The 105,840-nt window shown below is 58.3% G+C and carries 99 protein-coding genes; 45 read left to right on the forward strand and 54 right to left on the reverse strand.

Annotated elements, in window-relative coordinates:
- Positions 1–346: 346 nt before the first annotated feature.
- Entirely contained in the window at positions 347–1,117 is a 771-nt protein-coding gene (locus Q9R35_RS16785) for a Crp/Fnr family transcriptional regulator (RefSeq protein WP_052363033.1), read from the forward strand.
- Here Q9R35_RS16785 and Q9R35_RS16790 read toward each other — a convergent pair.
- Positions 1,056–2,423, reverse strand: a complete 1,368-nt coding sequence (locus Q9R35_RS16790) for a hypothetical protein (RefSeq protein WP_311220152.1) — start codon at positions 2,421–2,423, stop codon at positions 1,056–1,058. The two genes, Q9R35_RS16785 and Q9R35_RS16790, sit on opposite strands and share 62 nt — an antisense overlap.
- A gap of 4 nt (positions 2,424–2,427) precedes the next feature.
- Positions 2,428–2,649 (reverse strand): DUF2249 domain-containing protein, encoded by a 222-nt coding sequence (locus tag Q9R35_RS16795; protein WP_042488711.1) that lies wholly within the window; start codon positions 2,647–2,649, stop codon positions 2,428–2,430.
- 248 nt (positions 2,650–2,897) lie between these two features.
- Between Q9R35_RS16795 and Q9R35_RS16800 the strand changes: the two genes are divergently transcribed.
- From Q9R35_RS16800 to Q9R35_RS16810, 3 genes are read left to right on the forward strand one after another with little or no spacing between them, the layout of a single operon-like run.
- Positions 2,898–3,893 (forward strand): peptidase U32 family protein, encoded by a 996-nt coding sequence (locus tag Q9R35_RS16800; protein ID WP_042488709.1) that lies wholly within the window; start codon positions 2,898–2,900, stop codon positions 3,891–3,893.
- 18 nt (positions 3,894–3,911) lie between these two features.
- Positions 3,912–4,814, forward strand: coding sequence for a U32 family peptidase (locus Q9R35_RS16805; RefSeq protein ID WP_311220153.1), 903 nt, complete (start codon positions 3,912–3,914; stop codon positions 4,812–4,814).
- 15 nt (positions 4,815–4,829) lie between these two features.
- Positions 4,830–5,327, forward strand: coding sequence for an SCP2 sterol-binding domain-containing protein (locus Q9R35_RS16810; protein WP_311220154.1), 498 nt, complete (start codon positions 4,830–4,832; stop codon positions 5,325–5,327).
- Between the two features lie 5 nt (positions 5,328–5,332).
- Here the strand turns inward: Q9R35_RS16810 and Q9R35_RS16815 are convergent, their stop codons facing one another.
- From Q9R35_RS16815 to Q9R35_RS16855, 9 genes are all read right to left on the reverse strand, one after another.
- Positions 5,333–6,082, reverse strand: coding sequence for an anaerobic ribonucleoside-triphosphate reductase activating protein (locus tag Q9R35_RS16815; RefSeq protein WP_311220155.1), 750 nt, complete (start codon positions 6,080–6,082; stop codon positions 5,333–5,335).
- 17 nt (positions 6,083–6,099) lie between these two features.
- Entirely contained in the window at positions 6,100–6,282 is a 183-nt protein-coding gene (gene nrdD, locus Q9R35_RS16820; RefSeq protein ID WP_311220156.1) for an anaerobic ribonucleoside-triphosphate reductase, read from the reverse strand.
- 176 nt (positions 6,283–6,458) lie between these two features.
- Complete coding sequence (locus tag Q9R35_RS16825; RefSeq protein ID WP_311220157.1) at positions 6,459–8,351, reverse strand: ribonucleoside triphosphate reductase; 1,893 nt, start codon at positions 8,349–8,351, stop codon at positions 6,459–6,461.
- A 458-nt stretch (positions 8,352–8,809) separates the two neighbouring features.
- Positions 8,810–9,268 (reverse strand): HIT family protein, encoded by a 459-nt coding sequence (locus Q9R35_RS16830; RefSeq protein WP_086069588.1) that lies wholly within the window; start codon positions 9,266–9,268, stop codon positions 8,810–8,812.
- Positions 9,265–10,065 (reverse strand): indole-3-glycerol phosphate synthase TrpC, encoded by an 801-nt coding sequence (gene trpC / locus Q9R35_RS16835; RefSeq protein WP_042488673.1) that lies wholly within the window; start codon positions 10,063–10,065, stop codon positions 9,265–9,267. Before trpC ends, Q9R35_RS16830 begins: the two co-directional genes overlap by 4 nt.
- Positions 10,062–11,096: an anthranilate phosphoribosyltransferase gene (trpD, locus tag Q9R35_RS16840; RefSeq protein ID WP_311220158.1), complete on the reverse strand. Its 1,035-nt coding sequence runs from the start codon at positions 11,094–11,096 to the stop codon at positions 10,062–10,064. Before trpD ends, trpC begins: the two co-directional genes overlap by 4 nt.
- A 3-nt stretch (positions 11,097–11,099) precedes the next feature.
- A complete protein-coding gene (locus Q9R35_RS16845) occupies positions 11,100–11,663 on the reverse strand; it encodes an aminodeoxychorismate/anthranilate synthase component II (protein ID WP_021447083.1) in 564 nt (187 codons plus the stop codon).
- Between the two features lie 38 nt (positions 11,664–11,701).
- Positions 11,702–13,222, reverse strand: coding sequence for an anthranilate synthase component I (gene trpE, locus Q9R35_RS16850; RefSeq protein ID WP_042488668.1), 1,521 nt, complete (start codon positions 13,220–13,222; stop codon positions 11,702–11,704).
- A 215-nt stretch (positions 13,223–13,437) separates the two neighbouring features.
- A complete protein-coding gene (locus Q9R35_RS16855) occupies positions 13,438–14,118 on the reverse strand; it encodes a phosphoglycolate phosphatase (protein WP_171902924.1) in 681 nt (226 codons plus the stop codon).
- 211 nt (positions 14,119–14,329) lie between these two features.
- Between Q9R35_RS16855 and Q9R35_RS16860 the strand changes: the two genes are divergently transcribed.
- On the forward strand, positions 14,330–16,129 hold the full coding sequence (locus tag Q9R35_RS16860; RefSeq protein ID WP_311220159.1) for a GGDEF domain-containing protein: 1,800 nt from the start codon (positions 14,330–14,332) through the stop codon (positions 16,127–16,129).
- 58 nt (positions 16,130–16,187) lie between these two features.
- Here Q9R35_RS16860 and rpe read toward each other — a convergent pair whose 3' ends face one another.
- On the reverse strand, positions 16,188–16,883 hold the full coding sequence (rpe, locus tag Q9R35_RS16865; RefSeq protein WP_042488661.1) for a ribulose-phosphate 3-epimerase: 696 nt from the start codon (positions 16,881–16,883) through the stop codon (positions 16,188–16,190).
- Positions 16,884–17,000: 117 nt separating this feature from the next.
- Here rpe and apaG point away from each other — a divergent pair, with 117 nt between their 5' ends.
- The 7 genes from apaG to Q9R35_RS16900 all read left to right on the forward strand — a co-directional run bounded on the left by apaG (position 17,001) and on the right by Q9R35_RS16900 (position 25,977).
- A complete protein-coding gene (apaG, locus tag Q9R35_RS16870) occupies positions 17,001–17,375 on the forward strand; it encodes a Co2+/Mg2+ efflux protein ApaG (protein WP_021447080.1) in 375 nt (124 codons plus the stop codon).
- Positions 17,376–17,390: 15 nt separating this feature from the next.
- Positions 17,391–18,686 (forward strand): murein transglycosylase A, encoded by a 1,296-nt coding sequence (locus Q9R35_RS16875; RefSeq protein WP_042488658.1) that lies wholly within the window; start codon positions 17,391–17,393, stop codon positions 18,684–18,686.
- Complete coding sequence (locus Q9R35_RS16880) at positions 18,683–19,876, forward strand: FAD-dependent monooxygenase (protein WP_042488656.1); 1,194 nt, start codon at positions 18,683–18,685, stop codon at positions 19,874–19,876. Before Q9R35_RS16875 ends, Q9R35_RS16880 begins: the two co-directional genes overlap by 4 nt.
- Positions 19,877–19,915: 39 nt before the next feature.
- Complete coding sequence (locus Q9R35_RS16885; protein ID WP_042488653.1) at positions 19,916–20,647, forward strand: DsbC family protein; 732 nt, start codon at positions 19,916–19,918, stop codon at positions 20,645–20,647.
- Positions 20,648–20,960: 313 nt separating this feature from the next.
- Complete coding sequence (locus Q9R35_RS16890) at positions 20,961–22,577, forward strand: EAL domain-containing protein (RefSeq protein ID WP_311220160.1); 1,617 nt, start codon at positions 20,961–20,963, stop codon at positions 22,575–22,577.
- Between the two features lie 165 nt (positions 22,578–22,742).
- Entirely contained in the window at positions 22,743–24,290 is a 1,548-nt protein-coding gene (locus Q9R35_RS16895) for a methyl-accepting chemotaxis protein (protein ID WP_311220161.1), read from the forward strand.
- 109 nt (positions 24,291–24,399) lie between these two features.
- On the forward strand, positions 24,400–25,977 hold the full coding sequence (locus tag Q9R35_RS16900) for an alpha/beta hydrolase-fold protein (protein WP_311220162.1): 1,578 nt from the start codon (positions 24,400–24,402) through the stop codon (positions 25,975–25,977).
- A gap of 486 nt (positions 25,978–26,463) precedes the next feature.
- Here the strand turns inward: Q9R35_RS16900 and Q9R35_RS16905 are convergent, their stop codons facing one another.
- From Q9R35_RS16905 to Q9R35_RS17025, 25 genes are all read right to left on the reverse strand, one after another.
- Positions 26,464–27,252: a 2,3-dihydro-2,3-dihydroxybenzoate dehydrogenase gene (locus tag Q9R35_RS16905; protein ID WP_042488647.1), complete on the reverse strand. Its 789-nt coding sequence runs from the start codon at positions 27,250–27,252 to the stop codon at positions 26,464–26,466.
- Positions 27,253–27,265: 13 nt separating this feature from the next.
- Entirely contained in the window at positions 27,266–27,904 is a 639-nt protein-coding gene (locus Q9R35_RS16910; protein ID WP_311220163.1) for an isochorismatase family protein, read from the reverse strand.
- 14 nt (positions 27,905–27,918) lie between these two features.
- Positions 27,919–29,124: an isochorismate synthase MenF gene (locus tag Q9R35_RS16915; RefSeq protein WP_109089033.1), complete on the reverse strand. Its 1,206-nt coding sequence runs from the start codon at positions 29,122–29,124 to the stop codon at positions 27,919–27,921.
- 68 nt (positions 29,125–29,192) lie between these two features.
- Positions 29,193–30,590: a YncE family protein gene (locus Q9R35_RS16920; RefSeq protein ID WP_311220164.1), complete on the reverse strand. Its 1,398-nt coding sequence runs from the start codon at positions 30,588–30,590 to the stop codon at positions 29,193–29,195.
- Between the two features lie 97 nt (positions 30,591–30,687).
- A complete protein-coding gene (gene entS / locus Q9R35_RS16925; RefSeq protein WP_063689459.1) occupies positions 30,688–31,938 on the reverse strand; it encodes an enterobactin transporter EntS in 1,251 nt (416 codons plus the stop codon).
- 3 nt (positions 31,939–31,941) lie between these two features.
- Complete coding sequence (locus Q9R35_RS16930; RefSeq protein ID WP_311220165.1) at positions 31,942–35,865, reverse strand: amino acid adenylation domain-containing protein; 3,924 nt, start codon at positions 35,863–35,865, stop codon at positions 31,942–31,944.
- Positions 35,866–35,886: 21 nt separating this feature from the next.
- Entirely contained in the window at positions 35,887–36,132 is a 246-nt protein-coding gene (locus Q9R35_RS16935; RefSeq protein WP_042488626.1) for a phosphopantetheine-binding protein, read from the reverse strand.
- 2 nt (positions 36,133–36,134) lie between these two features.
- A complete protein-coding gene (locus Q9R35_RS16940) occupies positions 36,135–37,775 on the reverse strand; it encodes a (2,3-dihydroxybenzoyl)adenylate synthase (RefSeq protein WP_042488624.1) in 1,641 nt (546 codons plus the stop codon).
- Positions 37,776–37,816: 41 nt separating this feature from the next.
- A complete protein-coding gene (locus Q9R35_RS16945) occupies positions 37,817–38,503 on the reverse strand; it encodes a 4'-phosphopantetheinyl transferase superfamily protein (protein WP_045930657.1) in 687 nt (228 codons plus the stop codon).
- Position 38,504: 1 nt separating this feature from the next.
- Positions 38,505–39,221 (reverse strand): ATP-binding cassette domain-containing protein, encoded by a 717-nt coding sequence (locus tag Q9R35_RS16950; RefSeq protein WP_311220166.1) that lies wholly within the window; start codon positions 39,219–39,221, stop codon positions 38,505–38,507.
- Positions 39,218–39,976: an ABC transporter ATP-binding protein gene (locus tag Q9R35_RS16955; protein WP_311220167.1), complete on the reverse strand. Its 759-nt coding sequence runs from the start codon at positions 39,974–39,976 to the stop codon at positions 39,218–39,220. The genes Q9R35_RS16950 and Q9R35_RS16955 overlap by 4 nt, the downstream gene beginning before the upstream one ends.
- Positions 39,973–40,911 (reverse strand): branched-chain amino acid ABC transporter permease, encoded by a 939-nt coding sequence (locus Q9R35_RS16960; protein ID WP_042488614.1) that lies wholly within the window; start codon positions 40,909–40,911, stop codon positions 39,973–39,975. Before Q9R35_RS16960 ends, Q9R35_RS16955 begins: the two co-directional genes overlap by 4 nt.
- Positions 40,912–41,793, reverse strand: a complete 882-nt coding sequence (locus tag Q9R35_RS16965) for a branched-chain amino acid ABC transporter permease (RefSeq protein ID WP_021447074.1) — start codon at positions 41,791–41,793, stop codon at positions 40,912–40,914. It lies immediately after the preceding gene.
- Positions 41,790–42,992 (reverse strand): ABC transporter substrate-binding protein, encoded by a 1,203-nt coding sequence (locus Q9R35_RS16970; protein ID WP_236780031.1) that lies wholly within the window; start codon positions 42,990–42,992, stop codon positions 41,790–41,792. Before Q9R35_RS16970 ends, Q9R35_RS16965 begins: the two co-directional genes overlap by 4 nt.
- A 239-nt stretch (positions 42,993–43,231) precedes the next feature.
- Entirely contained in the window at positions 43,232–43,693 is a 462-nt protein-coding gene (locus Q9R35_RS16975; protein ID WP_042488605.1) for a MarR family winged helix-turn-helix transcriptional regulator, read from the reverse strand.
- Between the two features lie 116 nt (positions 43,694–43,809).
- Complete coding sequence (locus Q9R35_RS16980) at positions 43,810–44,586, reverse strand: ABC transporter permease (protein ID WP_252605881.1); 777 nt, start codon at positions 44,584–44,586, stop codon at positions 43,810–43,812.
- A gap of 40 nt (positions 44,587–44,626) precedes the next feature.
- Positions 44,627–45,412: an ABC transporter permease gene (locus Q9R35_RS16985; protein WP_042488602.1), complete on the reverse strand. Its 786-nt coding sequence runs from the start codon at positions 45,410–45,412 to the stop codon at positions 44,627–44,629.
- Entirely contained in the window at positions 45,409–46,173 is a 765-nt protein-coding gene (locus Q9R35_RS16990) for an ABC transporter ATP-binding protein (RefSeq protein WP_109089026.1), read from the reverse strand. Before Q9R35_RS16990 ends, Q9R35_RS16985 begins: the two co-directional genes overlap by 4 nt.
- The gene (locus Q9R35_RS16995; RefSeq protein WP_042488596.1) at positions 46,170–47,144 is read right to left on the reverse strand and encodes an ABC transporter substrate-binding protein; all 975 of its coding nucleotides are present in this window, start codon (positions 47,142–47,144) and stop codon (positions 46,170–46,172) included. Before Q9R35_RS16995 ends, Q9R35_RS16990 begins: the two co-directional genes overlap by 4 nt.
- 74 nt (positions 47,145–47,218) lie before the next feature.
- Positions 47,219–48,235: a 3-hydroxybutyryl-CoA dehydrogenase gene (locus Q9R35_RS17000; protein WP_199265274.1), complete on the reverse strand. Its 1,017-nt coding sequence runs from the start codon at positions 48,233–48,235 to the stop codon at positions 47,219–47,221.
- Positions 48,235–49,317 (reverse strand): NAD/NADP-dependent octopine/nopaline dehydrogenase family protein, encoded by a 1,083-nt coding sequence (locus Q9R35_RS17005; RefSeq protein WP_063689429.1) that lies wholly within the window; start codon positions 49,315–49,317, stop codon positions 48,235–48,237. Before Q9R35_RS17005 ends, Q9R35_RS17000 begins: the two co-directional genes overlap by 1 nt.
- 164 nt (positions 49,318–49,481) lie before the next feature.
- Positions 49,482–50,261 carry an alpha/beta hydrolase gene (locus Q9R35_RS17010; RefSeq protein WP_197314286.1) on the reverse strand — a complete coding sequence of 260 codons (780 nt, stop codon included), beginning with the start codon at positions 50,259–50,261 and terminating at the stop codon, positions 49,482–49,484.
- Positions 50,262–50,267: 6 nt separating this feature from the next.
- On the reverse strand, positions 50,268–51,401 hold the full coding sequence (locus Q9R35_RS17015; protein ID WP_199265275.1) for an ABC transporter substrate-binding protein: 1,134 nt from the start codon (positions 51,399–51,401) through the stop codon (positions 50,268–50,270).
- A 14-nt stretch (positions 51,402–51,415) separates the two neighbouring features.
- Positions 51,416–52,201, reverse strand: coding sequence for an ABC transporter ATP-binding protein (locus tag Q9R35_RS17020; RefSeq protein WP_045930664.1), 786 nt, complete (start codon positions 52,199–52,201; stop codon positions 51,416–51,418).
- 3 nt (positions 52,202–52,204) lie between these two features.
- Positions 52,205–53,257: an iron ABC transporter permease gene (locus tag Q9R35_RS17025; RefSeq protein ID WP_042488579.1), complete on the reverse strand. Its 1,053-nt coding sequence runs from the start codon at positions 53,255–53,257 to the stop codon at positions 52,205–52,207.
- A gap of 143 nt (positions 53,258–53,400) precedes the next feature.
- Here Q9R35_RS17025 and Q9R35_RS17030 point away from each other — a divergent pair, with 143 nt between their 5' ends.
- The 3 genes from Q9R35_RS17030 (at position 53,401) to Q9R35_RS17040 (ending at position 58,886) form a co-directional block, all read left to right on the forward strand.
- Positions 53,401–54,156 (forward strand): serine aminopeptidase domain-containing protein, encoded by a 756-nt coding sequence (locus Q9R35_RS17030; RefSeq protein ID WP_311220168.1) that lies wholly within the window; start codon positions 53,401–53,403, stop codon positions 54,154–54,156.
- Between the two features lie 157 nt (positions 54,157–54,313).
- Positions 54,314–57,514: a DEAD/DEAH box helicase gene (locus Q9R35_RS17035; RefSeq protein ID WP_311220169.1), complete on the forward strand. Its 3,201-nt coding sequence runs from the start codon at positions 54,314–54,316 to the stop codon at positions 57,512–57,514.
- A 178-nt stretch (positions 57,515–57,692) separates the two neighbouring features.
- Entirely contained in the window at positions 57,693–58,886 is a 1,194-nt protein-coding gene (locus Q9R35_RS17040) for a multidrug effflux MFS transporter (protein WP_311220170.1), read from the forward strand.
- A 6-nt stretch (positions 58,887–58,892) separates the two neighbouring features.
- Here the strand turns inward: Q9R35_RS17040 and Q9R35_RS17045 are convergent, their stop codons facing one another.
- A complete protein-coding gene (locus Q9R35_RS17045) occupies positions 58,893–59,462 on the reverse strand; it encodes a DMT family transporter (RefSeq protein ID WP_063689415.1) in 570 nt (189 codons plus the stop codon).
- An 89-nt stretch (positions 59,463–59,551) separates the two neighbouring features.
- On the opposite strand from Q9R35_RS17045, the gene Q9R35_RS17050 reads away from it, so the two are divergent.
- Positions 59,552–60,448, forward strand: coding sequence for a LysR family transcriptional regulator (locus Q9R35_RS17050; protein WP_042488571.1), 897 nt, complete (start codon positions 59,552–59,554; stop codon positions 60,446–60,448).
- Positions 60,449–60,617: 169 nt separating this feature from the next.
- Complete coding sequence (locus tag Q9R35_RS17055) at positions 60,618–61,592, forward strand: FecR domain-containing protein (RefSeq protein WP_063689412.1); 975 nt, start codon at positions 60,618–60,620, stop codon at positions 61,590–61,592.
- 35 nt (positions 61,593–61,627) lie between these two features.
- Here the strand turns inward: Q9R35_RS17055 and Q9R35_RS17060 are convergent, their stop codons facing one another.
- From Q9R35_RS17060 to Q9R35_RS17070, 3 genes are all read right to left on the reverse strand, one after another.
- Complete coding sequence (locus Q9R35_RS17060; RefSeq protein WP_045930668.1) at positions 61,628–63,187, reverse strand: TerC family protein; 1,560 nt, start codon at positions 63,185–63,187, stop codon at positions 61,628–61,630.
- A 71-nt stretch (positions 63,188–63,258) separates the two neighbouring features.
- Complete coding sequence (locus Q9R35_RS17065) at positions 63,259–63,609, reverse strand: hypothetical protein (RefSeq protein ID WP_123794700.1); 351 nt, start codon at positions 63,607–63,609, stop codon at positions 63,259–63,261.
- Positions 63,610–63,753: 144 nt separating this feature from the next.
- Positions 63,754–64,617 (reverse strand): pirin-like C-terminal cupin domain-containing protein, encoded by an 864-nt coding sequence (locus Q9R35_RS17070; RefSeq protein WP_311220171.1) that lies wholly within the window; start codon positions 64,615–64,617, stop codon positions 63,754–63,756.
- 191 nt (positions 64,618–64,808) lie between these two features.
- Here Q9R35_RS17070 and Q9R35_RS17075 point away from each other — a divergent pair, with 191 nt between their 5' ends.
- From Q9R35_RS17075 to Q9R35_RS17090, 4 genes are read left to right on the forward strand one after another with little or no spacing between them, the layout of a single operon-like run.
- Entirely contained in the window at positions 64,809–65,546 is a 738-nt protein-coding gene (locus Q9R35_RS17075; protein ID WP_045930670.1) for a sterol desaturase family protein, read from the forward strand.
- The gene (locus Q9R35_RS17080; RefSeq protein WP_063689404.1) at positions 65,543–66,457 is read left to right on the forward strand and encodes a fatty acid desaturase; all 915 of its coding nucleotides are present in this window, start codon (positions 65,543–65,545) and stop codon (positions 66,455–66,457) included. Before Q9R35_RS17075 ends, Q9R35_RS17080 begins: the two co-directional genes overlap by 4 nt.
- Positions 66,458–66,471: 14 nt before the next feature.
- Positions 66,472–68,382 carry a beta-ketoacyl-ACP synthase III gene (locus tag Q9R35_RS17085; protein ID WP_311220172.1) on the forward strand — a complete coding sequence of 637 codons (1,911 nt, stop codon included), beginning with the start codon at positions 66,472–66,474 and terminating at the stop codon, positions 68,380–68,382.
- Positions 68,383–68,385: 3 nt separating this feature from the next.
- Positions 68,386–69,318, forward strand: coding sequence for a DUF6999 family protein (locus Q9R35_RS17090; protein ID WP_045930673.1), 933 nt, complete (start codon positions 68,386–68,388; stop codon positions 69,316–69,318).
- Between the two features lie 95 nt (positions 69,319–69,413).
- On the opposite strand, the gene Q9R35_RS17095 is transcribed toward Q9R35_RS17090, so the two are convergent.
- Positions 69,414–70,256 (reverse strand): branched-chain amino acid aminotransferase, encoded by an 843-nt coding sequence (locus Q9R35_RS17095; RefSeq protein ID WP_311220173.1) that lies wholly within the window; start codon positions 70,254–70,256, stop codon positions 69,414–69,416.
- Positions 70,257–70,364: 108 nt separating this feature from the next.
- Here Q9R35_RS17095 and Q9R35_RS17100 point away from each other — a divergent pair, with 108 nt between their 5' ends.
- A complete protein-coding gene (locus Q9R35_RS17100) occupies positions 70,365–71,285 on the forward strand; it encodes a LysR family transcriptional regulator (protein ID WP_311220174.1) in 921 nt (306 codons plus the stop codon).
- 10 nt (positions 71,286–71,295) lie between these two features.
- On the opposite strand, the gene Q9R35_RS17105 is transcribed toward Q9R35_RS17100, so the two are convergent.
- On the reverse strand, positions 71,296–72,399 hold the full coding sequence (locus tag Q9R35_RS17105) for a DUF418 domain-containing protein (protein ID WP_311220175.1): 1,104 nt from the start codon (positions 72,397–72,399) through the stop codon (positions 71,296–71,298).
- A gap of 78 nt (positions 72,400–72,477) precedes the next feature.
- Between Q9R35_RS17105 and Q9R35_RS17110 the strand changes: the two genes are divergently transcribed.
- From Q9R35_RS17110 to Q9R35_RS17125, 4 genes are all read left to right on the forward strand, one after another.
- On the forward strand, positions 72,478–73,065 hold the full coding sequence (locus Q9R35_RS17110; RefSeq protein WP_311220176.1) for a TetR family transcriptional regulator C-terminal domain-containing protein: 588 nt from the start codon (positions 72,478–72,480) through the stop codon (positions 73,063–73,065).
- Between the two features lie 111 nt (positions 73,066–73,176).
- Positions 73,177–73,791, forward strand: a complete 615-nt coding sequence (locus Q9R35_RS17115; protein WP_311220177.1) for a GrpB family protein — start codon at positions 73,177–73,179, stop codon at positions 73,789–73,791.
- Positions 73,792–73,856: 65 nt separating this feature from the next.
- Entirely contained in the window at positions 73,857–74,294 is a 438-nt protein-coding gene (locus Q9R35_RS17120) for an acetyltransferase (RefSeq protein WP_063689381.1), read from the forward strand.
- 65 nt (positions 74,295–74,359) lie between these two features.
- Positions 74,360–75,130: an APH(3')-II family aminoglycoside O-phosphotransferase gene (locus tag Q9R35_RS17125; RefSeq protein ID WP_063689378.1), complete on the forward strand. Its 771-nt coding sequence runs from the start codon at positions 74,360–74,362 to the stop codon at positions 75,128–75,130.
- A gap of 121 nt (positions 75,131–75,251) precedes the next feature.
- Here Q9R35_RS17125 and Q9R35_RS17130 read toward each other — a convergent pair whose 3' ends face one another.
- From Q9R35_RS17130 to Q9R35_RS17170, 9 genes are all read right to left on the reverse strand, one after another.
- Entirely contained in the window at positions 75,252–76,022 is a 771-nt protein-coding gene (locus Q9R35_RS17130) for a fumarylacetoacetate hydrolase family protein (protein WP_311220178.1), read from the reverse strand.
- 6 nt (positions 76,023–76,028) lie between these two features.
- The gene (locus tag Q9R35_RS17135; RefSeq protein ID WP_252605892.1) at positions 76,029–76,694 is read right to left on the reverse strand and encodes an aspartate/glutamate racemase family protein; all 666 of its coding nucleotides are present in this window, start codon (positions 76,692–76,694) and stop codon (positions 76,029–76,031) included.
- Between the two features lie 7 nt (positions 76,695–76,701).
- Positions 76,702–77,340 (reverse strand): flavin reductase family protein, encoded by a 639-nt coding sequence (locus Q9R35_RS17140; protein ID WP_311220179.1) that lies wholly within the window; start codon positions 77,338–77,340, stop codon positions 76,702–76,704.
- Between the two features lies 1 nt (position 77,341).
- Positions 77,342–78,604 carry a Zn-dependent hydrolase gene (locus Q9R35_RS17145; RefSeq protein WP_311220180.1) on the reverse strand — a complete coding sequence of 421 codons (1,263 nt, stop codon included), beginning with the start codon at positions 78,602–78,604 and terminating at the stop codon, positions 77,342–77,344.
- On the reverse strand, positions 78,601–79,968 hold the full coding sequence (locus tag Q9R35_RS17150) for an amidohydrolase family protein (RefSeq protein WP_311220181.1): 1,368 nt from the start codon (positions 79,966–79,968) through the stop codon (positions 78,601–78,603). The genes Q9R35_RS17145 and Q9R35_RS17150 overlap by 4 nt, the downstream gene beginning before the upstream one ends.
- Before the next feature lie 122 nt (positions 79,969–80,090).
- The gene (locus tag Q9R35_RS17155) at positions 80,091–81,599 is read right to left on the reverse strand and encodes an amidohydrolase family protein (protein ID WP_063689354.1); all 1,509 of its coding nucleotides are present in this window, start codon (positions 81,597–81,599) and stop codon (positions 80,091–80,093) included.
- 2 nt (positions 81,600–81,601) lie between these two features.
- Positions 81,602–82,420 (reverse strand): ABC transporter permease, encoded by an 819-nt coding sequence (locus tag Q9R35_RS17160; RefSeq protein ID WP_052363029.1) that lies wholly within the window; start codon positions 82,418–82,420, stop codon positions 81,602–81,604.
- The gene (locus tag Q9R35_RS17165; RefSeq protein ID WP_063689343.1) at positions 82,420–83,181 is read right to left on the reverse strand and encodes an ABC transporter ATP-binding protein; all 762 of its coding nucleotides are present in this window, start codon (positions 83,179–83,181) and stop codon (positions 82,420–82,422) included. Before Q9R35_RS17165 ends, Q9R35_RS17160 begins: the two co-directional genes overlap by 1 nt.
- A gap of 67 nt (positions 83,182–83,248) precedes the next feature.
- Complete coding sequence (locus Q9R35_RS17170) at positions 83,249–84,262, reverse strand: ABC transporter substrate-binding protein (RefSeq protein WP_045930688.1); 1,014 nt, start codon at positions 84,260–84,262, stop codon at positions 83,249–83,251.
- 150 nt (positions 84,263–84,412) lie between these two features.
- Here Q9R35_RS17170 and Q9R35_RS17175 point away from each other — a divergent pair, with 150 nt between their 5' ends.
- The 6 genes from Q9R35_RS17175 to Q9R35_RS17200 all read left to right on the forward strand — a co-directional run bounded on the left by Q9R35_RS17175 (position 84,413) and on the right by Q9R35_RS17200 (position 89,611).
- Positions 84,413–85,321: a LysR substrate-binding domain-containing protein gene (locus tag Q9R35_RS17175; protein WP_009462734.1), complete on the forward strand. Its 909-nt coding sequence runs from the start codon at positions 84,413–84,415 to the stop codon at positions 85,319–85,321.
- A 245-nt stretch (positions 85,322–85,566) separates the two neighbouring features.
- Positions 85,567–86,511: an ABC transporter substrate-binding protein gene (locus Q9R35_RS17180; RefSeq protein ID WP_063689340.1), complete on the forward strand. Its 945-nt coding sequence runs from the start codon at positions 85,567–85,569 to the stop codon at positions 86,509–86,511.
- 87 nt (positions 86,512–86,598) lie between these two features.
- The gene (locus Q9R35_RS17185) at positions 86,599–87,330 is read left to right on the forward strand and encodes an amino acid ABC transporter ATP-binding protein (protein WP_042488516.1); all 732 of its coding nucleotides are present in this window, start codon (positions 86,599–86,601) and stop codon (positions 87,328–87,330) included.
- Positions 87,331–87,338: 8 nt separating this feature from the next.
- Positions 87,339–88,010, forward strand: a complete 672-nt coding sequence (locus tag Q9R35_RS17190) for an amino acid ABC transporter permease (protein ID WP_045930690.1) — start codon at positions 87,339–87,341, stop codon at positions 88,008–88,010.
- Between the two features lie 12 nt (positions 88,011–88,022).
- Positions 88,023–88,691, forward strand: a complete 669-nt coding sequence (locus Q9R35_RS17195; protein WP_311220182.1) for an amino acid ABC transporter permease — start codon at positions 88,023–88,025, stop codon at positions 88,689–88,691.
- 14 nt (positions 88,692–88,705) lie between these two features.
- The gene (locus Q9R35_RS17200; RefSeq protein ID WP_311220183.1) at positions 88,706–89,611 is read left to right on the forward strand and encodes a dihydrodipicolinate synthase family protein; all 906 of its coding nucleotides are present in this window, start codon (positions 88,706–88,708) and stop codon (positions 89,609–89,611) included.
- Positions 89,612–89,682: 71 nt separating this feature from the next.
- On the opposite strand, the gene Q9R35_RS17205 is transcribed toward Q9R35_RS17200, so the two are convergent.
- Positions 89,683–89,829: a hypothetical protein gene (locus Q9R35_RS17205; protein WP_311220184.1), complete on the reverse strand. Its 147-nt coding sequence runs from the start codon at positions 89,827–89,829 to the stop codon at positions 89,683–89,685.
- 644 nt (positions 89,830–90,473) lie between these two features.
- On the opposite strand from Q9R35_RS17205, the gene Q9R35_RS17210 reads away from it, so the two are divergent.
- The 13 genes from Q9R35_RS17210 to Q9R35_RS17270 all read left to right on the forward strand — a co-directional run bounded on the left by Q9R35_RS17210 (position 90,474) and on the right by Q9R35_RS17270 (position 104,993).
- Positions 90,474–91,031: a methylated-DNA--[protein]-cysteine S-methyltransferase gene (locus Q9R35_RS17210; RefSeq protein ID WP_311220185.1), complete on the forward strand. Its 558-nt coding sequence runs from the start codon at positions 90,474–90,476 to the stop codon at positions 91,029–91,031.
- 125 nt (positions 91,032–91,156) lie between these two features.
- Entirely contained in the window at positions 91,157–92,647 is a 1,491-nt protein-coding gene (locus tag Q9R35_RS17215; protein WP_311220186.1) for an aldehyde dehydrogenase family protein, read from the forward strand.
- Between the two features lie 64 nt (positions 92,648–92,711).
- A complete protein-coding gene (locus Q9R35_RS17220; protein ID WP_311220187.1) occupies positions 92,712–93,584 on the forward strand; it encodes a transporter in 873 nt (290 codons plus the stop codon).
- A gap of 31 nt (positions 93,585–93,615) precedes the next feature.
- A complete protein-coding gene (locus tag Q9R35_RS17225) occupies positions 93,616–94,788 on the forward strand; it encodes an amine dehydrogenase large subunit (RefSeq protein ID WP_311220188.1) in 1,173 nt (390 codons plus the stop codon).
- Between the two features lies 1 nt (position 94,789).
- Complete coding sequence (locus Q9R35_RS17230; protein ID WP_042488215.1) at positions 94,790–95,332, forward strand: MauE/DoxX family redox-associated membrane protein; 543 nt, start codon at positions 94,790–94,792, stop codon at positions 95,330–95,332.
- A gap of 9 nt (positions 95,333–95,341) precedes the next feature.
- Positions 95,342–95,983 carry a methylamine dehydrogenase accessory protein MauD gene (mauD, locus tag Q9R35_RS17235; protein ID WP_311220189.1) on the forward strand — a complete coding sequence of 214 codons (642 nt, stop codon included), beginning with the start codon at positions 95,342–95,344 and terminating at the stop codon, positions 95,981–95,983.
- Positions 95,967–96,515: an aralkylamine dehydrogenase light chain gene (locus Q9R35_RS17240; protein ID WP_021447059.1), complete on the forward strand. Its 549-nt coding sequence runs from the start codon at positions 95,967–95,969 to the stop codon at positions 96,513–96,515. The genes mauD and Q9R35_RS17240 overlap by 17 nt, the downstream gene beginning before the upstream one ends.
- Before the next feature lie 139 nt (positions 96,516–96,654).
- Positions 96,655–97,155 (forward strand): cytochrome C, encoded by a 501-nt coding sequence (locus Q9R35_RS17245; protein ID WP_311220190.1) that lies wholly within the window; start codon positions 96,655–96,657, stop codon positions 97,153–97,155.
- Between the two features lie 116 nt (positions 97,156–97,271).
- Positions 97,272–98,222: a helix-turn-helix domain-containing protein gene (locus Q9R35_RS17250; protein WP_042488210.1), complete on the forward strand. Its 951-nt coding sequence runs from the start codon at positions 97,272–97,274 to the stop codon at positions 98,220–98,222.
- A 113-nt stretch (positions 98,223–98,335) separates the two neighbouring features.
- Positions 98,336–99,139, forward strand: coding sequence for a hypothetical protein (locus Q9R35_RS17255; protein WP_311220191.1), 804 nt, complete (start codon positions 98,336–98,338; stop codon positions 99,137–99,139).
- Between the two features lie 31 nt (positions 99,140–99,170).
- On the forward strand, positions 99,171–100,247 hold the full coding sequence (hemE, locus tag Q9R35_RS17260) for a uroporphyrinogen decarboxylase (protein ID WP_026484067.1): 1,077 nt from the start codon (positions 99,171–99,173) through the stop codon (positions 100,245–100,247).
- A 285-nt stretch (positions 100,248–100,532) separates the two neighbouring features.
- The gene (locus tag Q9R35_RS17265; RefSeq protein ID WP_311220192.1) at positions 100,533–102,626 is read left to right on the forward strand and encodes a primosomal protein N'; all 2,094 of its coding nucleotides are present in this window, start codon (positions 100,533–100,535) and stop codon (positions 102,624–102,626) included.
- A 291-nt stretch (positions 102,627–102,917) separates the two neighbouring features.
- The gene (locus tag Q9R35_RS17270) at positions 102,918–104,993 is read left to right on the forward strand and encodes a UvrD-helicase domain-containing protein (RefSeq protein ID WP_197314178.1); all 2,076 of its coding nucleotides are present in this window, start codon (positions 102,918–102,920) and stop codon (positions 104,991–104,993) included.
- Between the two features lie 324 nt (positions 104,994–105,317).
- On the opposite strand, the gene Q9R35_RS17275 is transcribed toward Q9R35_RS17270, so the two are convergent.
- On the reverse strand, positions 105,318–105,554 hold the full coding sequence (locus Q9R35_RS17275) for a hypothetical protein (protein ID WP_022983381.1): 237 nt from the start codon (positions 105,552–105,554) through the stop codon (positions 105,318–105,320).
- Between the last annotated feature and the right edge of the window lie 286 nt (positions 105,555–105,840).

Below are 105,840 nucleotides of genomic sequence, written 5' to 3' on the forward strand. Positions count from 1 at the left end.
ACCCCCGCAAGCGCACCGCTTGCGGGGGTTTTGTTTTATGCGTCGCCCACGCACAGGCCAGCGGCACGCTCTGCTGACATGCAGGCCTGATCTCCTGGATCATCGCTTCAGGTGCACCTCCACCCCTTCATATTCCCTACCTGCAACATGGTCAATCTTGACCGCTTCTTGCTTGGATCTGTCCTTAAGTCATGCTGAACTAGCAGTTCTGACTGACTTTCTGCCTCCTCTTCACCTCCTCTATTTATCTGTTTGACGTGCGTCAATCAGGCGCCGAGCTAATCTGAACAAGAGGGAAGGGAGTGTGTCAGTCTAGCTATGGTTCTATTTGGCTTATGGAAAAGATATGGCGGCTCAAGACACGGCCTCGCAGGCAAGCAATGATGATTTGTCGGACACCAGGCTCGTGCAGGGGGAAGGACCTGGACGCTGGAAACGCATACAGGCTCAGTTGGCTCATCTACCTATATTCAAGGAGCTGCCTCCAGACCAGTTGGAGCCTATCGCCAAAGGTACTCAGGAAGTGCACGCCTTGCGCGGGACGACTTTATTCCACAGCGGTGACCCTTGTTTGGGCTTTCACATGCTGGTTTATGGCCGCGTGAAACTGGTCTTTGTCTCGTCCACGGGTTCCGAGCGCGTTGTGCGTTTGGTCGGGCCAGGGGAAGGCTTTGGTGAGGCATTGATGTTCATGGGCCGTAATTACATCGTGACGGCCCAGACTTTGGTGGATTCTCTGCTTTTGCATATCAACAGAGACACTTTGATGGAACAGCTGGAGAAGGGCAGTGATGTTGCCCGCCTGATGCTGGCTGGTTTAAGCGAGCGGCTGTATCGCTTGATGGGCGAGTTGGAGGCCTATACGCTGCAAAATGGGGTGCAACGTCTGGTGAATTACCTTTTGCAGGAGTGGCCGGGCGAAGAGGGTGTCCCCTTCAGGATTGATGTTGGCAAGTCCGTCATTGCCTCCCGCCTGAATCTGACCCCGGAGCACTTGTCACGTACCTTGCGTGATTTGATGGACCGGGATCTGATTCGGGTTCAGCGGCGTAATTTTACGATTCTGGACAGTGCGGCTTTACGGCAATATGGTGCTCTGCCTGATATGCGTGGATAGCGCGCAGGCTATGGCGATAACGCTGCCAGGCTGTCCATAGATTCCACGACAGGGTCGCAAAGGACAGCAGCAAGGCAGGGGCTGCCAACCACGCGAAAGATTCGATACCCAAGCTTGCGCCTGTCCAAAGTATCAGGCTCAGGCTATGCAAAGCCCAATGCGCGCGGGCGGTGGATGCGGGGATGTAGTTGGCAGTCTTGGGGATAAGGCGCAAGAGGGCACGCGTGTGCTCGGTATTGTCCGTATCCATGCTGACCTGCTCCTGGGCCTCGCGCCAAAGCAGAAAAGGCACGATGGTATAGAGCATTCCACAGACGACGGAGCCCAAGGCTCCCATAATCAGCAAGACTCCTATGGCCAGCTCTGCGTTGGAGGCGGCGGGATTATGGGTCCAGAAGTTTAAAAGGACCGCAATCAACAGGCTGCTTAAAGAGCTATACCAGAACAGGGTGCTGGCTCCTGCTGTTGGACGTTTGCGTTTCCAGAGTCGCGCCCAGGTAATCACTGCCCATAAGCCGTAGCTTAAAAATATCAGGTAGATGACCAGATCGCGCACAGGTAGCCAGGAGCCGGGCAAAGAGGCCAGGCCCCATTGTGCGATCAACAATGCACCTACAACCCAAGGTAGCCAACGTACCAGGGGCGCCGGATAGAGTTCGGTGATCTGAAAAATAGGCAGCAGCTGGAACGACATGGCAATCAGCAGCAAGCCTGCCCAAGCGGCCAAACCCATCATCACGTGCAGGTTCAGCAGATTGGCGACGGCTTGTTCGCTTGCCAGAGCAACCAGCATGGCAAGCCCTGTTGAGACGGTCAGCAGCAGACCCAGCAAGGCCAGGCGAATAGGAGCGACAATCTCTTTGGCGCCGCGAAAGACGTCGCGCCGAGAGCGCCACAAGGCCAGCATGACAGTCAGCAGATAGCCCCCTAGAGCCATGGCCAGACAAGCGCCGGCCAGCGTGTATACCCAGCTTTGCCAGCTAAGAAAGCCTGTCATCAGCAACAGTGTGCCGGCGCTGAGCAAGCACCAAAAAACGAGGGCCCGACCGCGTGGTACCTGAATAGGCACATTACAGGCCACCGCCAGAATATGCGCCAAAGAGGCAAACATGGCGCTACCCACAATTCCCAAGGTCCAGGCATGAGTCAAGGCCAAGGTAGTCGGGTGCCAGCGGGAGTTGAATAATTCCGGTCCGCTATAGAGCGCCAATATGGCGGCCAGCAGTCCAAAAAATGGGACGTTCGCAAACAGGGGCAGGGTCAGTGACAAAGAGGGCGACTGATCCAGCGATAAAGCGCGTTGCATAGACTTAGTTCCTGCGGATGATGAGCTGAAAGCCGTTTTCCTGGTGTGTGCCGTGATATTTGAAACCACTGCGTCGCAGGATTTCATACAAAGGGAAGGGCTCTCGATCCAGCCACATGAGCAAGGCTTGGGTGGGAGCCAGTTCGGCCAGTGCTTCCAGGCAATGCTCCAAAGGTTCCGGTGCGGGCAGGCCGCGAGTATCCAGCATGATCTCAGTTTGTGTCATCAAGACTCCAGCACGAAAGGCTTGGAAGGCATTGTGTACCATTCTGCCCGCCTATGGCGCAGGCAAAGTGGGACTTGTTTGCCACGGGTCAGGAGGTGGAAAGAATTTGATATGCGTTAAGGCCCCTTAATTTCAGAGCAGGCATAGTGGTGGTCTTGTCGAGCCAGGATCCGCCCTGGCCAGATTGCTGATCGGGGAGTGTCATGAATACAGCGTCCACGGCTTTAGCCGCGTCCGATAACCCGCAGATGGAACTGGTTTGCCCCGCGGGCAGCTTGCCTGCCTTGAAAGCGGCGATTGATAACGGCGCCGATAGTGTTTACCTGGGGTTCCGGGATGCCACCAACGCCCGGAACTTCGCCGGGCTTAATTTTGATGCGCAGGCGATTGCACAAGGGATTGATTACGCGCATCAGCGCGGCCGCAAGGTTTTGCTGGCTCTCAATACCTACCCGCAACCCAATGCCTGGCAGCAGTGGCGCGACGCGGTGGACCGAGCCGCAGAGGCCCAAGTCGATGCGGTCATCATGGCAGATCCTGGCTTGATGGCGTATGCCAGCCAGGCACATCCCAATCTGCGCTTGCACTTGTCGGTGCAAGGTTCAGCCACCAATCCGGAAGCCATCAAGTATTACCACCAGAACTTTGGCATTCAGCGTGTGGTCTTGCCGCGCGTCTTGTCCATGGCCCAAGTGGAGCAGGTCTGTGAGCAGGTCCCTGTTCAAGTAGAAGTGTTTGGTTTTGGCAGTTTGTGCGTAATGGTGGAGGGCCGCTGTGCCTTGTCATCCTATGCCACAGGCGAGTCGCCCAATACACATGGTGTCTGTTCTCCCGCCGGGCATGTGCGTTGGGAGCAGACTGATCAGGGCCTGGAGTCGCGTCTGAATGGTGTGTTGATCGACCGCTATCAGGATGGCGAAAACGCGGCTTACCCCACTTTATGCAAAGGGCGTTTTGATGTGGCGGGCGAGAACTATTACGCCCTGGAAGAGCCTACCAGCCTGAACACCTTGTCCTTGTTGCCACAACTGTTGGCTGCGGGTGTCAGCGCAATCAAGATTGAAGGCCGACAGCGCAGCCCGGCTTATGTGGCTCAAGTTACCCAGGTTTGGCGGCAAGCCATTGATTCGGCCAAATCCACGCCAGCCCGTTATTCAGTCCATCCGGCCTGGATGGGGGCTTTGAACAAGTTGGCCGAAGGGCAGCAACATACGCTGGGTGCCTATTCTCGGCCCTGGAAGTAGAGCATGGGAGGCTCAAACATGAAATTATCCTTAGGCCCCTTGCAGTACTACTGGTCCCGCGTCGCCACCATGCAGTTTTATGAGTCGGCCTGCGATTGGCCGGTAGATGTGGTGTATCTGGGCGAGACCGTATGTTCACGCCGTCACGAACTACGACTGGATGATTGGCTGGATATCGCTCAGATGCTGGCCCAGGCCGGCAAAGTGCCGGTTCTGTCCAGCCAAGTCTTGCTGGAGTCCGGGCGGGACGTGAATACACTACGCAAGGTCACCGAGCAGGCTGATTATCTGGTCGAAGCCAACGATATGGGGGCAGTACGTTTGATGCAGGGCCGAGACTTTGTTGCCGGTCCTTTTTTGAATGTTTATAACGGGCCAGTGCTGGATTTGATCGCCTCTCAAGGCGCTGTGCGCTGGGTGATGCCTTTGGAAATGGGCCGTGCGGGATTGGCGCAGTTGCAGCAGGACAGACCTGCCGGTTTGGAAACCGAGGTCTTCGCCTTCGGGCGCTTGCCCCTGGCCTTCTCGGCCCGTTGCTTTGCGGCGCGTAACCGCAACTTGCCCAAGGATAACTGCCAATATGTATGCATGGACTATCCCGACGGGCTGTTACTGGAAACCCGTGAAGGGCAGGGTTTTCTGACGATCAACGGTATTCAGACTCAATCTGCCTGGGTATATACCTTGTTGGAGCAGGTGCTGGATTTGCGCGACTTGGGCGTGAATATGCTGCGCCTGAGCCCGCAATCTCAACATATGGACGCGGTCGTGCATTTGTTTAACGACGTGATTGAGGGGCGTATTCAGGCAATAGATGCCCACGAGGATATGCTGCCTTTACTGCCCGCTAAAGCCTGCAACGGTTTCTGGCATGGTCGGCCCGGTTTGGAATGGGTGTCGCCGGTGTCAGAGCGTTTTTAAGGGAGGGATACAAAAGTGAATGAAATAACGACTCCCCGTTTACCCGCTGTTGTGGCGGGTGTTCTAAGCCGTCTACCCCCTTGGCCGGGCTCTTGTCTGTTTTGTACGGGCTTGAACGTGCTGATGCGCCCACACTTGCCGGCTGATATTGCCGAACGGCTGGAGGGCCGGGCTTTACGCATACAGGTGGCGGATGCTGGCTTGGCGTTTGACTATACCTGGCGTCAGGGCGCTTTTTACCCTTCGTCTGCGCGCGCGCAGAGTCCGGATCTGATTCTGAAAGCAGATCTTTGGGCTTTTTATCAGCTTTTGCAGCGGCAGGAAGACCCGGATACCTTGTTCTTTAATCGACGTTTGTCGATTGAGGGCGATACCGAATTGGGCTTGATGGTGAAAAACACCTTGGACGCCTTGGACCCCGACATTCTGCATCCGCGTGCCGTGCTCAAGCAGGGGAAAGCGGCTTTGCAGGATGTGCTGCGTCGCCCGATACGTACGCCAGCTTCTTCCTGAGACAGTTAAGAGCGCCGCACTTCAAAGTGTGGAAACAGCTTCTGGAGGTTTTCCAAAACTTCCGTTCCTGGGTAGGCCTGCAAAGCCTGCCCAGTTTCATTCAGGAAATCATCATCACAGCCTTGTGTGCGGAAAATCTGCACGGCATAGCGCTGGACGCCCAGCTCATGCAAGTGTTGCCCCAAAGCCTGTACCGAGGCGGGACTATGCAGTTGGGGATGAATGGTGCTGCGACATTCAAACAGAACGTCTTCATTCAGCAATAGCTGCAAGCTGCGTAAAGGCGCGGCCGCGCTATTGCTGCGTTGAGTAACGGCGTCGTAATGGCTGAACTCTGCCTTGATATCCAGGCCTATCCAGTCCACCCACGGCAGAATCTCCAACAGTCTGGCCGGATGTGTGCCTGCCGTGTGTAAACCAATTTTGAAGCCCAGCCTGCGCACCGCGCGTATGGCGGAACCCAGGGCTGGGTCCAGTGTGGGCTCGCCGCCGCTAAAGACGACGGCGTCCAACAGGCCGACTCGGCGATTCAGAAAATCCAGCAAGGCGTTCCAATCAATGGCACTGTCTGCCTTGCGCTCTTGCAGGTGAGGATTATGACAGTAGCCACAGCGCCAGGGGCAGCCTTGCACAAAGATGACAGCGGCTAATTGGCCGGGGTAATCCGTGGCTGAGAAAGGGGCACAGCCGCCCACTTTCAAGGCCACTTTGCGTGGAGGCATGGCTGGATATAGATGGCGTGTGGCGTAAGTCATGACACTTAAGTGGATGTTTACAGGGTTGGGGCAGTGTTGCTTATAGAGGCGCTGGCTTCGGTGAAGTAGCGTCGCTCGTGGAACTCGCCTTGCTTGCCAATATTGAAGGACGACATGGGACGGTGGTAGCCCATGACGCGTGTCCAGATTTCGCAAGGTTGGCGTTCGGAATCTTGAAGAGTGATGGTGTCGGTGTTCATGAATAACTCCCTGGATAAAAGGGCCGTCACGCTAAGCGGATGTGACTAGCTAGTTGTGTGCCAAAAGGCTGGTTGTAGATAAACGCTGAGGAAAACAAAAAGCCTGGTTTCAGCTGCGCTAAGTGGATTGGGTGTAGTCAATCTGGATAAAAGAGATCTGTTCGAAAAGATCAGCTTTAATAGACTGGTGTCGGTGTCGGTGTCGGTGTCGGTGTCGGTGTCGGTGTCGGTGTCGGTGTCGGTGTCGGTGTCGGTGTCGGTGTCGGTGTCGGTGTCGGTGTTGCTGCCTGCGACGGCATTGAGGATTCCGCGCCCCCGTCGTTTTGAGCGTCAGTTTCGACTCTGGCCTGAGCTATCTTGTTGGCCAGCAGTTCACTATCGCAATGTGGACAAAACTCATGTTTTCCAGACAGATAGCCGTGTTTAGGGCAGATGGAAAAAGTGGGCGTGACGGTGATGTAAGGTAAGGAAAAACGGTTCAAGGCTCGTTGCACCAGATTGCGGCAGGCGTCGGTGCTGGACAGGGCCTCGGTCATGTACAGGTGCAGCACGGTGCCGCCGGTATATTTGCCTTGCAGCTCGTCTTGTCGCTCCAGCGCTTCGAAAGGATCTTCGGTAAAGCCCACCGGCAGCTGTGAGGAATTGGTGTAGTAGGGCATCTGCTCGGTCCCTGCTTGCAAAATGTCGGGCCAGCGGGCGCGATCTTCTTTGGCAAAGCGATAAGTGGTGCCCTCGGCAGGGGTGGCTTCCAGGTTGTACAGGTGGCCGGTGCTTTCCTGAAACTCCACCATGCGCTCCCGAATGTGATCCAGCAAACGCAAGGCAAAGCGGTGTCCCCACGGCGTGCAAAGATTCTGCTTGTCCTGGGTAAAGTTGCGGATCATCTCGTTAATGCCGTTGACCCCCAGCGTGGAGAAGTGATTACGCAAGGTGCCCAGATAGCGGCGTGTGTAAGGAAACAGCCCTTGGTCCATATGTTGCTGGATCACCGTGCGCTTGATTTCCAGGCTGTCACGACCCATTTCCAGCAGTTCATCCAAACGGGCAAACAGACCGGCTTCATTGCCTTGATACAGATACCCCAGGCGGGCGCAGTTCAGAGTGACCACTCCCAGGGAGCCGGTTTGCTCGGCGGAGCCAAACAAGCCATTGCCGCGTTTGAGCAGCTCGCGCAGATCCAGCTGCAGGCGGCAGCACATGGAGCGGATCATATTGGGTTCCAGCTCGGAGTTAATGAAGTTCTGGAAGTAGGGCAGGCCATATTTGGCCGTCATGGCAAACAGGCGCTCGGCATTCGGGCTGTGCCAGTCAAAATCCCGGGTGATGTTGTAGGTGGGAATCGGGAAGGTGAAGGCACGGCCACGGGCATCGCCCTCGCTCATGACTTCGATATAGGCCTGGTTGATCATGTCCATTTCGGCTTGCAGATCCCCGTAGCAAAACGGCATTTCTACACCACCGATTTGCGGCACTTGCTCGCGCAGGTCTTCCGGACATACCCAATCAAAGGTCAGATTGGTAAAGGGCGTCTGCGTACCCCAGCGTGAGGGTACGTTCAGGTTGTAGATCAGCTCCTGCATGCATTGGCGCACCTGCTTGTAGCTCAGGTCGTCCTTGCGGATGAAGGGTGCCATATAGGTATCAAAGGAGCTGAAAGCCTGGGCGCCAGCCCATTCGTTTTGCAGGGTGCCCAGGAAATTGACGACCTGGCCAACTGCACTGCTTAGATGCTGCGGTGGGCCGGATTCGATTTTTCCGGGTACGCCATTGAGCCCTTCATTCAGGAAAGTGCGCAAGGACCAGCCGGCGCAGTAACCAGAGAGCATGTCCAGATCGTGGATGTGCAGGTCAGCCTGACGGTGTGCCTGACCGATGGCTTCGGGGTACACATGGCTGAGCCAGTAGTTGGCAATCATCTTGCCCGAGCTGTTCAGAATCAGTCCGCCCAGCGAGTAGCCCTGGTTGGCATTGGCCTGGACGCGCCAGTCCTGGCGGTCCAGATATTCGGTAATGGAGCGGATGATGTCCAGCTGAGCAGCTGGACGCGTTGCGGTTTCCTGGGTAGCCATATTTTTCACCAAAACCTATATATAGTGATTTTTAGGATTCACGACACTATATATGGTGGTTTTTGAAGGGGCTAGGCGATTGTCCTCCAGGCTTGATCTAGGTTAATTTTGTGTTCGAAGTGACTGGATCAAGGATTTTGTCGGAAGGAAGTCGTTGGGCACTCCTTACCCTGATCGTTTGTAGGTGGAGATTTGTGAAGTCGAGGTGGTCGTGCTGCCAGGTGTAAAGAGTTGGCTATGGCCATGCTATGCAAGCAAGTTGTTTATGTGGGCTGCGTGCAAGTAGCACAACAGCAGCTTGGCTCCTGCTGGTGGAGTCGCACTGTAGCGGGCTTCACGGATAAGCGGTGTACTTGTCTGTTACAGTGCGCCGTCTCTTTTCCGGGAGGCAAAAAATACCCGCTGACTTTTTACAGGCCAGCGGGTATTTCTTGAATAGCAGGACTTGAATAGCGGGTTTAGTGCTTGAATCGTGCTTTTAGCGCAGTACACAGTGCCTGCTGATACTGGCTGACTTGCTCAAGCAGGCGTTCTTCGTGGGAAGCCCAGCCTTGCTTTTGTTCTTCTGTGCGTGTGGGGGCGGGCGACCAGGCAGAGTCCGGAAAGAACGGGTCGTCCTTCCAGCGAGGGATGATGTGCCAATGCAGATGCGGCACCTGATTCCCGAATTGGGCCAGATTGATCTTGGTGACCCCCAACTGCTCACGTTGAGTCTGTTCGACCACGTAGACCGCCGCCATGATGTATTGCCGCTGTTCCTCAGACAAATCTGTCATTTCAGCCACGTGCTCTTGCCAGATCACTCGCGTATAGCCAGGAAATGGGCTGTCTGTGACAGCCAGTACCTGTAGCCCTGCGCCCGACCATAGCAATTGATCGGGCTTCAAGGCGCACAGGGGGCAAGCGGTGCTGCTCATGCAGGCTGACCGAAGAACAGGTTTTGCAGGGCGACGCCCGGATCAGGCTCACGCATGAAAGCTTCACCCACCAGGAAGGCTTGCACCTGGTTCTCACGCATCAGGGCCACGTCTTCAATAGTGTGGATACCGCTTTCGGTGACAACGCGTTTTTCGCTGGGGATAAAGGGCAGCAGGTCCAGGGTGTTCTGGGTGCTGGTTTCAAAGGTGCGCAGATTGCGGTTATTGATGCCCAGCAGGCTGGTCTTCATTTGCAAGGCAATGTCCAGCTCGGCGCGGTCATGCACTTCAACCAGCACGTCCATGCCCAGTTCGTGGGCCATTTCTTCGTATTCCATCAGTTGATCCTGCTCCAGCGCGGCGACGATCAGCAGGATGCAGTCGGCACCCATGGCACGAGCATGGATGATCTGGTAGGGGTCAATGATGAAATCTTTGCGCAGTACGGGCAGCGCGCATACGGCACGGGCCTGACGCAGGTGATCGTAGGAACCCTGGAAATACTGAATATCGGTCAGGACTGACAGGCAGGCCGCACCGTGGGCGGCGTAGCTGGAAGCAATTTCCGTGGGGTTGAAGTCGGCGCGGATCACACCCTTGGACGGGGATGCCTTTTTGACTTCCGCAATAATGGCAGGCTTGCCTTGAGCAATCTTGTCTTCAATCGCGCTAGCAAAGCCGCGCAGGTCGTTCCGGTTCTTCGCTTCGCGCAGCAGGTCGGACTCGCTGCGCAGTTGGCGGGCGGTGACGACTTCAGCTCTTTTGGTGTCGAGGATCTTGGCCAGAATGTCGTTCATGGATTTAACTTCCTTGTATAAGCGCGGAATTGTTCGAGTTTTTCGCGGGCGGCACCGTTGGCAATGGCCTCAAAAGCCATGTGCAGGCCTTGTTCAATGGAGTCGGCGTGGTTGGCGGCATAGATGGCCAAACCAGCATTGAGGCCCACGATATCACGAGCCGTACCCTCTTGGTTATTGAGGGCTTCCATAATCATGACGGCAGATTCTTCTTTGCTGGAGACGCGAATGCTGCGATTGGAGGTCATGGCCATACCAAAGTCTTCGGGGTGAATTTCGTATTCACGCACCTGGCCGTCTTTCAGTTCGCCCACCAGGGTGGCGGCACCCAGAGACGCTTCATCCATGCCGTCCTTGCCGTGCACGATCAGCACGTGCTTGGCCCCCAAGCGTTGCATCACACGGACCTGAATCCCCACCAGGTCGGGGTGAAAGACGCCCATCAGCTGGTTGGTTGCTCCGGCCGGGTTGGTCAGGGGGCCCAGAATATTGAAAATAGTGCGCACGCCCAGCTCTTTGCGGACGGCGGCGACGTTTTTCATCGCACCATGGTGAGCGGGGGCGAACATGAAGCCGATATTGGTTTCAGCAATACTTTGTGCCACTTGCTCAGGCGAGAAGGTCAGGTTGACGCCCAGGGCTTCCAGCACGTCTGCACTGCCGGACGAGGAAGACGCACTGCGGTTGCCGTGCTTGGCTACTTTCACCCCTACGGAGGCGGCCACAAACATGGAAGCGGTGGAGATATTGAAGGTATTGGAGCCGTCGCCGCCTGTACCGCACATATCCAGCAGTTCGTCCGGGTTAGGCGTAATGACGGGGGTGGCAAATTCGCGCATCACCTGGGCGGCGGCAGAAATTTCACCCACGCTTTCTTTTTTCACGCGCAGGCCCATCAGCAAGGCGGCCGCGATCTGGGGCGACATCTCGCCGCGCATCAGCATGCGCATCAAATGCAGCATTTCGTCGTGGAAGATTTCCCGGTGTTCGATACAGCGCACCAGTGCTTCGGTAGGAGTGATGGTGTTCATGATTTAAAGGTCCAGAAAGTTCTTCAGTAAGGCGTGGCCATGCTCGCTTAGCACCGACTCGGGGTGAAACTGCACGCCATAAATAGGCAATTCACGGTGACGGACACCCATGATCTCGCCGTCTTCAGTTTGTGCAGTCACTTCCAGGCAATCGGGCAGGCTGTCGCGCTCGATGGCCAGGGAGTGGTAGCGGGTGACGTTAAAGGGGGAGGGCAAGTTGCTGAATACGTCCGTGCCCTGGTGGGTAATCGGGGAGACTTTCCCATGCATGATTTGCTGCGCACGAATAATGCGTGCACCAAAAGCATGTCCGATCGCTTGATGACCCAGGCAGACGCCCAGAATCGGTAGCTTGCCGGCAAAGTGCTGGATCAGTGCAACCGACAGGCCCGCATCCGCAGGGGACTTGGGGCCGGGCGAGACGCACAGATGGCTGGGATTCAGGGCTTCAATCTCTTCAAGGGTGACTTGATCGTTGCGTCGTACCACTACTTCCTGGCCCAGTTCTCCAAAGTACTGGACCAGGTTGTAGGTAAACGAGTCATAGTTATCGAGCATGAACAGCATGGGAATTCTCCGGCAGAAAAAGAATGGCAGTCAGGCGATTAAATGGGTTCGTCCAGACCGAACTGCACTTGTTCGGCAGCGCGGATCACCGCACGTGCCTTGGCTTCGGTCTCTTGCCATTCTTTTTCGGGATCGGAGTCGGCCACGATGCCGGCGGCGGCTTGTACATAGAGCATGCCGTCCTTGATGACGCCGGTGCGAATGGCAATTGCCAGGTCCATTTCGCCCGAGTAGCTCAGGTAGCCAGCCGCACCACCGTACACACCACGACGTACGGGTTCCAGCTCATCAATGACTTCCATGGCGCGTACCTTGGGGGCGCCGGTCAGGGTTCCCGCCGGGAAGGAAGCGCGCAGCACGTCCATTTGACTCATGCCGTCTTGCAGTTCGCCGCAGACGTTGGAGACTAGGTGCTGAACATGCGAGTAGCGTTCGATTGCCATGGTGTCCGTCACTTGTACCGTGCCGGTTTTGGCGATGCGACCAATATCGTTGCGGGCCAGGTCAATCAGCATCAGGTGTTCAGCGCGTTCTTTAGGATCGGACTTCAGTTCGGCGGCCAGTGCGGCATCGGCTTCAGGCGTGGCTCCGCGTTTGCGGGTGCCGGCCAGTGGGCGAATAGTGACGCGTTCCATGTTGCGGCCATCCTGACGGTGTTCTTCCTGTCGTACCAGAATTTCTGGCGATGCACCCACGACCTGGAAGTCGTCGAAGTTCCAGAAGTACATGTAAGGCGATGGGTTCAGCGAACGCAGGGCACGGTACAGGGACAGGGGCGAGTCGCGGAAAGGCTTGGTGATGACCTGGCCGATCTGCACTTGCATCAGATCACCGGCTGCAATGTAGTCCTTGGCGCGGGCCACGGCCTTCAGGTAATCCTCTTTGTCGAAGTCACGTTCGCATTCGGTTTGCATGCTGGCGTAGGCGTAAGGGATCACGACGGGCGAGCGCAGTTTTTCGCGCAGATCTTTCAGACGGCGCTTGGCCAGTACGTAGGCTTCGGGCTGGGCAGGATCGGCGTAGACCAGCAGGTAAGTGCGGCCTGCCAGATTATCCACAATCACCAGCTCGTCCACTTGCAGCAGCATGATGTCCGGTACGCCTTCTTCCTGGTCGGAAGGGAAGGGTTTGCGGTTCATGCCCAGGGACGGTTCGATGTGGCGCACCGTGTCGTAGCCAAAGTAACCAGCCAAGCCACCTGCAAAGCGGGGCATGCCAGGACGCAGGGCGACTTTGAAACGCGCCTGGAACTGTTCGATGAATTCCAGCGGATCGCCTTCGGCTGTTTCGACAATCTTGCCATCGTGCAGCACTTGGGTGTGGCGGCCATAGCTGCGGATCACGGTACGGGCAGGCAGGCCAATAAAGGAGTAGCGACCGAACTGCTCGCCGCCCACAACCGATTCCATCAGGCAGCTGTAACGTCCACCTTCGGGGCCGTTGTGCGCCAGTTTCAGATAAATCGACAGGGGCGTATCCAGGTCGGCATAGGTTTCCGCAATCAGGGGAATGCGGTTGAAGCCTTCTGCTGCTAGGGCATTGAATTCTATTTCTGTCATTGGGATCTCGAGGGTCAGTGGGTACGACGAGCCGGACAGAAACAAAAAAAGCCCGGTCGTTGTGATTACCGGGCTTATTTTCCTGGAGGCGGTCCGCTGTGTACTACTTTGCAGGGACGCCAGACTTCAAGGTTATATCTACCCGATACACGAACGCCACCAGCGCCAATAAGCGCCGTAGATTGTGGTTGCGTAAGTGCGAGTAGACATGAATTTTATGACGTAGATATGGTGTTGCGTTTATTGCGCAGCCAAGTGGCCGCGTCGGCAATAGAGGCAACTATACCATCGGAATCCAGGCTTTGCACATCCTTGCCTTCGTTATAGCCGTAAGGAACCAACAGTATGGGGATTTGTGCGGCACGGGCTGCCTGGGCGTCATTCATGGAGTCCCCAATGACCAGAGCCTGTTCAGGAGCCTGCTTCATTTGCTCGCAGGCGTACAGAAAAGGCATGGGGTCGGGTTTTTTGCGCGGACAAGTATCGCCGCCCACAATCAGCTCGAAATAGGGGCTTAAACCAGTTTGTTCCAGCAAGGGGCGCGCAAATTGTTCGGGCTTGTTGGTGACCACTGCCAGGCGTAAACCCTGGCTTTTAAAGTCATCCAATCCTTCTAGTACACCGGGATACAGGCGGCTGTGTTGGCCATTACATAATTGGTAATGGTAATAAAATGATTCCAATGCTTGGGTGTAATCGGCAGGAGGATTGGGCAGGTCGGTCAGGGCGCGTCGCACCAGATTTTCCGAGCCTTTGCCCACGAAAGTGGCGATACGCTCCTCTGGAAGCACCGGCAGACCGAGATCAAGACGCATGGCATTGCAGGCAGAGGCCAGATCAGGAATGGTGTCCAGAAGGGTGCCATCCAAATCGAACAGTACAGAGAAAATATTCATCTTTTTGTAGCGAGCTTGTGACAAAATATTGTCAAATTCCTGTTAAGGTCGAGCAGAAAAAGTTTTCCGAACATCGGGTTTTTCATTTCGTTTGATTCATCATGTTAAAGCTCCTTACTGCACGCGGGCTTATCAATTTAGTGAGCAAACCGTATTTTGGTACAAGATTGGCTTTTGATAGTCCGTTCAGAAAGGCACTAGGAGCGGAAGAATGATGCTCGAGACATTTCATCAGATTCTCGTAGAAAAACAAGTCACGCCCGTCTTTCAGCCTATTGTGGATTTGCAGTCTGGCTTGATTCTGGGTTACGAGGGGTTGATTCGGGGACCAAAGGACACCAGCTTTTATTCGCCATTAGCCTTGTTTGACGCTGCTCGGCAGTGCGGGCGTTTATGGGATCTGGAAGAGCTGTGTTGCCATACCCTGGTCAGCAGTTTCAATCAGCAGGGTTTGGCGGGCAAATTGTTTTTGAACTCCAGTCCGGATGTGGTGATGCGGATGTTGCCTTCGGCCCGGATTGATCCGCGTACTGGCATGCCGCAACTCGATGGCATTGACTGGAGTCGTGTGGTGGTCGAGCTGACCGAGTCCGAGCGCACCGACAGTTACGACTATTTAAATCAGGCTATCGAGCTTTACCGCCAGGAAGGCCTGCAATTTGCGATTGATGATTTGGGCGAGGGGTATGCCTCGCTGCGCTTGTGGTCGGAGCTGCGACCTGAATACGTCAAGATCGATAAATACTTTGTGCGCGATATTGATACCGATGTGCTCAAGCAGCAATTGGTGCGCTCTATTTGCGATATCGCCAGCCATGCCCAATCGACCGTGATTGCCGAGGGTATTGAAACGGGTGCCGAATTACGTACCTTGCGCTATTTGGGCGTGTCCTGTGGGCAGGGGTATTTATTATGTCGACCCCAACCCAACCCTCCACCACAGCTGGAAGCGGCCCAGGCTGCGCTGTTTGGCCCTTATACGAGTCGCTCGCAACGGCATGTTCAGGGCCGGGACTCCATGAGTGTGCGGCGCTTGCTACGTGCGGCACCGGCTGTTCCGGATAACACCCCGACGAATCGTGTTTATGAGCTATTTCAAAGCCACCCTGATTTGAGTGCTGTGGCTTTATTGCGAGGAGACAGGCCGACGGGGATTTTGCGCCGTAGTCAGCTTTATGATCAGTTGGCTCGTCCTTATCACCGCGAACTTTATGGCAACAAGCCATGTTCCTTGTTTATTGAAACCCCGCCATTGATTGTGGACTGCGATACCAGCTTGCTGGAGTTGGGCACCCTGATGACGCAGGGGGCGGGGGATGCACTTAGCGACGGTTTCATCATTACCAGCGCCGGCGAATACCTGGGCCTGGGCTCCAGTGTGGAGCTGATGCGTGAAATTACGCAGATTCAGATCATGACGGCCCGTTATGCCAATCCGCTCACGCAATTGCCGGGCAATGTGCCCATTGATGAGCATATTGATGGCTTGCTGCGTAATCGTCAGAACTTCGCGGTGTGCTACGCGGATCTGGATCACTTCAAACCCTATAACGATTTGTACGGCTACCGCAAAGGGGATGAGTTGTTGCGCTCCATGGCGGAGCTCTTTACCCGATATGCTGTCGCGCGCATGGACTTTGTAGGCCATGTGGGTGGAGACGATTTTATTTTGGTGTTCACCAGCCCGGACTGGGCCGAGCGCTGCCAAAGCATTCTGGACGAGCTGGAAAAAGAACTGGAGTCTTTATACCGTCTGGAGCACCGGCAGGCTGGCGGTTATCTGGCTGAAAACCGTCAAGGCGTGCTGGTGTTTCACCCGCTAGTGAGCCTGTCTCTAGGTGTGGTCACAGTAGATGAGCCCGAATTGTATTCGGGCTCTTTGATTGCAGAGCTGGCCAGCTCTGCCAAGGCACAGGCCAAGCGCGTGCAGGGCAATGCCTTGTTCGTGGAGCGTCGTCGCCCGGACAATCCGGTGCGGCAAGGTAGTTATAGCCGCAATACGACGTTGTAGTAGAGGGCACAGCAAGTAGTCGCTGGCAGCCTGCCTGTGAGTAGGCCGGACGCAGGGCTCAGGCTTTTTCAGCCAGAGCGATCTGCGCGCGCATGTCGCGGATGACCTGGGCGTAGTCGGGCTGGCCAAAAATAGCCGAACCGGCCACAAAGGTATCGGCACCGGCAGCACGAATGGCGCCGATATTGTCCACTTTCACGCCACCATCAATTTGCAGCAGAATGGGCTGGCCGCCTTCTGCGGTCCAGGCATCAATGCGGGCGCGAGCCTGGCGCAACTTGTCCATGGAACTGGGAATGAAGGCCTGGCCACCAAAGCCGGGGTTCACGGACATCAGCAGGACCAGGTCCAGCTTGTCCATCAAGTGATCCATCCAGTTCAGCGGGGTGGCCGGGTTGAACACCAGGCCGGCCTTACAGCCGTGGTCACGGATCAGTGACAGGGTGCGATCCACGTGGCGCGAGGCTTCGGGGTGGAAACTGATGTAATCGGCACCGGCTTTGGCAAATTCGGGAATCAGTGCGTCCACAGGCTCTACCATTAGGTGTACGTCGATAGGAGCGGTGGTGTGGGGGCGCAGGGCGGCACAGACCATGGGGCCGAAAGTCAGGTTCGGTACAAAGTGGTTGTCCATGATGTCGCAGTGAACCCAGTCGGCGCCGGCGGCAACTACATTGCGGACTTCTTCACCCAGACGGGCGAAGTCAGCCGATAAAATACTGGGGGCGATACGTGTGGAGCTGGCTTGGGACATAATAGGTGCCGTAAAGATTAGACATCACGAAAATCGTGGCCATATGTCATCATTATAGTTTCAAGCGGGGGGCTGTGCAGCGCCCCGTATTTGTACAGCCGTAACCTGGAATCCATTATGAAGCCTGACGATATTGAGGTGCAGATCACGCCCCAGTACCTGCCTGAGCAATCCGAGCCCGATAGCAATCAATACGTTTTTGCCTATACCGTACGGATTACCAACAATGGACAGCAGACGGCACAGATCATCAGTCGTCACTGGATCATTACGGATGACAATCAGCAGGTTCAGGAAGTGCGTGGCCTGGGGGTTGTGGGACAGCAGCCGGTGCTGGCTCCAGGCGAGACCTTTGAGTACACCAGTGGCTGCCCCTTGAACACGCCTTTTGGCACCATGCGCGGCAGCTATCAATGTGTTGGTGAAAATGGTGTGCCCTTTGAGGTCGCCATTCAGGAGTTCATCCTTTCCTCCCCCCGTACCTTGCACTAAGGGCCAAACCCAGTCATGAAGCTAATTTATTGCGTGCCAGCCGTACTGCTGGCCTTGAGTGCCTGTTCCACGACGCCGGTGGATCAGGGGTCTTCGTCAACAGCTCCGGGGACAACAGAGGGTGGTCCTGATATAGCGTTGCAGCCCTTGCGGGTGCCTTCCCTGTCCGCATTGCCGGAAACCCCGGCACGAGCGCTGGCAGGCCGCTATCAGGCGGTGAACTGGTCTACCTTGCCGGGTTGGCAGGCCGATTCGCTGGATCATGTCTGGAAAGGCTTCATCAATAACTGCAAGGGCTTGATGCGCCCGGTTAGCGGGTCGCTGGCCATGCCTGCACGTGCCAATCCTCGTGCCTGGCAGCCTGTATGTCAGGCCGCTGCCTCCGCAGGGTTGAACGCTGACACCAAAGATACGGCGGCCGTACGTAATTTCCTGCAACAGCAGTTGCAGCCCTGGCGCTTGCTGACAGCTCAGGGCGCGGTGGCTCAAAACACCGTCACGGGCTATTACGAGCCTTTGCTCAAAGCCTCACGTACTCGTAGCGCCGGCTATCAGTGGCCGCTGTTCGCCGCGCCGGATGATTTGCTGACGATTGATCTGGGCGGCTTGTACCCCGAGCTGGCCGGCAAGCGGATTCGTGGCAAGCAGGAGGGCAAGCGCATTGTGCCTTACGACACTCGCGAGCAGATCATGGCCAAGCCTGAGCGCCAGCCGCCCGTGATTGTGTACGCGGAAGATCCGGTAGAAGGTTTCTTCTTGCAAATTCAAGGCTCGGGCCGTGCCGTGCTGCCTGATGGCAGCGCCGTGCGTCTGGCCTATGCCGACCATAATGGTCGCCCGTACGCCTCGATAGGCCAATGGCTGGCCAAGCAGGGCGAGATGCCACTGGCACAAACCTCCATGCAAAACATCAAGGCCTGGGCCAAGCGCAATCCGCATCGTGTTCAGGAAATGATGAATGTAAATACCGCCATGGTTTTCTTCCGTGAAGAGGCCATTGTGGATCCGGAGCTGGGCCCTAAAGGGGCTTATGGCATTCCTTTGATTGGCCTGCGCTCCGTTGCCATTGACCCTACTTATGTACCTTTGGGGACGCCGGTGTATCTGGCTACCTCGCAGCCTGCAACCAACCAGCCTTTGCAGCGACTGGTCTTTGCCCAGGACACGGGCGCGGCCATCAAGGGGCCGGCACGTACTGACTTGTACTGGGGCACGGGCGATCAGGCCGGTGCACAGGCCGGGCGCATGAAGCAGCAGGGACAAATGTGGTTGCTGTGGCCACGTCAGGCAGGAGCACCGAGCGCACGATGAAGAACGAACGGATTGTGGTATGTGGCGGGGCCTTGGCCGGTATGGCCAGCGCCCTGGGTTTACGCAAGGCCGGGTTTGATGTCAGCATCTTGTCCCCCGCGTACAAGTCTATGCAGCTGGAGGCCGGGCAATATCATCCCCGTGTCTATGCCGTCTCGGTTGCCAGTCAGCGGTTTTTGGCGCAGCTGGGTGCCTGGAACCTGATGTCGTCCCAGCGTATTTCGCCGGTGCAGGCCATGGAAGTACATGGTGATGGCGGTGGTTGTCTGAATCTGCATGCCTGGCAGGATGCTCAGGATTATTTGGCCTGGATCGTGGAGTCCGGTCAGATGGAGCAGGCGCTGTATCAGGCACTGCAAGTATTTGGAGTGCCCTGGATTGAAGACCGCTTTGAGCGTCTGGAAGGCAATACCATCGTCACAGCCGGGCAAAAGCGCATCAGCGCTGATTTGTTCGTGGGGGCGGATGGTGCCCGTTCCGGCTTGCGTTCTGCGGCCGGCATTGAGCATCAGGGGCGCGAGTACGGGGATGCCGGCCTGGTGGCCCACTTCAACGTAGAACGCCCGCACCAGCAAGTTGCCTTGCAGTGGTTCACGGGTGATTCGATTCTTGCCCTGTTGCCTATGCCGGATGTGGATGGCAAAGCGCAAGTCTCCATGGTCTGGTCCGTGCCGCAAGCGCAGGCCGACAAGGTGCTGGCCATGCCGTCGGATGAGCAGGCGCAGTATCTGCAAAACAGCTTGCTTTCTTTATCCAATGGTCGTTTGGGGCCGCTCAGTTTGCGCAGCCCCGTACACGGTTTCCCCTTGACCTTTGAACGCAGCGGCCTGGTGTCGCCAGGCGTGGCGTTGGTGGGCGATGCGGCGCATCGTGTACATCCTTTGGCGGGTCAGGGCTTGAATCTGGGTTTGGGTGATATCGAAGCCCTGATCAAGGTCTTGTCTGAGCGTGGGCCGCATTATTCGGTGGGCGATATGCGTGTGCTCAATCGCTACAAGCGTGCCCGCGCCGAACCCATTGCAGCCATGCGGGCCGCCACAGATGGCTTGTACCGCCTGTTTGCGGCACCGGGAGCACCGGCTTCCATGCTGCGCAATGCTGGCATGCAAGTGGTGGACCGCTTGCCCTGGGTCAAGCGCCGCCTGATTGCGCATGCTGCCGGCATCAGCCCCGGCGCTCTCTTGTTTTAAGGCTGCTAGAGTCTTGTCGATTAGCAAAGGAAGTACGTCATGATGTTGCATCTTCGTTCTGTATTGGCTCTGGCGCTCTTGTCGCTGTGCAGCCTGGCACAGGCCGCCAGCCCCGCCAAAATAGACACCCGTTACGAGACCACGCGCCAGGCCTTTGAGGCGGCTTTTCCAGGCGTGACGGTTGAGGGCATTCGAGCCACACCCTTTCCCAATTTGCTGGAAGTGGAAGTAGGCGGCACCCTGCTGTATACCGACCCGCAGGCCAGCTTCGTGATGCAGGGCTCTTTGCTCGATAGCAAGACGCGTGTCGACCTGACCGAGCAGCGCATGCAGGAGCTCAACCGTGTTTCACTAAATGACCTGCCTCTGGATAAAGCCATTAAGTTGGTGAAAGGCGATGGCAGTCGTCAAATGGTGGTTTTTGAAGATCCCAATTGTGGCTATTGCAAACGTCTGCACACTACGCTGCAGGAGATCGACAATGTGACGGTTTATAGCCTGATGTTTCCCATCCTGGGCCCGGATAGCCGTCGTAAAGCCGAGGACATCTGGTGTGCCCAGAATCCGGCCAAAACCCTGAGTGATTGGATGGGAGGTGGTGCCAGACCCGGAAAAGCCTCGTGTGAGCATCCCTTGGATCAAATCCTGGCTGTTGGCCAAAAGCTGCGCATTCAGGGTACACCAGCTATTTACTTCGCCGATGGCAGCCGTGCTGATGGCTGGTTGCCCGCCGCCCAGCTGCAGTCCCGCCTGGAGTCCGCTGCCCAGTAAGTATTCCCCCTGGTCTTGAGCTAGAACAACCCGCTTTCGAGCGGGTTTTTTATGTTCAAGTGTTATGAAAACTATAATTATTTGTGGGGCAGAATTTTAAAAGAATTGGTATTGGGAAATAATCCCGAGATGGTTCAGAGGGTAAGGCTGACGTTATTTTGAAGACAAAAAATTTCAAACGCCACATTTGACCATTCTTTACTTTGTGCTCTGTAATTCTAGAAGTGATAATTCCAACTATTGATAAAAAATAGTATTGTCGGCACGCGCTGGGTCCATCGCAGGACTGGCAATAATTAAATAGTAGGCGCTTATGGAACATGCACGCTGCGTGTTGATTGTTTTGGAAGAAGACGAAGGCTTGCACTACTGGCAGGAGCAATTGCGGGTTTTCGGTACCAAGACAAGCGTTGTCAGATCCCTGGAAAAGGTGGCTGAGGAGCGGTTGAGTCAGGCCGACCTGTTGCTGTTTCCGGTCGAGACGGGCTACGTCCCTTTGATGGTAGCCAAGCTGCGCAATGATTTTGGCTCCCTGGGCATTGTGGCCGTTCAGTCTGGTCTGTCTGCCAGCGCCCGTGTCCAGTTGCTGCTGACCGGTGCCGATGCGTGTTTGGCACTGGATGTGCAAGTTCCCGAGCTGATGGCCTGGTGCCATGCCGTGCGCCGTCGTAATGTGTATGCTGCCGTGAGCGTTGCCCAGGCTCTGGAAGAGGTGCAGGAGCCGGCCGGTCAACAGGAATGGATCTTGCGCGACAAGGGCTGGACGCTCGTCGCTCCCAATGGCGTGGGCCTGGAGCTGACGCATAGCGAGCGTCAGTTAATGGATGCCTTTGTCCGTCATGCGGATGCTCGCTTCAGCCGTGAGGACCTGATGCGCGACAAAGGCCTGGCCGCCAGCGACAGCCGTGCTGTGGATTCCCTGATCAGCCGTTTGCGCCGCAAAGCCAGCCAGGCAGGTGTGGCCTTGCCCATCAAATCCGTGCATGGCTGGGGCTACACCTTTACGGGCAAACTGATTGCCCAGCAAGAGCCGCAAGACAGCGAGATCATGGAGTTCTATGCGCCTCGCGACGAGCAGGAAGTGAGCCAGCCCACACCGCTGGAGCTCTTGCGCGCTCTGGAAACGCTGGATGTGCTCGATCCCCAGGCCAGCGAAGCATTGTCTTTTTCATATCAATTGCGGGTGGCGACCAGCACAGGCCAGTACAGCGGTGTGGATGCTCAAGTGTTCTGGACCTCGCCCACCGGCCTTCGATTGTCCTCGGATCTGGTCTTGCGCCATATGTCTGATTCCATCCACCGCCAGGCTTTGTGCGAGTGGATGTTGCGTACCTTGATGACAGATGTGCGACGCTGGTGGCAGGAGTATTCGCTGCGAGCCAGTCATATTGGCTTGAAATTGCCCATCGACATGTTGCTGCCCATCTACAAGCGCATGCCCAGCATGTTGCGCCAGTTCGAGCTGCAGCCTTGCTGCATCGAGCTGGATTTGTTCTGTGACGAGGAGCTGGAAGAAACACCGGAGCTGATCCAGGCTTTGCAGTTCCTGAAAGAGCAGGACATCCAGGTCTGGCTGACCAGCACCGATATTGAAAACAACAAGCTCAACCGTTTGCGTGGCTGGCCGATTCGTGGCGTCAAGCTGGAGGCCGAGGTCATTCAGCGTGCCTGCCGTGAGGCCACGTTCAAGGCCTTGCTGGAAACGGCCTGCCACCTGCTGAGCGAGCAGGGTTTTGAGCTGGTCATCAAGGGCGTGGACAATCTGGAGCAGCGTGATCTGGCGCTGAATCTGGAGCTGGGTCACTACCAAGGTCGTCTGACGTCCGAGCTGATGTCCGAGGATGGTTTCCTGCTGACGCTGGCCAGTAGCGAGCCCTCTTTTGGGCAAGGTCATGATGCGTCCCGACGCTTGAGCGGCAGTGTTTTATAAGCCGCCTTAGCATCTGCTCAATTTGATATGTAACTTTAGTTAAGTATTCAAGCCTGAAGCCGTTACCCAGCTTGTTCGATGGGGCCTTCCTAAGCAGGCCGACCGCTTTTCAGCGGTCGGTTTTTGCGTACCTGGGACCTGTCTTTTCAGCGTTGCTCGGGGAATATGATGCGTTTGGGTCTGAAACAGAAGTTGTGGTTGCCATTGATCTTGTGTTTGATGGCTTTGGTAGCGGTTTTTGCGTTTGTGAACTATCAGCTCTATCAGGCACAGATGGAGGAGCGAAAAAGCAGTTTGCAGCACATCGTCAATATCGCAGTGAATATTACGCAGGACTACCAGCAACTGGTTAGCAAGGGCGTCCTTAGCAAGGAAGAGGCGCAAAAGCAAGCGCTGCAACGCATCGGCAGTATCCGCTTTGGGCAGGAAGGTTATGTGTCCGTGTTATCTACCGATGTGGTGTCCATCATGAACCCCAGCCGCCCGGAGCTGGACGGCCAGAACGTCAGTGCCGTGGTCGATATCAACGGGGTCTACCCTTTTGCAGAGATGAGCCGTATCGGCCGCAATGGGGGTGAAGGTTTCCTGGAATACCACTGGCCCAAGCTGACCGACAAGAGCAATGCGCCCAAACTGGCTTTCGGAAAAGGCGTGGCCCAGTGGGATTGGGTGCTGACTTCCGGCGTGTATATCGACAATATCAAGGACCGTTTTCTGAGCAGCCTACTTAGCTCCTCGATGGTGTTTTTGCTGATTATTGTGTTGGTGTCGGCCGTTACCGTGTTTCTTGCGCGCCAGATTTTTGCCGAACTGGGGGCCGAACCCACGATCTTGCATGGCGCGGCTAAAGCGATTGCCGGTGGTGATTTGCGGGTTGCTCATTCCTTGCGTTCAATTCCGGACAATAGCGTGATGGCGTCCATCGAGCAGATGCGAGTGAAATTGAATGAAGTCATGCGCACCTTGCAGCACAGCAGTGGCGTGATTGCGGACGATACCTCGCAACTGTCTGTGGGCAATCTGGAGCTGTCCAGCCGCACCACTCAGCAGGCGGCGGCCTTGCAGGAAACAGCATCGGCCATGGAAGAGATGACCGGCACAGTGCGCATGAGCGAAGAAAACGCCATGCGTGCCGAGGAAGTCTCCAGTCAGGTGCAGAAAACCGCTCAGCATGGTGGCCAGATGGTCAGTGAGCTGGTGGACCGCATGGGGGCAATTCGCGACACCAGCGGCAAGGTAGCGGATATCACCACGGTCATTAACTCGATTGCGTTCCAGACCAATATTCTGGCTTTGAATGCGGCCGTGGAAGCAGCACGAGCCGGTGAGCAGGGTCGAGGTTTTGCGGTGGTGGCCGGTGAAGTGCGTGCCCTGGCGCAGCGCACGACGGCTTCTGCCCAGGAGATTGCTCAATTGGTGGAAGCGTCTTCCACCAGCACCCGCGAAGGTGTGCAGTTGATGGGGCAGGTGGGGGAGGTGATCGACGAGATGGTTACCGGCAGCTCGCAAGTGATGACGATTGTTCACGAGATTGCGGCATCGACTCGCGAACAAACCATTGGGATCGAGCAAATCAATGTGGCCGTGGGGCAGCTGGATTCGGCTACCCAGCAAAATGCGGAGATGGTGAATCAGGTGGCTCACACTTCCAGCGAGTTGCAGGACCAGGTGCAAGAGCTGGATCGCTTGATTCAGGCTTTCCGTCTGGAGTGATAAAAGGCGCTGACTCGCGCCAACCAAGGGGTGCGCCGATTATTTTTGATCGTATACTGCCTCTTGGTACTGGGATTGTCCTGCGGCAAACCGGCATTTAGGAGGATGTATGTTGCGCGCACCTGTTGTTGCTGTATTGATGGTGGGAATGGTTGGGTCGGCTTGGGCGGCTACGCTGCCTTCGGCCCAGGGTGAAGTTCAGGCGCACGAACATCATGAACGAATACTGAGCTTGCAACAGGACGATCTGGTGCAAGGCAGTTGGCAGCATAGTGGTGATGTGGCGCTGGAACTGTTCGGCCCGGACGGCAAGGTGATTCGTCATTGGGCGGATGCACCTGCGCAGGGCGGTCCTTTTGGTTTTATTGCCAGCACGGCGGGCGAGTATCGCTTGCGGGTGTTGGGGCAGGGTGAGTATCAGTGGCAGGTGAAATCGGTCACGGCTCCTCAAACGCCTGCCCAGGCCGAGCCTTTGCAAGGTGATGTGATCCGTCAGTGGAGCATGCGTTTGCGCGCTGGCGAACCGTCTCGCGGTTTCTGGGACTATGTGCAGCGCGTGGGCTCTCCTTTGGTGGAGCGCTACAGCAGTACGCATGATCGCGTCACGTTTGTCTGGCGCGGTGCCCGGAACGAGGTTCGTCTGCATGGCGGGCCGTTCTCTTATACCGATCGCATGCATCGTTTGGGCGAGTCCGATATCTGGTACATCACCTACGATTTGCCTCGTGATGCTCGCTTTGCCTATCGCATGGCGCCGGATGTGCCTTATGTAGGCCCGAGCATGGCGCGCGACGTGCTGCGGGCGGCCTTGCAGCGCGATCCTCATAATCCCAATGCTTTGCCGGAGAACAGCAAGGATCTGTTTGATGGTGAGTCGGTCTTGCGTTTGACGCAGGCACCGGCCGAGGTGGTGGCGCTGGAGCCGCAGCAGCTGGGGCAGGGGCAATGGCGTACGGAACGCTTGCCCAGCGAGGCTCTGGGTGTGGAGCGGCAGGTGCAGATTTATCAGCCTGCTGGCACTCGGGCCCAGGAAATTGATCACACCTTGATTTTGTTTGATGGTCGCGACTATCGGGATTTGGCGCGCGCGCCTGCCATGCTGGATACCATGATTGCCCAAGGACGGGTGGAGCCTATGTGGCTGGTCCTGGTGGACAATCCGGGCATGGCGGAGCGGGCGCGGGAGTTGCCGCCGAATGAGGCTTATATCAAGTTTTTGGACAAGGAGCTGATGCCTTGGTTGAATGCCCAGGGTGTGCAGTCGACGGCGGACAAGACGGCGATTGGTGGTTCCAGTTATGGCGGTTTGGCCGCCATGAATGCTGCGTGGCGTTTGCCGCAGTGGTTTGGCAATGTCTTGAGCATGTCGGGGTCGTTCTGGTGGGCTCCGACGGGTGATGCTCGTGGGCAGTGGCTGACGCGGCAGATGGCGGACTCAGAAGCTGTGCCGGTGAAGATTTATATGAGCGCCGGGGTGTTCGAGTCTTCAGGTTCCAGTCGGGATGTCAGCCTGGTGCAGGCTAATCGTCATTTGGATGATGTGCTGCGGGCGCGGGGGTATGACGTGCGTTACGTGGAAAGCGCGACGGCGCATGATTTTGTGGCTTGGAGGGATGCTTTGGCCTTGGGGCTGGAGCATTTGTTCGGGATTGAGCAGATTGAAGAGCCTGTCCAGGAGAAGAAATAGACGGCTCAGTCGACTGGACCGGGGGGCTGTTCGGATCGGGGCAGGCTCAGGCGGGGCTGAGCGCTTGCTGGTGCTGCGCACCAGTACCCTTGGCATAAGATTGCTACGGGCGGGGCCTGAACTCGCCGGGTACTTGGTCCCCCGGACCAAGTACAAACGCCCGGCTCAAACAACAGGCCCCTTGCATCCCTACGCAATCTCATGCCCGCGGCAAGCACTCTGATCCGCCCCGCCTGAGCCTGCCCCGACCCGAACAGCATGGTGGCAGTGCTCTTGAGTGGACCTGCTCTGACTTGACTGGGTCTGTCTTCATTGAGCTGCATTCATGATGTTTCGGTTCGCTAGTATTCTTCCTTGGCTTGGCAATAGGTGGTCAGTCCTTATCGGCACTGTCACTAGTAGGGATGTGCGTATGCTTTTGTCCGGACTCGTTCTGATGGGCAATAAAAAAGGGCGGATCTTCCGCCCTTTTTTGCGTCTGGCTGTTTAGCCTTGGTCCAGTGTGGCACCGCCGTCCACGCGCAGGTCGGACAGGGTGATGTGGCTGGCGCGGTCCGAGAGCAGGAACAGCACGGCTTCGGCGATTTCTTCGGGGGTGGCGATTTTTTGCAGGGGGATGCCCAGGCGGTAGTTCTCGCCGGAGCCCGCGATGACGGTTTCGCGCGAGCTGCCTTGCGCCCACATGGCTTGTTGCATGGGGGTGTCGGTGGAGCCGGGGGAGATGATGTTCACCCGGATGCCGTGTGGGGCCAGTTCCAGGCCCAGGCAGCGGCTCAGTTGGGTGACGGCGGCTTTGGAGGCGGCGTAGGCGCCCATGGCGATGCGTGGGGTGGCAGCGGAGTTGGAGCTGACGTTGACGATAGCACCTTGTTTGCGCTCGATCATGCCTTTGGCCACGTTGCGGCAGACGTTAAAGACGCCGGTGGTGTTGATGGCAAAGGTGCGATCCCATTGTTCGTTGCTCAACTCGGTGATGCGGCCCATTTGCAGGACGCCCGCGACACAGGCCAAACGATGAATGGGGCCCAGTTTTTCCTGCCCTTGGGCCAGCGCTGCATCAACGGCATCGGCCTGGCTGATGTCGACCAGATGGCAGGAAACCCGATCACTGTATTCGGACTGACTCAGTTGGGTCAGGCCTTCTACGTCCAGGTCCAGGGCGATGACGCTGGCGCCTCGCTCCAGCAGTAGGTGGGTGACGGCAGCACCAATGCCACGGGCTGCGCCCGTGACGGCGATGCATTCACCTGCAAATTCTTGTGCGCTAGTGCTCATGTGTGCTTCCTGTTTAGCTTTGCAGGCTGTTCTGGATTTCGGCGCAGGTCAGGCTGACGCCGCAGCGTTGAGAGACGTGGCGGATGGCCATATGGTGTTCTTCCAGCGAGAAGTCGGCAACGCCGTCAATGGCCAGGAAGGGCTGTACGTCTTGCATGAAGGCTTCCAGGGCAGTGGTCATGCAGCCGATGTGGGCGTAAACGCCGGTGATGATCAACTGGTCGCGGCCCAGATTGCGCAGTTGCTCACGCAGATCGGAGCGCTGGAAGGCGCTGTAGCGCCATTTGGTCAGCATGATGTCCTGCTCGGCCGGTGTCAGCTCGGGCACGACGGCTTGCTGGGTGTGAAATTCGGTGGCAGTCAGGCCTGGGCCCCAGAAGTCGTTCAGCAGAGCACGGTCTTTCTCGGGCTGCTCGGTGGGCTGGGCGGTGTAGAACACGGGAATTCCCAGCTTGTGGCACACGTCGCGCAGGGCGGCGATGCGTTCGATCAGCATGGGGATAGGGGCCTGGCTCATATCGTATTTCTGCAGAAAGTAGGTCTGCATGTCGTGAATGAGCAGGGCGGCACGATTTGCCTGTGGACGCCAATTGACACGGTTGGCTACGGGGGTTTGAGGCAGCTCGTAACTAGGCAAGGCGTGAATGGTCATGAATCGTGTCTCCGTTAAAGGGTTATGTCTTGTGCCAGACCCAGTGAGTTGATCAGGGTCATGAGTTTATTGCCGGTCTCCTGGCGCTCCAAGGCAGGGACAGAGCCGTCCACAATGCCGGCGCCAGCCGATAAGGTCAGGCCTTGCTGGGTGTAGTGGCCGCAACGGATGGCCACGGCCCATTCGCCGTTGCCTTCGTGGTCGTTCCAGCCGATCGCGCCCGCAAAGTAGCCGCGATCAAAGACTTCGGTGGCTTCGATGGCTTGCATGGCGGGCTGGGTGGGCAGGCCGCAGACAGCTGGCGTGGGGTGCATGGCCAGCGCCAGCTCCAAAGAGCTGACGGAAGGGTCACGCAAACGGCCGCTGATACGGGTGGACAGGTGCCACAGGTTGGCGGTGCTGGTCAGGCTGGGGCCATCAGGTACTTCCATGGAGTCGCAGAACTGGGAAAGGATACGCACCACGTCCTGAATGACGTAGGCATGTTCACGCAGGTCTTTGCTGGACGCCATCAAGGTTTCGGCGCTGGCCTGATCGCGTTGCGGATCGGCAAAGCGTGGGGCCGTACCTGCCAGCGGGTTGACGGTCACCAGGTCGCCTTGGCGGCGCACCAGCAGTTCGGGGCTGGCTCCAAAAAACAGGTCGGGATCTTCGGCCTTGCCACCTGGCAAGGGCAGGGCATAGGTGTAGCCAGCCGGATTGCTGTGGAGCATATTGCTCAACACAGTCCGACGGTCCAGGGCTTCGTTCAGCGTGATGGTCACGGTACGGGCCATCACGGTTTTGGAAATGTTCTGTTCGCGCATCGTGGCCAGGATGCGGCTGACGCTGTCTTCATAGCCTTCGCCATCGGGCAGCAGGCTTTGGCTGGCAATGCTGTTGCCGGACTTGGCCAGCGGCGGACGCTGGACCGGACGCAGCAAGACGGGGTCGCGTCGGTATTCCTTGGGCACACGCAAATAGGCTTCGCGGGACGGGTTAAAGGGGATCACGCCCACCAACAGGGGCGCGTCCAGACCTTGTTGTGCGGCTTGCGACAGCAAGGTTCGGGCATCGTCCAGCAGTTGCCCCTGGGCATTATTGGTATGCCGCTCCAGTGCCGTGCCGTGTGCCATCAAACTGACGGTGGGAGAGGCAAATACGCTGCTGTCGACCCGGTAATGCTGTAACCATTCTTCAATGGCGGCAGGGCGGACTTGATCGTCGATACGGCTGTTCATAGGAGTCCTTTTTAAGGGCAGGGGTTTTGCCGTTGCGCCCCTTTTTTTGAAAGGGGCGCGTCGGGCGATTACTTCAGGTGAAGACGCGTGATGCGGTCAGCGGTCTGGTCATCCTTGCCTTTGGATTTGTTGACCAGGTAGGCATTGCCTTCGCCATCCAGGGAGACGTGGTTGGGGAAGCTGCCACCGTCCAGGTTGGCAACAATTTCGCCCTTGCCGTTCACGGCGGTCACGGTGCCAGCACCGCGCGAGGCCACGTAAGCCAGGGATGTCTTGGGATCGAACACCACGTTCAGAGCGCCAGCGCCGATCTTGATGTCGTGCTGAATGGAGCCGTCTTTGGCGTTCAGGATCAGCAGGTTGTCGCTGCCCTGGGCGGTGATGTAGACCTGATCATTTTTGCTGTCTACCGACACGCCAGCCAGGCCACGTGCGCCAGGTACGGGGAACACGGTTTGGGCATTGTCGTTTTTCAGGTCAACAATGATCAGCTCGTTGGTGCTGGCGCTGACGGTGTACAGACGGTCTTTTTCAGCATCCAGAACCAGGCTCATGGTGCCGGGTTTGTTGCGGGTTTTCGATTGCAGTTCGATCGGGTCCAGCTGAGTCAGCTTTTTGGTATCGAACACGGCCAGGGTGTCAGCACCAGGCGAGGATACGTAGGCACGGTCGGCTTTCTCGTCCACAACGACATCACGTGGGTGGCTGACCACGCCGTCTTCAAATTGCTTGACCAGTTTCAGGTCTTTTTGGCTGTACACAGCCACAGAACTGCTGCGGGTGTTGGTAACCCAGACATTGCCTTGCTTGTCGTCCACGTCCACGCCGTAAACGGCTTGAACCTGGCCATCATCACGGCCTTTTTGGGCGGCCGGTGTCACGCTGGCTTCAACAGCCAGGGTCTTGGGGTTAACTTTGACCAGCTGCGATTGCTTGACCGGCGGGCGGCCCACGGCGGAAGTCACGAACAGCACTTTGTTCTTGGGGCTGTAAGCGCTTTGGTACAAGCCGGGCGCCAGGTGCTGGGATTGCAGTTCAAATTTGTCCTGGCCGCTCAGTTCAACTTTAGGAGAAACCTTCAGGTTGAAGATGCCGGCGGTCGAGGGCTTGCTGACCTGCATGACCACGGGGTGCACGCCAACGGCGGCTTCGGCAGGAATGGCAACGGTGGTGCTCAGATTGCCTTCTTTGTCAGCGACCAGCGCTTGAGGTGTCAGAGTGTGGCCGTTTTGCAGCAGGATCACTTCCTGGCCGGGTGTAAAACCACGGCCAGCCAGTTGAGCCTCGGTGCCTGCATAAACTACACCAGCGGCATTGAGCGAACCGCGAAAGTCAGCATCAGGCTGGTCAAAGGCGGGCGCAGCAAAAGCGTTGGCCAGAGACAGGGACAGGACGGCTGCGCTCAGGCCGGCCTTGCGCAGCAGTGCAGCGGGGGTACGGCGAATGCAATTGACATTGATTAGCATCTTTTAATCCTAAATAAAGGTTCGGTCGACAAGACGGTCCATGTAGGAGATCTTTTTACAGGCGTGCAGCAGGTGTGGGTAGAACAAAATCGAGATGTCAGGCATTGGGTGGGCCATCCTGTTTGCTGGCCGAACGCAGGCCTTGGTTGAACACGCCGAAACCACAGGCGACAGCGGCGCAGGCCAGGCCACCGACGGCCACGGCGACGGCCGGGCCAAGCAGGCGGGACAGATAACCCATTTGCATATTGCCCAGGGCCTGGCCCAGGGAATATTGCGTCATCCACAGGCTGGAAACACGTCCCAGCAGGTAATCGGGGGTGTGGTGCTGAACCAGCGCCATGCGCATGATTTTGGAGATGGTGTCGGCAGCGCCCATGATGGCCAGGCAGATCAGCGCCCACCACAGCGTGGTTTGCAGGGACAGGGCCGCAACCGCCAGGCCCCAGATCAGCACGGCAAGCACAATGGCGGCGCCGGGGCGGGACACTTGGCGGCACCAGCCGCTGGACAGGGCAGCCAGCGTGGCACCGACGGCCGGAGCGGCGTAGAGATAGCCGGTGGCGGTGGCACCCATTTTCAGAATGGTGTCGCCCCACTCGGGCATCAGGGCCAAGGGAGTGGCCAGAATCAGGGCTGCCAGATCAATCAGCAACAGGGCGCGCAGCAAGGGGTGGCTGGCCACAAAGCCAAGGCCATCACGCAGGGACTGGAAGGCGTTTTTCTGGGGCTGCTTGCCCGCTTGCGGAGGCAGGGGCGGCAGAGCACGCAAGAGCAAAGGGGTGACGATGACACCGCACAGGACAATCACGTAGCAGAAAATCAGGCCGGGACCGGAGATCAACACGCCAGCCAGTGCGGGGCCGATAATGCCGCCCAACTGCATGGCCAGACCGGACAGGGCGGCCGCAGCGGCCAGCTTGTCACGACCGACCAGAGCCGGGGTGGCCGACATCATGGCCGGTACACTGATCCCGCCCGCCGCACCACCAATGGCAGCAGCCACGTAGATCAACCAGACCTGCGGGTTGGGCAAGAGCGTATTGAGCAGGAACAGCACCACGCTGATGATGTAGACACTGCGCGACCAGACCATCAGGCTGCGCCTGTCCATGCGGTCCGACAAGACACCGCCGGCAATCAGTGCCAGCACCATGGGGGTGGCCATGGACACGTTCAGGAAAGCAACGGCCACACTGGATTTGGTCAGCTCATAAAGCTGCACGCTGGCAGCCACCATCAACATGCCGGTGACCAGCACCGTGGCGGCCCGAGCGAAGTAGGCAAAGCGGAATGCCCGACTTTCGATTAGTGGCGAGATATCCAGAAAGAAACGTCTTACAGACATGGCTTATACATCGAGTTCAGGTTGGGCTTGTGCCTGTTCGGCAAAAGCCATGGCCGATTCCATCAGCGGAGCCATGATGGCCACGGCTTCAGTACCGGTCAAATGAGCGTGCAAGGAGGCAATGTCATGCACGTCCAGCTGCCCTGCATAGGGCTTCCACAAATCGGGATGCAATTGTGTGCCTGCGTGGTCCAGAGCCGCACGGAAGTACAGCATGGGGCCGTCATAGGCGTGATGCTCGTACAGACGCACCAGACGGTTATTGTTCTCCACCACCTGGAATACGCTGTCCAGACGTGTGTCGGGCAACTCGGCCAGCGGGTGACCGCTGCGCTTGAGGAAGTCCACCACACCCTGACGGGTCAGGGAAACGTCGGGCAAGCTGTCCGGGTCATGGCCTGCGATATGCAGCAGGGCCTTGTAGATGGCGTTGGGCTCGGGAGGCGGTTCATTACGCCACGCATCGCTGGGGTAGGCGTCCAGCAAGGACAACATGCCCACCAGTTGACCGCGACGGCGCAGCTCTACGGCCATGGCCTGAGCAATGATGCCGCCCACGGACCAGCCTGCCAGATGGTAGGGGCCGTGCGGCTGAACTTGTTCGATACGATCCACATAAGCTTTGGCCATGGCGTCCAGGCTGCCATCCAGACCCAGCGAGGCGTCAGACAGCACGCTGGCTTGCAAACCATAGACAGCACGGCCTGGGGGCAGGTGTCGTGCCAGCGCGCCATAGCACCAGGACAAGCCACCGGCCGGGTGAATCACGGACAGCGCAGGCTGATCGCTCTGTGCCGGACGCAAGGTGATGATGGGACCAAAACCGTCCGCGGCTGCACTGCCAGCCTGATCCAGATGTTTGGCCAGACGGGCAATGGTGGGGTATTCAAAAATAGTGCCAATCGACACGGCCTGACCGCGTGCTTCACGCAGCATCAGTGCCAGTTTGGCGGCCAGCAGCGAATGTCCGCCCAGGGCGAAGAAGTCGTCGTCGGCGTAAAACGCTTCGCTGCTCTCCAGCACAGTGGCGAAAGCAGCGGCGATTTGGTGTTGAGTGGCACCTTCCAGCGGCAAGCCAGCCGAACGTGCCTGCAAGGCAGGGACGGGCAGGGCCTTGCGATCCAGCTTGCCGTTGGCCGTCACCGGCAAGGCGTCCAGGCTGATCCATGCGCTGGGCACCATGTAGGACGGCAAGTGCTCGCCTACATAAGCGGCCAGTGTGTTGTCCGTGCACTGGCTGCCTGCTTGCGGCACCCAGTAAGCCACAATCGCCATCTGACCGGGTATGTCTTCACGGGCAATCACGGCTACGTGGGCCACATCGGGGTGGCGCGCCAGCAAGGCTTCAATTTCACCCAGCTCGATACGTTGGCCACGCAGCTTGATCTGGTGATCGGAGCGGCCCAGGAAAATAACCGCGCCATCCTCACGCCAGCGGGCCACATCGCCGGTGGCGTACATGCGGTTGCCATGCAGGGCGTAAGGGTCGGGCACAAAACGTTCTTCTGTCAGATCCGGGCGGCCCCAGTAGCCTTGTGCCAGCTGACGGCCAGCCAGGTACAGATGACCGGCCACACCGGGCGGCACGGGCTGCAATTGCTCGTCCAGAATGTACAGAGCGGTGTTCCATACGGGGAAACCGATAGGCACAGGCTGGGATTTGTCGTCGCGCGAAGCAGGCCAGTAGGACACGTCCACGGCGGCTTCGGTAGGGCCGTACAGATTGTGTAGCTCGGCGTTCAGCAGGGAGTGGAAGCGGTCGCGGGTAGCGGCCGACAGCTCTTCTCCGCTACAAAACACCAGACGCGGCGCCAGTCCACGAGCGGCAGGCTCATCCAGGAAGGCGCTGAGCATGGAGGGCACAAAGTGCAGCACAGTGATGCTTTGTTCGCGCATCAGGCGGGCAATATGGGCCGGATCGCGGTGGGCTTGTGGCGGGGCTACGACCAGGGTTGCCCCTGACAGGAAGGGCAGGAAGAACTCCCACACCGACACGTCAAAGGTGGCCGGGGTCTTTTGCAAGATGCGATCACCGGCGCCAATGCCGTAATGGGTTTGCATCCACACCAGACGGTTGACGATGGCGTCGTGGTTGACCAGCACGCCTTTGGGTGTGCCGGTAGAGCCAGAGGTGTAGATCAGGTAAGAGGGATCGTGCGGACCTGCGGCGGTCCAGGTTTTTGCACTGCAAGCCTGTTCAGGCTGAGGAACCAGCAGGGTGGCGTTCAGCGTGCAATCGGGCTGGCCGACCAGCAGGCGCGGTTGAGCAGCCTGCAAGATGGTGTTCAGACGATCGGCAGGCTGGTCCAGATCCAGTGGCAAGTAGGCGGCACCGGCACGATGAATGGCCAGCAAGGACAGCACCAGTTCCAGCGAGCGGGGCAGGGCCACGGCGACGATATCGCCGGTCTGCACACCGGCCAGACGCAGTTGCGCGGCCAGATTGGCGGTTTGCTCGTCGATCTGGGCGTAGCTGAGCTTCTTGCCTTCAAATTCCAGGCCGCTTTGTTCCGGGTTAGCCTGCAACTGGGCGTGGATCAGTGCCCACAGCGTTGTTTCAGGAACCGGGTGAGCGGTCTGGTTGACGGTCTCAATCCAGTGGTGGTGTTCGGCATCCGTCAAGGTCGGCACGGCAGACAGAGTTTCAGCCTGCAAAGCACGCAGCAGGAACTGCTCCAGACGGACCAGATGGGTTTGAATCTGCTCTTCGGTGTACAGACGCGGGTTGGCTTCCACTTCCAGGCGCAGGCCACCGGCATCGGGCTGAGCGCGGAAGGTGAAGTTCAAGTCTTCCACGGGGCCAGCGCACAGCACGGTCTGGCTGGCGGTCAGGCCCGCTTGTTCGTAAGGAGCATCGAAAGGCAGTACGTTGATGATGGGCCCGTGCAGACGACGCATGCCGCCCAGCAAGCCCAGATCACGGCGCAGTTGCTCACTGCGATAGCGGCCATGACGACGCGCCTGACGCAGAGCCTTGGAAACCTGAATCAGGTACTGATTCAACGGCTGGGATTCGTCGATCTGCAAGCGCAGCGGAGCCACGTTCATCACGGTGGAGACGATACGGGCGCTGATATGGCCCAGACGGCCCATCCAGGGCACGCCTACCGTGCATTCGTTCTGGCGGGTGTGACGGCGCACATAGGCGGCGGTCAGGCCTGTCAGAATGTCTGGCCAGCTGATGTCGCTGCTTTGTGCCAATGCTTGCAGGCTGGCTGTCAGTTCGGGCTTGACGGCGCTGCGTGCCAGCAGGAAATGATGGTCGCTCAAGGCCTGGGATTCGCTCAGGCTTTGGGCGGGCTCTGCATCGCTCAAGGTGTCCAGCCAGAACTGTCTGTCCTTGCTGCGGCGCTCGCTATCCCGATAGTTTTGGTCGTCATCCTGCAAGAGGGCGAACGATTCCAGCGCATGCCCATGATCTTCACGGCCGTTTAGCAAGGCCTTGTAGAGCTTGACCACGCGCGTCTCGATCAGCGCCATGCCATAGCCGTCGGCGGCCAGGTGATGGATACGCTGATACCAGAGATGGTGCTTGGGTCCCAGCACAAACAGAATGTGCCGTGCCAGTGGCGCAATGGTCGGGTCCAGCGGTGTGCGCAGGTCGGCCATCAACTGGGTTTGAGCCTGTTCGGCACCGTCTGCATGGGCAGACAGGTCGACAATTTCCAGCTGAATTGGCTCTTGCGGACGCAGGTACTGGGCCGGGCCATCGGGTGTGTCCACCATGCGCAAGGTCAAGGCATCGGCTTCGGCCAGCGTCAGATTGATGGCTTGCGCAAACAGGGCAGTGTCCAGCGCCGAGTGGATATGGGTGCAATGCCCGGTGTTGAAAATCGGGTTGAGCGGGTCCAAACGCTGGGCGTACCACAGACCTTCTTGTGCTTCGGTCAGGGGGCGCAATGGCAGTTCGGAAGGGGAGCTAAACATAAGCGTGTTGCAGTAAGAAAATCAGCGGCCGTTTTGTTGGGCACGCTCGATCAGCGACCACCATTGGCCCAGAGTGACGACCGAGGCCATTTCGGAAAACTCGATAGGGGCGCCGGCTTCGCGCCAGCGGGTGGCCAGTGTCATGACACGCATGGAATCCAGGCCCAGATCGATCAGGTTGTCGTCGTCCAGAATGTCCTGCGGGTCTTCATGCAGCATGGCGGCAATGTCTTGCCGCATGCGTTCCAGGGTAAGTGCAGTACTCATGATTATTCTTGCGTTGTGTTTTCTAATTGCTCGCGCAACTGGGCGCGCAGTTCCTTGCGGCTGATCTTCAAGGCCGCCGTTTCCATGAAACGATCCACAAACACGATTTGGTCCGGTACCTTGAAGTCGGCCAGACCACGGCTGCGTATCCATTTCTTCAGTTCAATCGCGCGTGGCTTGTCATCCTTGGGAATGATGAAGGCGCAGCTGCGTTCGCCCAGGAACTCGTCGGGTACCGACACCACGGCAGCATCAAAGACCTGCGGGTGGGCCAGCAGATGGTCTTCAATTTCCTCGGCGGAGATTTTCTCGCCAGCGCGGTTGATGTGGTCAGTGGCACGGCCCTGAACCATCAAGTAGCCTTCGGGTGTCATGCGTACCACGTCGCCTGTGCGGTAAAAGCCGTCCTCGGTAAAGGAGCGGGCATTGGCCGACGGGTTGTTGTGATAGGCGCGGATTGTGTAGGGGCCACGTGTCAGCAGATAGCCGGTTTCGCCAGGGGCCACCGGATTGCCGTTGTCATCCACGATCAGGATTTCATCGTCCGGGCTGATAGGGCGGCCCTGGGTGTTGATGATGATGTCCTCGGGGTCGTCCAGGCGGGTGTAGTTCACCAGGCCTTCGGCCATGCCGAACACTTGTTGCAAGGTGACGCCCAGAGTGGGTCGCACGCGCTTGGCCGCTTCGGCGTTCAGTTTGGCACCGCCCACCTGGATCACTTTCAGCGATTCCAGATTGGCATTGGTCTTGGTGGCTGCATCCATCCACAGCATCAGCAGCGGGGGAACCAGACTGGTGTCGGTTACGCCTTCGCGCTCGATCAGTTCAAAGCAAACGTCCGGGCTGGGGGCAGGGCTGAGCACCACTTTGGCACCGGCATACAGCGCACCCAGAAAACCGGGCGAGCTCATGGGGAAGTTGTGCGCAATGGGCAAGGCGCCCAGGAACACGCTGTGCTCGTCCAGACCGGCAATCTTGGCGCTTTCGCGCAAGGTGTAGATGTAATCGTCGTGCGTGCGGGGGATCAGCTTGGACAAGCCGGTGCTGCCACCCGAGATTTGCAGGAAAGCCACTTCGGAAGGCTGGGCAGCCGACTCGGGCACGTCCACATTGGCTGCACTGCTTTGCAGCTGGGCAAGCGAGGTGTATTCCTGCGCATCGCCCACGATGTAGACCTGCTCGACATGCGGGCAGCGTTCACGCAGCTCGCGTACCAAAGGCAGGTAATCAAAACCGGCATGCGTATCCACACCGATATAGGCGCGAGCCTGGGCGGTATTGGCAAAGTGCTCGACTTCGGTAATGCGGTGCGCTGGCAAGACGTACACGGGCAACAGACCGGCACGGAACAGGCCAAAGATCACGCTGACAAATTCAGGGATATTGGGCAGGTGCACCAGCACCCGGTCGCCCTTGCGCAAACCGGCTTGCAGCAGCCCCGCTGCGACCTGGCTGGCGTACTGGTCCAGCGCGCCATAGGTCCAGCGCTGGTTGCCGCCAACAACGGCTTCACGTTCTGGATGGTTTTGCGCGCGCGTGCGCAGCAAGGCACCAAACGTTTCCCCTTGCCAGTGTCCGGCATCGCGATAGCGTTGGGCAAAGGCGTCAGGCCAAATTTGTTCAACAGGAATAGATTTCATCATGGTAATGAGAACTATTACATAAATAAGTAGGCTTGTCAGATTTACTCATGGTAGGTCAGCTTGGCGTCAGGCAGTTGAATACTGTCCAGAAAACTGACTGTCCATGGAGCAAAGGAAGTGTCCAAACAGACTGCGGCGGCATAGTTTTCCACCGGCCGGTGACTGTGCACCACCAAATCTTGCAAGATGGGATGGGGGGATTGTACGGTGCATCCGTGATCTGGGTGACCGTCCAAGGATAATTCTTGAGGCTGAATATGAAAACCCGTGCCCGCATGCTTCAGGGCCGCTTCTTTTCCACACCACAGTGCATAAAAATCCAGATCGCATTTTAACCAACTGCGTTCGGACGGCACACTGCAATGTTCGACCAGCCCCGGTTTGACGGGCAGGCGCATGGCTTCTATGTCCACGCCTATGATTTGGTCGGCAATTCCAATGAGTACACGCTCGCCGCTGTGCGACAGGCTAAAGTGCAGGTCGGTGTCGTCCAGATCCAGAACTGGCTTGCCGTGTTCCAGCGTTGTCACCGGGACGGCGCGGGGCGTGCAGCCCAGCAAGGGCGCCAGAAAATGGCGCAGGGCACCATGGGCCAGCAGGCTTAAGTGCTGATCTGACTGACGTTTGCGGCGGGCAATCACGGCCAGGGTGCTGTCCGGGATCTGGCTTCGTAACCAGGATTCCATACCTGCAGGCAGGGGAAGCGACAAGCTGTACACAGCCAGCATGTCAAAGTCCCAAATGGCGTTGCAAAAGGGCGGCGTCCTGGCGTAACTGCTCGGCAGGGCCGTCGTAAACCAGCTGACCATTGCCCAGCAACAAGGCTCGATCCGCCAATTGCAGGGCCAGGCTTAAATTCTGTTCGGCAATCAGCACGGTAATGCCCTGCTCGTTCAGCGTTTGCAGCTGCGGTAGCAAGGTGTCCTGAATGGTCATGGGGGCCAGGCCTTCGCTGGGTTCGTCCAGAACAATAATGGAGGACTGTGTCAGCAGGGCGCGGGCCAGCGCCAGCAATTGCCGTTCGCCACCACTCAAGGCGGAGCAGGAGGACTGGCGGCGCTCGTACAGACGCGGCATGGATTCATAAATGCTGTTCAGCGTCCAGCGATCATCCGAGCGCGGACGGCGGGCCAGCCCGGCCAGGCGCAGGCTTTCCTGCACGGTCAGTGTGGGAAATCGGCCCCGGCCTTGTGGCACCAGCGCCATGCCTAGAAAGGCGATTTTGTGGGTAGGCCAACCCGCAATATTTTGTCCATGCACATTGATTTGCCCACTCCACTGCGGGCCCATATTGAACAGGCAGTGCAGCAGGCTGGTTTTTCCGGCGCCGTTGCGGCCCAGCAGGGCCACGCTCTGGCCGCCGGGAATATCCAGCGAAATTTCTTTCAGAATGTCGGCCCGATCGTAGCGTGCATGCAGGCCCAATATGTTCAGCGCTGTGCTCATGCTGTCTCCAAAGCCAGTTCACCCAGGTAGGCCTGGCGCGCGCCAGCGTGCTGGCGCACGGCGTCCGGGGTATCGCAGGTCAGCAAGGTGCCGGACGACAGCACGGCGATCCGGTCGCATTCCTGAAAAACAATATCAATGTCGTGGCTGATCAGCAGCACGGCGCATTGGCCGCGCATGGCATGGACCAGCGCCATGACTTCACGGGATTCGGATTCGGACAGGCTAGCGGTTGGCTCGTCCAGCAAGAGGACTCGGGGTTCCTGCGCCAGGGCAATCAGCAAATCCAGGATGCGTTGCTCGCCATAAGACAGGGAGCGGGCCAGCAAATGGCCGCGACCGGCCAGGGCGCTGTGTTCCAGCAATGCTTCGGCCGCTTGTTGACTGGCATTGCGGGCAGACTTGCGGCCCCACCAGTGGTAGCCGCAATCTTTTTTGATGCGCACGGCCAGGGCCAGATTTTGCAGCAGGCTCAGTTCAGGAAAGATGCGGCTGGTCTGAAAGCTGCGTACCAGACCTTGCTTGGCGCGCTCAATGGGCCCCAGGCTGCGCAGGTCCTTGCCTTCCAGCAAGACCTGGCCGCTGGAGGGCGTGGCCAAACCGCTGATGATATTGAACAGCGTGGTTTTGCCTGCCCCATTGGGTCCAATCAGCCCCAGGGTTTCGCCCGCACGCAGCTCCAGACTGACATCCGTCAGGATATCCAGGCCCCCCACATGCAAGGCCAGTTCGCGAGTGCTTAGTAACACGCTCATGAGGACCTCTTGCGCCGCTCAGCCAGACCGTTGGGCATGAACAGAACCGTCAGCACAAAGATCAAACCCACCAGCAACTGCCAACGATCCGTGTAGGAGCTGAGGTAGGTCTGGGCAAACAGATAAAACGTAGCGCCGATGAACGCCCCGCGCCAGGTGCGTATGCCACCGATCACGCCCATGATGATGAGTGTGGCCGAGAAGCTCCAATGCACTTGTTGCGGGCTGACGTACTGGTTCGCAAAGGGATACAGGCCGCCAGCTGCACCGGCTACCGCACCTGCAATCATGAAGGTGTAGAGGCGAATGCGCCATGCCTGATAACCCAGGGCAGCCATGCGCAAGGGCTGGTCACGCAGGCCGGTCAAGGCCAGCCCGATCGGGGCGCGGCTAAAGGAGCGCAGCAGCAACCAGCAGATCACCGCCAGCACCAGGGCCAGAATCATCAGGGTGTAGGGAGCGCTCAGGGGCAGGTCACCCAGGCTCAGGCGCGGGAAACCGCGCAGGCCGTCTGCACCGCCGGTGACGTCACGCCAGCGAAATGCCACTTCCCAGATCAACTGACCGGCAACCAGCGTTGCCACCATGAAAAACAGTTCGGAGCTGCGCAGGCTGATCAGCGCCATCAAAATGGACAGCAAGGTCCCCGCCACAATGCCCACCAGCAACATCAGTGGCAGGGACGCGCCCCAGTACTGGCTGCTGACGGCGGTGGCGTAGGCGGCAAAGCCAAAGACGGCACCGTGACCCAGGGACACGAGGCCGCCGTAACCAATCAAGAGATTGATGCTAAGGACAGCGCAACCAATCAGCAGGGCTTCGGTGCCAAAGCGCCACAAGAAGGCGTCGCCCCAGAAATAGCTGCTGAGCAGGACCAGGCAGGCCAGAGCGGGCCAAAGTCCAGTGCGCAGCAGGCAGGTGTTGAGCTTGTTCATTTAAACCTGACGCGTAGCGGATTTGCTCAAGCCATTGGGCCAGCAAAGCAGAAGGCCCAGCATGACGGCCAGGGTGGCGGCATTGGCAAAGGCCGGGACCCAGACGCGGGCAAAGGTGGTGACGAAACCCAGAATCAGTGCGCACAGCAAGGTGCCGCGTACCGAGTTCAAGCCGCCAATGACCACCACCAGCAAGGCCAGCAAGAGGATTTCTTCATCCAGGCCGGGGTAGACCGACAGCATGCCTGCGCCCAAGGCTCCACCCAAACCGGCCAGACCGGCGGCCAGCGCCATGCCGATGGCAAACAGGCGACGCGAGTTCAAGCCCAGGGTCTCGACAATCTGGGCGTCCTGCACGCAAGCGCGAATGGCCGCGCCCCACAGGGTGCGATCCAGCAGAAACCAGAACAGCAAGGCCAGTGTCAGGCCGGTGACGATCAGGAACAGACGATAGGTGGGGAAGGGCAGACCCATGATCCACACGCCGCCACGCAGCACTTGCGGCAGCATGGGCGAGAGCGTGTCGGCACTGAAACCCCAGCGCATCAGGTCCGCCAGAATGACGGACAGGCCGTAGGTCAGCAGCACCTGCATCAAGTGGGTGCGCTGGTAGAACTGGCGAAAGGGGAAGCGGTCCAGCAACAAGCCCATCAGCCCGCACAGCGCAAAAGCGGCGGGGAAGGCCAGCCACCAGGGCGCGCCGGATGCCAGCCACTGGACGCTGATATAGCCGCCCAACAGGAAAAAAGAACCGTGTGTCAGGTTGATGAAGTTCATCAGGCTGAGCACTAAAGACAGCCCCAGCCCCGCCAACATCAGCAGGGCTGAGAAGGACAGGGCATTGAGGATTTGAAGCAGGAAATAAGACAAGGTGGAGCTCAAGAACGCGGGCCGGGGTCCTGGATACGCTGGTAAGTGTGAACCACGGTGTTAAAGGGGCGACCTTGGGCGTCTTTTTCCACCCGGTTGACGTAAATATCCAGAATGGACTGGTTATTGCGCGGGTCAAAAGCCATGGGGCCAAAGGCCGTGTTGATGGGCTTGTCCAGCAGGGCTTGCTTGAAGACGGCCTTGTTGGACAGATCCCCTTTGACCGCATCCAGACCGGCCTTGATGACCTGGCCGGTTACGTAACCGGAGGTGCTGGCCTCGCCGGGCAAACGGCCACGACTGGCTTGGTAGGCGGCAACAAAGTCCTGGGCAGCCGGAGCGCCAGGCGATTGGTGGAAGGTGCTGACACCACCCAAAGCGGCTTCGCCTACAGCGGTAATCACGTCTTCCTGATCAAACAGGGCGCCGGGGCCCACGATCTGGATCTTGCCGTGCAACTGGTAGTCCTGCATTTGCTGGTGGAAACGAACGGCGTCGGCACCGGCCAGGAAGGTGTAGACAAACTTGGGGTTGCTGGCAGCCAGATTCATCAGGATGGGCGCGAAGTCGGGCGTACCCAGGGGTGTCCAGATGCGCTCGCCCAGCGTGCCGCCTTGTTCCTGATAGGTATTGGCAAAGTCGTCGATGTATTCGCGGCCTGCGGTGTAGTCCGAACCCAGCGTGATACCACCGGATTTTTCGATATGCTCGAAAGTCCACAAAGCGCCGGTGTGGCCCAGCATCCAGCTGGTTTTGGTGGGGCGAAACACGTAGGGGCTGGCGGCTTCACGTGCCAGGCCATTGGCAGCGGCGTTGGAAATAAAGGTAGGCAGTTGCGCATCGTGCACGATGTCACGAATGGCCAGTGCGATATTGGCGCTGATGACGCCGCCCAAAATGTCGATCTTGTCGCGCTCGATCAGCTTGCGCACTTTACGGATGGCTTCGTCCGGCTTGCCGTGATCGTCCTCGACCAGCAACTGCACCTTGCGCCCACCCATTTCGTAATTGCATTGTTGCAGCATCAACTCCAGACCGGCGCGCATGCTTTCGCCCAAGGAGGCGAAGGGGCCGGACAAGGATGTCAGCAGGGCAATTTTCAGGGGACCGTCTTGGGCGCGAAGCAGGCGGGGAACGCCAAATAGCAAAGGGCTGGCCGCGGCAGCTAGCAAGAGCTGGCGACGTCCAGCACGGGTAGGGGAGAGAGTCACGAGAGCTTGTTTCCGTAAGAGAGCCAAGTTCGCCTGGGAAGACATTTCAGGCAGGAGGCTGCGCTACTAAATGTTAATCATTATCATTTTATGGCCTTTCCTGATGTAAATAAAGGCTCATTGCCTTTGGGTGTCCATTTCAAGCATGGATAATCCGTGCCGACAGGCCCCGATTTGGGGCTGATCAGCTTGAGAAAGCGGCCATGTGGACGCTTTGCAGGAAAGCAGAGGGAGAGCGCTTAGCGAGCATCCCCATTGATATTGGCGCGAATGCGGTTCAGAAACTGGCGCAGTTGGGTCAGTTCTTCAGCCGAAAAGCCCTGAATGGCACGGTGATGAATGTCCAGAGCGGCGGGCAGGACGCGCAGAAAGTGCTGCCGACCTTGCTCATGCAGATGGATCAGTACACGGCGCTGGTCCAGAGGGTCGGGCTGGCGGGACAGGTGGCCTGCGTTTTCCATCACCACCAGGGCGCGCGACAAGGTGGTTTGATCCACGTCGGTATATTGCGCCAGGGTGCTGACGCCCAGCCCATCAGTTTCGTTCAGAAAAGCCAGCACGCGCCAATGCAGCAGGGTCAGTTCATGGCTGCGCAGCAAAGTTTGAAAGTCAGCATTTAAGGCCGAGGTACTGCGATTGAGCAGATAGGGAATAAACGTATCGTGCCCGGTATAGGCGTCGGTCAGAGGACGGCTGGCCATAGTGAAGCGGCTTCCTTGATGCAGAAAAAAAGCAGGCTACTCGCTCAGAGTGATTGAGTGAGCCTGCGAAAGCCCGGTCAGCGCTGCCATTGACCGGGCAAGTGGTTGGTTCAGTCTCAGTTCGTATGATCCACTTTGCGCTGCAAAGCGGCAATCGTCAGGTTCAGTGCGAAGCCCAGCACACAGATCCAGACCAAGGGTACAAACATATCAATCGTGCGGTAGCTGCGTGCGGCGGCGGTCAGCATATGGCCCAGACCGTCGGTGGAGGCAATCATCTCGGCCAGAAAAACCACTACGCAGGCAATGACGCCGGCCACCCGGACACCGGCCAGCACGGTCGGGCTGATGGCGGGCAAAATGATTTTCCACAGGCAGGCACTGCGGGAGGTACCCGCAGCACGTGCCGACCAGATCAGCTTGCGGTCCACGGTTTGCGCCGCCACCCAGCTGGCCATCAGCACAGGGAAAATGGCGTCTGAAACCACCAGCGCAATTTTCGATGAGCTTTCAAACCCCATGATCAGGATCAGTGCCGGGTAAAGGGCGATCTTGGGGATAGGGGCCAGCAGGCGGATCAGGGCATCCAGCAGAAACGAGCTCCAGCGTGTCAGTTGTGCAATCAGCGCCAGGGCGACACCGGCCACACAGGCAATCAGCAAGCCGCTGATCAGGCGGTAGACGGTGATGCCCAGGTTCTGCCAGAAGTCCGCCTGACCGGCCAGTTCCAGTACACGCATCAAAATGGAAGAGGGGGCCGGCAACAACTGCGGGCTGACCCAGCCCGAGCGGGTGCACAGCTCCCAGACGATCAGCATCAGGGCTGGACTGATGCACAAAGACAGGCCCGACCAATCACGGCGTTTGGCCGGGCGGGTTTGAGTAGAACGCATAGCTTGTCCCGGTGAGGCTAAGGTTTTGGTGGTCATAGCGTCATCCTTTGTCCATCAGGCTCTGGGTAGAGTCATGCCAGTGCGTGCAGCGTTTGCGGACAAACTCGAACAGCGCATCGCAGGCAATGCCCAGCACGGCCAGCAGCATGATGACTGCATACACCGTGGAGTACTGCGCCATATCCATGGAGGTGAACAGCAGATTGCCTATGCCTTCCTGACGCGCAATCATCTCGGAGGACACCATCACGATCAGGGCCATGACCACCCCGACGCGGCAGCCAATCATGACTTCCGGCAAGGAGGCGGGCAGCACAATCTTGCCCAGACGGGCCAGCGGCCCCATGCCCATGGACTGTGCCACCCAGATCAGCTTGGGCTCGATACGGGTTGCGCCGTGATAGCTGTGATAGAGCAACGGCAGGGATACCCCCAGCGCAATGACCAGAATCTTGGAGAAATCCCCCAGACCGAACCACAGCATCAGGATCGGCATCAAGGCCGCTTTGGGCATGGGGTAGGCCAGGGCCACCAAGGGATAGAAGGCGGTATAGACCAGACGGCTGCGACCCATGGCCAGACCCAGCGGCACGGCTACGACCAGCGCCAGGGCATACCCGGCAAACATGCGGCCTACCGACTGCAGGATGGCCGACCAGGCCATCGGGTCGCTGATCAGGGCGGGCAACTCCTGCAGGGCTGCCCAGGGGCTGGGAAAGGAATCCAGCCCCACCCAACGGGCCAGCCCTGCCCAGGCCAGCAGCACCAGAATGGCCGCCATGACCAAAGAGGCCCAGCGATGTTCATACCAGTGCTGTGGCGTCATGGGTGGGCCTCCGCCATCAGGGATTGCTCCAGACGAATAATGGTTTCCTGATAGACCGGATTGCGCAGCAGCTCGCTACGGACGCGGGGGCGGGGCAGGTCAATCTCCACCACCTCCTTGATGCGGCCGGGCGAGCCGGTCATGACAATCACGGTATCGGACAGGAAGACGGCCTCGTCCACGCCGTGCGTCACAAAGACTACGGTGTTGCGCAACTGCTCCCACAAGCTGAGCAGTTCCGTTTGCAGGGTGACGCGCGTATGCGCATCCAGCGCCCCGAAGGGCTCGTCCATCAGCAGGATGTCAGGCTCATAGGCCAGGGTGCGGGCAATAGCCGCACGCTGACGCATGCCGCCGGACAGCTCACGCGGATAGAAGGAGGCGTAAGGCCCCAGCTTGACCTTGTCCAGCCACTCGCTGGCGCGCTGTTCGGCCTGGTCCTTGGACATGCCTTGTTCGCGCATGCCGTAGGCTACGTTTCCCAGCACGGTTTTCCAGGGAAACAGGGCGTATTCCTGAAACACCGGGCCCCGGTCTGGACCTGGGCCGGTAATGGGCTTGCCCTTGACGCGGATCTGGCCGCTGGAGCAGGACTCAAAGCCCCCTAACATATAGAGCAGGGTGCTTTTACCGCAGCCGCTGGGTCCCAGAATAGAGACAAATCGCCCTGCCGGAATGCTCAGGGCGATGTCTTGCAGGGCCGTATGGCTGCGGCCCTGCCGGGTGTTAAAGGTTTTACCGACACCATCCAGTTCAATCATGGTGTTGCCTCGCGTAAATCAGCCCGATAGAAGTCCTGCACGTTCAAGGCTTTTTTCAGGAAACCAGCCTTGTGATAGCGGTCGTAAGTGCCCTGGATGGATTCCAGGTTGGGCTGCATGTCCGGGACGCGGGCAAAGTCCTTGTCGGTGAACAGGTACTGGGCCAGCAAGTCCTTGGGCGCACGGGTAATTTGGGCGGTGACTTCCACGGCCAGCGATGGGTCTTTGCTGAGCATGCCCATGGCGGTCTTCAAGTCCTGCACATAGGCGCGCACCACTTCGGGGTTGGCGTCGCTATAGGATTTGCTGCAGGCTTCGAAAATCTGTACGGATGGGCTGGCCACTTCGGACAGGGAAAACAGCTTGCGCAAGCCGCCTTTCTTTTCGTTCAGCAGGGCAAAGGGCTGGGCCATGGGACCGGCATCAATGCGGCCACTGCGAATGGCGTCGGCGGCAGGCGGAAAGCCAGTTTCAACGATTTTCACGTCCTTGTCCGGGTCAATGCCGTTCTGACGCAACCACAACAGCATGTCGAAGTACACCCCGGCACCATAGGCATTGGTGCCAATGACCTTACCTTTCAGGTCCGCCGCGGTCTTGATCGGGCTGTCTTCCTTCACGGCCCAGTAGACGGAGAAGTGATCATCGTCCGAGTGCACGTGCTGGGCCACGATATAGGCTTCCAGACCGCTTTCAATCGCGCCATTGGCCAGCGACATGGGGGCCATGGTGGAGCACTCCAGAACGCCAGCGCGCATAGCCTGCACCATGGGCGAGGTGCCCTGGAACTGAGTCCACTGGATTTGATATTTCTTGCCCAATTGCGGGAACAGCTCGGGGCGCTTGGCCATCAGATACTTGGCTTCCTCACCCGGAATGGTCCAGCCTACCCGCAGGGTGGGGACTTCCTGAGCCTGGCTCAGACCATGACAGCTCATCAGGGCAAACAGCAACGCAGCGGTTGTTTTCATCGTCGGGCCGCCCCAAGATGAAAAGCGCCCTCTTGGAGGGCAGCAAGCCGAAGGCGCAGCGTGGGAGTCTTTTTTCATTCCTGTGTCTCCTTGGCAAGGTGTTCGGCGCGGGCAGGGACCAGGCCGATGTGATCCAGCATTCCCAGTACGCGGGCCAGCACATCACGGCGGTATGCCTGTTGCTGGTCCACCGGGTATTCGTGAAAGCCCTGTCCGCTGCGCAGACCGTTGCGTCCACTTTCCATATAACGGGTGATGATGTCGGGTACGGCGTAGCGTTCGGGGTCCAGGTTCTGCGATAGATACTGTCCGGCGTGATACAGAATGTCGTTGCCGCCGTAGTCGATGAACTCCAGCACGCCGATGCTGGCAAAGCGGAAACCCAGGCCGTAGCGGGTGGCTTTATCAATATCAGCCGCACTGGCCACGCCTTCCTCCACCATGCGAGCAGCCTCGTTCATGATCAGGGTTTGCAGACGCGGAACGATGAAACCGGGATGGCAGCCACAGACCACGGGCACTTTGCCGATGGACTCCAGATTGCTTTGCAGACGGCTCAAGGTCTGCTCGTTGGTGCCGGGGTGGGCGCTGATTTCAACCAGGGGGATCAGGAAGGCCGGGTTGAGCCAGTGCGCGTTCAGGAAACGCTCGGGATAGCTCAACATGGGGGCCAGATCCGAGGCCAGCATGGTGGAAGTGGTGGAGGCGATCAGTGCATCGGGCTGGGCCAGTTCACCGATACGCCCCAAGGCGTCGGTCTTGGCTTCCCGTGTTTCGGGCACGCCTTCGTAAATCAGATCGGCCAGGCCCAGCACTTGCGCCGCTTCACTCAAGGGGGCGACGCTGATGCAGGCCAGATAGCCGTCGATCTGTTCGGCGGCGAACATGCCCAGGTCGGCCAGCTGTTCCAGCGTGGCACGCAATTCCCGGCGTATTTCGGCTTCCAGACGGGCGCTATCAGCAGGCTGACGGGGTTTGAAGTCCAGTAAGGTCACGGCTTGGCCGCGCAGCGCATAGGCTAGGGCGATGCCCCGCCCCATGCGACCTGCGCCCACCGCAACGATACGTTTGATCGGGGCGGGCGCGTTCATCAGGCTCTCCCGGCGTGCAGCATCTCTTGCAGTTGTTCGCGGCTCATCGTGTCCAGACCCAGGCTGGCCAGTGTGCGTTGGCCCTGGCGCAGGTCTTCTCCCACGATGGCACCGGCAATGGCCAGCAAGCCTTTGGTGACGGGGGCGTCTACGCCGGCCCAGTCGGCGACGGAAGCGAAGAAGGCCAGACCCAGCATGGTGTCTTCACGCATGTAGCGGTGTTCGTGCAAGTCGATCTTCTCGCGCCAGTCGCCGCTTTTCACCAGCTTGGCGTGCGAAGAACGGTCGCCATACATCCACTGGTCGTTTTCGTAGTGGTCGGACAGGGGGAAGTGCGGGGCACCATAGCCCAGCGCTTCACGAATGCGCATGCGCTCATTGTCCAATTGCGTGGTCACGGCACGTACCGAGGGCTGAGTGCCTTCGTTATGAATATCCCAGGCCGGAAAGTGCTCCAGCGGGCCTGCGTTCATCATGATCAGAGGTGGGTGGATGATGGGGCCGGCATTCATCAGGGCGCCGGACAGGGCATCTTCGCAGCGCTCCACGCTGGGGAACACTTTGCCAATCACCTCCAGGGCGTGGTCGGTATTGCGCGCGGGGTACACGCCGGTAGGCAGGCGGGTGGCGCGAGTGGTGATGTTGATGACGGTATCGCCATGCTTGCGGGCCAGCCAGGGCAGGGTGCCGGTTTCAGCCCAGCTGACATCGGCCTTGTTGCCGGTGCCGCGCACGATCTCGCTCATGATGAAGGAGCCAAAAGTGCCTGGTGGCAGGAACACGACCTGGCCGTCGGTCAGGTGGGGGGCCATGACGCGGGCAATATCGGTTTGTGCAATGGCGGGCGAAGGAATCAGTACCAGGTCGGCACCGGCGATCGCCTCGCCAATATCCGCGCAGACTTTGGCAATGGGGATGTCACGCTCGCCTGCTTCGTCTTTCAGTGTCATGACTGGACGGTCCAGCAAGGGCTGCAGCTGAGCCGTGTCGCGACGCCACAAACGTACTTCGTGACCCTGTTCGCTCAAGTCTGCCGCTGCTGCGTAACAACCGTGCCCGCCACCTAATACCGCTACCTTCATATTCGTCTCCAATCTCTTTTTTTGATTTCTATGCACTTGCATATAAATACAGACTAAAAGATGTTGAGGCCTAAAACAAGAGGACGAATGGGGGGAGTTACCCTAGGGCGGGAAAACTTGGATATGAAGGGAAAAGACGCAGAGTGCGTGCAAGAAAAAAGCGCCTAAGCCGCGCCGCAGGCCAGTTCCAGGGCGCGCAGGGTGGCTTGTGCCAGCACATGGCCATGACCGGCTCCGGGCAGCACATGCAGATTGGCCTGCATGCCTTGAGCTTGCAAGTGCGCTTGCAGTTTTTGCATGGTGGGCAGGGTAGGCACACCATTTTTGCGTCCTTCCGGTCCTGCTGCCTGAGCGCTAAGCGGATACCAGGCCTCGGAGGCACCGGCCAGAATATCCACCTGTACCGGCTTGCCCAACTGCTCCAGCAAAGTCCAGATCAGGGGATCGCGCCACCACAAGGACGGGCTGGCGCACAGGTAGTGCTGGATGGGCAGGCTGTGCTGACTAAGGGCATACAGCACAAACAGGCCAGCGTAGGAATGGCCGTACAAGCTGATGCGCGAACGGGTCAGCGCGGGTTCTACTCGTTGGGCCAAGGCCAGAGCCAAGCGCACTTGTTCGATCATGGCGGGTGCGCCACCGGCTTGCCACTCGGGAATGCGCGGATCTTCCCATAGGCCGCCGTCCGGGCCGGGCGGGGTGTAGTCCAGGGCGCGATAACGGGTGATCTGATCGCGATCGCCTTGATAGCCCAGCGACAGAATCGCGCAGTGCTGCAAGGCGGGGTGGCCGCTTTCTTCCAGCAGGGGCAAGGTCCACTGACCATCAAGCAGGCACAGCAAAGGCAGAGGGCCTTGTGCAGGCTTTCCGTCCGGCAGGCGCAGCAAGACGTGATGAGGATGGCCGCCCGCAGGCGGCAGTTCCAGTGGTATCAGACGAGACATGAAGGCTTAGGGGGCGGGCTTCAGATCAATCATGTAGGTGCCTTCCATCGGCACGGTCAGAAAGCGCTGGTTTACCTCTTCCAGCGTTTTCAAGGCCGAGACCCCTTCAAAACGATCCGGGTGAATCCAGGTTGCCAAGGCCTCAATGAAAATCATGTGCAAAGGCGAATCGTTGAAGGCGTGCCAGATGCCGTGGCTATTGCCGCTGCGCACGGCTGGCAAGGCTTGCAGACGGTTGCCATCGATAATGGCCTGTAAGCTTTTACGGGCCTGTTCTTCGCTGACGCCTGTGCCAATGGCCAATCCACCGGAGGTGGTGCGCTTGCCTGCGCCTGTGCCCGTGGCCACATAGACCACAGGGGCGCGGGAGTGGATGTACTCAAAGTTCAGCTTGCCGGTGGAGCTTTTCAGAACGTCCGCGCCAATATTGTGACCGCCTGCATAGGTGATCATGTCGTTGAAGGTGCCTGCACCGGGAGAGTTGCAGCAGTCTGTGCTGCCTGCATGGGCGTGCACGAACACAGGCGGGTGATCTTCCTTGGGGAGATCGGCCAGTCGCTGGGCCACGCCTTGCATGTGTTCTTCGTAGAACTGAATGAATTCGTCGGTGCGTTCTTTCTCGCCCACGGCGTAACCCAATGCGCGCAGGCTGGGCACGGTGTTTTCCAAGGGGTTCACAAAGAAGTCGATCACGATGACGGGCACTTTGGCGGCAGTCAGGCGCTGGATCAGGGCCGAGTCGCGCGTGTCCTGACCGGGAGTCAGGCCCGCAAAGGCGGCAGTCAGTACCACCAGGTCGGGGCGCAGGGCCAGAGCTTGCTCAACCGAGAAGGTGTCTGCCGTATGGCGACCTACAACGGGGATTTTGGCCAGTTGTGGGTAGCGCTTCAGATAGGTTTCGTATTCGTTGGAGAAAGATGTTTTGAACTCGTCCGACCAGCCTGCAATCAGGTTGGCAGGCTCGGGATGCACCAAAGCCAGCACTGGAAAATGTCGCGCCTGGGTAAGCACAATGCGCTTGGCCGGGCCGGGCAGGGTAACGGTACGACCCATGGCATCGGTAACTTCGATGGGCTGGGCTTGCACACCCAAAGGCAAGAGCAAGGTCAGCGACAACAGCAGGTGGCGCAGGATGTTCATGGGTTCTCCGAAGGTCACAGCACAGGCTCTTGCAGCCCGTCGATAATGATTTGCAAGGTGCCTTGCGAGCAACTTTCCACGCGGGCACGTACGCCATAAGCCTGGGCCAGCGAGGTGGGGGTAATGACTTTGGACGGTTCCCCTTGCGCCAGCAGACCGCCGCCTTCAATCATCAGCGCATAGTCGCTGTGGCGCAGGGCCACGTTCAGGTCATGCAGCACGATCAGGGTGATCAGATTATTGTCGTGCGTTTCCTGGGCCAGCAAATCCATCACGTGGAATTGATAGTTCAGGTCCAGAGCAGACAAGGGTTCATCCAGCAGCAGCAAAGTGGGCTTGCGTATCAGGGCTTGTGCCAGGCCCACCAGCTGTTTCTGGCCGCCCGAGAGCTGGTCCAGATAGTGCATGGACAAGTGTGCAATGCCCAGGCGTTGCAGGATGTGCATGATGTGCTCATGGTCCACATCGCGGGCATGGCCGCCGGGGGCCGAGGCATTGGCCGCCACCAGCACGGATTCAAACACACGCAGATGGACTGAGGCGGGCAGGGACTGGGGCAGGTACACCACTTTTTGGGCGCGCTGCTCGAAACTGACGCCGCTCAGCTCCTGGCCGTCCAGCAAGATCTTGCCGGTGGTGGGCTTGAGCAACCCTGCCAGGGACTTGAGCAGGGTGGATTTGCCGCTGCCGTTGGGGCCCAGCAAAGCCACCAGCTGACCGGGCTGCAAAGGCTCGATGGTCAGCTTGGACAGGATTTCGCGTTTGCCGTAAGACAGGCTCAGATCGTGGACTTCAAGCATGGTTCACTTTATTTGGCGGCGCAGCACAACGCCCAGGAAGAAGGGCACACCCACCAGCGAGGTGACAATGCCGACCGGGATGATGATGCCCGGCACAATGTTTTTCGAGGCAATCGAGGCCAGCGACAGAATTACCCCACCGACCAGCGCACTGCCGGGCAGGTAGAAACGGTGGTCTTCACCAAACAGGCGGCGGGCAATATGCGGTGCAATCAGGCCCACAAAGCCAATCGTGCCCACAAAGGAGACGGCCAGCGCGGCCAGCAAGCTGATGCGCAGCAAGGACACCAGACGCAGGCGCGAGACATTGATACCAAAGCTGGTCGCACGGTCTTCACCCAGGCGCAGCGCGGTCAGTTTCCAGGTATCGCGCAGGGAAAGCGGCAGAATCAGCGCAAAGACCGCCAGCATGATGCCGACCTTGCCCCAGGACGAGCGCGACAGGCTGCCCATGGTCCAGAACACCAGTCCTTGCAGGGCTTCGGCGCTGGCCACAAACTGCACCAGTGAAACCAGTGCATTGAAGGAGAACACCAGCGCAATGCCAAACAGCACCAGATTGGCGGTGCTCATGGCGCCCCAGCGGGCGACCGCGTCCAGCAGCATGGCGGACAGCAGGGCGAAAATAAAGGCATTGGCGGCAATGGTCCAGGCTTGCGGAATGCCGGGAATCGACAGGTCCAGCACAATGGCCAGGGACGCGCCAAACGCCGCTGCCGAGGAAATCCCCAAGGTAAAGGGGCTGGCCAGCGGGTTGTTCAGGATAGTCTGCATTTCCGCGCCGGACAGGCCCAGCGCCAAACCAATGGCCATGGCCATCAGGGCATAAGGCAGGCGGATTTCCCAGACGATGACGCGGGTGGTTGGGTCGGACTGTTCCGGGTTGAACAGAGCGTGGCTCAGTTCTCCCAGGTTAAGGCCCGACGGTCCCAACATGAAGTCGGCCACAATCGAGGCCAAAATCACAAGAACCAGCGCACCTACCAGGAGCCAGCGACGTCTGAGGATGTGTTGATAGTCGGCCAGAGCAGGGGCCGGAACAGCGGATGTGGACATTAAGTGTCTGAATGATAACCGTTTACATAGAAAGAAAGTATAGTTCATTGGCTAGGGTCTGTTAACTCTAAAAGCAGTCTGCTTTCGGCAGGCTGTTCGTGCTTGTAGACCTTGGCCTTTGGCGTCCTTACCGCGATTCTTTTATGCAGCTTGAACATCTGGATTTTCTTTCCCCTTTGGGCCGACAGTATCGTCTGACTTTGGCCTGGCCGGACACGCCAGCGCCTGCGGATGGCTGGCCATTGCTGTGTGTGCTTGATCTACCGCAATTTGAAGCGGTGTTGGCCACCTGTGAAAAGCAGGCTCCACAAGCCTGTGCCGTGCTGGGGATAGGTTATGGCGCGGAGGTCTGGCGCGATCAGGACTTCACGCCCGCGCTGAATGGAGAAGCAGGTCACGCGCCGGATTTTCTGGCCATGATGCAGGACGTTTTCTTGCCCTGGGCCTACGCACAAGCCCCTTTGAATGCGCAGCGGCGTCTGCTCTGCGGCCATTCCCTGGGTGGCCTGTTTGCCTTGCAACTGCTGTATCAACAGCCAGAATTGTTCGATGCACTGGTGGTGTCCAGCCCCTCGGTCTGGTGGGGGGAGGGCTATCTGGCTCGATTACTGGCTCAACCCTTGCCCAAAGCGGCCATGACGATGCCCGTGCAATTCTCCGTTGGCGAGTTCGAGCAAAGCCTGGGCCCGGCCGAGGAAGCCATGCCCGAAGACAAGCGCGAGTTGCGTCGTTTGCGTTTGCAAGAGCGCCGCATGGTGGATGGCACCCGCGAACTGGCGCAGGCTTTGGCGCAGCAACAAGGTGGTGAGCCGCGTTTTCGCATCGTGCCGGGCTGTAATCACAGTCAGTCCGGTTTGGCCGCTTTGCCGCAAGCTTGTCTGGAATGGTTGGCTGAGTAGTCCTGTGTCTTCTTGCCCACAAAGACGTGCAGCACGGTGATTGGCTGTATCCTCTGAACGTCCCCGAGCAGACCCGTATAATGCTGCTCATGCTTGCTTGAACCGGCTTTTCTGCCTTTCTCGTTCTCTTCTTCCCGTATTTTCAGGTCCCCGCCCTATGGCTGCGCGTCGCGCTTCGTCTGTTTCCGATTCTCCCGTCCCCACTCAAGTGGGCTTGCTGCTCCATCCCCAATGGTTGGATTATCCGCGTCTGGAAGGTGTGGCTCGTCAGGTCGCCAAGAAGGCGCGTTTTCAGGACCGGGCAGGCATACGACGCGTATGGCTGAAAGCCTGGCGCTTGCCGCAGGATGCCGCTTTTTTCAATCAGATCATCGCTGCCGAACTGGGCTTGAAGGATGCGGACCAGCGCCTGGAGTCCCAAGGGGTGCCTGAGGTTGTGATTCGTACCCTGCGTCTGCTCTATCAAATGAGTGCAGACAAGCTGGAGGCGGATGTTTATGAAGCCCTGCGCGAGCAACTGCTTGAACAGCGCGGTCAATTGGCCGGAGCGATTGCCTCCCAGTCCTTGCCCTTAAGCGAGAACTGGCCCGACGCCGAACGCGGCCCGCGCTTGCAGGCTTTGGTGCAGGCCTGGCAGTCCTTGCCCCTGGCACAAACCTATCTATGGCAGTTGCAGGCCGAACAGCGTGACCGCGAGCAACGCAGTCAGCGTTGGGAACAGGCTCAGAAAGAACGTGAACAAGCGCGCCAAAAAGAAAAAACCGACAAGCAGCGCAAGTTCGATCAAGCCCAGGAGCGTTTGACAGCCTGGCTGAAAGAGCAAGGTTGCGAGCCGCAACGCATCACCCTGGAGGCCTTTGAGGGCCTGCAAGCCGGTGAGCCTGCCCACTGGTTCATGACCGTGTATGGCCGCAATGCCAGCGCCGCTGTCTTGACTCAGGAATTCAAGCTGGATGCCGAGCAGCAGGAGTTTCTGTTGCAAGCCCAGGCACAACGTCAGGAACGTCAGCGCGAGCAACGCCAGCAGCGTTGGGCCTGGGAGCAGGAGTGCATAGGCTCGGAAGAGACTATGGCCTTGCTGGGTATTACCCGGCAGGAGTACGAGCTGTGGCTAGCCGATCGCCGCTTGCCCAGCACCAAGCTGGAAGTGCGTGGCGGAGCCGCTGGCGGCCGTGACCGTGTTGCCCATCATCCGGATTTGCTGGTGGCCATCGACCAGAACCAGATTGAACAATGGCGCGAGCAGCACGCCAGTACCTTGAGCAATCGTGAGCGTGCGCAGTACCAGCGAGCGGCTGACCGCGCCCGCACGCAATGGCGTCAGCAACAAGTGCTGAACCAGATCAAGAAGCAAGAAGAGTGCGATTACGAAATTGACCCGGAAGATCCACTGCGCCTGTGGTGGCACAAGGATTTGTGGCTGGCGGTGAATGTGCCCGTAGCGGGTGAGCGTCAGCACTGGCGCGCCAATGTTCGTATGCAGGCCGCCGTGCCTTTGCCACGTACCGGCTCGGAGCTGGATCGATTGCCCGCTCGTGTTTCGGTCTTGTTCAACACGGCAGCTCAAAACCGTCTGTCCCAGCGTCTGGAAGATTCGCTGGATGCGTTTTTGCAAACCCAGCGCCCCCTGATTGATGGCTCGTCCTTTCTGGAACTGGCCAAAGCCTTGCGCATGGCTCTGGAAGAGGGCATCGAGCAAAAGGAAATCGAGGCCGGGGATTTTGAAAAGCGTCTGCTCAATGGCCCGGTGCGCCGCATCCTGGAAAGTGTGGAGCAGCAGCGCGCTCAAGATCTGATGCGCCTGGGCGATTTCCCGGAAATGTTCAGCCTGGCCCGAGGCATTCGCCGCCATCTGGTGTTCCGTTTGGGCCCGACCAACTCGGGCAAGACGCATGAGGCCCTGGAAGCTTTGATGGAAGCCCGATCCGGCGTGTATCTGGCCCCGCTGCGACTGCTGGCCATGGAAGTGCGTGACCGCCTGATGAATGCTGGTATCCCTTGCAATCTGGTGACGGGCGAAGAGCGCGTGATGGTGCCCGGTGCCCAGCACACCGCCTGCACGGTCGAGATGATGGACCCCACGATGGAAGTGCGTGTGGCCGTTCTGGACGAGATTCAAATGCTGCAAGACGAGCAGCGTGGCTGGGCCTGGACGGCAGCCTTGGTCGGTGTTCCGGCCCGTACCCTGTTTGTCTGTGGTGATGCCTCGGTCTTGCGTCCGTGCGAGCGTCTGGTGCGCTCCATGGAGGAGACCATGGAGCTGGAATTTACCGAACGCAAAACTCCCCTGGAGGTCATGCCTTACCCAGTGGAGCCGCCACGAGCAACAGGCAAGCAAGGGCGTCATGAAGCGCCGTGGCGGGGGCGCAAAGATCGTCAGCGTGAAGCCCAGGGTGTTTCCAAAGGCGACGCGGTGGTGGCCTTTACCCGTAAGGACGTACTGACGCTCAGTGCTCGCTACCGCGCCCAAGGCTGGAAAGTCGCCACCATTTACGGCGCGCTGGCTCCTGAAGTGCGCCGCACCGAGTCCGAGCGTTTTTCTCAAGGCGAGGCTGATGTGCTGGTAGCCACCGATGCGATTGGCATGGGCTTGAACCTGCCGATACGGCGCGTCCTGTTCTCTACGGTTCACAAGTTCGACGGCCGCTCCATGCGCGCCCTGAACGCCACCGAAGTGCGCCAGATTGCCGGACGGGCAGGCCGCTATGGTCTGTACCCCAAAGGCTATGTGGGGGCGATGGACAAGCAGGACTTGAACCATATCCGTACCCAATTGCAGAGTGATGCTCCCAGTGTGGATTTGCGCTTGCCCATTGCACCCAGCCCCGAGCACGTGCAGGCGCTGGCGTCCTTATTGGATAACAACAATATTGGCGCGGTGCTCCAGTACTTTGCGCAGAAAGTGGCTTCTGATAGCCCCTTGTTCCAGACAGCGGGCTTGAAAGACGCCATCGAGCTGGGCTTTTGTGTAGACCGTCTGGCCCCCAAGCTGGAGTTGCGTGAGAAGTTCACCTTTGCCTGTGCGCCGGTGTCCGTGGATAAGGATACGGAGCTGGATTACTTCAAGCGTTGCCTGTCAGCCTACGTGGCGCAACGCCCCATGGCCTTGCCACCGGCGCCGTCCTGGTTGAAATCCGCCAGTCCCTCTCGTCTGGAAGATGCCGAATTGCTGAGTAAGCAGATCAGCCTCTATGCCTGGTTCAGCATGAAGTTCCCGCAAGTGTTTGACCAAGGACCCTGGTTGCCGGAAGTGCGCTCCCAGGTCAGCCGCTTTATTGAGCGCAGTCTGCTGCACCAAAGCGGTTTCGGGCAGACCAGCCGCGAGGCTTTCGGGACGCCATCGCCGGGCCGACGCTGATTCGTTTTAACTCGTTTGCTACCGGATCGGACCGAACGGAAACGGGCTGCGTCGATCCGGTTTATATCGTTTGATACACTATGCCCTGTGCGGACGTGTCCGTACGGTCCGGTTAAGGGGTACCATGCCCCTATCCCTGCGCCGATTCTGGCGCCCTCCCTGTTTTCCAAAGCTATCTATGAATTACCGCAAGCTGACCTTGGTGTTGGCGGCGTTGGCGATGCTGGGGCCTTTTGCTACCGATGCCTATCTGCCGTCATTTCACCGTATCGGTGTTGAATTTTCCGTTGACCAGTCAATGGTTCAGCAGACCTTAAGTCTGTATCTGTTTGGTTTTGCCTTCATGAGCCTGTTCTGGGGCATGTTGTCCGACAGTTTCGGGCGGCGTCCCGTGATTCTGGCCTCCCTGATCCTGTTCCTGATCGGGTCCGTGGGCTCGGCGCTGGCCCCCAGCTTTTCCTGGCTGTTGTTCTTTCGTTTGATCCAGGGCTGTTCGGCTGGTGCAGGGCGGGTCGTCGGTCAGGCCCTGGCGCGCGACTGTGTGCAAGGGGTGCAGGCCCAGCGCTTGTTTGCCCACATCACCATGGTGTTCAGTTTGGCGCCCGCGCTCGCTCCGGTAATGGGAGGCTATTTAAGCAGCTATTCGGGTTGGCGTTCTGTGTTCTGGATGCTGGCGGTGCTGAGCGTCGGCCTGATCGCGCTGTGCTGGCGGCAACTGCCTGAAACCTTGCCCGTGGCTTCACGCCAGCCCTTGAAACTGTGGGTGATTCTGGCCAATTATGCACGCGCCTTGAGCAATGGCCGCTTCGTGCTGGCGATCTCTGCCATTGCCTGTGCGTTTGGCGGCTTTGCCTTGTACATTTCGTCCGCGGCCAGTTTTGTGATTGGTGTGCTTGGCCTGACAGAAACCGCCTTTGCCTGGCTGTTCCTGCCCTTCATTGGCGGTATGCTGGGTGGCTCCATCCTGAATGCCCGCTTTGCCGAGAAGCTGGCTCCGGCACGCATGATTCGTCTGGGCCTGTCCCTTATGCTGGCTGGCGCGACGTTCAACACCGTATACAACTTGCTGTTCCAGGCTGACGTGCCATGGGCCGTGATGCCGATTTTTGTGTACGCCTTTGGCATGTCCATGGCCTTGCCGGGCATGACGGTGGTGACCTTGGGCACCTTCCCCACCATGCGCGGCCTGGCCTCCTCGGTACAAAGTGCCTGGCAAATGCTCTTGTTTGCCACCGTGTCCGGGGTGGTGGCCCCGCTGCTGTTCGACAGCGGCTTGTTGCTGGCCTTGGGCATGTTGTGTGCGGCTGCCTTGTCGGCCGGGTTCTGGTGGTGCAGCCAGTTCCGCTCCAAATCTACCGAGGCGTCCGCTTAAGCGACATCAAGAGCGGGTGTTGCTGTCAGCGCCTGCGCTTTGAGCGATAACCGGACTGTTTTTCTGAGCGCCACTGCCATCCGCAGTGGCGTTTTTGTTTTCAGCCGCGGCAGGCACGGAAGGGGTAAACCATTGCACCAGGCCCATGCCGACCAAAATCAGCAGCACGCCCGCGATGCGTCCCATATGTACAGGGCGCGGGGTCAGGCCCATCAAGCCGTAGTGGTCGATCAGCATGGAGCTGAGCATTTGACCGGCTACGACACAGACAATAAAACTGGCCGCGCCCATGCGTGGCGTCAGAATCAGGGCGGCGCTGATGTAAATGACGCCGCCAATCCCCCCCGTCCATACCCACCAGGGGGCGTGCGCCAGTTGCGCGGTCAGGGGAGCGGGGGCGCGCATCAGCCAGATTGTTGGCAGCACCAGGGCCGCACTGATACAGAGCGAGACCAGCGTGGCCCAGAGCGGATGCCCCAGGACTTTACCCAGAACGGCATTGCTGGCGGCTTGAAATGGCACGGCCGAGCCGGCAAAGACAGCTACCAACATACTGAACAAAGCGGTACCGGGCATGAGCGCATCTCCATAAGAATCAAAGCTCTATCTTGCACTATTCGCGATTCTTATTGAAATTAATAGTGTGCACAGTCATTATTCGTTCTATGGATGAGCTACGCCGTATAGACCTGAATTTGATGTTGAGCCTGCATGCCTTGTTGACCGAACAGCATGTGACGCGGGCCGCCTTGCGCCTGCACAAAAGCCAGCCTGCCGTAAGCCACGCCTTGGCGCATTTGCGCCAGGTGTTCAACGATCCCTTGCTGATACGCCGCGGCTCCCGGCTGGAGCTGACCGCGCTGGCCTTGCAATTGCAGCGCCCTCTGGAACAGGCTTTGCAGCAGCTAAATGGCCTGTTGGATACAGGCGGGTTTGATCCGGCCAGCGAACAGCGCGAGTTTCGTCTTGCCATGTCGGACTATGGTGCACAAATCGTTTTGCCTCCTTTGATGCGTTGTCTGCGTCGTGAGGCTCCAGGGATTCGCCTGGCGGTTAGCCAGGCCAGCCGGGAAGCCATGTTGGCCCAGCTGCGTGATGGCGAGATTGATCTGGCCCTGGGCGTGTTCTCGGAAATTCCGGCCAGTTTGCAAGCGCAGACCTTGTTTGAAGAACATCTGATCTGTATTGCGGATCGGGCCAGTCTGGCCAAGGGGCAGGCTCCTGCTCTGGAGGAGTGGTTGCAGCGTCCGCATGTGCTGCTGGCCATGCGTCCGGGTGGGGAAAGCGAGGTCGACAATGTCTTGAACCGGCGCGGACTTAAACGGCAGATCGTGCTGTCCTTGCCGCATTGGAGTGCTGCTGCTCAGGTATTGGCGGGTACGGATCTGATTTTGACGGTTTCCAGCCGCAGTGCCGAGCATCTGCGCGAGCAGGCTGAACTGGTGTTTTTCCAGCCGCCGCTGCCGGTTCCCTCGGTATCCTTTCAGCAAGTCTGGCATAGCCGTCGCCACCTTGATCCAGCCCATGCCTGGCTGCGCCAGCAGTTGATGCAGTGCTGTTAACCCCGGTCTTTACCCTTTATGACTGCCTGTCGCTTGACGATAGGGCCTGCAGTTTCCGACAATTTATGTTTGCTCTTGAAGATCAGCTTTTATCCGTTTAAACGGTTGGATAAAACGTTTTGGATTGCGATTGTCAGTCCTTGTGTAGTGCTTTTTGAATTGATTGTTGATGAACCCTGCTAATGCCTTGAATCTGGATGAAGACACCTTGCACAAGGAGGCACGAGCCTGGGTCAGCCGCCTGAAAACGTCCTCGCTGACCTCTCGTCAGGCCCGGGAACTGCGCCGCTGGTGTGGGCGCAGTCCTTCGCACGCCTCCGCTTTTGCGCACGCGCGCGAAATGTGGGATGCCATGCCCCAAGATCGTGAAGAGTGGCTGCGCGAAGCCAAGTTGATGAAAAAGCGCGGCCACCAGCCTGTGCGCCGTGCCTTGCTGGGCGGTTTGCTGGTGGGCGGCGGTGTGTATCTGGTGGCCAAACCCCCCATGCAGCTATGGCCTTCGCTGGCCGATTTGCGCGCCGACTACCGCACGGGGGCCGGTGAGCAGCGGCGCGTGCAGTTGCTGGACCATGTCTGGCTGGATATGAATACACGCAGTCGCCTGAATGTCAGCGACGACCCGCATCTGGGCCGCATTGTGGCTCTGCTCGATGGCGAAGTGGAGGTGCGCCAGTCCGAGCGCTCGGCCTCGGTCTGTACGGTGTTTGCCGGCGCTGGCTCCATTCAGACCTTTAATGGCCGTACCAATATTCGCTATCTGGACGGCAAAACCGAAGTTACTTGTTTGTCCGGCAGTGCTCAGGTGGATTTTGGTGGGCAAGGCTATCGTTTGGGTGCAGGGGAGCAACTGGTGTATGGACGCCATGCCATCAGTTCGGTACAGACGGTGGCGGCGGAGGATTTCCCGTCCTGGCGTCAGGGCCGTCTGACTTTTCATGAGCAGCCTTTGTCGCGGGTGCTGGCCGAGCTGAACCGCTATTGGGCAGGGCATCTGATCCTGCGTGACGCAAGCTTGGGGTCTGTCCTGGTCAGCTTTGCCGTCAACCTGGACAACTTGCCCGAGGTGCTGGACATTTTGCAGCAGTTATACGGCGTGGCGGTGATGCGCTTGCCGGGTGGAATCGCTCTTTTAAGCCGAGCCTGATTGAAAAAGGCCCGCTGTGAAGCGGGCCTTTTCTTTTACTCTTGTGGCTGCTCAGGTTCCTGCAAGCGGCTGACGTGTACCGTTGCAATACGACGCTGGCTGACTTCGGTAATCTCGAAGCGCAAGCCGTCTGCTTCAACAACCGTACCCACTTTGGGCAGGGAGTCCAGACGTTCCAGCAAGAAGCCGGCCACGGAGTTAAAGCTGCTGTCCTTCAGAAGCAGATCGTCCGCCTCCACCGCCTGGGCCAGCAGGAGCAAGTCTATGCTGCCGTCTACCTGCCACAGATTGGGGCCAATCTGCTGAATGGCGGGCTGTTCGTCCTCGTCGGGGAACTCACCGGCAATGGCTTCCAGAATGTCGATAGGGGTCAGCAAGCCTTCAATCGCGCCGTACTCGTCGGTAACCAGCACGAACTGGCCATTGGACTGCTTGAGCATGGCAATGGCGCTGAGCACATCGGTGTGCTCGTGCACGATGATAGGTTCGCGCAGGTCGGGCCACGACTTCACCTCGGGGTGGTCGTCCAGATCCGCCAGCAAGTCCTTGGCACGCGCTACACCCACCACCTGGTCCAGATCGCCCTGACACACAGGCAAGAAACTGTGCGGGGTAGAGCGCAATTGCTGGCGCAAGGTGTCGGTGGAATCCTCGATGTTGAGCCAGGTAATTTCCTGACGAGGGGTCATCAGGGAACGGATAGGGCGTTCTGCCAGGCTGAGCACACCGCTGACCATATTGCGTTCTTCGGTGCGGAAAGCCTGCTCGTCCAGTTCCAGCTGACCATCACTGCTGCTGTCGTCCTTGTCCTCATTCTTGCGGTTGCTCAGCATGCGCAGCACGGCTTCGGCCGTACGGTCACGCAAAGGTCGGCGCGACTGCGAACGCAGCAGGCTGCGGCGGGCAATCTGGTTGAAGAACTCGATTAGGATGGAGAAGCCAATGGCCGCGTACAGATAGCCCTTGGGAATCTTGAAGCCCAGGCCTTCAGCGGTCAGTGTCAGACCAATCATCAGCAGGAAGCTCAGGCACAGGACCACCACGGTGGGGTGGTTGTTCACGAAGGTGGTCAGTGGCTTGGAGGCCCAGATCATCAGCGCAATCGAGATAATGACGGCTGCCATCATGACGGGCAGTTGATCCACCATACCCACGGCAGTAATGACGGCATCCAGCGAGAACACGGCGTCCAGCACCACAATTTGAGCTACCACCACGCCAAAGCTGGCATAGGCCTTGTTGGTGCTGGAGTGATGATCGCCGCCTTCCAGACGCTCATGCAGTTCGCTGGTGGCCTTGAACAGCAGGAACAGGCCGCCCAGCAGCAGGATCAGGTCGCGGCCCGAGAAGCTCAGCGGTCCGATGGAGAATAGCGGCGTGGTCAGGGTGACCAGCCAGGAGACGATAGTCAGCAGACCCAGGCGCATGATCAGCGCCAGAGACAGGCCGATCAGGCGAGCACGGTCGCGCTGATGCGGAGGGAGTTTATCGGCCAGAATCGCGATAAAGATCAGGTTGTCGATGCCGAGAACAATCTCCAGCACCACCAGAGTTAATAAGCCGACCCAGATGCTGGGATCGAGTAGCCATTCCATGATGTTGTCCTGTTAGACAGATAAATAAGTGCAAAAAAGCAAAGAGGCAGGGCGCAGCGGCGCATCAGGGATCAGACGCGGGGCGGGCGGTGCTCCGGGGCGAATTCGCAACAAATAGCGGGCAGGGAATAAGGCGGGCAAGCCGAGGGCCAGGCATGCAGCCAAAAAGACTGAACCGGGCAGGGCAAAGGTGTGTCTGCGTGATCGGCGTACTGTTGCATGGGCGTGTGCGCCAGAATGGCGCTGAGCTGCTGCAAAGGATGGCTCCCGGGTTTGACACGGTGTTCCGCAGGCTCGGCCGCATGGGATTCGTGTTGAACGAATAAAGCGGACTGACCACCTTGCACAGTGGCGTGGTAGTGAGAGCTATAAGCCTGCAGGGGAAGGATCAGAAGTAAGACGACGACGAACCAGCGTCTCATAGTGTCTAAGGGAAGTCTGTGACGGGTCAGTATATCGTATGCGGACAAGTTCAAGGCAAGTGCCAGATCAAGTTCTGCACGCCGGCAGCAAGCGTCAAGCCTGGCCGCTCGTGAAAGAGCCCCGTGCGGGCATAGAGGGGATGTTCATCCCAGGCAGCCAAATCGGCCCTGATCAAAGTCGGCCAGAGCCTGGATAATTTCCTGTTGTGTATTCATCACAAAAGGGCCGTAGGCCTGAACGGGCTCATTGATGGGTTCGCCGCCCAGCAAGAGCAAGCGGGTGTCGTTGTGGGCCTCCAGTGCAATGTGCTGCCCTTCCTGTTCCAGCAATACGACCTGGCTTGGGCGGGCCAGGGTTTGCTGGTTCACCCGCACGGCACCACTGAGCACCAGCAAGCTGCTGTTCCAGCCCTCAGGCACCTGGAAGCAGGCTTGATGTCCGGCTTTGACCTGTATGTCCCACAAAAGCAGCGGGCTGTGGTGATGGGCAGCGCCAGGCTGTTCCTGATACTGACCCGCTATGACACGAATCGTGCCGGATTCATCTGGCAGGGCACGAACGGGAATCTGCGTCTTGGACAAATGCTGCTGGCTGGGAGCCCGGGATTTTGCATGGGCAGGCAGATTTACCCACAACTGCACCATTTCCCATGGACCGCCCTGGCGGGCGAATTGCTCGGAATGACGGGCCTGATACAAGAGACCGGAGGCTGCACTTAGCCAGTGCACATCGCCGGGCTCCAGAATGCCGCTCTGGCCGGTAGAGTCGCGGTATTCAAGCTCGCCCTGATACACCAGGGTGACGGTTTCAAAGCCACGCTGGGCAGAACCATGCACCTTGTGTCGTCGACTGTGGGGTGAGTAGTGGGTGGGAGCGGCGTAATTCAGACGTAAAAAGGGGCTGTGCCGGTCTGCGTGATCCTGATGGCTGAACAAGGTGCGCGCCGCCAGACCATCGTCGCCCCCCAGGGACGGACAGGGATTCAGGATGCTGGCGACTTTTTTCATGGCACAGGTTCCGCTTAAAAAACGCATGCCTTCAAGGATAGGGGCCAAATCCCGCCATGATTAGCCCCTGCCAGTGCAAAACTGTATTGCTGGGGCGGGCTGGACGAATGTGAGCAATTAGTAACCAAATTAACAAACGTAATCTTCCTGAGCGCGCTAGCATTAGCGCACTTTGTTACGTAGAGAGTGGAATGGGGCAGGCTTTTCAGGCCTTGAGCGTCTGGCAGGTGATGGGCGTGGGCTTATTGTTCTTCGGCGGTATTTATGTGCTGTTCGCACTGGGCACCTTGGCGCTGACACATTGGCTGTTTCCTGCCTTGGGTTGGGGACGCCCTCTGGACACGCGCCCTTTGCGTCCTGGCCAGTTGCGTCGGGAACTGAAGCAATCCGCCACGGCCATCCTTATTTTCGGCACAGGCATGATTTTCCCCTGGGGATTCTTGCAGCTGGGCTGGGCGCATTTGACGCCCGATGCCAGCGCGACCCGTATTGCCCTGGAAATTCTGGCTCTGGTGATCTGGAACGATGTGCACTTCTGGATCAATCATCGTCTCTTGCATACCCGCTGGTTGCGCCGCTATCACGGCCCGCACCATTCGTCCGTGGTGGTGACACCGTTTTCCACCTACAGCTTTCATCCGCTGGAGTCGATCATGCTGGGCAATGTGATCTTGCTGCCCATGGTCGTGCATGACTTCAGTTTCTGGTCGCTCTTGTCCGTGCCTCTGTTCAGCCTGTTTTTCAACAGCATTGGCCACTCCAATTACGACTTTTTCCCCACGGTCTCCAGCCGCAACTGGCTGGCAGCCAGCCGTCGTCATCAGCGCCATCACGCGCAGTACAACGGCAATTACGGTTTTCAGTTCAGCTTCATGGATCGCCTGTTTGGCACCCGTTTGCCTGATCGCCCCGAGGAGGCGCGGGGATGAGCGCTGCGTGGCGTTTGCGTAAGCCGCGCGATTGGCAAAGCCTGCTGTACCTGATTGCCTATCCAGTGCTGGTGGTCGCGCTGTGGCGTGGCGGTTTCTCCTGGATTCTGTACGGCTTGCTGCTGTTCCTGACGTTGGGCATAGGCGTCATCAACCACAACCATCATCACCTGCGCATGTGGCAGGGTCGTCTTCCCAATCGATTGACGGATTTCTGGCTGACCCTGGTACAAGGCCATCCCACTTGCGTGTTCTGGCCTGCGCATGGGCGCAATCACCATCGCTATAAACATGGTGAAAAAGACGTGGCCCGCACCTACCGTTTCTGGCGGGGCGACACCAACGACACGCTGGGCTGGCTGATGCACCCCTTTGAGGCCGTGCCTGCGCTGTACCCCACGATTTTTGGCTGGCTGGGCAGCTTGCGCCGGCATTGGCCGGGCGTCTGGGCCTATTGCATGGCGCAGTACGGTGTGTGGCTGGCTAGCTGGACGCTGGCCCTGGTGCTGGACCCGGTGAAAGGTTTTTTGTACGTCATCCTGCCGCAGCTGCACGGTTTGCACTGGCTGCTGACCACGAATTATCTGCAACATGCTCATGCCGATGGCAGTCATGAGGGCCGACATGGCGAGCAACTGGCCTATGCCCGCAATTTCGAGGGCCTGGTCAATCCCTTGCTTTTTAATATTGGCCTGCATGTGGCTCACCATGAACATTCTCGCGCGCACTGGTCCGAGCTGACCCGGCTGCACGACACCGAATACCGAGCCCGCACCCCGGACGCCTTGAACGAAGGGGGGCTGGTGCCTTATATGCTGCGTGTTTTTGTGCTGGGCCTGTTTGTGCCCCGCTACCGCAGTCAATCCTTGAACGCCGTGGGCCAGACGGAGCGTCGGCGTGATTCCGTGTAATCAGGAGTATTTTTATGCCCGTGGCCTTTGAGCACGTTGTTATCCATCAGGCCCAGTGGTTCATGCCCGGTGAGCCGGTCGATAACACCGCCATGGATAACTTTATTGCCCCCTTGAATCGTATTTCGGGGCGTATCAAGCAGCGCATTCTGGCCGAGAACGGCATTCAGCAGCGCTACTACGCCATTGGTGAAGATGGCAGTACGCGCTGGAGCAATACGGCCATGGCCGCCAATGCCATCCGCAGTTGCCTGGAGCAGGCGGGTTTGGACATGGGCGATATCGGTCTGCTGGCCAGCGGCTCGTCGGGTGGGGATTTGCTGATGCCCGGTTTTGCCAACGCGATTCAGGGTGAACTGGCGGCTCCCCCGCTGGAAGTGCATTCCGTACACGGGATTTGCGCTGCGGGTGTCACGGCTTTGCAGACGGTGGCCCAAGGTATTGAGCTTGGAGCGCATCGTCATGGCATGGCCGTAGCCAGTGAAATGCCTTCGCGCCTGTTCCGTCGTTCGCGGTTTGCATCGCAAGAATATCAGGCAGACTTTGATGCGCATTTCTTGCGCTGGATGCTGTCCGATGGCGCGGGTGCGGCTTTGCTCAGCCACCAGGATCAGGTGCTGCCCACCACGCAGCCCGGTGTGCGTTTGCGCCTGCGCTGGATTCATCAGAAATCCTTCTCCGGTGACTACCCCGTTTGCATGCAGCTAGGTGCGGCACGCGATTCCACCCGCAGCCACCTGGATTACGACTCCTGGGCCGACGCCGAGCAGGCCGGTGCCTTGTCCTTGCGCCAGGACATTCGCCTGCTGCCGCACTTGTTCGACATCGGCATTCACGAGTACGTGAAACTGGTGCGCGATGGCTGGGTCGACCCCGAGCGCATCAGCCACTTCCTGTGCCATTACTCGTCCGAAAAATTCATCCCCGTGGTGGCCGATCTGCTGGAACAGGCTGGCCTGGGCATTCCCGCCGAGCGTTGGTACAGCAATTTGCGCTGGCGCGGCAATACGGGCGCGGCATCCATTCTGATCATGCTGGCCGAGTTCATGCGTGACCGGACCTTGACGCCGGGCGAGCAGATCCTGTGCTACGTGCCCGAGTCGGGCCGCTTCATGACGGCCTATATGCTGCTGGAAGTGGAAGCCTGCGATGCACCGGCTCCCGCTGTGTCCTACCCGTCTGTCAAGCAATCGGTCGCTGCGTCCTCCGATCAGGTAGATATTGCTCCCCCGCATGACCCTGCCACGGCCCCGCAAGGCTTGCGCGATTTGCTGACGCAATTGGCCCCCATCTGGCACGACTATCGCTCCCAGGTGTGGCGCACCCCCTTGCTGCGCAGCTTGCACGATGGCTCGATTCGCATGCAGGACTATCAAAAGTGGATGGCAGACTGGATTCCCCAAGTGCGTGAAGGAGCCAAGTGGATGCGCGAAGCCTGCGACTCCCTGTCGCCCGCTTACGCGCCGCTGGCCGAGCTGATTCGTCTGCACGCGGGCGAAGAACAGGACGACTTCAAGATTCTGTTCGAGGATTATCAACATGCGGGCGGCACTGCGACCGAGATCGAGCAACTGAGCCGTAATCCCGGCGGTCAGGCCCTGAACTCATATCTGCATGCGCTGGCGGCCAGCCAGGACCCGATTGGCTTGCTGGGTGCGATTTATATTATCGAAGGCACAGGTCAACGAATCGTGCCGGCCTTGTTACCTCTACTGAAATCCTCGCTGTCGCTGGAACCGAATATGTACCGTTTCCTGCACTATCACGGCATGAACGACGAGCATCACCTGGCCCGTTGGCTGGTGGCGGTGGAGCTGGCTTTGGATTGCGATGAAACAGGCCGCGCCGAGCAGATTATTATTGAAACCGCACGCCGTACCGCCGCCCTGTACCTGATGCAGTTCCAATACGCGAAAGAGTTTTAAGTCATGGATCAAATTCCGGATTTTTTAAGCAAGCCGCATGACCCGCAGGATCCCAATCCCTGGCGGGCCCTGTATCTGGATCGCAGCACGCCTTTGCCTGATGAAGTGAAGCAGGCCTGGCTGGCCGATTCCAGCTCTTCGTCACGCCAGTATTTGCTGCCGTTCTTGCGGCCACTGGCACGCTTGATGATTGTGCTGATTCAGATTGTTAAAACCTTTTTGCCGCGCAAATGGTCGCACTCGGGCCTGTTGCATCGCATTCTGGTGTGGGGCCTGAAGCGCTTTGTTTCGCCCCAGGCCAACTGGCTGATTCTGCGTCACTTTCATCTGGGTTCACAGGTGCTGGCTTTTATTGCCGCCAACTCGCCCACCAAGGTGCCGACCACGCCGCTGACGCCCATGAACATCGACGAATTGCGCGATCACACCTTTGTGAAGCACGATTTGAATCTGTTCAATTTCGTGATCCGGCTCAATCAGACCTTGCGGGACAATAATCAGGAAATCGGCCCGCCGGAGCGGGTGGACTTCTCCATGATTCAGCCCGTGCCCCTGGCGCTGGACGATATGCCGCAAGGCCCGCTGAACAAGATGGACCTGCAAAGCGCCATTGAACTGTTCACGCCCTTGTACCAGTTGCTGCTGACCGATAACGACTTTTGGCGTGCGGCTAACTCTCTGCAATTGGACGAGACTATCGGGATTTATGCGGCCAAGATTTTGCAGGCGCCCGAGCACCTGATTCTGGTGAACAATGGCCACCCTCTGGTGCCCATGTCGACCTTGCGAGCAGGCTACCGTCTGGTGCTGCACGGCTTGTCGACAGAGATGTTGCATAGCCTGCTAAATCAGATGAAGCAGGCGCAAGCGCAGCAGGATAGCGGGCAAGCGCCGGACTTGGCGCAAGACAATAGCGCAGCGTCGCCTGAAGTGTGAGGTAGAAAAAAACGGCTCATTATTGAGCCGTTTTTCTATTGGGCATACGGCCCACATCCAGTCATGCTGATCGCCTTCTGGCAATGTTGCGAGACTTAGTTGCGCTGGGTATAGGCCATGTACAGCTCGTGGGCACGGGTTTCAATCGGGCCGTGCGCGTAGTGGCGATCGTCAATGCGATTGCAGTGCAGAACCTTGCCGTAGTTGCCGGTACTGAAGACTTCGTCCGCATCCAGTACGTCTTGCGGTGTCAGGCTGGCTTCACGCACTTCAATGCCATCGTCGCGCAGCAGTTGCATGACACGTCGGCGGGTAATGCCGTTCAGAAAGGTGCCGTTCAGCTCGGGCGTCAGCACCACGCCGTCACGAACAATCCACAGATTGGCAACAGCAAATTCGGCGATCTTGCCTTTGGAGTCCAGCACGATGGCGTTGTCAAAACCGCGTGCACTGGCCTCGCGCAAGATGCGCTGGGTATTGGGGTACAGGCAGGAAGCCTTGGCATCGGTAGGTGCCATGGAGGGGTCCGGGCGCAGGAATTCACTGAAAGTGGCGCTAAAGCCGCTGTCGTCCGGCATGGGGGATTCAAAAATATGAATGGCTAACTGGCTGGTGGCTGGATCGGGCTGGATGAAACCGCCGGGCGCGAAATACAGCAGCTTGATGTAGTAATCCGTGCTGTGGGACAGCTTTTTCAGGCCTTCGTGCACCAGTTCTACAGTTTGCTGGGGCGTCATCACCGGCTCCATGCCCAAGGTGATGGCCGATCGGTTCAGGCGCTCACAGTGCAGGTCCAGATCCGGAGTATGGCCCTGAATGGAACGGGCACCGTCAAAAACGGTTGTGGCCATCCAGAAAGCATGGTCCGTGGCACCAATCAAGGGCGCGCTGGTGTCGCTCCATTGACCATTGGACCAGGTGATTTCGTTGTTACTCATGGGACATCCCTCCTGATTTTGTTGTGGCGTAGTGGCAATTTATCTTGCCGTTGTACTATTTCCAATACACATAATAGAGAGCAAGAAACGACTTGAGGTGGTGTCAGCGTGCTATCTGATATTTATAAAACATATAACTGGACGCTGGCCGAGCTGCATGCTTTCTGCCTGATCTGCGAATGCCAGAACCTGAGCCAGGCGGCGCTGCGTATCGGGATCAGCCAGTCGGCCATTTCCTTGATGGTGCAGCGGTGGCGACAGGCTTTGGGCGATCCCTTGTTCGTACGAGCGCGCTATGGCGTCGCGCCCACGCAGATCGCCATTGCGCTGCGCGAAAAGCTGCAACCCTTGCTGGAAGAGGTGGGCATTGCCTTGACGCAAACCCAGGGCTTTAACCCTGCCCAGTCTACGCGCGTCTTCAAAGTTCACATGACGGATATCGGCCAACTGGTTTTTCTGCCGGGGCTGAACAATTTTGTCGCCAAACACGCGCCGGGTATTCGTCTGGTCATCAAGAATCTGGGCTGGGAAGCGCTGGAAAGCGGCTTGAGTTCGGGCGAGATTGATCTGGCGATTGGCTCTTTGCCCATGATTAAAGGGCGAGTGCATTCGCGCGTGTTCCGTCATGAGCGTTATGTGACCGCCATGCGCAAAGGCCATCCCCTGGCCAAAAACGAGCTGGATCTGGAAGCTTTTGTGGCGGCTGATCATCTGGCCATTGATGCCACCAGCAGCGGGCACTCTCTGGTGGAAAACGCCCTGCGTGCTCTGGACATGCGACGCAATATCAGCCTGACCATTCCGCACTATTTGGCGGCTGAACAGATTCTGGTCAGCAGCAATTATTTGCTGACTGTGCCCAATGTGGCTGTGCTGTCTTTTCAGGACCCCGCCGCCTTGTGCATTGTTCCAACGCCGCTGGCCTTGCCCAGCTTTGATGTGCGCGTGCACTGGCATGAGCGCAGTCGGCAGGACGAAGGTGTGCGCTGGTTGCGCACGGCCATTTCGGATTTGTACGGGCAGCGCTAATAACGCCGTCCTAGTGTCGTTTGACACCGTAGGTAAAACGCCTTAACACCGCTTCCAGTGGGCCGCGTCCCCAGCGCTGGGCGATCAGGCCTGTCAGGCTCATGGCCAGCAGAGCCAGGGCGATGGCAATGGCTAGCAGTGCCGCATTGCCAAAGGAATCAAACAGATCCAGGCCATAGCTGCTGAAAATCAGACCAGCCAGAATGCCTTGGCTGACATAGGCACTCAGCGAACTGCGGCCCGCTTCAATTAGCACATTGGGCAGGCTGAACCATTGTCCGCAACGCAGCAGCAGGCACAAATACACCGTGGACAATAAAGGCGCGCCGATTGCGATGCTGAAAAGGCCTAGCAAGCCCATCAGATTCTGTTCGTTGGACATGCTTGCGCTAAAGAGGTTGATCGCCAGGGCCAAGGGCAAGAGCCAGGGCAGGGCGCGGCCCAGTTTTTGTTGCCCAGGGCTATGAGCTTCAAAAAAGTTGCTTTTGGCCGCGGCCAAACCCATCAACATGGCTCCAAAGGCCAGCGGTCCCTGGTAAAGAAACAGGAAAGCAAAGGACTCTGGCCACTCGCTGACACGTGCCAGTGTTGCTTCGGTAAAAGCGCCACCTAGTGAGTACACCGGGGCCATGTCTTCGGCATCCGCCAGCAAATAAGCGATCAGAGCCAGGCTGACAATCTCCACCAGCACCATCAACAACGCCACCTTGATCAGTCTGCGCGGGGCGAGTTTGCGCAGCGGCCAGATCAGCACACCCAGCACCGAGTAAAGCAGCAACATGTCGCCGGTAAAAACCAGCGTCGCGTGCAAGCAACCCAGCACGGCCAGGCCGAGCATGCGGCGGAAATAACGACTGCTCAGGGGGACGCCAGCACGTTCAGCGGAGCGCGCCTGGATTTCTATGCCCCAGCCAAAAATCAGCGAGAACAGCAGGAAGAATTTGCCCTGAAACAGAAATTCGATCAGAAAGGCGGCCGTGTGATCGTAGCTAGGGGACGTGACTGTCGGGTCACTGTCGGTCAGTGCCAGATAGGGCAGGTTCACCACACAAATACCGATCAGGGCAGCGGTGCGAATCAGGTCGATGGAGGAGTTGCGAGAAGCCGTAGACATGGATGTTTATTGATTGAGCGCTTGTTCAATGTCATAATATTGAGCGCTTGCTCAATGTGTCAATAGGGAGGGAAGGGGATGAATGAAAAAGAAGACAGTGCCACACGAATTCGACAGGCCGCTGTGGAGATCCTGCTGGAAGTGGGGGTACGTGCCGCCACCACTCGTATGGTGACCGAACGGGCTGGTGTGGGCCGTGGACTTTTAAACCATTACTTTCGCTGGTCCGAATTGCGGGCCGAGGCCTGGGGCGAGATTTTTGACCAGTTGCTCGATCAGGAAGCACAAGGCTCGCAAGAGCCGCAGGTCTTGATGGAAAGCTATCTGAGCACAGCCTTTGAGCAGAACAATCGCATTTACTGGTTCTTGTGGCTTGATGCCACCGATCTGGCCAAAACCGATGCCGCTCTGGCGGTGGTGATTACACGAGTGCAAAGCCGAATGCTGGAGCAGTTGGCCTCTTACCTGAGGCTAGGGGCCGAGCAAGGGCTGTGGCAGGCCCCCGATCCCGAAGGTATTGCGCTACGGCTGTCCGCCTTGTATGACGGTCTGGCCAATATGTTGCTGACGGATTCTATCGATCTGAGTTCGGAGCAAGCCGAACAACATTTGCGGCATTTATTTTTTCTGGAAACCCGGCCGATTCTGGCGGGCAGTGCAGGCTAGGGAGGGAGGACAGTGCGTGGCTGGTGGGTGGATAGCCCTGACGAATAACGATGGATCTGCCCGGCTCATTAGGCTGAGGGTACAAGGTCCGTCGTATCAAGGAGAAGTTGTTTGAATAATCAGAACAAAAACGTGTCTGTACGGGCAATGGAAAAAATCACCACCTTCGAGGATGGCGATCCCCATGAGAATCCCTGGGTGGCAGGCCAACCCAAAGCAGAGCTGATCGAGGTTCAGGCCTACGACGCGAACTGGCCTGTGCTGTATCAGCGCTTGGGCCAGGAGATTCTGAAAGCTTTGGGGAGCAAGGCTCTGACCATTGCGCACGTAGGGTCGACCGCCGTGGTGGGCCTGCCTGCCAAGCCTGTGATTGATATTGATGTGCTGGTGGCGGACCCGGAACAGGAAGAGGACTATGCGCCTGCCTTGCAGGCCTTGGGCTACGAGCTGAGCATACGCGAGCGTTCCTGGTATCAGCACCGTATGCTGCGTCAGGAAGAGCCGCGCGTGAACCTGCATGTGTTTGGCTCGGATTGTCCCGAGCATATTCGCCATATCCTGTTTCGGGATTGGCTGGGCACGCATCCCGAGGATTTGCAGCGGTACGCCGAGGCCAAAATGCAGGCCATAGAAGGGGCTGACACAGTGCGGGACTACAACCAGAGAAAGCAGGCTGTGGTTCGGGATATCTACCGGAAAATCTTCGAGTCCCAAGGTCTGCTGTAACCCTGAGATGTTTTCTCGGGGGTGATCCTCCCACTGAAAACCAGATGAACCCCTGAAAGGGAAAGATGATGAATATCCGCCATTCGCGCCCGGAAGACGGGCAACGTGTTGTTGAAATCTGGCGCAAGGCCGTCGATGCTACACACGACTTTTTATCCGCTCAGGATCGTCAGGAAATTGATGAACTGGTCTGCGGTTTTCTACCTCAGGCCAGTTTGTGGCTGGCGGTGAACGAGACGGATTACCCGCTGGCTTTCATGCTGGTTGACGAAGGCCATATGCAGGCCTTGTTTGTGGACCCGGACAGCCGGGGCACGGGTGTGGGCAAGGCCTTGGTGCTGCACGGCTTGAGCCTGCATCCCAGCATGACCACCGATGTGAATGAACAGAATGGGCAAGCTGTGGGTTTTTACGAAAAAATGGGCTTCAAGCGTATTGGCCGCTCGCCTGTGGACGATCAGGGCAAGCCTTATCCGCTGATTCATCTGCAATATCAGGCCTGATTTGCATCGCTGTTTGATTCCCTGGGTGTGATCCCCGCTCCCTGTTTTTAGCAAGGTTGTTGAGTATGAGTTTTCCTGCTGCCTGGCAGACCCGACTGGCCGCCGCCAAGGTGCAGCGTCAAACCATAGGGGAGTCCGGGGCCGAGGTCTGGCGTCTGGATTGGCCCGATGGCTCCTGTCAGTTTGTGAAGGCAGAGGATGATCTGCCCTTGGCCGAACTGCCCGATGAAATCGAGCGTCTGGGCTGGATGCACGCGCAAGGTCTGCCTTGTCCCGAAGTGCTGGATACGCTGGTCGCAGATGGACGCCATTGGCTTCTGATGAGTGCCGTTCCAGGGCTTGATCTGGCCTGTACAGAAGGCCTGTCTCCCCAGCAAACGGTGGAGTTATTGGCTTTGTCCTTGCAAAGCCTGCACCGCTTGCCACTTGAATCTTGCCCCTTCGATCATCGCCTGGAGCACCGTTTGGCCGATGCCAGCGCACGGGCGAAAGCGGGCCTGATTGATGAAGAAGATTTTGACGATGAACGCCAGGGCATGCCGGTTCAAAGCCTGCTGGACGAGCTGTATGCCAGCCGCCCCATGCAGGAGGATCTGGTGGTTACCCATGGTGATGCTTGCCTGCCCAACTTCATGGTGCATCAAGGGCAGTTCAGTGGCTTTATCGACTGCGGACGCCTGGGCGTGGCGGATCGTTTTCAGGATCTGGCGCTGACGGCGCGCAGCATAGAACGCAATTTGGGTAAGGAGTGGCTGGCGCCTTTCTTTGCCCTGTACGGCGTGGAAATGGATGCCGAGCGCATCGCTTTCTTCTGCCTTTTGGACGAGTTTTTTTAAATCCGACGGGTCTGTGTAGACGGGCAAGTGCGTCAACCCCATCCGCTTGCTTCTCCTCGCCGCTTGCTTCTCCTCGCATAAAAGATCAGCCAGCCCACTGCCGTGCGCTGGCGTTGTGCTCTTATGCGCAGACAAACTCCAGTTCACCGATCCCTTGAATGGCGGCTTGAATCCGGTCGCCGGGAGCGGCATACAGCATGGGCAGGCAAGTGCCAGTAATGATGACCTGACCCTTTTGCAGCCCGCCAAGATGGTGACTGCCCTGATTGGCCAGCCAGATCAGCAGCCGTGTCAGCTCGCCCGCTGGATTCTGGTTTGGGCCTTGCAGCAAGGTTTGCTGTCCCACTTGCAGGCGCGCCCATTCAGGCTGTAGCAATGCCATGTCTTGCGCGGCGATACCTTGTGCTTGATGGACCAGCGATCCGTGGCTGGCCAGATCAGCCAAGGTGGATAGACGACCCACGGTGTCGCGCTGCGCAAAACGGGATTCCACAATCTCGACTGCCACACAGACCTGGCTGACTGCCTGCCAGATTTGCTCCATGGAGTAGGGTACCTGGTTGGGTGGCAAGTCCTGACCCAGAATCAGGCCGATTTCCACTTCCATGCCACGCAAGGACAGGTCTTTACCGGCGGGAATATCCGGGCTGGCGTAACGAAAACGCTGGGGCAGGGGGGCGCAGGTAGGCGGGGCCACGCTATTGGCCGCGCCGACTTTCCAGCCGCCTATGGGGCCCAAGGTTTCCATTTGCGCAGCCTGAACACGATAGGCCTGATCAAAAGACGCAGGGCGCAGCGATTCGGGCCAGTCCTCGATGGGGCGGTTCTCTTGGCGAGCCTGAAGCAGCCGCTGTGCGGTTGCCAGGCAGTCGGATTGCAGAGGGGCGTTCATCAAGGTTTACCAGCCTAATAAGCAACGGCCCAAGGCAACCGCAACGGTCGCCTGCGTGGGCTCCACGACGGCAATGCCCAAAGTCTGTTCCAGCGCCTCGCGCTGATTGGCCATACCAGCACAACCCAGCACTACAACATCGGCACCGTGCTCATCACGCAAGCGCTGGCCAACTTCTGTCAGGCGTTGCAGGGCTTTTTTCTCGTCAGCCAGCTCCGACACGCCCATATTGATGGCCAGATCGGCTGCCAGACGGTCTGTCACACCCATTGCGCCAAAGTAGCGCAGGTGACGCGGAATGGAAGCCTGCAAAATGGACAGTACGCCAAAGCGCTGGCCCAGTGACAAGGCGGTCAGCACGCCGGTTTCGGCAATACCCAATACAGGCACATCCACCGCTTCGCGCAAGGTGTACAGGCCGGGGTCGCTGAAGCAGGCCACTACATAAGCAGCGGCGTCTTCTTTGACGCTCAGGGCCTGGGCGCGCAGATGGGGAATCAGGGTGTCAATATCAGTTTGGCTTTGTACACCCGCTGGGCCTTGAGGCAGGCGCAGGCAGGAAATAGCTGGGCCATCGGCCAGACGCAAGGGCTGGACAGCACGGTCCAGGCCATCCGTTACGATCTGGCTGGAATTGGGGTTCAGAACGTAGATATGAGGGCGACGGTTCATGATGTTTTTATGTTTGGGTGGGCGGTAGCCCGTTTTGGTGGCTTAATTTTTCTGACTGAAAGCGGCCTTGCAGGCCGACATACCAGTCAGAGCCATGCATGCGCCCGATAGGGTCGTAAGCATCAATATCGATGCGCCCTTCAGGCGTCAGGATGGTGTCGTCGCAGTGCAAATGCAGGATTTCGCCAATGACGATATGGCGTAGCGGGCCCAGGTCCAGCGCAGTGTGCAAGCGGCATTCAAACTGCACTGGGCATTGGGCGATACGGGGCGGCTGCACCTGCACGCTGGGGGCCAGATCCAGGCCCGCTTGCAGATGTTCGGCCTGCCCGGTCGGGTACGCAATGCCGCAGATATTCATGGCGCGTGCCGTCTTGGCGCTGATCAGGTTCACCACAAACTGGCCGGTGCCCAGAATATTGCGGGTGGTGTCCTTCAGGCCATCGGCAGAGTGCGCATCGTTTTCCAGGCCCAGTGCCAGCACGGCAGGCTCTGAACCCATCACATTGAAGAAACTGAACGGGGCCGTGTTCACGCACCCCTGCTGGTCACAGGTCGTGACCAGGGCAATGGGGCGCGGCAACACAGTGTTGACCAACAAGCGGTAGCGTTCGCGTTCGCTGAGCTGATCACAGGACCAGTCCATGTCAGCTCTCCAGGCTCTGGTCTAACATGACAACGGTCTGATACAGAACCCGCGTACCGTCCAGAAGCTGCTCGGAAGTAATGGATTCTTCGGGGCAATGGCTGCGACCATTCAGGCAAGGAATGAAGATCATGCCCATGGGGCCGCTGGGTGCCATGTAAACCGCATCGTGACCGGCTCCGCTTGGCATCACCATGCTCTGATATCCCAACGCACTGGCGGCCTGCTCGATAATGTTCATCACATCGGGCGTGCAGTCTGTGGGCTTGGCCAGGCTGACTTGCGCCGCGTCCAGACCCAGGCCCATGGCCTCGATTTCCGGGCGCAGCTGGGCCAGCAGTTCCTCGGTGAAGTTCTGCATCAGCTCCTGACGGTCGCTGCGTACTTCCACCATCATTTCTACGCGTCCGGGAACGGCATTGGAGGCGTTGGGCGTCAGGTTCAGGTTGCCAATGGTGGCGACCAGATAGTCTGGCCCACCCAGTGCACGGCGGGCCTTGCGGTCCACTTCACTGATAATCAGACTGGCACCGACCAGGGCATCACGACGTATGTCCATGGGTGTGGTGCCGGCATGGTCCGGACGACCTGTGATGATGATGCGATGGCGGCAAATGCCCACGATATTGCTGACCACACCTATGGGCAGATTGCGCGACTCCAGCACTGGCCCTTGTTCGATATGCAGCTCGACAAAAGCGGCAGTATCACCGGGTGCTCGACGGGCCTGGGCCAGTTCCTGGGGGCGGCCACCGATGCGGGCAATGCCTTGCGCCAGTGTTTCGCCCTGTGGATTGCGTTCGGCCAGCATGGCGTCTGACAGGACCCCGCCCATGGCACGGCTGCCTACGCATGACACGCCATAGTCGCTAGGTTCCTCAGACAGAAAATCCACCACTTCAAAAGGATGATCCAGCTGGATGTTCTGCTCGTTCAGGCAGCGGGCCACTTCCAGCCCGGCCAGTACGCCGATGATGCCGTCGTAGCGTCCGCCATACATCACGGTGTCGCAGTGCGAGCCGGTGGTAATCGGTGCCAGGCCGGGCTTGCGCCCTTCGCGGCGACCGATCAGATTGCCCGCGGCATCCATGCGTACGCTCAGGCCCGCTTCCTCGAACTGTTGCAGCAACCACTGACGCGATTGCAGAAACAGATCGGAGAAGGCGCGGCGTGTCCAGGGCTGGTCGGGCAGCGTGAACGCGGCCAGCTCCTGGGTGCTGCGCCACAGGCGCTCCTGATTCAACAAGGGCATGGCCAGACTCATGACAGTTCGCCTGCTTTGTGCGGACGGATGAACTGACCGTCGCCCGCCGCGTTACGCACGGTTTTGCCATCCCAGGCCAGTTGGCCGCGCACATAGGTGGCTTCCACACGTACCTGGAATTCACGGTCCTCGAAGGAGCTCCAGGTCACGGCGGACAGGCTGGTGGACGGGTCAAAGCGGTAAGTTTCGGGTTTGACGATCACGATGTCGGCATCTGCGCCCACATTCAGCGAGCCTTTGCGGTGTTCCAGCAGGAAGTGTTGGGCAGGGCCCCAGCACAGTTGCTTGACGACCATGGTCGGGGAAATGCCGTGCTCGGCGCAGCCTGTCCAGAAGGCGGGCAGCAGCGTTTCCAGACCAGGACCACCGGAGGAGTTCTGGAACACATTGTCAAACTGCTTGCGCTCCAGGCCCCAGCTTACGTGGTCGGAGGACACGAAGGTACATTCGTCGTTGGCGATGTGGGTCCAGAGCAGATCCATTTCCGCCTTGGGGCGAATGGGTGGGTAGTGCTTGGTCTTGGCACCGAAACGGCGGGTGTGCTCTTCGTGGTTCAGCATCAGGTACTGCACGCAGGTTTCAATCGAGGCCTTGTGGCCTGCCTGACGGTACATATTGCAGATTTCAAAACCGCGCGACAGGGACACGTGCACGGCGTGGGCACGGGCGCCGGTCTGGGCACCGATCTCATAAATGGCGCTGGTGGCCAGGTTTTCGATCAGTGGTGTGTGGGCGCGCAAGAATGCGTCCCAGCCCGTATCACCGGCTTCGACCATGCGCTTGATGTTCTTGCGTGTCAGTTCCTGATCCTGGTTGTGCACACCGCAGGCCAGGCCGGAGGGGGCGATCAGGCGGAAGGCTTCCATCAGAATGTCTTCTTCCACGCGTGGGAAACGGTTGGGGCTGGCTTCAAAGGTAGAGAATTTGAAACCACAAACGCCGCCTTCAATCAGGCCAGCCGCGGCTTCCAGACCATGCTGATCGTTCAAAGTGCCGTAGCAGGCCACGTCCACGTGGCAATCGCTTTCAATGCGGGCAATCTTGTCTTCCAGCTGCGGGCGGGAAGCAACAGGTTCGGGATCGTCGTAGGGCATTTCCACCATGGTAGTCACGCCACCGGCCGCTGCCGCACGCGAGGCCCAGCCTAGACCTTCCTGATTGGCCTGGCTGCCGGAGTGCACCTGACCGTCCAGCACGCCGGGCATTACCCACATGCCACGTGCATCCACATGCTCACGGGCCGAAGGAGCCGCGCCAACGCCACAGGCCGCTACTCGGCCTTCACGCACGGCCAACCAGCCGTCAGTGATGATGCGGTCGCGCTCAACAATATTTCCTCGTACTACCAGATCGAAGTCGCTCATTATCTTCCTCCTTGGATGGCTCGGACCCGCGTATGTCGCGTGTCCGTAATCGTGTTCGTTTCCATGATTGAAGCAAATCCATTCATGAATGTCGTATGCCTATTTATCGGTAAAACATAACGTCATGTTAAGTTTTGATTGGGGTGCGCCCAGCGCTGCACGTGATAGCGGTCGTGGCCCAGGCACAGGCAGAAAGAACCTACGGCTTTGGCCAGTTTTTCCGTGATGTGGCGCTTGTCGTAGGTATTGCGTGTGATGCGTTCCTGGGCCTGCTCCACCTGCTGACGCAGGCGCGGCATATTCACTTGTGTTAACTGTCGGTCGCGCACGGCAAACTGACCGTCGACCATGACATGGCGTAGCGCCAGACCGTCTTCCAGATGTACCAGCTGGTTGACCGTGTTGTTATGCGGAATCCAGTTGATATGGGCCAGATCCAGAAACACGATGTCGGCCTTGCGACCCGGTTCCAGACGTCCCAGTTGTTCGCCCATGCCCAGGCAGCGGGCGCTGCCTTCGGTGGCCGCGTACAGCGATTGTTCGGTGGTGACCCAGCGTTCCGTATCCGGGCCACGTACTTTGGACGAGAAGGAGGCCAGACGCATGGCTTCGTACATGTTCTGGTTATCGCCACTGTTCGAGCCGTCCGTGCCCAGGCCCACGGTAATGCCGCGCTCCAGCATGGAGTTCACATCGGCAATCCCATTACCTAAACGCATATTGCTGCCGGGGTTGTGGGCCACCATGGCTCCGCGCACCGCCAGAATGTCCAGGTCGCGCTCGTCCAGCCAGATGGCGTGCGCCAGGGTGAAACGGGGCGAGATCAGGCCCAGCTTGTCCAGATGCTGAACAATGGTGGTGCCATAGCGTTTCATGCCGGTCAGGGCTTGCACATAGGATTCGCCAACGTGGCTGTGCAGGCCGATATTGCGCTCCGCGCTGATTTCACCGCAGGTTTGCAGGAACTCGTCCGAACACAGCATGGGAATGGTCGGGGCCAGGGCCACGCGAATGCGCTCGGGGTTGCGCTGCTGGTCCAGAAAGTCCGTCAGACCCGATAGCGTGGCCCGGAAGGATTGTGGTGCCAGTTGAGCCACAAACTTCTGCAGTTCTTCCGGCAGGGCTTCGATCAGGCCGGGGACGGATTGGTAAAAGGACAGATCCGCCATCATGGGGGCGACCGTGGCCCGCATACCGGCATCCACATAGGCCTGGGCGACGGCATTCATGCCTTCCGCCGTGGGTACGGGGACTTCAGAGTACAGGTCGTAGCTGGCAGTGCAGCCTTTCAGCAGCATTTCTGCCGCGTTCAGCTGGGTGCTCAGGTACTTGTCTTCCAGATGGCGGTCGCCATTGATCCAGGGGCCCGCCGTCAGTAACAGTTCCAGCGACCAGCGATCCCCCATGGCCTTGGCATAGGTGCCGTGGCCGTGGGTATGCGCATTGATCAGGCCGGGATGCAGCAATTTGTCATCCGCTTGCACTACTGTGGCATCAGCAGGTGCGGGCAGGCCGGGCGGGCCCATGGCTTCGATCTCGCCATTCTTGATCAGAATGTCCAAAAGCTCGGCTTTGGCGTGAGCGTGGGCCAGCACCAGGCCCCCGCGGATGACGGTATAAGGTGATGTCATGATCAGCTCCGATTGTCCTTGATCGCCCAAGGGAACAGGATGCGTTCGGCGGCAGAGATCACCTGGAAGAACACAATGCCCAGCACCGACAAGATCGCCATGGCGCCAAAGGCAACCGGTGTCTTGAAGAAGGCCGTAGAGGTGGTGATCAAGTAGCCCAGACCTTGGTCGGCCGCCACAAACTCACCGACCACCGCGCCGACCACGGACAAGGTGATAGCCACTTTCAGGCCCGAGAAAATAAAGGGCACGGCAAAGGGCAGGCGGATACGGAAGAACTCTTGCAAACGGGTGGCACGGCAGGCGCGGACCAGCTCGATCAATTCGGGTGGAGCAGCCAGCAGGCCAGCGGTCATGGAGATGACCAGCGGGAAAAACGCGACCAGAAAGGTGACGACGACGCGTGGCAGCTCGGTAGGGCCAAAGATAATGACAAGAATCGGAGCCAGGGCCACCTTGGGAATGGACTGAGTCAGAATCAGCAGCGGGTAGATGGCCTGCTCGAAAAAGCGCGAGTAGGTAATCAGTACGGCCAGCGGAAAGCTGATCACGATGGACAGCAAAAAGCCCAGCATGATGGTGCGCGTGGACACCAGCGTGTGCATCAGCATGGCCTCTTTCATTTGCATGGAGTCGGCCCAGATGCGCGAGGGGGCGGGCACCAGGTATTCAGGGATATCAAACAGGCGGCTGGCCAGTTCCCACAGAATGACCACGGCAATCAGGGTGATGGCCGGGATGGTAATTTCATTGAAATCGCGCAGGCGCAATCGTCGCTTGCGCACGGGCGCGGCGGCCAGGGTTTGAGTTTGCTCGCTCATCAAGCCACCTCGTGTTGGAAAATAAGTTCACGGACGGCGGCGGCACAGCGCGTAAATTCCGGCGTGCCCACCAGAGAAAAGTCGCGTTCGCGGGGCAGGTTTACATCCAGAATTTCGGTAATCTGGCCGGGACGCGGCGACATCACCACAATGCGGTGACCCAGCATGACGGCTTCGGAAATCGAGTGCGTCACAAACACAATGGTTTTGGGGTCTTCGTACCAAAGGCGCAGCAGTTCCAGCGTCATGGTTTCGCGGGTCAGCGCGTCCAGGGCGCCGAACGGCTCATCCATCAGCACCACTTTGGGGTTGTGAACCAGTGCGCGGCAAATGGCCACGCGTTGCTGCATGCCACCGGATAATTGCTTGGGGTGGTGGTGCAGGAAATTGCCCAGACCGGCGGTGGTCAGCAGACGCGTGGCGCGGCTGCGGGCCTGATCGTCCAGACGACCCATGATGCTGGATGGCAAGAGGGTGTTGTCCAGAATATTGGCCCAGGGCACCAGGGTCGGGGCCTGGAACACAATGCCGGTGTCTTGGCGAGGGTGGGCAACGATTTCATCATCAATGCTGACGGTGCCGTTTGTGGGCATCAGCAAGCCTGCAATCAGGCGCAGCAGGGTGGATTTCCCACAGCCCGACGCGCCGACGATGGCAATGATTTCGTTGTCCTGAATGTCCAGATTGATTTGTTTCAGTGCCTGAGTCTCACGCTCGGTATTACGACCGTAGATCAGGTTCACGTCTTGAATGCGTATCACAATGCGCTCCTAGGCGCGCGCTGACCCGCCTGGGCCAAGCCAGTGCGCGCGCAAAAATCAACTCAACTTAGGGCTTGGCTGTGCCGTTGGCCTTGACGATGAACTGGGTGTCGTAGGCTTGGTGATAGTCCCAGGCAGGGTCCAGGCTCTGCGCTTCTGCAACCGCCTCGTAGGTGGTTTTCATGCGGCCTTCTTCCAGGCTGCCCACCCCATGCTCGGCGCTGAAATCGGTGTAGATGTAGCCCAGCACCGCGTTCAGGTTGCCCATGCAGTCATCCAGATCGATTTCCGGATTGGCCTTGACGTGGGCCTGGCAAGCCGTGTCCGGGTCCTTGCGGGCGGCGTCCCAGGCTTCGATGGTGGCGTTCAGAAAGTTCTGCACCATCTGTGGGCGTTCGGCCAGCGTCTTGTCCGTGGTGAAAACGGACAGGGCGTAGATGTTGAAACCCTGATCGCTAAAGGGCAGCACCACGATTTCCTTGCCAAAACGCTTGGCCTGCTTGTTCTGGTAGTAGTAGTTGGTGGCCAGGAAAGGAGCGGCGTCCACTTTGCCGTTGATCAGCAAGGGAGCCATGGAGGAGCCGTCTACCGTCACCCACTGAATCTTGTCGGGATCGGTATTGGCTTTGCGTGCCACCATGGGGAAGTAAAGCTTGTGGCTGTTACCGGGCGAGACGGCAATTTTCTTGCCCTCCAGGCCGGAGAAGTTGGTGATGCCCGAGTCCTTGAGCACAAACAGGGAATGGGCCGAGTGCGAGAAGGTGGACGCAATGGCCTTGATGGGAGTCTGGCTGTTCTGGCGCGAGGTCAGAATGGCGGAAATGTCGGCCAGACCAATATCGGCGGCACCACCGGCTACCTTCAGAACGGTGTCGCCCGAACCTGTGCCGCGGGTGATCTTCAGGTCTATGCCGTGTTTCTCGTAAATCCCGTTGGCAATGCCCGAGTAATACGGGGCATAGTCGCCGGTGGGAATGAAGTCCAGCATCAGGTGGACGTTGTCAGCGGCGTGGGCGGTGGGCGCAGCGGCGGCCAGTCCCAAGCCCAGCACCGCAAGGGTGCGTGCAAGCAGGGTTTGCATGATTTTGTCTCCGTGTCGTAGTTATGAAGCTGCTCTTTGGGCCCGTTGCGATCAGAGTGCAGCGAGATGGCAGCTTGAAAAAATTGAAACATAGGCAAATCAAAATGTCTTATGCTTATTTGTGCTCGAAACATAAGGCTACGTTAAGGGATGCTGCTCAATCTTCGTCAAATCGAGGTTTTTCGCGCGATCATGCTGACCGGTTCCATCAGCAAGGCGGCGCAGTTGCTGAACGTGTCGCAACCGGCCATCAGCCGCCTGCTTTCCTATACGGAATCGCGCATTGGTCTGGTGCTGTTCGAGCGCATCAAGGGGCGTCTGTACCCCACGCCGGAGGCGCGTCGGCTCTATCAGGAAGTGGAGCAAGTCCATAACAGTGTGCAGCGGGTTAACGAGGTGGCGACCGACCTGATCGAAAAGCGCCACGGCAGCTTGCACATTGCCGTCAGCCCCAGTTTGGGACAGACCTTGATCCCCATGGCGGTGACGCGTTTTCGCCAGGCCTTTCCGGATGTGAAGGTGTACGTACGCACGCTGATCTCCAGTGACCTGGTACAGGCTTTGGTCACGCAACAGGCGGAAGTGGGTGTCGCGATTGTGCCGCTGACGCATCCCAGCCTGCATGCCCAGTCCATTTACGAAAACCATCTGGTGGCGGTCTTGCCAGCCAGTCATCCTCTGGCCGACAAGCAGGAGCTGGACGCCAGCGATCTGGAAGGGCTGGACCTGATTGGTTATGGCAATGACACCCCTTATGGCCAGATGGTGCAGCAGTTATTTGGTAACCGTCCTGGCGTGCCGCAACTGGCGGTGGAAGTGCGTTTGACGCACATCGCCTGTGCCATGGTGCAGGCCGGAGCCGGGATTGCGATTGTGGACGAACTGGCCGTGGCCGGCCGGGTCTGGCCGGATGTAGTGGTACGTCCCATCAATCCTCGCACCACCATGCCCTTGCACATGCTGCATTCCAATGTGGTGCCGGTATCGCAGTTGGCACACGACTTCATGGAAGTGGTGATTTCCACGGCCTCCCGAGGCATGCGGGCAGGCTGGGCCTGAGTGACTCACCAATACCGTCCCCCGCGCTGCGCCTTCGTTTGATTGCCTCTTCAAAGGGGGGACTTACCCTTAGGGCGGACCGGCGGAAAAACAGGCTGTGTTCGTGGAGTCCGCCGTGTACAGGAGGCACGGAAATTCGCTTAACGCTGTGTTATGAAGAGTTAATAAAAAAGCATATGACATCAAGGTTTTGCCACCCCTAGAATTAAAGCACTACAAACAGAAAATGATGGCAAGGAGACCTTATGCAAGGCGTAAACACAATCGCCGCGTTGGCTGCGGCTGTTTCTCGCAAACACAGCGTTGCTCATTTAGGACGTGCCCGTCTGGGACGTAAAGCTGGCTTGATGCTGGCTGCGGTGGCCGCTGGCCTGGCCTTGAGCCTACCAGCACATGCTGACAATCCCAACAAGGGCAAGTTGTTCAAAGTGGCCGCGGATGTGGGCCTGGTGCCGTTTTTCATGCGTGGCACCGATGGCAAGATGGATGGCTTTTCCAACGACCTGACTCAGGAAGTGGCCCAGCGCATGGGCTATGACGGTGCCGAGGTCATCGACACCCCGTTTTCCGCCATTTTTGCAGGCCTGTTTTCCAGTCGCTACGACATGGTGGCCGCACCCACCAACACCACGCAGGAGCGTGCCCAGCAAATGCTGTTTGCTGAGCCGTACATGGCCGGTGGCCTGAGTTTTCTGGCTAAAAAGGGCGCCACCGTCAATTCACTGGAAGACCTGAAGGACAAGACAATTGCCGTCAATAACGGCAGTTTTTCGGACCGCTGGTTGCAAGAAAACCAGGAAAAGTACGGCTACAAGATTCAGCGCTTCAACAAGAACACGGATGCCGTGCAGGCCGTGGCCATAGGTCGTGCCTTTGCCAATATGTCCGAGACCCCTCTGGCCCGCTATATCGCCACGAAAACTCCCGCACTGGCCCCGGTGTACGACATGACGACCGAGGCCAATTACGCCTTTGCCTTTCGCAAGGATGACACGGCCTTGCGTAACCGCGTGGATGAAGTGCTGGAATGCATGAAGCAGGATGGCTCGCTGTCCAAGCTGCATGTGAAATGGTTTGGTACGGAACCGAATGCCGGTACGGCCATGACAGTCGTTTTCCCCGGCTATGGCGCGCCTGACTTTCCTGGCTACGAGCCCACCGAGCACACCCCCGACTGCTCCCGTCCTTAAAAGCGCCTTCGCGCTGTTTCTCTAGCTATATGGCCCTCTAGGGGCCGGTCCCCGCCTGCCCGACTGGCAGGCGGTCAAGGAGCGACCATGAGTGAAATTGTCCGCATCCAGGGCTTGCGCAAATCGTTTGGGCAGGCCGAAATTCTTAAAGGCATAGACCTGAGCGTCAACACCGGCGAAGTCGTTGTGATGATTGGCGGTTCGGGTTCGGGTAAAAGCACCTGCCTGCGCTGCATCAACCGCCTGGAAACTCCCACCAGCGGCACGATTGTGGTGGCAGACAGCGATGTGACCTGTCCGCGCACCGACCTGAACCAGGTGCGTCAGAACATAGGCATGGTGTTTCAGGGCATACACCTGTACCCGCACATGACGGCTCTGGGCAATGTGATGCTGGCGCTGCGCAAGGTGAAAAAAGTGCCCAAGGCGCAGGCCGAAGAACTGGCCCGCCACCATCTGGAGCAAGTGGGCCTGGCCGAACGTATCGAGCACTATCCCAGCCAGTTGTCCGGTGGCCAGCAGCAGCGTGTGGGCATTGCCCGCGCCCTGGCGCTGGAACCCAAAGTCATGCTGTTTGACGAGCCGACCTCGGGCCTGGATCCGGAGCTGGTTGGTGAAGTGCTGAACGTGATGAAGCGTACCCGCGATGCGGGCATGACCATGGTGATTGTCACGCATGAAATGCAGTTTGCTCGCGAAGTGGGGGACCGCATTGTGTTCATGGACCAGGGCGTGATCCTGGACCAGGGCAGCCCTGATGAAATTCTGTGTAAGCCGCGTCACAAGCGTATTCAGGATTTTCTGAGCCGCATGAACTGAGGTCGGCCATGGATCAGATTGTTTATTACTTCTTTAACTGGACGCTGATCAGCCCCCATCTGCCCGAGATCATGCAGGGCTTTTGGGTCACGCTGCAAATGGCTGTGATGACCGTGATTCTGGGCACCGTCCTGGGTCTGGGCTTGGCCGTGCTGCGCTGCTATGGCTGGCGTCCCGTCAATATTCTGATGACGCTGTATGTGGACGTATTCCGTGCGATTCCGCAGCTGGTCATTATTGTGCTGGTGTTCTTTGCTCTGCCGTCCCTGGGCATTGTGATTGAACCCGTTCCTGCCACCGTTCTGGCCTTGAGCTTGGTGCTGTCTGCCTTTGCTGAAGAAATCTTCTGGTCCGGCATTGCTGCGGTGCCCACGGGGCAGTGGGAAGCGGGCCGCTCCACCGGCATGGGTTTCAGCCAGACGCTGTTTGCCATCATCCTGCCGCAAGCCGTGCGCCTGGCGATTCCACCGCTGACCAATCGCGCCATCGGGATTACCAAAGGCACCACGCTGGGCTCAGTCATTGCCGTGCCCGAGCTGCTCAACGTGTCCAGCAATATCCAGTCCAACATCGCCAACCCCACTGCCTTTACGGCCGGGGCCATTTTGTTCTGCCTGATTTTCTTTCCCTTCGTTCATCTGACGAGGGTGCTGGAACGGCGCTATGCGATCAAGTCGTAGGAGTGATGCGCTATGGAACTGATCGATACTTTTCTGAACCCGACGATTATTGCCGCCAGCTGGCCGCTGCTGATGCAGGGCCTGTGGCTGACGGTCAAGCTCGCCCTCATCATTGTGCCGCTGGCGGCCCTGCTGGGTCTGATCATTGCCTGCCTGCATTATCAGCAGCATCGCTGGCTGAATCGGCTGATCCTGCTGTACGTGGATTTCTTCCGTGCCTTCCCGCCTTTGGTGTTGCTGATCTTCATTTACTACGGCTTGCCATTCCTGGGCCTGCCCCTGAATGAGTTTTCAGCCACGGTGCTGGCGCTGGTCCTGAACAGCAGTGGCTACTTCGCGGAGATCTTCCGCGCCGGGCTGGAGTCGGTGTCCCCTGGTCAGAACGAGGCAGCGCGCTCGACTGGCTTGAACGCCCGTCAGGCCATGGCTTATGTGGTCGTGCCTCAGGGGGTGCGCAATGTGATTCCGGATCTGGCCAGCAACACGCTGGAAGCCATCAAGCAGACCTCGATTGCCTCGGCCGTGGCTTTGCCAGAGCTGCTGCGTTCGGCCCAGATCATGCAGGGCGAGACCTATAGCCAGACACCGCTGGTGGCCGCCGCGCTGATTTACGTCCTTCTTCTGTGGCCCTTGGTACGCATGATTTCGCGTATGCAAAAGCCGTTTGTTATTCCTCGTTGAGCCTAAGCGTAACTATGAAAAATAAAGGTGTCTTTTCCATTTGCCCCACTCCTTTCAAACCGGGTGGCGAGCTGGATTTGCAAAGCCTGGTCAGTCTGGTGAATTTCCAGCTGGAAGCCGGTATTCACGGACTGGCGATTTTGGGGGTGATGGGGGAGCTGCACAAGCTCAGTACCTTTGAGCGTCGGCGTGTCATTGAAACGGTGGTGGCCGCGGTGCGCGGTGCGGTGCCGGTGTGGGTGGGCGTGCGTGCCTTGGGTACGGCAGCCGCAGTGGAGCAGGCTCGCAGTGCCGAGGATCTGGGCGCGGATGCGATCTTTGTCGCCCCCTTGGCCGGGGCAGATGACGATATGCAGGTGTCCTATTACCGTCAGATCGTGCAGGCGATCCGTATTCCGGTGGTGATTCACGATTTCCCGGAACTGTTTGCCGCCCGCATCAGCCCCGCCTTGGCCGTGCGCCTGAAAGGCGAGGCGGGTGTGTCCATTTTGAACTCTGAAGATCCGCCCGTTGGTCAGAAAATTACTGCCGTGCGTGGTTTGTCGGGCGATGCCTTGCCGATCTTGAGTGGCCTGGGTGGCATGCATTTTCTGGAAGAGCTGCAACGGGGGGCCGATGGGGTGGTCACCGGCTTCTCCTTCCCGGAAATTCTGCTGAAGGTATATGCCTTGCATCGTCAGGGCGAGCAGGAAGAAGCCGCGCGCGTGTTTGACCGTTACTGCTCCTTGATCCGTTACGAGTTTCAGCCGCTGGTAGCCTTGGCGCTGCGCAAGTATTCCTATATGCGCCGTGGCATCATCGCTTGTGATGCCACGCGCGATCCGGCCACGGCGCTGGATCACATCAGCCGCGCCGAGTTCGAGGCCGTGGTGCGCCGAGTGGGTCTGGACTTGTCCGCCAAGGGTGTGCAAACCGTCTAAACCTTGCTGTTCTCGAGTAACTGCTGCATTTGTTGGATTTGCCGGGTAAATAACGTCTGGGGGCCCCGGCGTTATTTACCCGGTTTTTTTGCTTGCGCTTCTTCTTCTTCTTCTTCTTCTTCTTCTTCTTCTTCTTCGGCTTCCTGAGCGTTGGGAAGTAGCGCTGCTTGTGTGCAGAGCAGGAGGTTTGTGAGACAAGGAGTGCAGAGAGCCTGCATGTTTAGATCGTGCTTCGTGAAAACGCCGGTCTGGGCCGGGGGGCCGTCCTCCGGGCTTGGCTCCTTGCCGGTGCTGGGCACCGGTACCCTGGTCAGGCTTGCTATTCGGGCGCGCCCTGAACTCGCGAAAGTGCCTTGTCCACAGGACAAGGCACAAGCATTTCGCTCAAACAACAGGACGCTTGCACCCCGAATAGCAAGCCCGCCTGCGGCAAGAAGCCTGAATCGCCCAGAGGACGGCCCCCCGGCCCAGACCGGCTCACAATAACTATTAATACGGGCCCTTCCTCCTTCTGGGGCCTGGCGGTATGTGGCTCTTTGGGCTGCTGTAGCGGCGTGAGGGATTTGAGGGGGGCGAGGTTTGCGTGTTGGTCGTCGCGCTCAACCGTTAGCGGAGGGTGTGGGGAGATACAAAAGTCAGAGCCAATTACTAACTATTGAGTGCCAGACGCTTAATGGAAGCATGAACCTTGCTCGGGATATCCCGCTCAACAAACTGCCGTGCGTAATCTGGAGCTTGTCGTTTGTCGTTTGTCGTTTGTCTTTGACGCTAAAGCCCAAGCTGCCTGGGTGTTGCCAGGGTTTTTGAACTGGCTAGAGTCGCGCAGTATGATCAAACATTCTGCTCTCGGATCGGAATTGCCATGTTTGCCTATGTCGGGCTGCGTACTGCCTGCTTTGATACGCCTTTGGGGGCGATGCGTTTGCTGGTTGATGCTCAAGGAGTCTTGCTGCGCCTGGATTTCGAGGAAGAGACCGTACATGGCCTGACACCCGAGCAACTGGCCGGGCTGATCCCGGAACCTGCTTTGGCCGAACCTGTGCAGGCCCAGCTGGACGCGTATTTTGCCGGCAAGCTGCAACAGTTTGATTTGCCCTTCAGTTTGCAAGGCACCGAATTTCAGCAACAGGTCTGGCAGGCCTTGCAGACTATTCCTTATGGTCAAACCTGGACCTATGGCCAGATGGCTGAGCACTTGGGCCGCCCCAAAGCCGTTCGCGCCGTAGGCCAGGCCTGCGGCCTGAATCCCATCAGCATCATCGTGCCTTGCCACCGCGTGCAAGGTGCCAATGGCATGTTGACCGGCTTTAGCTCCGGTTTGCATCGCAAAGCCAGCTTGCTGGATTTTGAACGCCGCGTGCATTTGACCGGTGTGGGCGACTTTCAGCTCAGCATGCCCGCCCAGCTGGATTTGTTCTAACGCAGGTCAGGGCTCACTCCGTACCCAAATCAACAAGCCCCCGTGCACAGAATCACAAGTCCGGGCTTGTCCTCGTCCCTATACTGGATTCGTTAAGAATCAACTATTCCGTGTGGAGACAGACTATGGGGCAGGACGTACAACCCGAGCGCAACGCGATTCGCGAACACATGATTATTGACGGCAAACCCGTCAGTGATTCTCAAGGACCCACCATTCCCGTCTACGATCCCGCAACGGGACAAGTGATTGCGCATCAGCCCGAAGCCGGTGCTCAAGGCGTAGACCAGGCTGTTCGTGCCGCCCGCCAGGCGTTGGAGCAGGGCGAATGGGGCAAGATGCTGCCCGCCCAGCGCGAGCGCCTGTTGTTGCGCTTGGCCGATCTGGTCGAAGCCAATGCCGACGAGCTGGCTCGTCTGGAAACTCTGAACAACGGCAAACTGCTGTTCTTCTCCTACGGTCTGGAAGTGGCCGCCAGCGCACAATGGCTGCGTTACATGGCTGGCTGGGCAACCAAGATCAGCGGTGAACTGCTATCGCCCTCCATTGCCTTCCCTCCCGGTATCAATTACCACGCTTACACCCGTCAGGAACCCGTGGGTGTGGTCGGCGCCATCGTGCCCTGGAACTTCCCGCTGCTGATGGCCGTGTGGAAAATCGCCCCTGCCATGGCAGCGGGGTGCACCGTGGTTCTGAAGCCTGCTGAAGAGACTCCGCTGACCGCCATCCGTTTGGCCGAGCTGGCTCTGGAAGCCGGTTTCCCCGCCGGTGTGATCAACGTGATCACTGGTCGTGGCGAAAGCACGGGTGCCGCTTTGACGGCTCACCCAGGCGTGAACAAGATTTCCTTTACTGGCTCTACGGAAGTGGGCAAGTTGATTGGTCATCAAGCCATCAACGACATGAAGCGCATGTCCCTGGAACTGGGCGGCAAGTCTCCCGTGGTCATCATGGACGATTGCGATGTGGACATGGCCATTCAAGGTGCGGCCAACGCCATCTTCTTTAACCAGGGCCAGGTGTGTACCGCTGGTTCGCGTCTGTTTGTCCAAAAAGGCATTTACGAGCGCGTGGTGCAGGGCGTGGCCGATCTGGCCTCCTCTATGACGCTGGGTTCGGGCTTTGAACAATCTACCCAGATTGCTCCGCTGATCTCGGCACGCCATCAGCAGCGTGTACAGAACTACATTGATGTGGGTCGCCAGCAAGGTGGCCGCATGTTGGCAGGCGAGGGCGCACGCCCCGAGCAGGGCTACTTTGTACGCCCCACCGTATTTGCCGACGTGGCTCCCGATGCCCGCATCATGCGCGAAGAAATCTTTGGCCCTGTGGTGGTTGCGACCCCGTTTGAAACCGAGGCGCAGGCATTGGCATTGGCCAACGATACAGACTTTGGCCTGGGTGCCAGCGTCTGGAGTCAGGACCTGGCCCGCGTACAGCGCCTGAGCGCTGGTATCAAGGCGGGCACGGTGTGGGTCAACACCCACAACATGCTGGATCCCAGCATGCCCTTTGGTGGCTACAAGCAGTCTGGCCTGGGTCGGGAGCACGGGCGCGCTGCGGTAGAGGCTTACCTGGAGACCAAATCGGTCTGCATGGCCTACCCGGCAGCCTAGCCAGGGATACAGGCGCGAACACAATAACGATATCGTTCGCGCCTTCTTCGAGGAGACAACAATAATGTATGCAATTTTGCAGCGGACCGCTCTGGCCTTGGCCTTGAGCGGCGTCAGTGCCGGGGCTGCCTTTGCGGGCGACCCCAGTGCTCGGGATTGGATACCCGCTCCGGTGGGTACCAATGTTTTGGCCGTCTATATGATGGGCCTGAAGTCGCATGGTTTTTATGATCAGGGTTCGCGTATTGGCGACAGCCCCAAGCTTAATGTGCAAGGCATGATTTACCGCCAGATGCACTATCGCGAGCTGGCCGGCAAAACGGTGCAGTACGAGCTGATCGTGCCCGGTTTTCGCAACACGCTGGATGTCCCGGGGGCAGACCGGGATCGCATGACGGGAATCGGTGATGTGACCGCCGGTGCTGCCGTCTGGTTGCACAACGATCCGGACAACCGCTTCTGGTTTGCCTGGGAGCCCTTCATTACAGCACCGACAGGCCGCTACCACGGCTCGCAGGCCGATGTGTCTGCCGGCAAGAATCGCTGGAGCACCGTGCAGGACTTCGCGATTGTGAAAGGCTTTGGCGAATCCTCCTTTGTGGAAGGCGTGGCGGAGTTCGAGTTCTTTGGCAATAACAAGAACTACTACGGCCAGACCCTGAAAAAAGACACGGCAATCCGCCTGATGGCCCTGGTGTCCACCAACCTGACTGAAAAGACCTATGTCGGTCTGCGCTATCGCTTTGAAACCGGCGGTCGCGAGAAGGTCAATGGCGAAACCACCGTGACGCGAGCGCGTAACCATCAACTGGCTGTCGAAATTACCCATCAGTTGACCGATGCCCACCAGGTGCAATTGCAGTACATCCATGATTTGAAAGTCGAGAATGGCCCGCGAATGCGCGGCCTGCAATTCCGTTATGCCTATGCGTTCTGACAGCGTGGACGCCCATGAGGAGAGACATCTAATGAAGTCTAAATTTACATTAACGACCGCCGCCGCCATGTTGGGGTTGATGGTTCTGACCGGTGGTGTGCAAGCCCAGGACAAGCCGCTGGAGGTCCTGACCGGCGGCCATAGTGTGTCTGCCCCCCAGGCAAACCGTATCTATGTCATGGATTCGGTGTTCAACCATCTGACCGAAAGCCGCGTGCATGTCTACGACTACACCAACGGCAAATTTCTGGGCATGGTGCCTACCGCCTTCAACGGCCACGTGCAGTTGTCCAACGACGGCAAGAAAATCTACACCATGACGACCTACCACGAGCGCGTCACTCGCGGTAAGCGCTCGGACGTGGTGGAAGTCTGGGACGCCGACAAACTGACCTTTGAGAAAGAAATTTCCCTGCCGCCCAAGCGTGTTCAGGGCCTGAACTACGATGGCATGTTCCGTCAGACCACTGACGGCAAATTCATCGTGCTGCAAAACGCGTCGCCAGCGACCTCCATCGGTATCGTGGACGTGGCCAAGGGCGACTATGTGGAAGACGTCACCGCTGCCGCCGGTTGCTGGAGCGTGATTCCCCAGCCCAACCGCCCCCGCACCTTCATGACCATTTGTGGTGATGGTGGCTTGTTGAGCATCAATCTGGGCGAAGACGGCAAGGTCGCCAGCCAGTCGCGCAGCAAGCAGATGTTCTCCGTGAAGGACGATCCGATCTTTATCGCTCCTGCCCTGGACAAGGACAAGGCTCACTTCGTGTCCTACTACGGCAATGTCTACAGTGCGGATTTCAGCGGTGACGAGGTCAAGGTAGACGGCCCCTGGTCCTTGCTGAACGACGAGGACAAGGCCAAGAACTGGGTGCCCGGTGGCTACAACCTGGTGGGTCTGCATCGCGCCAGCGGTCGCATGTACGTGTTCATGCATCCCGATGGCAAGGAAGGCACTCACAAGTTCCCTGCTGCCGAGATCTGGGTCATGGACACCAAGACCAAGAAACGCGTAGCCCGCGTGCCCGGACGTGATGCCTTGTCCATGACCATTGATCAGCAACGCAATCTGATGCTGACCCTGGACGGTGGCAATGTGAATGTCTACGACATCAGCCAGCCTGAACCCAAGTTGCTCCGCACCATTGAAGGCGCCGCCGAAGCCTCCTTGCAAGTTCAGTTCCACCCAGCTGGAGGTGTCTGATATGGACCCGGTCCTGACCTATGCCAGCCTGGCTTGCTTGGCCGTGCTGATGGGCCTGGGGGCGCTGGATAAACTGCGTCACTTCAGCCTGTTCGAGGCAGCCGTTGGCGGTTATCGATTGTTGCCGGAAGTGTTGTTACGACCGTTCAGTGTGCTGTTTGTGGCTGCCGAGGCCTTGAGTGCGCCTTTGCTGCTGTGGCCAGCCAGTCGTTCGCTGGGAGCAGTGCTGGCCCTGTGCGTCTTGTTGGTCGCTACCAGTGGCATTGTGATGAACCTGCTGCGTGGCCGTCGCGATGTGGATTGCGGCTGCTCGGGGCTGGGTGAATCCTCCGGTGGTCTGTCCTGGTGGCTGGTGGCTCGCAATGCCTTGCTGGCTGCGCTGGCCGTGGCCAGTGGTGACTGGGCTATTAACAGCGCCCGTGAACTGGTCTGGGTGGACGGTTTGACCTTTTTTGGTGCCACATTGGCCTTGCTGGGCCTGTACTACGCGGCCAACCAACTGATCGAATCCCATCTGAAATTCCAGAAAATGCAGAATTCTTAGGAGACCTAAATGACCGCTTTAATGATTTCCAACGTCATTTTATGGGTAATCGTACTGGCCCTGGTGCTGGTTGTGCTTGCCCTGTCGCGCCAGATTGGCGTGTTGTACGAACGGGTTGCCCCCATGGGTGCCCTGACCATGGACAAAGGCCCGCAAGTGGGTGATGCCGCGCCCGTCATGGAACTGCAGGACCTGCGTGGTCGTGCCGTTACCGTGGGGGTAGCTGGCCCGCGCAGCCAGTTGATTTTCTTCATGTCGCCCACCTGCCCGGTGTGCAAGAAGCTCTTGCCGATTCTGAAGTCCATCCAGGGCTCGGAAGGTCAGTGGGTTGATATTGTGCTGGCCAGTGATGGCGAGATGCCCGAGCACCTGGCTTTCTACCAGAAAGCACAGCTGGACGCCTTCCCCTACGTCCTGTCCACGCAACTGGGCATGGGCTTTCAGATCAGCAAACTGCCTTACGCCGTCCTGATCGACGAGAACGGTGTGGTGCGCGGCAAGGGTCTGGTCAATTCGCGTGAACAGCTGGAAAGCCTGTTTACCGCCAAAGACCTGGGCGTGGCCTCGGCGCAAGAATACTTGGCCGGTGACTCGAGCATGAAGCAAGTGCAGGTATCACGAAAGGAGAACGTCAATGCGTTGGCTGGATAAATTTGGGGAGAGCCTCTCCCGTTCGGTGGCCCACAAGACTTCGCGTCGCAGCGTGCTGCGCTCGGTGGGCAAATTAATGGTCGGTTCGGCCTTTGTGTTGCCCGTATTGCCTGTGGCTCGTGCTGCCGGTGGTGGTGGCAGCAGCAGTGGTGCCGATCACATCAGTCTGAATCCCGATCTGGCGAATGAAGACGAAGTGAACTCCTGCGACTACTGGCGTCATTGCGCGGTGGACGGGTTCCTGTGCTCTTGCTGCGGCGGCACAACTACCACCTGCCCGCCGGGCTCGACGCCCTCGCCCATCTCGTGGATTGGCACTTGCCATAACCCGCATGATGGCAAGGACTACCTGATCAGCTACCACGACTGCTGCGGCAAGACCGCGTGTGGCCGCTGCCAGTGCAACACGCAGACCCGTGAGCGTCCTGGTTACGAGTTCTTCCTGCACAATGACGTGAACTGGTGCATGGCGAACGAGAACAGCACCTTCCATTGCACGACATCGGTACTGGTTGGCTTGGCTAAAAACTAAAAAAGGCCCGATGGGCTGCCAGGGTTGCGGGAAGAACGGTCCCTGGGACGTCGGTTCTTTCCCGTCTTGGCAAACTTAAGGGTTTGAACAAGGTGTCGGGCGGCCTGGATGGCGTCCGGTCACTCAAGGAGGCAACACTGTGTGGACATCTTTGCGCCTGGCCTGTTTGGGCGCCGTATTCCTGGCGTTTACGCCTTGGGCCCATGCCCAAGAAGAGATGGCCGGAACGGGCGATTACCTGCAAAGTTCCCAGGCTTTTAAAGACTATATGCTGCAATGCGCAGGCTGCCATCGCTACGATGGCCAGGGCCTGACCCATCGTGGAATTCCCAATTTCAACCAGTCCATTGGCTTGTTTACCCGCTTGCCGGCGGGACGGGACTATATGATTCGGGTGCCCGGTGCCTCGCAGTCGCAGCTGGATAATGCAGATCTGGCTCGTGTGCTGAACTGGATTGTGGCCAAGTTCAGCCCTGAAGAAATAACACCTGAGTACCGACCCTTTACCTCCGCCGAGGTGGGAGCGTCACGCCGTCACCGTTTTGATGATGTGCTCAAGGCGCGTACGGAGTTAACCGTCAAGATGAACAGCATGGGTCTGGAACCTGCTCCTTACCTGTATGGCTCCATGGAGCGCTGATACAGCGGGTTAACGACCGTAGACGCTTGAATTTTTTAGGGCTATAAGAAAGGGGGCGTACTCTGCCCCTTACCCCGATCAATCGAGTTGGCCGAAAGGGCCCCCAGGCAATGTCTATGTTATTGCGCACTCCCTCTGCTTCTTTCAAGAGCCTGGCTGCTTGGCAGGAAGTGGTGTGCGCGTACTTTGTGCCGTTGGAGGTCCAGCCGGACTCGCGTCGTGGTTTCTCCAACCGGGCAGCCACCGACCGCATGGGCTCGGTCGATGTCATGGAGCTGTGTACCAGCGCGCAGCGCGTGCGTCGTACCCAGGCTCTGGCCAGCCGTTCCGAGCAGGCGTTGTACAAGGTCACCTTGCAAATCAGTGGCAGCAGCCAGATTCAGCAGGATAATCGCAGTGGCATTTTGCACGCCGGGGAGTGGGGCATCTATGACACCACCCGTCCTTACGAGGTGGCCGTGCAGGATCAATCCCATTTTCTGGTCTTGCAGTTCGAGGAAGAGCGTTTGCTGCCTTGGCTGCCCTGGCTAAGCGATGCCGTGGCCCGGTCTTTTTCGGCCACCACGGGCCCGGCCCGAATTGCGATGGACATGCTGCGTCTGGGTTTGCAGGAGCGCGGGCACCTGTCGCCCTCGGCCTTGAGCGAACTGTCCCAAACCGTGATTCGCATGATGGCCCTGAGCCTGGCCGACGGCCGTCCAGTGACGACCGAGTCGGCCCTGGACGAGGTGCGGCGCGGGCAGCTGTTGCAAATTCAGCAATACGTGCAGGATCACCTGGGTGATACCGGCTTGAACGCACAGGCCCTGGCACTGCAATTTCGCATTTCACGCCGTTATCTCTACAAGCTGTTCGAGCTATGCGGACAAGCGCCTGCCGATTACATCATGGCCGCCCGCCTGGAGCGCGCCTGTCAATTATTGGTGGACGGCAAACCAGGCCGGCAGATCAGTGAACTGGCCTGGCAAATGGGTTTTTCCGATGCGGCCGTGTTCAGCCACGCCTTTCGCCGACGCTATGGCGTGTCGCCCAGTGAATGGCGTCGCAGCCGCATTCTGGGTGATTAAGTACAGCTACGTAGACGCAACTCCGACTTATCGCAAACAGGTCGGATTTCTATCCTAGAAGCTCGTGATTGGGGCGGCCAATGTGGTCCGCCCGGCTTCTCAAGGACAGTCTCATGCGTCTACATCTCGATTGTGCCCTGTTGCATACTCAGCCCACGTGGGCCCCGAATTTGCTGGCCATCATTCCGCCATGCGAGCGTCTGCAGCTGCAAGCCTTGCAGGCTCCACCGCCTCCCCATCCCGACCAGGACTATTTGTTTTTGCGCCGTTCGGCTGCCTTGCTGCTGCGGTTTGACGCTTGTCTGATTCCCGTTGAAGCCTCCACCCTGATCCAGGTGCGTCGGGCCTTGTCGGCGGCCCAGGGCCATTTGCCGGTGCCGGTCTTTGGTCTGGTGCGTGCTGCCATCAAGGCCGCCGCTCTGACCGATCTTCTGGAGCTAGGCCTGGCCGACTACGTACGCGAGCCTTTATGCCTGGACGATTTGCGTGCCCGCATCAATCGTCAGCGTTTGCAGACCTCTTCCCACGCTTTGAATGAACCGGGGCTGCCGGGTCGGATACACTATAGGGAGCAGGAAAACCAGGATCTGGTCCTGCACCCCGGCCCAACGGAGCAGCGTCTGTCGCAAACGATCTTGCAACAGGAAGGGACAACGCTGGAAGCCTATGCCGCTGCGGTAGCCTCGCGCTACGCCAGCAGCCAGGAGTCTTTCAAAGTAGCCAAGGGACGGATAGTGGCCCGCTTCGAGCAGGCTTATATCCATGCCGCCCTTGATCGCCATAGCGGCAATATCGCCATGGCGGCCCGCTCCGCGCAAAAGCACCGGCGTGCTTTCTGGGCACTGATGCGCAAACACCATATCGATGCAGCACGCTTTCGATCCGCGTCAAACCCAGACGACGAACACGATGGTTAAAATTAACAGGCATTTTTCAATAGGGATTGCCGTGTCTTTACCTCAATTAAAAAACGATGTCTTCCTGCGCTCGCTGTTGCGCGAACCTGTGCCTTACACCCCCATCTGGCTGATGCGTCAGGCCGGGCGTTATTTGCCTGAATACAATGCCACCCGTGCTCAGGCTGGCTCTTTCATGCAACTGGCTCAGAATCCCGAGTTTGCCTGCGAAGTAACCCTGCAACCCTTGCGTCGTTTCGATCTGGATGCCGCCATTCTGTTCTCGGACATCCTGACCGTGCCACACGCCATGGGCCTGGGTCTGGATTTCGTTGCTGGTGAAGGCCCGCGTTTTGCCCGTCCTGTACGTAACGAAGCTGATGTCATGGCGCTGGAAGCGCCGGACATGTCCAAGCTGCAATACGTGTTCGACGCTGTCTCGCTGATCCGCAAGGAGCTGGACGGCAAAGTACCGCTGATCGGCTTTGCCGGCAGCCCCTGGACCATCGCCTGCTACATGGTAGAAGGCCAGGGCTCGGACGACTACCGTCTGGTGAAAAGCATGATGTATCAGCGTCCGGACCTGATGCACCGCATGCTGGAAATCAACGCCCAAACCACCTGCGACTACCTGAACAATCAGATCCGTGCCGGTGCACAGGCTGTGATGCTGTTCGACAGCTGGGGCGGTGTTCTGTCCGACTCCCTGTTCCAGGAGTTCTCCCTGGCTTACACCCGTAAAGTGGTCGACGGATTGATCCGCGAGCATGACGGCAAGCGCGTTCCTGTCATCGTCTTTACCAAGGGCGGCGGCATGTGGCTGGAAGATATCGCTGGCTGTGGCGCTGATGCCATGGGTGTGGACTGGACGGTGAACCTGTCCCGTGCGCGCGCTCGTATCGGTGACAAGCTGGCCTTGCAAGGCAATCTGGACCCCATGACCATGTTCGGTGGCGAAGAAGCCATCCGTCGTGAAGCCCGCCGCGTTATCGACGACTTCGGCCCTGTGGGTCAGGGCGGTCACGTGTTCAACTTCGGTCACGGTATTTCGCGTTTCACCGATCCGGAAGCCGTGGGCATTCTGGTCGATGAAGTGCATTCCTACAGCCGTCGTCACCACAGCGTTTGACAGCCTTTGCGCACGGGCTAACTCAGCTTGTGCGCAAAGTTATGCACACAGATGGGACTGGGTTTGAGGTCTTTATATTTAAGGTTTAATTTCAATACCCAGTTTTAATTATTTGATTTCTCTGCGTTTTATCCTTATTTCAGAGATATTGAAAATTAAATTGTATCTGTGCTTGCTTCTTTGTATTTTTTGTTCATGCCATTTTCCCCAAAGTTATCCACAGGTCGCTAAGCTCTTGACTTATCAGGCTTTCAGCCAGGCCAGCCCTTTTTTGAACCACCATCCATGACCGCCACTCCTGACGCTATTTCTGCATCGGCAAGCACCAGACCTTTCTGGCTGCATGTGGCTTTGGACGTCCCCCTGGATGGGGTGTTTGATTATCAGCACCACGAACCTGTCCTGGTCGGGCAGCGTGTCATTGTGCATTTTGGTCGGCGGCAGATGATAGGGGTGGTGGTCGCCTTGCCGGAACAACCTTCCTACCCGCCCGAGCAGGTCAAAGCGATTGACCAACTGCTGGATGACTTGCCTCCCTTCCCGGAGGATTGGTTACGGATGGCGCGCTTTGCGTCCACCTATTACCACCGTCCGTTGGGCGAGGTCATGATGCCGTCCTTGCCGGGGCCCTTGCGTAAACCTTCTGCCTATCTGGGCAAGCGTTCCGCAGGTGGTCCGGTACTGCGTATGGCCAAGCGCAAGGAAAAGAAGGTGGAGCCGGTGGACAGCGATGTCCTGCCCGTGCTCAATGCCGAGCAGCAGGCTGCGGTAGATGGCATTGTGGCGGCCAAACCCGGCAGCTGCCTATTGCTGCATGGCGTAACGGGTAGCGGGAAAACCGAAGTCTATATGCGGGTGCTGGAACAAGTGCTGGCCGCTGGTCGGCAAGTCCTGTTCATGGTGCCCGAAATCAATCTGACGCCTCAGTTCGAGCAGGTCCTGCGCGCCCGCTTGGCGCGCGTCCTGCCGGGCGATGTGCTGGCCGTCCTGCATAGTGGCCTGTCTGAAGGAGAGCGGCTGCGCTCCTGGTTGCGCGTCAACAGTGGTCAGGCGCGCATTCTGCTGGGAACACGGCTGTCCATTTTTACCCCCATGCCCGAGCTGGGCCTGATTATTGTGGACGAGGAGCACGACGCTTCTTACAAGCAGCAAGATGGCTTGCGTTACTCTGCTCGGGACCTGGCTGTGTGGCGTGGCTACGATCTGAAAGTGCCGGTGGTGCTGGGTTCAGCCACCCCGTCACTGGAAAGCTGGAATCATGCTCGGCAAGGGCGCTATAGCCTGTTGAGCCTGCCCAAGCGTGCGCGAGAGGTTTCCTTGCCGCGAGTGCGTCTGGTCGATACCCGCCATTTGCGCCTGGAGTCGGGTTTTTCTCCTCAGTTGCTGGATGCGCTGGAAGCGTGTCTGGACCGTGGCGAGCAGTCGCTGGTGTTTATCAACCGGCGTGGCTATGCGCCTGTGTTGCATTGTGCCTCTTGCGGCTGGTTGTCCCAATGCCCGCGTTGTACGGTGTACACCGTGCTGCATAGGCAAAACGGCTTCAAGCACAATCTGCAGTGTCACCACTGCGGCTATCAGGCTCCTGTGCCGCGTGCTTGCCCGGATTGTGGTGATCAGGACTTGCAGCCCATGGGCCGGGGTACTCAGCGTATTGAAGAGTTTCTGGGCGAGCGTTTTCCGAATGCCCGCCTGGTGCGTATTGATGCGGACAGCACCCGTTTGAAGGGCAGTGCGCAGCAATTGTTCGAGCAGGTTCATGCAGGCGAAGTGGACATCATGGTGGGCACCCAGATGGTGGCCAAAGGCCATGACTTTACACGCCTGAGCGTCGTCGGTGTGCTCAATGCTGATGCCACCTTGTTCGCCCATGATTTTCGTGCACCCGAGCGCCTGTTTGCTCAACTGATGCAGGTAGCAGGCCGCGCAGGTCGTCATACCGAAGGGGCGGATGTCATCATCCAGACGGGCTATCCGGAGCAGGCGGTTTATCAGAGCCTGATCAAGCACGATTACATCGGTTTTGCCCAGAGCGCTTTGAACGAGCGCGAGTCGGTGGGCTTGCCGCCGTTTGCCTATCAAGTGCTCTTGTCGGCCGAAGCGCCGCAACTGGCAGACGCGATTCGCCTGCTGACGCAGGCACGGCGCTTGCCCGAAGAGTATCCGAACGAATTTCCAGGCGCGGATCAGGTTTTCCTGTACGATCCTGTGCCTTTACGCGTTTTGCGCGTCGCCAAAGTGGAGCGCGCCCAGCTGCTGCTGGAAAGTGCTCATCGCCCGGCCTTGCAGGCCTTTGTGCGCTATTGGGGGCCACAGGTCGCGCAGTTGGCCAAGCAGCATAAAGTGCGCATTACGATTGAGGTCGATCCTCTCGAAATTTAAGATTCCCCAGGCTCATGTGCGGACGGAAACAGTAGGAGCATCTCGGGTACAGCAGGGTGTATCCTTGTCCGCGATGCAGCTATGAGCCAAGAGGCAGGAAGCGATGAAGCTGTGGCGCGATGTTGTTGCCCTGCCGCTGTCATGCTCTTGTGCCTCGTTTCCGCTGTATCTCTGTGTTGGCCTTCCGCTTGTCATCAAACCATACTCGGCTTGGCCGGGATGCCACTTTTAGTTTTGTACGCTGTTTGGCTTTGAACCTCGTTTTCTTGCCTAGTATTCACTGATTCCACCATGTCCACCTCCGTCACTACACCAGGCCATACCGTCCCCACCGACCTGAACGCCATGCAGCGTCAGGCCGTGTTGTATATGGATGGGCCTTGCCTGGTGCTGGCCGGAGCGGGCAGTGGCAAGACACGGGTGATCACGCAGAAAATCGCTTATCTGCTGCGTGAGTGTGGGTACACGGGTCGGCAAGTGGTCGCGCTGACCTTTACCAATAAAGCGGCGCGTGAAATGAACGAGCGGATTCGCGCCTTGGTAGACCCCAAGCTGCTGCGAGGGCTGACTGTCAGCACCTTTCATTCTCTGGGCCTGCGCATGTTGCGTGAGGAAGCCCAGCACGTGGGCTTGAAGCCGCGCTTTTCCATTCTGGATTCCAACGATGCGCTGGCAATTATCCAGGAGCTGCTGTCCACCACGGATAAAGGTCGCCTGAAGTCCGTTCAGCAGGAAATTTCCTTGTGGAAAAACGCCTTGATGGGGCCGGATGAGGCGGAACGTGCCGCAAACTCGCCCAGCCAGATCGAGGCGGCCCGTATTTATCGTGACTATGCCGCCACCTTGATTGCCTATCAGTCGGTGGACTTTGATGATCTGATCCGCCTGCCTGCGCAATTGATGGAAGAGAATCAGGAAGTACGCGAGCGCTGGCAGCGTCGGGTGCAGTATTTGCTGGTGGACGAGTATCAGGACACCAACCTGTGTCAGTACCGGCTGGTGCGTTCCCTGACCGGTCAGCGCAATATGTTTACCGTGGTGGGGGACGACGATCAGGCCATTTACGCTTGGCGTGGCGCCACCGTGGAGAATCTGGCGCAACTTCCGACGGACTATCCAGATCTGAAAGTTGTGAAGCTGGAGCAGAACTATCGCTCGGTGCAGCGCATCTTGCAGGCCGCCAATAATGTCATTGGCAATAATCCTGTCGTGTTTGGTAAAAAGCTCTGGTCTGATCTGGGCTTTGGTGAACCTATCCAGGTCCACGTGACAGACGACGAGCAGAACGAGGCCGATTCGGTTGCCATGCGTATCTCGGCAGAGCGCTTCGAGCGTCAGGCCGAGTGGCGTGATTTTGCGGTGCTGTACCGTGGCAACCATCAGGCCCGTATCTTTGAGCAGGCTCTGCGTAATTTGCGCATTCCTTACACGATCTCTGGTGGGCAAAGCTTCTTTGACAAGGCCGAGATTCGCGACATTTTGTCTTACCTGCGGATAGTTGCTAACGAGGATGACGATCCGGCTTTCATCCGTGCAGCGACGACACCCAGGCGAGGAATTGGGCAGGCGACCTTGCAGGTGCTGGGGCAATTCGCGGCAGAGCAAAAGCTGTCTTTATATTCCGCTGTCTCGCAAATCGCTCTGACGGATCGTTTACCGGAAAGACAGCTGGAGCCCTTAAGTGTCTTTGCGCAGTTCATTGGCCGTATCCAGCAAAGGGCGGACCGGGTAGAGAGCGAGCAGGAAGGACACGAAACGGCTGTCAGCGAATTGCTGGACGAGCTGCTGCGGGCGATTGATTACGAGCGCTATCTTTACGATATGTTCGACGAACGTCCCGCGCAGACCCGTTGGGAAAACGTGCTGGAGCTGATTACCTGGCTGAAGTCCAAAGCGGCAGATGATGAGCTTAGTTTGAACGATCTGGTGCAGCGAGTCGCCCTGATCACCATGCTGGAGCGTGGCGAGGACGAAGACCCGGATGCGGTCAAATTGTCCACGCTTCATGCCTCCAAGGGTCTGGAATATCCGCATGTGTTCCTGGTGGGGGTGGAGGAAGGTTTGCTGCCGCACATCGGGCGCGATGACGAGGATATAGACCCGGATAAAGAGGCCGATATTCTGGCCCAGCGTATTCAGGAAGAACGGCGTCTGATGTACGTGGGTATTACGCGTGCGCAACGCAGCTTGCGCTTGAGCTGGTGCAAGAAGCGCAGACGTGCACGTGAAAACCTGGTGCGGGAGCGGTCGCGCTTTATTGATGAGATGAAGATTGAAGATCCAGGTGCGCAGGAAGATCCGGCGCAGGCAGCGTTAAGTCCCAAGCAGCGGCTGGATATGCTGAAGAACTTGTTGAACAAGTCTTGAGCGGTTTGCATCGTCCGAGGACGATTTGTTCTTAGACTATGTTTTGAGGGTCCGTAGGTCAGTAGGCCAGCATTTGCTGGCCTTTTTCATGTCTTGCGTCGACAAGAAGAAGAGCTTTCTTTGCCACGACCTGTTTCGATCTTGAAGGGGGAAGCTGTGAGGTGCTTACGCGCAGTGGGCTACTAAAGCCTTTGGCTGAGCGTTAGCGTGCGTTATCAAAAATATTGGTTTGGCAAACGCAGAAAAAACAAAAGCCTGCTAAATCAGCAGGCTTTTCAACATCAAGCGGTGTTCTGCTTGAGCGTTACGACGGTGATGCGTGGCTTACCAGTAGCTGGCCGACATGCGGGAATCGCGGATGCGGGCTTCGTTCAAGGCACGGGTCAGTTCGACCATGTACTTGAACACCACGTTTGCGGCTTTGGAAACTTGTTTGGCCGCTGCTTTGGTCAGTGCAGTTAAAGACACGGATTCACCATTTTCCAGGGCATGCTGCATTACCCCACGCTCAACAGCATCACTCCAGTGGATGTAGTGCGAGTAAGTGGTCATGGTAGACATTTGCTTTCCCTTTAAGGTGAAGGTCTAAGTTACGAGCCCTCATTATAGGGTTTTCCCTAGTCGAAAAGCAAGGGTAAACCCTAGAAGGTGGGGTGGCTTGTGGTTTTTAGGGGAAAACCCTAGGTTGTTTTGGAAAGGGAAATTAAATCAGAGGCTTATGGGGGTGGGGAGTGGAGTCCTTGCGGCAGCCCTTGCTGGCTTGAGGCTGGGTCGGAGCGGAAGCTTGCCGGTGCTGCGCACCGGTGCCCTTGTCTGCGGCTGTTGTAGGGCGCACCTTGAACTCGTT

Source organism: Alcaligenes sp. AB3 (assembly GCF_031844565.1).
Classification (GTDB): domain Bacteria; phylum Pseudomonadota; class Gammaproteobacteria; order Burkholderiales; family Burkholderiaceae_B; genus Alcaligenes; species Alcaligenes faecalis.

What these genes read in the sequence shown, in the direction of transcription:
- Q9R35_RS16875 (WP_042488658.1), top strand. Translation starts at nt 17,391, where the DNA reads ATGAAGCTAATTTATTGCGTGCCAGCCGTACTGCTGGCCTTGAGTGCC.
- Q9R35_RS16945 (WP_045930657.1), bottom strand. Translation starts at nt 38,503, where the DNA reads ATGCTGGCTGTGTACAGCTTGTCGCTTCCCCTGCCTGCAGGTATGGAA.
- Q9R35_RS17120 (WP_063689381.1), top strand. Translation starts at nt 73,857, where the DNA reads ATGATGAATATCCGCCATTCGCGCCCGGAAGACGGGCAACGTGTTGTT.
- Q9R35_RS16995 (WP_042488596.1), bottom strand. Translation starts at nt 47,144, where the DNA reads ATGAAAACAACCGCTGCGTTGCTGTTTGCCCTGATGAGCTGTCATGGT.
- Q9R35_RS16980 (WP_252605881.1), bottom strand. Translation starts at nt 44,586, where the DNA reads ATGCGTTCTACTCAAACCCGCCCGGCCAAACGCCGTGATTGGTCGGGC.
- Q9R35_RS17195 (WP_311220182.1), top strand. Translation starts at nt 88,023, where the DNA reads ATGGAACTGATCGATACTTTTCTGAACCCGACGATTATTGCCGCCAGC.
- Q9R35_RS17130 (WP_311220178.1), bottom strand. Translation starts at nt 76,022, where the DNA reads ATGAACGCCCCTCTGCAATCCGACTGCCTGGCAACCGCACAGCGGCTG.
- Q9R35_RS17040 (WP_311220170.1), top strand. Translation starts at nt 57,693, where the DNA reads ATGAATTACCGCAAGCTGACCTTGGTGTTGGCGGCGTTGGCGATGCTG.
- Q9R35_RS17180 (WP_063689340.1), top strand. Translation starts at nt 85,567, where the DNA reads ATGCAAGGCGTAAACACAATCGCCGCGTTGGCTGCGGCTGTTTCTCGC.
- Q9R35_RS16920 (WP_311220164.1), bottom strand. Translation starts at nt 30,590, where the DNA reads ATGCTAATCAATGTCAATTGCATTCGCCGTACCCCCGCTGCACTGCTG.
- Q9R35_RS17210 (WP_311220185.1), top strand. Translation starts at nt 90,474, where the DNA reads ATGTTTGCCTATGTCGGGCTGCGTACTGCCTGCTTTGATACGCCTTTG.
- Q9R35_RS16915 (WP_109089033.1), bottom strand. Translation starts at nt 29,124, where the DNA reads ATGAACAGCCGTATCGACGATCAAGTCCGCCCTGCCGCCATTGAAGAA.
- Q9R35_RS17200 (WP_311220183.1), top strand. Translation starts at nt 88,706, where the DNA reads ATGAAAAATAAAGGTGTCTTTTCCATTTGCCCCACTCCTTTCAAACCG.
- Q9R35_RS16855 (WP_171902924.1), bottom strand. Translation starts at nt 14,118, where the DNA reads ATGAATATTTTCTCTGTACTGTTCGATTTGGATGGCACCCTTCTGGAC.
- Q9R35_RS17030 (WP_311220168.1), top strand. Translation starts at nt 53,401, where the DNA reads ATGCAGCTTGAACATCTGGATTTTCTTTCCCCTTTGGGCCGACAGTAT.
- Q9R35_RS17185 (WP_042488516.1), top strand. Translation starts at nt 86,599, where the DNA reads ATGAGTGAAATTGTCCGCATCCAGGGCTTGCGCAAATCGTTTGGGCAG.
- Q9R35_RS17000 (WP_199265274.1), bottom strand. Translation starts at nt 48,235, where the DNA reads ATGAACGCGCCCGCCCCGATCAAACGTATCGTTGCGGTGGGCGCAGGT.
- Q9R35_RS16885 (WP_042488653.1), top strand. Translation starts at nt 19,916, where the DNA reads ATGATGTTGCATCTTCGTTCTGTATTGGCTCTGGCGCTCTTGTCGCTG.
- Q9R35_RS17205 (WP_311220184.1), bottom strand. Translation starts at nt 89,829, where the DNA reads ATGCAGGCTCTCTGCACTCCTTGTCTCACAAACCTCCTGCTCTGCACA.
- Q9R35_RS17220 (WP_311220187.1), top strand. Translation starts at nt 92,712, where the DNA reads ATGTATGCAATTTTGCAGCGGACCGCTCTGGCCTTGGCCTTGAGCGGC.
- Q9R35_RS17020 (WP_045930664.1), bottom strand. Translation starts at nt 52,201, where the DNA reads ATGCTTGAAGTCCACGATCTGAGCCTGTCTTACGGCAAACGCGAAATC.
- Q9R35_RS16880 (WP_042488656.1), top strand. Translation starts at nt 18,683, where the DNA reads ATGAAGAACGAACGGATTGTGGTATGTGGCGGGGCCTTGGCCGGTATG.
- Q9R35_RS16935 (WP_042488626.1), bottom strand. Translation starts at nt 36,132, where the DNA reads ATGAGTACTGCACTTACCCTGGAACGCATGCGGCAAGACATTGCCGCC.
- Q9R35_RS17010 (WP_197314286.1), bottom strand. Translation starts at nt 50,261, where the DNA reads ATGTCTCGTCTGATACCACTGGAACTGCCGCCTGCGGGCGGCCATCCT.
- Q9R35_RS16805 (WP_311220153.1), top strand. Translation starts at nt 3,912, where the DNA reads ATGAAATTATCCTTAGGCCCCTTGCAGTACTACTGGTCCCGCGTCGCC.
- Q9R35_RS16830 (WP_086069588.1), bottom strand. Translation starts at nt 9,268, where the DNA reads ATGAGCAGCACCGCTTGCCCCCTGTGCGCCTTGAAGCCCGATCAATTG.
- apaG (WP_021447080.1), top strand. Translation starts at nt 17,001, where the DNA reads ATGAAGCCTGACGATATTGAGGTGCAGATCACGCCCCAGTACCTGCCT.
- Q9R35_RS17250 (WP_042488210.1), top strand. Translation starts at nt 97,272, where the DNA reads ATGTTATTGCGCACTCCCTCTGCTTCTTTCAAGAGCCTGGCTGCTTGG.
- Q9R35_RS17035 (WP_311220169.1), top strand. Translation starts at nt 54,314, where the DNA reads ATGGCTGCGCGTCGCGCTTCGTCTGTTTCCGATTCTCCCGTCCCCACT.
- Q9R35_RS17150 (WP_311220181.1), bottom strand. Translation starts at nt 79,968, where the DNA reads ATGAGCGACTTCGATCTGGTAGTACGAGGAAATATTGTTGAGCGCGAC.
- Q9R35_RS17125 (WP_063689378.1), top strand. Translation starts at nt 74,360, where the DNA reads ATGAGTTTTCCTGCTGCCTGGCAGACCCGACTGGCCGCCGCCAAGGTG.
- Q9R35_RS17085 (WP_311220172.1), top strand. Translation starts at nt 66,472, where the DNA reads ATGCCCGTGGCCTTTGAGCACGTTGTTATCCATCAGGCCCAGTGGTTC.
- Q9R35_RS16985 (WP_042488602.1), bottom strand. Translation starts at nt 45,412, where the DNA reads ATGACGCCACAGCACTGGTATGAACATCGCTGGGCCTCTTTGGTCATG.
- Q9R35_RS16795 (WP_042488711.1), bottom strand. Translation starts at nt 2,649, where the DNA reads ATGACACAAACTGAGATCATGCTGGATACTCGCGGCCTGCCCGCACCG.
- trpC (WP_042488673.1), bottom strand. Translation starts at nt 10,065, where the DNA reads ATGAACGACATTCTGGCCAAGATCCTCGACACCAAAAGAGCTGAAGTC.
- Q9R35_RS16950 (WP_311220166.1), bottom strand. Translation starts at nt 39,221, where the DNA reads ATGAGCACAGCGCTGAACATATTGGGCCTGCATGCACGCTACGATCGG.
- Q9R35_RS17045 (WP_063689415.1), bottom strand. Translation starts at nt 59,462, where the DNA reads ATGCCCGGTACCGCTTTGTTCAGTATGTTGGTAGCTGTCTTTGCCGGC.
- Q9R35_RS16895 (WP_311220161.1), top strand. Translation starts at nt 22,743, where the DNA reads ATGATGCGTTTGGGTCTGAAACAGAAGTTGTGGTTGCCATTGATCTTG.
- Q9R35_RS16930 (WP_311220165.1), bottom strand. Translation starts at nt 35,865, where the DNA reads ATGTTTAGCTCCCCTTCCGAACTGCCATTGCGCCCCCTGACCGAAGCA.
- Q9R35_RS16825 (WP_311220157.1), bottom strand. Translation starts at nt 8,351, where the DNA reads ATGGCTACCCAGGAAACCGCAACGCGTCCAGCTGCTCAGCTGGACATC.
- Q9R35_RS16960 (WP_042488614.1), bottom strand. Translation starts at nt 40,911, where the DNA reads ATGAACAAGCTCAACACCTGCCTGCTGCGCACTGGACTTTGGCCCGCT.
- Q9R35_RS16800 (WP_042488709.1), top strand. Translation starts at nt 2,898, where the DNA reads ATGGAACTGGTTTGCCCCGCGGGCAGCTTGCCTGCCTTGAAAGCGGCG.
- Q9R35_RS17225 (WP_311220188.1), top strand. Translation starts at nt 93,616, where the DNA reads ATGAAGTCTAAATTTACATTAACGACCGCCGCCGCCATGTTGGGGTTG.
- Q9R35_RS17055 (WP_063689412.1), top strand. Translation starts at nt 60,618, where the DNA reads ATGAACCCTGCTAATGCCTTGAATCTGGATGAAGACACCTTGCACAAG.
- Q9R35_RS17170 (WP_045930688.1), bottom strand. Translation starts at nt 84,262, where the DNA reads ATGCAAACCCTGCTTGCACGCACCCTTGCGGTGCTGGGCTTGGGACTG.
- Q9R35_RS17015 (WP_199265275.1), bottom strand. Translation starts at nt 51,401, where the DNA reads ATGAACATCCTGCGCCACCTGCTGTTGTCGCTGACCTTGCTCTTGCCT.
- Q9R35_RS17145 (WP_311220180.1), bottom strand. Translation starts at nt 78,604, where the DNA reads ATGAGTCTGGCCATGCCCTTGTTGAATCAGGAGCGCCTGTGGCGCAGC.
- Q9R35_RS17110 (WP_311220176.1), top strand. Translation starts at nt 72,478, where the DNA reads ATGAATGAAAAAGAAGACAGTGCCACACGAATTCGACAGGCCGCTGTG.
- Q9R35_RS17050 (WP_042488571.1), top strand. Translation starts at nt 59,552, where the DNA reads ATGGATGAGCTACGCCGTATAGACCTGAATTTGATGTTGAGCCTGCAT.
- Q9R35_RS17105 (WP_311220175.1), bottom strand. Translation starts at nt 72,399, where the DNA reads ATGTCTACGGCTTCTCGCAACTCCTCCATCGACCTGATTCGCACCGCT.
- Q9R35_RS17190 (WP_045930690.1), top strand. Translation starts at nt 87,339, where the DNA reads ATGGATCAGATTGTTTATTACTTCTTTAACTGGACGCTGATCAGCCCC.
- Q9R35_RS17140 (WP_311220179.1), bottom strand. Translation starts at nt 77,340, where the DNA reads ATGGACTGGTCCTGTGATCAGCTCAGCGAACGCGAACGCTACCGCTTG.
- Q9R35_RS16790 (WP_311220152.1), bottom strand. Translation starts at nt 2,423, where the DNA reads ATGCAACGCGCTTTATCGCTGGATCAGTCGCCCTCTTTGTCACTGACC.
- Q9R35_RS17265 (WP_311220192.1), top strand. Translation starts at nt 100,533, where the DNA reads ATGACCGCCACTCCTGACGCTATTTCTGCATCGGCAAGCACCAGACCT.
- Q9R35_RS17275 (WP_022983381.1), bottom strand. Translation starts at nt 105,554, where the DNA reads ATGTCTACCATGACCACTTACTCGCACTACATCCACTGGAGTGATGCT.
- entS (WP_063689459.1), bottom strand. Translation starts at nt 31,938, where the DNA reads ATGTCTGTAAGACGTTTCTTTCTGGATATCTCGCCACTAATCGAAAGT.
- Q9R35_RS17160 (WP_052363029.1), bottom strand. Translation starts at nt 82,420, where the DNA reads ATGAGCGAGCAAACTCAAACCCTGGCCGCCGCGCCCGTGCGCAAGCGA.
- Q9R35_RS16890 (WP_311220160.1), top strand. Translation starts at nt 20,961, where the DNA reads ATGGAACATGCACGCTGCGTGTTGATTGTTTTGGAAGAAGACGAAGGC.
- Q9R35_RS16905 (WP_042488647.1), bottom strand. Translation starts at nt 27,252, where the DNA reads ATGAGCACTAGCGCACAAGAATTTGCAGGTGAATGCATCGCCGTCACG.
- trpD (WP_311220158.1), bottom strand. Translation starts at nt 11,096, where the DNA reads ATGAACACCATCACTCCTACCGAAGCACTGGTGCGCTGTATCGAACAC.
- Q9R35_RS17070 (WP_311220171.1), bottom strand. Translation starts at nt 64,617, where the DNA reads ATGAAAAAAGTCGCCAGCATCCTGAATCCCTGTCCGTCCCTGGGGGGC.
- Q9R35_RS16910 (WP_311220163.1), bottom strand. Translation starts at nt 27,904, where the DNA reads ATGACCATTCACGCCTTGCCTAGTTACGAGCTGCCTCAAACCCCCGTA.
- Q9R35_RS16975 (WP_042488605.1), bottom strand. Translation starts at nt 43,693, where the DNA reads ATGGCCAGCCGTCCTCTGACCGACGCCTATACCGGGCACGATACGTTT.
- Q9R35_RS17005 (WP_063689429.1), bottom strand. Translation starts at nt 49,317, where the DNA reads ATGAAGGTAGCGGTATTAGGTGGCGGGCACGGTTGTTACGCAGCAGCG.
- Q9R35_RS17095 (WP_311220173.1), bottom strand. Translation starts at nt 70,256, where the DNA reads ATGAGTAACAACGAAATCACCTGGTCCAATGGTCAATGGAGCGACACC.
- Q9R35_RS17255 (WP_311220191.1), top strand. Translation starts at nt 98,336, where the DNA reads ATGCGTCTACATCTCGATTGTGCCCTGTTGCATACTCAGCCCACGTGG.
- Q9R35_RS16815 (WP_311220155.1), bottom strand. Translation starts at nt 6,082, where the DNA reads ATGACTTACGCCACACGCCATCTATATCCAGCCATGCCTCCACGCAAA.
- Q9R35_RS16955 (WP_311220167.1), bottom strand. Translation starts at nt 39,976, where the DNA reads ATGAGCGTGTTACTAAGCACTCGCGAACTGGCCTTGCATGTGGGGGGC.
- rpe (WP_042488661.1), bottom strand. Translation starts at nt 16,883, where the DNA reads ATGTCCCAAGCCAGCTCCACACGTATCGCCCCCAGTATTTTATCGGCT.
- Q9R35_RS16845 (WP_021447083.1), bottom strand. Translation starts at nt 11,663, where the DNA reads ATGCTGTTCATGCTCGATAACTATGACTCGTTTACCTACAACCTGGTC.
- Q9R35_RS16785 (WP_052363033.1), top strand. Translation starts at nt 347, where the DNA reads ATGGCGGCTCAAGACACGGCCTCGCAGGCAAGCAATGATGATTTGTCG.
- Q9R35_RS17215 (WP_311220186.1), top strand. Translation starts at nt 91,157, where the DNA reads ATGGGGCAGGACGTACAACCCGAGCGCAACGCGATTCGCGAACACATG.
- mauD (WP_311220189.1), top strand. Translation starts at nt 95,342, where the DNA reads ATGACCGCTTTAATGATTTCCAACGTCATTTTATGGGTAATCGTACTG.
- Q9R35_RS17075 (WP_045930670.1), top strand. Translation starts at nt 64,809, where the DNA reads ATGGGGCAGGCTTTTCAGGCCTTGAGCGTCTGGCAGGTGATGGGCGTG.
- Q9R35_RS17065 (WP_123794700.1), bottom strand. Translation starts at nt 63,609, where the DNA reads ATGAGACGCTGGTTCGTCGTCGTCTTACTTCTGATCCTTCCCCTGCAG.
- Q9R35_RS16860 (WP_311220159.1), top strand. Translation starts at nt 14,330, where the DNA reads ATGATGCTCGAGACATTTCATCAGATTCTCGTAGAAAAACAAGTCACG.
- Q9R35_RS17155 (WP_063689354.1), bottom strand. Translation starts at nt 81,599, where the DNA reads ATGACATCACCTTATACCGTCATCCGCGGGGGCCTGGTGCTGGCCCAC.
- Q9R35_RS17080 (WP_063689404.1), top strand. Translation starts at nt 65,543, where the DNA reads ATGAGCGCTGCGTGGCGTTTGCGTAAGCCGCGCGATTGGCAAAGCCTG.
- trpE (WP_042488668.1), bottom strand. Translation starts at nt 13,222, where the DNA reads ATGACAGAAATAGAATTCAATGCCCTAGCAGCAGAAGGCTTCAACCGC.
- Q9R35_RS17240 (WP_021447059.1), top strand. Translation starts at nt 95,967, where the DNA reads ATGCGTTGGCTGGATAAATTTGGGGAGAGCCTCTCCCGTTCGGTGGCC.
- Q9R35_RS16900 (WP_311220162.1), top strand. Translation starts at nt 24,400, where the DNA reads ATGTTGCGCGCACCTGTTGTTGCTGTATTGATGGTGGGAATGGTTGGG.
- Q9R35_RS17135 (WP_252605892.1), bottom strand. Translation starts at nt 76,694, where the DNA reads ATGAACCGTCGCCCTCATATCTACGTTCTGAACCCCAATTCCAGCCAG.
- Q9R35_RS17090 (WP_045930673.1), top strand. Translation starts at nt 68,386, where the DNA reads ATGGATCAAATTCCGGATTTTTTAAGCAAGCCGCATGACCCGCAGGAT.
- Q9R35_RS17025 (WP_042488579.1), bottom strand. Translation starts at nt 53,257, where the DNA reads ATGTCCACATCCGCTGTTCCGGCCCCTGCTCTGGCCGACTATCAACAC.
- Q9R35_RS16990 (WP_109089026.1), bottom strand. Translation starts at nt 46,173, where the DNA reads ATGATTGAACTGGATGGTGTCGGTAAAACCTTTAACACCCGGCAGGGC.
- Q9R35_RS17060 (WP_045930668.1), bottom strand. Translation starts at nt 63,187, where the DNA reads ATGGAATGGCTACTCGATCCCAGCATCTGGGTCGGCTTATTAACTCTG.
- Q9R35_RS17230 (WP_042488215.1), top strand. Translation starts at nt 94,790, where the DNA reads ATGGACCCGGTCCTGACCTATGCCAGCCTGGCTTGCTTGGCCGTGCTG.
- Q9R35_RS17270 (WP_197314178.1), top strand. Translation starts at nt 102,918, where the DNA reads ATGTCCACCTCCGTCACTACACCAGGCCATACCGTCCCCACCGACCTG.
- Q9R35_RS16940 (WP_042488624.1), bottom strand. Translation starts at nt 37,775, where the DNA reads ATGATGAAATCTATTCCTGTTGAACAAATTTGGCCTGACGCCTTTGCC.
- Q9R35_RS17175 (WP_009462734.1), top strand. Translation starts at nt 84,413, where the DNA reads ATGCTGCTCAATCTTCGTCAAATCGAGGTTTTTCGCGCGATCATGCTG.
- nrdD (WP_311220156.1), bottom strand. Translation starts at nt 6,282, where the DNA reads ATGAACACCGACACCATCACTCTTCAAGATTCCGAACGCCAACCTTGC.